The 115343-nt window shown below is 69.9% G+C and carries 87 protein-coding genes and 2 pseudogenes (1 of these 89 running past the window's edge); 61 read left to right on the top strand and 28 right to left on the bottom strand.

Translation table 11 applies throughout. The features are described 5' to 3' along the window. Positions 1-324 precede the first annotated feature (324 nt). Both EST54_RS05040 and EST54_RS05045 read left to right on the top strand, forming a co-directional pair. Positions 325-2376, top strand: coding sequence for an APC family permease (locus EST54_RS05040; RefSeq protein ID WP_129245451.1), 2052 nt, complete (start codon positions 325-327; stop codon positions 2374-2376). A 154-nt stretch (positions 2377-2530) separates the two neighbouring features. Continuing rightward, the gene (locus EST54_RS05045) at positions 2531-3859 is read left to right on the top strand and encodes a class I SAM-dependent RNA methyltransferase (RefSeq protein ID WP_129245453.1); all 1329 of its coding nucleotides are present in this window, start codon (positions 2531-2533) and stop codon (positions 3857-3859) included. A 607-nt stretch (positions 3860-4466) separates the two neighbouring features. On the opposite strand, the gene EST54_RS35215 is transcribed toward EST54_RS05045, so the two are convergent. The 7 genes from EST54_RS35215 to pglW all read right to left on the bottom strand — a co-directional run bounded on the left by EST54_RS35215 (position 4467) and on the right by pglW (position 23778). After that, the gene (locus tag EST54_RS35215; protein ID WP_167511482.1) at positions 4467-4814 is read right to left on the bottom strand and encodes a nickel-dependent hydrogenase large subunit; all 348 of its coding nucleotides are present in this window, start codon (positions 4812-4814) and stop codon (positions 4467-4469) included. A gap of 664 nt (positions 4815-5478) precedes the next feature. Further along, the gene (locus EST54_RS05055; protein ID WP_174857393.1) at positions 5479-7611 is read right to left on the bottom strand and encodes a DEAD/DEAH box helicase; all 2133 of its coding nucleotides are present in this window, start codon (positions 7609-7611) and stop codon (positions 5479-5481) included. Beyond that, positions 7608-8936, bottom strand: a complete 1329-nt coding sequence (brxD, locus tag EST54_RS05060; RefSeq protein ID WP_129245455.1) for a BREX system ATP-binding protein BrxD — start codon at positions 8934-8936, stop codon at positions 7608-7610. Before brxD ends, EST54_RS05055 begins: the two co-directional genes overlap by 4 nt. Further along, positions 8933-11695: a BREX-2 system phosphatase PglZ gene (gene pglZ, locus EST54_RS05065; RefSeq protein WP_244942440.1), complete on the bottom strand. Its 2763-nt coding sequence runs from the start codon at positions 11693-11695 to the stop codon at positions 8933-8935. The genes brxD and pglZ overlap by 4 nt, the downstream gene beginning before the upstream one ends. Positions 11696-11706: 11 nt before the next feature. After that, positions 11707-15630 carry a PglY protein gene (locus tag EST54_RS05070; RefSeq protein WP_129245459.1) on the bottom strand — a complete coding sequence of 1308 codons (3924 nt, stop codon included), beginning with the start codon at positions 15628-15630 and terminating at the stop codon, positions 11707-11709. Further along, positions 15623-19348 (bottom strand): BREX-2 system adenine-specific DNA-methyltransferase PglX, encoded by a 3726-nt coding sequence (pglX, locus tag EST54_RS05075; RefSeq protein WP_129245460.1) that lies wholly within the window; start codon positions 19346-19348, stop codon positions 15623-15625. Before pglX ends, EST54_RS05070 begins: the two co-directional genes overlap by 8 nt. Beyond that, positions 19345-23778, bottom strand: coding sequence for a BREX system serine/threonine kinase PglW (gene pglW, locus EST54_RS05080; protein WP_129245462.1), 4434 nt, complete (start codon positions 23776-23778; stop codon positions 19345-19347). Before pglW ends, pglX begins: the two co-directional genes overlap by 4 nt. 297 nt (positions 23779-24075) lie before the next feature. On the opposite strand from pglW, the gene EST54_RS05085 reads away from it, so the two are divergent. The 3 genes from EST54_RS05085 to EST54_RS05095 all read left to right on the top strand — a co-directional run bounded on the left by EST54_RS05085 (position 24076) and on the right by EST54_RS05095 (position 28035). Beyond that, the gene (locus tag EST54_RS05085; RefSeq protein ID WP_129245464.1) at positions 24076-25047 is read left to right on the top strand and encodes a hypothetical protein; all 972 of its coding nucleotides are present in this window, start codon (positions 24076-24078) and stop codon (positions 25045-25047) included. 31 nt (positions 25048-25078) lie between these two features. Further along, on the top strand, positions 25079-25621 hold the full coding sequence (locus EST54_RS05090; protein ID WP_244942441.1) for a hypothetical protein: 543 nt from the start codon (positions 25079-25081) through the stop codon (positions 25619-25621). A 296-nt stretch (positions 25622-25917) separates the two neighbouring features. Then, entirely contained in the window at positions 25918-28035 is a 2118-nt protein-coding gene (locus EST54_RS05095; RefSeq protein WP_239012923.1) for a DUF2075 domain-containing protein, read from the top strand. Positions 28036-28090: 55 nt separating this feature from the next. On the opposite strand, the gene EST54_RS35220 is transcribed toward EST54_RS05095, so the two are convergent. Together EST54_RS35220 and EST54_RS05100 are read right to left on the bottom strand one after the other, a co-directional pair. Continuing rightward, entirely contained in the window at positions 28091-28219 is a 129-nt protein-coding gene (locus EST54_RS35220; protein WP_239012692.1) for a DUF6408 family protein, read from the bottom strand. A 452-nt stretch (positions 28220-28671) separates the two neighbouring features. Beyond that, positions 28672-30543 carry a DNA/RNA helicase domain-containing protein gene (locus EST54_RS05100; RefSeq protein ID WP_167511486.1) on the bottom strand — a complete coding sequence of 624 codons (1872 nt, stop codon included), beginning with the start codon at positions 30541-30543 and terminating at the stop codon, positions 28672-28674. A gap of 686 nt (positions 30544-31229) precedes the next feature. On the opposite strand from EST54_RS05100, the gene EST54_RS05105 reads away from it, so the two are divergent. From EST54_RS05105 to EST54_RS05155, 11 genes are all read left to right on the top strand, one after another. Beyond that, on the top strand, positions 31230-31580 hold the full coding sequence (locus tag EST54_RS05105; RefSeq protein ID WP_239012691.1) for a hypothetical protein: 351 nt from the start codon (positions 31230-31232) through the stop codon (positions 31578-31580). A gap of 102 nt (positions 31581-31682) precedes the next feature. Beyond that, the gene (gene eccD / locus EST54_RS05110) at positions 31683-33038 is read left to right on the top strand and encodes a type VII secretion integral membrane protein EccD (RefSeq protein ID WP_129245468.1); all 1356 of its coding nucleotides are present in this window, start codon (positions 31683-31685) and stop codon (positions 33036-33038) included. Positions 33039-33101: 63 nt separating this feature from the next. Next, a complete protein-coding gene (locus EST54_RS05115; RefSeq protein ID WP_129245470.1) occupies positions 33102-34277 on the top strand; it encodes a MinD/ParA family ATP-binding protein in 1176 nt (391 codons plus the stop codon). Positions 34278-34314: 37 nt separating this feature from the next. Then, positions 34315-38289: a type VII secretion protein EccCa gene (eccCa, locus tag EST54_RS05120; protein ID WP_129245472.1), complete on the top strand. Its 3975-nt coding sequence runs from the start codon at positions 34315-34317 to the stop codon at positions 38287-38289. Positions 38290-38371: 82 nt separating this feature from the next. Next, positions 38372-39790 carry a DUF6177 family protein gene (locus tag EST54_RS05125; RefSeq protein ID WP_129245474.1) on the top strand — a complete coding sequence of 473 codons (1419 nt, stop codon included), beginning with the start codon at positions 38372-38374 and terminating at the stop codon, positions 39788-39790. Positions 39791-39985: 195 nt separating this feature from the next. Continuing rightward, a complete protein-coding gene (locus EST54_RS05130; RefSeq protein WP_129245476.1) occupies positions 39986-40318 on the top strand; it encodes a hypothetical protein in 333 nt (110 codons plus the stop codon). A 49-nt stretch (positions 40319-40367) separates the two neighbouring features. Further along, positions 40368-40679 (top strand): pore-forming ESAT-6 family protein, encoded by a 312-nt coding sequence (locus EST54_RS05135; RefSeq protein ID WP_129245478.1) that lies wholly within the window; start codon positions 40368-40370, stop codon positions 40677-40679. A 123-nt stretch (positions 40680-40802) separates the two neighbouring features. Then, positions 40803-41255, top strand: coding sequence for a DUF6507 family protein (locus tag EST54_RS05140; protein ID WP_129245597.1), 453 nt, complete (start codon positions 40803-40805; stop codon positions 41253-41255). Further along, the gene (locus EST54_RS05145; protein ID WP_129245480.1) at positions 41252-43672 is read left to right on the top strand and encodes a hypothetical protein; all 2421 of its coding nucleotides are present in this window, start codon (positions 41252-41254) and stop codon (positions 43670-43672) included. The genes EST54_RS05140 and EST54_RS05145 overlap by 4 nt, the downstream gene beginning before the upstream one ends. Then, positions 43669-44172, top strand: coding sequence for a hypothetical protein (locus EST54_RS05150; protein ID WP_129245482.1), 504 nt, complete (start codon positions 43669-43671; stop codon positions 44170-44172). Before EST54_RS05145 ends, EST54_RS05150 begins: the two co-directional genes overlap by 4 nt. Positions 44173-45517: 1345 nt before the next feature. Next, positions 45518-46075 carry a hypothetical protein gene (locus EST54_RS05155; RefSeq protein ID WP_239012690.1) on the top strand — a complete coding sequence of 186 codons (558 nt, stop codon included), beginning with the start codon at positions 45518-45520 and terminating at the stop codon, positions 46073-46075. Between the two features lie 809 nt (positions 46076-46884). On the opposite strand, the gene EST54_RS05160 is transcribed toward EST54_RS05155, so the two are convergent. Next, positions 46885-47700 carry an SDR family NAD(P)-dependent oxidoreductase gene (locus EST54_RS05160; RefSeq protein ID WP_129245485.1) on the bottom strand — a complete coding sequence of 272 codons (816 nt, stop codon included), beginning with the start codon at positions 47698-47700 and terminating at the stop codon, positions 46885-46887. A 375-nt stretch (positions 47701-48075) separates the two neighbouring features. Between EST54_RS05160 and EST54_RS05165 the strand changes: the two genes are divergently transcribed. The 4 genes and pseudogenes from EST54_RS05165 (at position 48076) to EST54_RS05175 (ending at position 52339) form a co-directional block, all read left to right on the top strand. Next, entirely contained in the window at positions 48076-49323 is a 1248-nt protein-coding gene (locus EST54_RS05165; protein WP_239012689.1) for an LmeA family phospholipid-binding protein, read from the top strand. A 150-nt stretch (positions 49324-49473) separates the two neighbouring features. Continuing rightward, positions 49474-49719 (top strand): annotated as a pseudogene (locus tag EST54_RS35225) (IS5/IS1182 family transposase); the annotation flags it as partial. An 846-nt stretch (positions 49720-50565) separates the two neighbouring features. Next, a complete protein-coding gene (locus EST54_RS05170; protein WP_129245487.1) occupies positions 50566-50817 on the top strand; it encodes a hypothetical protein in 252 nt (83 codons plus the stop codon). A 265-nt stretch (positions 50818-51082) separates the two neighbouring features. Further along, positions 51083-52339 carry a protein-glutamine gamma-glutamyltransferase gene (locus EST54_RS05175; RefSeq protein ID WP_129245489.1) on the top strand — a complete coding sequence of 419 codons (1257 nt, stop codon included), beginning with the start codon at positions 51083-51085 and terminating at the stop codon, positions 52337-52339. Positions 52340-52548: 209 nt separating this feature from the next. Here the strand turns inward: EST54_RS05175 and EST54_RS05180 are convergent, their stop codons facing one another. Together EST54_RS05180 and EST54_RS05185 are read right to left on the bottom strand one after the other, a co-directional pair. After that, positions 52549-53202: a response regulator transcription factor gene (locus tag EST54_RS05180; RefSeq protein WP_129245491.1), complete on the bottom strand. Its 654-nt coding sequence runs from the start codon at positions 53200-53202 to the stop codon at positions 52549-52551. 97 nt (positions 53203-53299) lie between these two features. Continuing rightward, positions 53300-55039, bottom strand: a complete 1740-nt coding sequence (locus tag EST54_RS05185) for a sensor histidine kinase (RefSeq protein WP_129245601.1) — start codon at positions 55037-55039, stop codon at positions 53300-53302. Between the two features lie 374 nt (positions 55040-55413). Here EST54_RS05185 and EST54_RS05190 point away from each other — a divergent pair, with 374 nt between their 5' ends. The 14 genes from EST54_RS05190 to EST54_RS05250 all read left to right on the top strand — a co-directional run bounded on the left by EST54_RS05190 (position 55414) and on the right by EST54_RS05250 (position 72727). Further along, positions 55414-56109 carry a DUF4232 domain-containing protein gene (locus EST54_RS05190; protein ID WP_129245493.1) on the top strand — a complete coding sequence of 232 codons (696 nt, stop codon included), beginning with the start codon at positions 55414-55416 and terminating at the stop codon, positions 56107-56109. A 294-nt stretch (positions 56110-56403) separates the two neighbouring features. Beyond that, positions 56404-57141 (top strand): two-component system response regulator CseB, encoded by a 738-nt coding sequence (gene cseB, locus EST54_RS05195; protein WP_275543260.1) that lies wholly within the window; start codon positions 56404-56406, stop codon positions 57139-57141. Between the two features lie 5 nt (positions 57142-57146). After that, complete coding sequence (locus tag EST54_RS05200) at positions 57147-58418, top strand: sensor histidine kinase (RefSeq protein WP_244942442.1); 1272 nt, start codon at positions 57147-57149, stop codon at positions 58416-58418. Between the two features lie 189 nt (positions 58419-58607). Next, positions 58608-59390: an ABC transporter ATP-binding protein gene (locus EST54_RS05205; RefSeq protein ID WP_174857394.1), complete on the top strand. Its 783-nt coding sequence runs from the start codon at positions 58608-58610 to the stop codon at positions 59388-59390. Positions 59391-59460: 70 nt separating this feature from the next. Continuing rightward, positions 59461-62031, top strand: a complete 2571-nt coding sequence (locus tag EST54_RS05210) for an ABC transporter permease (RefSeq protein WP_129245495.1) — start codon at positions 59461-59463, stop codon at positions 62029-62031. Between the two features lie 287 nt (positions 62032-62318). Next, positions 62319-62486: a hypothetical protein gene (locus EST54_RS34000; protein ID WP_154073965.1), complete on the top strand. Its 168-nt coding sequence runs from the start codon at positions 62319-62321 to the stop codon at positions 62484-62486. A gap of 200 nt (positions 62487-62686) precedes the next feature. Next, a complete protein-coding gene (locus EST54_RS05215) occupies positions 62687-64270 on the top strand; it encodes a radical SAM/SPASM domain-containing protein (RefSeq protein ID WP_129245497.1) in 1584 nt (527 codons plus the stop codon). A 110-nt stretch (positions 64271-64380) separates the two neighbouring features. Beyond that, a complete protein-coding gene (locus EST54_RS05220; RefSeq protein WP_239012688.1) occupies positions 64381-66264 on the top strand; it encodes a carbamoyltransferase C-terminal domain-containing protein in 1884 nt (627 codons plus the stop codon). A 136-nt stretch (positions 66265-66400) separates the two neighbouring features. Then, on the top strand, positions 66401-67303 hold the full coding sequence (locus EST54_RS05225; protein WP_129245499.1) for a phytanoyl-CoA dioxygenase family protein: 903 nt from the start codon (positions 66401-66403) through the stop codon (positions 67301-67303). After that, complete coding sequence (locus EST54_RS05230; RefSeq protein ID WP_129245501.1) at positions 67296-68660, top strand: MFS transporter; 1365 nt, start codon at positions 67296-67298, stop codon at positions 68658-68660. Before EST54_RS05225 ends, EST54_RS05230 begins: the two co-directional genes overlap by 8 nt. A gap of 3 nt (positions 68661-68663) precedes the next feature. Further along, positions 68664-69599, top strand: a complete 936-nt coding sequence (locus tag EST54_RS05235) for an NAD(P)/FAD-dependent oxidoreductase (protein WP_129245503.1) — start codon at positions 68664-68666, stop codon at positions 69597-69599. A gap of 119 nt (positions 69600-69718) precedes the next feature. After that, a complete protein-coding gene (locus tag EST54_RS05240) occupies positions 69719-70636 on the top strand; it encodes an SGNH/GDSL hydrolase family protein (protein WP_239012687.1) in 918 nt (305 codons plus the stop codon). A gap of 11 nt (positions 70637-70647) precedes the next feature. Continuing rightward, on the top strand, positions 70648-70833 hold the full coding sequence (locus EST54_RS05245; protein WP_129245505.1) for a hypothetical protein: 186 nt from the start codon (positions 70648-70650) through the stop codon (positions 70831-70833). A gap of 13 nt (positions 70834-70846) precedes the next feature. Continuing rightward, on the top strand, positions 70847-72727 hold the full coding sequence (locus tag EST54_RS05250; RefSeq protein ID WP_129245612.1) for a carbamoyltransferase family protein: 1881 nt from the start codon (positions 70847-70849) through the stop codon (positions 72725-72727). 245 nt (positions 72728-72972) lie between these two features. Here EST54_RS05250 and EST54_RS05260 read toward each other — a convergent pair whose 3' ends face one another. Then, entirely contained in the window at positions 72973-73596 is a 624-nt protein-coding gene (locus EST54_RS05260; protein ID WP_239012686.1) for a class I SAM-dependent methyltransferase, read from the bottom strand. Positions 73597-73798: 202 nt separating this feature from the next. On the opposite strand from EST54_RS05260, the gene EST54_RS05265 reads away from it, so the two are divergent. The 14 genes from EST54_RS05265 to EST54_RS05330 all read left to right on the top strand — a co-directional run bounded on the left by EST54_RS05265 (position 73799) and on the right by EST54_RS05330 (position 87869). After that, positions 73799-75019, top strand: a complete 1221-nt coding sequence (locus tag EST54_RS05265) for a PP2C family protein-serine/threonine phosphatase (RefSeq protein ID WP_174857395.1) — start codon at positions 73799-73801, stop codon at positions 75017-75019. Positions 75020-75237: 218 nt separating this feature from the next. After that, positions 75238-76221, top strand: coding sequence for a ribose-phosphate diphosphokinase (locus EST54_RS05270; RefSeq protein WP_129245511.1), 984 nt, complete (start codon positions 75238-75240; stop codon positions 76219-76221). Positions 76222-76447: 226 nt separating this feature from the next. Next, a complete protein-coding gene (locus EST54_RS05275) occupies positions 76448-78010 on the top strand; it encodes a GMC oxidoreductase (protein ID WP_161989252.1) in 1563 nt (520 codons plus the stop codon). Positions 78011-78026: 16 nt separating this feature from the next. Then, positions 78027-78497 carry a hypothetical protein gene (locus EST54_RS05280; protein ID WP_129245515.1) on the top strand — a complete coding sequence of 157 codons (471 nt, stop codon included), beginning with the start codon at positions 78027-78029 and terminating at the stop codon, positions 78495-78497. A gap of 14 nt (positions 78498-78511) precedes the next feature. Continuing rightward, positions 78512-80317: a GMC family oxidoreductase gene (locus EST54_RS05285; protein ID WP_244942443.1), complete on the top strand. Its 1806-nt coding sequence runs from the start codon at positions 78512-78514 to the stop codon at positions 80315-80317. A gap of 74 nt (positions 80318-80391) precedes the next feature. Further along, positions 80392-81195, top strand: coding sequence for a hypothetical protein (locus EST54_RS05290; RefSeq protein WP_129245519.1), 804 nt, complete (start codon positions 80392-80394; stop codon positions 81193-81195). A gap of 14 nt (positions 81196-81209) precedes the next feature. Then, positions 81210-82544, top strand: coding sequence for an FAD-binding protein (locus EST54_RS05295; RefSeq protein ID WP_129245520.1), 1335 nt, complete (start codon positions 81210-81212; stop codon positions 82542-82544). Beyond that, positions 82537-82992, top strand: a complete 456-nt coding sequence (locus EST54_RS05300; RefSeq protein WP_129245522.1) for a nucleotide triphosphate diphosphatase NUDT15 — start codon at positions 82537-82539, stop codon at positions 82990-82992. Before EST54_RS05295 ends, EST54_RS05300 begins: the two co-directional genes overlap by 8 nt. 3 nt (positions 82993-82995) lie before the next feature. Further along, positions 82996-83706 (top strand): HAD family hydrolase, encoded by a 711-nt coding sequence (locus EST54_RS05305; RefSeq protein WP_129245524.1) that lies wholly within the window; start codon positions 82996-82998, stop codon positions 83704-83706. After that, entirely contained in the window at positions 83703-84257 is a 555-nt protein-coding gene (locus tag EST54_RS05310; RefSeq protein WP_129245526.1) for a phosphoribosyltransferase, read from the top strand. Before EST54_RS05305 ends, EST54_RS05310 begins: the two co-directional genes overlap by 4 nt. Positions 84258-84306: 49 nt before the next feature. Further along, entirely contained in the window at positions 84307-85086 is a 780-nt protein-coding gene (locus EST54_RS05315) for an SDR family oxidoreductase (protein WP_244942444.1), read from the top strand. A 162-nt stretch (positions 85087-85248) separates the two neighbouring features. Next, complete coding sequence (locus tag EST54_RS05320) at positions 85249-86382, top strand: MFS transporter (RefSeq protein WP_161989253.1); 1134 nt, start codon at positions 85249-85251, stop codon at positions 86380-86382. A 79-nt stretch (positions 86383-86461) separates the two neighbouring features. Then, positions 86462-86839 (top strand): VOC family protein, encoded by a 378-nt coding sequence (locus tag EST54_RS05325; RefSeq protein ID WP_093485771.1) that lies wholly within the window; start codon positions 86462-86464, stop codon positions 86837-86839. 346 nt (positions 86840-87185) lie between these two features. Further along, entirely contained in the window at positions 87186-87869 is a 684-nt protein-coding gene (locus tag EST54_RS05330) for a LuxR C-terminal-related transcriptional regulator (RefSeq protein ID WP_161989254.1), read from the top strand. Positions 87870-87963: 94 nt separating this feature from the next. Here the strand turns inward: EST54_RS05330 and EST54_RS05335 are convergent, their stop codons facing one another. Beyond that, positions 87964-88497: a hypothetical protein gene (locus EST54_RS05335; RefSeq protein ID WP_129245535.1), complete on the bottom strand. Its 534-nt coding sequence runs from the start codon at positions 88495-88497 to the stop codon at positions 87964-87966. A 307-nt stretch (positions 88498-88804) separates the two neighbouring features. After that, on the bottom strand, positions 88805-89875 hold the full coding sequence (locus EST54_RS05340) for a hypothetical protein (RefSeq protein WP_129245537.1): 1071 nt from the start codon (positions 89873-89875) through the stop codon (positions 88805-88807). A gap of 480 nt (positions 89876-90355) precedes the next feature. Here EST54_RS05340 and EST54_RS05345 point away from each other — a divergent pair, with 480 nt between their 5' ends. The 4 genes from EST54_RS05345 to EST54_RS05360 all read left to right on the top strand — a co-directional run bounded on the left by EST54_RS05345 (position 90356) and on the right by EST54_RS05360 (position 94540). Further along, positions 90356-90811: a MarR family winged helix-turn-helix transcriptional regulator gene (locus EST54_RS05345; RefSeq protein WP_129245539.1), complete on the top strand. Its 456-nt coding sequence runs from the start codon at positions 90356-90358 to the stop codon at positions 90809-90811. Beyond that, complete coding sequence (locus tag EST54_RS05350) at positions 90808-91881, top strand: ATP-binding cassette domain-containing protein (protein WP_129245541.1); 1074 nt, start codon at positions 90808-90810, stop codon at positions 91879-91881. The genes EST54_RS05345 and EST54_RS05350 overlap by 4 nt, the downstream gene beginning before the upstream one ends. Beyond that, positions 91841-92704 carry an ABC transporter permease gene (locus EST54_RS05355; protein WP_129245543.1) on the top strand — a complete coding sequence of 288 codons (864 nt, stop codon included), beginning with the start codon at positions 91841-91843 and terminating at the stop codon, positions 92702-92704. The genes EST54_RS05350 and EST54_RS05355 overlap by 41 nt, the downstream gene beginning before the upstream one ends. 798 nt (positions 92705-93502) lie before the next feature. After that, entirely contained in the window at positions 93503-94540 is a 1038-nt protein-coding gene (locus EST54_RS05360) for a methyltransferase (RefSeq protein ID WP_129245545.1), read from the top strand. 169 nt (positions 94541-94709) lie between these two features. Here the strand turns inward: EST54_RS05360 and EST54_RS05365 are convergent, their stop codons facing one another. The 5 genes from EST54_RS05365 to pabB all read right to left on the bottom strand — a co-directional run bounded on the left by EST54_RS05365 (position 94710) and on the right by pabB (position 99948). Then, positions 94710-95879: a 3-deoxy-7-phosphoheptulonate synthase gene (locus EST54_RS05365; protein ID WP_129245547.1), complete on the bottom strand. Its 1170-nt coding sequence runs from the start codon at positions 95877-95879 to the stop codon at positions 94710-94712. 295 nt (positions 95880-96174) lie between these two features. Continuing rightward, complete coding sequence (locus EST54_RS05370) at positions 96175-96603, bottom strand: MaoC/PaaZ C-terminal domain-containing protein (RefSeq protein WP_129245549.1); 429 nt, start codon at positions 96601-96603, stop codon at positions 96175-96177. Continuing rightward, positions 96600-97064 (bottom strand): FAS1-like dehydratase domain-containing protein, encoded by a 465-nt coding sequence (locus tag EST54_RS05375; protein WP_129245551.1) that lies wholly within the window; start codon positions 97062-97064, stop codon positions 96600-96602. The genes EST54_RS05370 and EST54_RS05375 overlap by 4 nt, the downstream gene beginning before the upstream one ends. Then, positions 97064-97843 carry an aminotransferase class IV gene (locus EST54_RS05380; RefSeq protein ID WP_129245553.1) on the bottom strand — a complete coding sequence of 260 codons (780 nt, stop codon included), beginning with the start codon at positions 97841-97843 and terminating at the stop codon, positions 97064-97066. Before EST54_RS05380 ends, EST54_RS05375 begins: the two co-directional genes overlap by 1 nt. Beyond that, positions 97840-99948, bottom strand: coding sequence for an aminodeoxychorismate synthase component I (gene pabB, locus EST54_RS05385; protein ID WP_129245554.1), 2109 nt, complete (start codon positions 99946-99948; stop codon positions 97840-97842). Before pabB ends, EST54_RS05380 begins: the two co-directional genes overlap by 4 nt. Positions 99949-100246: 298 nt before the next feature. On the opposite strand from pabB, the gene EST54_RS05390 reads away from it, so the two are divergent. Next, positions 100247-101665, top strand: coding sequence for a class I adenylate-forming enzyme family protein (locus EST54_RS05390; protein WP_129245556.1), 1419 nt, complete (start codon positions 100247-100249; stop codon positions 101663-101665). On the opposite strand, the gene EST54_RS05395 is transcribed toward EST54_RS05390, so the two are convergent. After that, positions 101565-102290 (bottom strand): 4'-phosphopantetheinyl transferase family protein, encoded by a 726-nt coding sequence (locus EST54_RS05395; protein ID WP_129245558.1) that lies wholly within the window; start codon positions 102288-102290, stop codon positions 101565-101567. The two genes, EST54_RS05390 and EST54_RS05395, sit on opposite strands and share 101 nt — an antisense overlap. Positions 102291-102321: 31 nt before the next feature. Between EST54_RS05395 and EST54_RS05400 the strand changes: the two genes are divergently transcribed. Genes EST54_RS05400 through fabG form a run of 8 tightly spaced genes read left to right on the top strand, consistent with a single transcriptional unit; the run spans position 102322 to position 108413 of the window. Beyond that, a complete protein-coding gene (locus EST54_RS05400; RefSeq protein WP_129245561.1) occupies positions 102322-102594 on the top strand; it encodes an acyl carrier protein in 273 nt (90 codons plus the stop codon). Continuing rightward, complete coding sequence (locus tag EST54_RS05405) at positions 102591-102854, top strand: acyl carrier protein (RefSeq protein ID WP_129245563.1); 264 nt, start codon at positions 102591-102593, stop codon at positions 102852-102854. The genes EST54_RS05400 and EST54_RS05405 overlap by 4 nt, the downstream gene beginning before the upstream one ends. Continuing rightward, the gene (locus EST54_RS05410; RefSeq protein WP_129245565.1) at positions 102829-103971 is read left to right on the top strand and encodes a beta-ketoacyl-[acyl-carrier-protein] synthase family protein; all 1143 of its coding nucleotides are present in this window, start codon (positions 102829-102831) and stop codon (positions 103969-103971) included. The genes EST54_RS05405 and EST54_RS05410 overlap by 26 nt, the downstream gene beginning before the upstream one ends. Then, positions 103968-104513: a hypothetical protein gene (locus EST54_RS05415; protein ID WP_129245567.1), complete on the top strand. Its 546-nt coding sequence runs from the start codon at positions 103968-103970 to the stop codon at positions 104511-104513. Before EST54_RS05410 ends, EST54_RS05415 begins: the two co-directional genes overlap by 4 nt. Beyond that, a complete protein-coding gene (locus EST54_RS05420) occupies positions 104510-105187 on the top strand; it encodes a hypothetical protein (RefSeq protein ID WP_203525367.1) in 678 nt (225 codons plus the stop codon). The genes EST54_RS05415 and EST54_RS05420 overlap by 4 nt, the downstream gene beginning before the upstream one ends. After that, positions 105184-106641 carry a DHA2 family efflux MFS transporter permease subunit gene (locus EST54_RS05425; protein WP_129245569.1) on the top strand — a complete coding sequence of 486 codons (1458 nt, stop codon included), beginning with the start codon at positions 105184-105186 and terminating at the stop codon, positions 106639-106641. The genes EST54_RS05420 and EST54_RS05425 overlap by 4 nt, the downstream gene beginning before the upstream one ends. Then, entirely contained in the window at positions 106638-107660 is a 1023-nt protein-coding gene (locus EST54_RS05430) for an AurF N-oxygenase family protein (protein WP_129245571.1), read from the top strand. The genes EST54_RS05425 and EST54_RS05430 overlap by 4 nt, the downstream gene beginning before the upstream one ends. 27 nt (positions 107661-107687) lie before the next feature. Continuing rightward, positions 107688-108413, top strand: a complete 726-nt coding sequence (fabG, locus tag EST54_RS05435) for a 3-oxoacyl-ACP reductase FabG (RefSeq protein WP_129245573.1) — start codon at positions 107688-107690, stop codon at positions 108411-108413. Between the two features lie 511 nt (positions 108414-108924). On the opposite strand, the gene EST54_RS05440 is transcribed toward fabG, so the two are convergent. From EST54_RS05440 to EST54_RS05470, 7 genes and pseudogenes are all read right to left on the bottom strand, one after another. After that, positions 108925-109461 (bottom strand): helix-turn-helix transcriptional regulator, encoded by a 537-nt coding sequence (locus tag EST54_RS05440; protein WP_239012680.1) that lies wholly within the window; start codon positions 109459-109461, stop codon positions 108925-108927. Between the two features lie 382 nt (positions 109462-109843). Then, positions 109844-111775 carry an ABC transporter ATP-binding protein gene (locus tag EST54_RS05445; protein WP_129245577.1) on the bottom strand — a complete coding sequence of 644 codons (1932 nt, stop codon included), beginning with the start codon at positions 111773-111775 and terminating at the stop codon, positions 109844-109846. Beyond that, positions 111772-112206 (bottom strand): lasso peptide biosynthesis B2 protein, encoded by a 435-nt coding sequence (locus EST54_RS05450; RefSeq protein WP_129245579.1) that lies wholly within the window; start codon positions 112204-112206, stop codon positions 111772-111774. Before EST54_RS05450 ends, EST54_RS05445 begins: the two co-directional genes overlap by 4 nt. Further along, positions 112203-112457, bottom strand: a complete 255-nt coding sequence (locus EST54_RS05455; RefSeq protein ID WP_129245581.1) for a lasso peptide biosynthesis PqqD family chaperone — start codon at positions 112455-112457, stop codon at positions 112203-112205. Before EST54_RS05455 ends, EST54_RS05450 begins: the two co-directional genes overlap by 4 nt. Before the next feature lie 36 nt (positions 112458-112493). Further along, a pseudogene (locus EST54_RS05460) lies at positions 112494-114351 on the bottom strand (lasso peptide isopeptide bond-forming cyclase). 27 nt (positions 114352-114378) lie between these two features. After that, a complete protein-coding gene (locus tag EST54_RS05465) occupies positions 114379-114489 on the bottom strand; it encodes a keywimysin-related RiPP (protein WP_104531164.1) in 111 nt (36 codons plus the stop codon). Between the two features lie 436 nt (positions 114490-114925). Then, positions 114926-115343 carry the 3' end of a proline racemase family protein gene (locus EST54_RS05470; RefSeq protein ID WP_129245583.1) on the bottom strand. Its footprint extends 605 nt past the window's final position, so only the last 418 of its 1023 coding nucleotides appear in the window; the start codon falls outside the window, past its right edge — the gene reads right to left on this strand; it ends in the stop codon at positions 114926-114928.

Raw genomic sequence — 115343 nt, forward strand, 5'->3', positions numbered from 1 at the left:
CCCGGCCCCCTTTCGGCCCGCCGGCCGCCGCCCGCTGCCCGCCCGCCGCGGGATCTCACCGTGACCCCCGCATCGCGCCCCGTCACCGGCGCGATCACTCCGTGACGCCCCCCGCCGTTCCTGTGACGGGCACCGATGGTGCGTGACGAACGCCACAGGCCGCACCGCCGCGTTGGCGCCGTGCGCGCGACGTGCGGATCCTGTGCGAGAACTGGTCCGCGGGGCGCCCCTCAGCAGGCCGGATGCGCCCCGCCCGGCGCGCTGCGCACGTCGGTGCGGGGAGCGGGTGGGCGCGGACCTTGACGAAGGCTTAGCATCCTCTGCGTGTCCAAACTGACCGACGTGCCCAAACGGATCTTGATCGGGCGCGCACTGCGCAGCGACAGGCTCGGGGAGACCCTCCTTCCCAAGCGCATCGCACTCCCCGTCTTCGCCTCCGACCCGCTCTCCTCGGTGGCCTATGCGCCCGGCGAGGTGCTCCTCGTCCTGTCCGTCGCGGGTGTGTCTGCGTACAGCTTCAGCCCGTGGATCGCGGTCGCGGTCGTGGTGCTGATGTTCACCGTCGTCGCGTCGTACCGGCAGAACGTGCACGCCTACCCGAGCGGCGGCGGCGACTACGAGGTCGCCACCACCAACCTCGGCCCCAGGGCGGGACTCACGGTCGCCAGCGCACTGCTCGTCGACTACGTGCTGACCGTCGCGGTCTCCATCGCCTCCGGTATCGAGAACCTGGGCTCCGCGATCCCGTTCGTCGTCGAGCACAAGACGCTCTGCGCGATCGCCGTCATCGTGCTGCTGACGCTGATGAACCTGCGGGGCGTCAAGGAGTCGGGCAAGCTCTTCGCGATCCCGACGTACGTCTTCGTGGCCGGCGTCTTCATCATGATCGCCTGGGGCGTCATCCGTGCCGTGGGCATGGGCGACACGATGAAGGCCCCCACCGCCGACTACACCATCCACGCCGAACAGGGCGGCCTGGCCGGCTTCGCCCTGATCTTCCTGATGCTGCGCGCCTTCTCCTCCGGATGTGCCGCGCTCACCGGTGTCGAGGCCATCTCCAACGGCGTGCCGGCCTTCCGCAAGCCGAAGTCCAAGAACGCCGCGACCACCCTGGCCCTCATGGGCGGGCTGGCCGTCACCATGTTCTGCGGCATCATCGCCCTGGCCATGGCCACCAACGTCAGGATGGCCGAGAACCCGGCCACCGACCTGCTCCTTCACGGCAAGCCGCTCGGCTCCGGCTACACCCAGAACCCGGTCATCTCGCAGGTGGCCGAGGCGGTCTTCGGCAAGGGCAGCTTCCTCTTCGTCATCCTCGCCGCCGCCACCGCACTGGTGCTCTTCCTCGCCGCCAACACCGCCTACAACGGCTTCCCGCTGCTCGGCTCGATCCTCGCCCAGGACCGCTATCTGCCGCGCCAGCTGCACACCCGCGGCGACCGGCTGGCGTTCTCCAACGGCATCGTCCTGCTGGCCGGCGCCGCCGCGGTCCTCGTCTACCTCTACGGCGCGGACTCCACCCGGCTCATCCAGCTCTACATCGTCGGCGTCTTCGTCTCCTTCACGCTCAGCCAGACCGGCATGGTCCGTCACTGGAACCGCCATCTGCTGACCGAGACCGACCCGGCCAAGCGCCGCCGGATGCACCGCTCGCGCGCCATCAACGCCTTCGGCGCCTTCTTCACGGGCCTGGTCCTCGTCGTCGTCCTCCTGACGAAGTTCACCCACGGCGCCTGGGTCGCGCTGCTCGGCATGTTCATCTTCTTTGTGACGATGTCCGCGATCCGCCGCCACTACGACCGGGTCGCCGACGAGATCGCCGCCGAGGAAACCCCCGACGACGACGTGGTCCGCCCCTCCCGGGTGCACTCCCTCGTCCTGGTCTCCAAGGTGCACAAGCCCACCCTGCGCGCCCTGAACTACGCCAAGCTGATGCGCTCCGACAGCCTCGAAGCGGTCAGCGTGGACGTCGACCAGGCCGACACCAAGGCCCTGCGCGAGGAGTGGGAGCGCCGCGGCATCGAGGTCCCGCTGAAGGTCCTGGCCTCGCCCTACCGCGAGATCACGCGCCCCATCATCGACTACGTCAAGTCCCTGCGCCGGGAGAGCCCGCGCGACGCCGTCTCCGTCTACATCCCCGAGTACGTCGTCGGCCACTGGTACGAACACCTCCTCCACAACCAGTCCGCCCTCCGCCTCAAGGGCCGCCTCCTGTTCACCCCGGGCGTCATGGTCACCTCCGTGCCCTGGCAGCTGGACTCCTCCGAGGCCGCCAAGCTGCGCGCCCGCAAGCGCGCGGACTGGAACGCTCCGGGTGCCGTCCGCCGCGGTCCGGTCACCCAGCCGAAGAAGGACAAGGCGGCCACCAAGAAGTAGCGGCCGCCCGGACCGGCGTCACGGCGCCGGTCCGGCCGGCACGGTGGCCACGACGGGGCGCGGGCCCGGGGCACCACATGCCGGGCCGTAGACTTGACGGTCGGCGTCCCGCCGTACCGCCCCGGCACCACCCCACCTCAGGAGCCCTCCCGCCATGCAGGCAGAACCGAAGAAGTCGCTGGTCGGCGAGGAGTACGAGGTCGAGGTCGGCCCGGTCGCACACGGCGGCCACTGCATCGCCCGCACCGACGAGGGCCAGGTCCTCTTCGTACGCCACGCCCTCCCCGGCGAACGCGTCATCGCGCGCGTCACCGACGGCGAAGAGGGCGCCCGCTTCCTGCGCGCCGACGCCGTCTCGGTCCTCGACGCGTCCAAGGACAGGGTCGAGGCCCCCTGCCCCTTCTCCGGCCCCGGCCGCTGCGGCGGCTGCGACTGGCAGCATGCCAAGCCGGGTGCCCAGCGACGTCTCAAGGGCGACGTGGTGGCCGAACAGCTGATGCGGCTGGCCGGGCTGACCCCCGAGGCGGCCGGCTGGGACGGCACCGTCGAGCCGGCCCCCGGCGACAAGGTCGCCAAGGGCGAGGTACCGGCCTGGCGCACCCGCGTCCAGTACGCCGTCGACGCCGACGGCCACGCGGGCCTGCGCAAGCACCGCTCGCACGACATCGAGCCGATCACCCACTGCATGATCGCCGCCCCCGGCGTCTCGGAACTCGGCATCGAGAAGCGCGACTGGCCCCAGATCGCCACCGTCGAGGCCATCGCCGCCACCGGCTCCCACGACCGCCAGGTCATCCTCACCCCCCGCCCCGGCGGCCGCCTCCCGATCGTCGAACTCGACAAGCCGGTCTCGGTCATGAGGGTCGGGGAGAAGGACGGCGGCGTACACCGCGTCCACGGCCGCCCCTTCGTCCGCGAACGCGCCGCCGGCCGCACCTGGCGGGTCGGCAACGGCGGCTTCTGGCAGGTCCACCCGAAGGCCGCCGACCTCCTCGTCGAGGCCGTCATGCAGGGCCTGATGCCCAAGAAGGGCGACATGGCCCTCGACCTGTACTGCGGTGTCGGCCTCTTCGCCGGTGCCCTCGCCGAACGCGTCGGCGACAAGGGCGCGGTCCTCGGCATCGAATCCGGCAAGCGCGCCGTCGAGGACGCCCGCCACAACCTCGCCGACCTCGACCGCGTACGCATCGAACACGGCAAGGTCGAATCGATCCTGCCCCGCACCGGCATCACCGACGTCGACCTCGTCGTCCTCGACCCACCCCGCGCCGGCGCCGGCAAACAAACCGTCACCCACCTCGCCTCCCTCACCCCCCGCCGCATCGCCTACGTAGCCTGCGACCCGGCCGCCCTCGCCCGCGACCTCAAGTACTTCGCGGAGGCGGGGTATGCGCCGCGGCGGATGCGGGCGTTTGATTTGTTTCCGGTTACGCATCATGTGGAGTGCGTTGTGGTGCTGGAGAAGGCGGGTAAGGGCGTCTGAGCTGCGGCTTTTCTCGTGCGCGTTATGTGCGGTGGGCGTGGCGGGCGGTATCTTGACGCATATTCGACGCCCGCGAAGCACGTACTGACGGGGCGTCACTTGGTCGATCACGCAGGCCACGTGAGGCGGGCGAGGCAGTTCCCGAGCCCTGTCCTTACGGAAACTTGGCGAATATCAGTCGAATTTCGTCATCGCTGATTACGGTGCCAGACACGCTACGGTTTCGCGGTCTGGCGGGTCCGGGAGTCCGATAGGGAGTGCGCTCAACAGGTCGGTCCGTGGGGGCTCCAGCCGTGCATGCACGGCTGGAGGTCCTCGGCGCGGGGCTCGGGGATTTCCGGGAGCAACGGTGAACCGTCGAGCGGATTCAGGCGTTTCACGCGGCTCTCGGCCCACGCGATCCAAGCCTCGGCTTCGTCCCTGGCCGGCCCGGGCGGCCGACTCTCTGCATCAAGTCGGAGCGCGCCGACGTACTCGACGAGGCTCGCTGCGCGCCTCCACGCCACATGTTGCGCCGCGAGGTGGCGGACGCGGTATGCCTCTGCGTATTCGGTCGTGGCCTGCCGCTTAGCGGCTTCCCACCGCAAGCGCTTCTGTTGTGCATCCTTCAGGTCAGCCAGCGCTTGCGTTCGGCTGCCTGTCCGCGCAAGCCGACCTCCTGCACGATCTCGGCAAGCTGGTCCTCAAGACGGCGTGCCGCCGTGTCGGCCCACTCGCCAGGCCGGTGCGACACCCCACCGCTGACACAGATTCTCAAGCGGTCAGCTGGGGAGTAGTCGTAGCGAGGGGTCTTGACCCAGGAGTACTTCTCGGCGTCTGCAAGTTCCTTGCTCGTGGGGACGTGCTCGATCCGGTTCTGTTCCTGCAGGACGAGGAATTCGCATCTTCTGCCCCTGCGCGGCGATGATGAAGTGAGGTGGGCCGCCTCGCCGACGATGCGGTGGCTGTGCCGCATTCGCTGTGCCGATTGCGGCGGTGTGCCCCGCCCTTTGTGTTGCGAGGAGCAGGGCGTGGATGAGCCGGAAAGCCCGGTTCTGCACGGACTTGGTCAGCCCCATGGGCCGAGGAAGACCCTGCAGGGCTTTGACGACTGGATGCGGTTTTGCGAGCCCTGAGGGCACAGGAGTGGGTGACAGCGTGGCCAGCGCCAGGCGGGTGTGTCGACCAGCCGGATCTCGTAGCCGTCACGGCACCAGCCGCCGTGCAGCTCTTTGGCCTTCGGGATCTTTGCTGATCTCCGGGCAGCGGCGACGCGGATCGGCCACTTCTCGGTCTCTCGGCCGCTGGCTTCCCGTTTTACGATCCGGCCGCCATCCTCGGCGAGTTCTTCCAGGAGCTGCTCCGTGACGGTCTTCTTCCTCTTGCGAGGACCGGAGTTGCGGCTCGGTAGAGGTGTTGGCGTGGCTACCGGCTCGCTGGAGACGGTCCGGTTGCGGGCGGCGGTCCTGTCGGCCCCGCCCGTCTTCGATCGGTGGCGTGCTGCCGAGAGCTCGTCCGGCGAGTCTGTGATGGCTGGAACTCTATGGGGAGTCAAGCGCCGCCTCGTCCTCGTCCAGATCTTCCCCAACGCCGACGCCCTCGAACGCCTCACCACCGGTGCTGTCCTACCAAGGGGCCGCTCAATCGCCAGGGGACACGAACCTCGAGGCTTCTTTAAGTGCAGCCGATGCGCCATCGAGATCCGCGAGACGCGCGGCGAGTGTCGCCTCCGCAAGCCGCTGAGGGAGCGCGGCGCTGAACTTGAGCCCATGGATGGCGCGAGTGTCAACGGCGGGGAGGCAGAGCTGACCAATTGCCGCCGCCTTGGCTCGATTCCACTCGTCCAGAGTCAAGTCTTCGCGGAGCCGGATGTAGGTGTCTGTAGGGCGCTGGAGAGGGTCGGCAATGCCCGAAAGCGTGGCAGCCAGGGTGACGTTGGCCCGATAGCCGGCCCAGGTCCACCAGCGCACGTTCGTGTCCCGACCCCCGCGGGTAACAATTGTCCCGGCAGCGTGCACCGACTCCGCACTGTTGTCGCGAGCCTGAGCGAGGGCGGCTTCAGCCCGGCGGGTCAAAGCGACTGGCGGATCGGTGCCGAGCAGGACCTCCCGAGCGGAGCGGGTCAGCTCGTACGAGGCGGAACGGCCGGAGCCGACCCCGCCCCACCGCGCCTTGCCGCCGCCCTCGACCGGCTCGACGAAGCACCGCCGCCGGGACCAGTCGATGTAGGTCACCTGCCAGCTCCGTCCGGCGAGGAGCAGTCGCCTAGGTCCGACAACTTCCTCCGTCAGCAGTGCGGGGTTGGTGGTGCCGATCTCGCTGCGGCCCGCCAGCACAGTGAACTCCGGTGCGGCAGTGAAGACCGCGGTGAGATCGATGAAGTGCCGGTAACCGAAGCGGCGTTCGGCCTCAGGGCCGATGAACAGTATTCCGCCGTCCCGCTCCAGGAACCCCTCGTCGATCAGATGGCGCACGATGGGTTCGGCGGAGGGACCGAAGGGGCCGAGTCCGCCCCACCACTCCTGCCAGAGCCGGTCTCCGACCCGGTGTTCCTGCAGGCAGAGAGCCAGCACCTGCTGGGCGACGATGTGCCGGGGTTCCGGTGGGGCCACTACGGGCTCGACCCAGCCACGTGACCACAGCAGAAGCAGGGCTGCTGCGCCGAGCAGACCGTCCTCGTTGGTGGCAAGGAACAGACAATTGCGAGTGGAACCCGGGCGCCGGCCGGTACGACCGAGCCGCTGGAGGAAGGAGGCCACGGTGCTGGGTGCGTCAATCTGGATGACGCGATCCAAGTCGCCCACGTCGATGCCGAGTTCCAGTGTGCTGGTGGAGACGATCACACAGTCTCGTGCATCGGCGAATGCCTCTTCCGCCCGCCTCCGCTCATCCATTGAGAGAGACGCATGCGAGAGGAATGTGGTCACACCCTTGGCCCGCAGGCTCTCGCCGAGCATCTCGACCTGCCGACGCGATTCGCAGAACACCAGCCTCTTCTCGCCGCGATGCAGGGAGGTGATCACCGTCGCCGCATTCTCCAGGCATCCCACATAGTCGAGCTGGATTTCGCCGGGGGGTGGCAGGACCGGATTCTCCTCGCGCAGATGCGGGGCAACAACGTAAGCCGTGCGTTTGTCGCGCCCCGAGCCCTGCAACCAGGTGAGCAGCTGTTCAGGATTGCCCACCGTCGCGGAGAGCCCGACCCGCTGTACTGACCGACCGACGACTCGTTCGAGCCGCTCGAGCACGGTCAGCAGATGCCAGCCCCGGTCGTCACCGGCGAAGGCATGCACCTCGTCGACGACAATGGTCCGCAGCCCGGAGAAAAAGGCCCGATGGTCGACATTGGCGCTGACCAGCATCGCCTCCAGCGATTCTGGCGTAGTCAGCAGGATGTCCGGCCGATCCCGCAGGATCCGCTTGCGTCGTGGCTGCGAGACGTCCCCGTGCCACAGTGCCGCGGTCCGGCCCAGCCATGAGGAGTAAGTCTCCAGACGGGCCAGGAGGTTGTTGAGCAGCGCCTTGAGCGGGCATACGTAGAGGACTGAGGTCCCTGTCCAGTTCTCCGCGGCCATCCTGGACAGCAGAGGGAAGGACGCCGCTTCGGTCTTGCCGCCCGCCGTCGGTGCGAGAAGTACTGCATCCGCACCGTCCAGCAGCGGTTCGATTGCCTCTTCTTGGAGCGGACGAAGACCAGACCACCCCAGGGTGTTGACGATGTGGTGTACGACCCCGGGGTGCAGCCGGTCCAGCGGTTCGGGTGCACCTGTCACGGCAGCTCCAGCTCGATCTCGTCGGCGCTGTCCGCCGCGGCGTTGCGCTCGACTTCGCTCAGCTCGTCGCTGCTGACGGTCAGCGCGTAGTGCTTGCGCGGGTCGAAGTCGTCAAACTCGTCCACCCGGTCCAATACGTCTGCGACGAGTTTGCGCAGGAAGAGCCTCGGTGCGATGCCGGCCCGCCCGCCGAGCCTTCCCGTCATGGCAGTGGCCAACTCCGCCACGTACGTATCGTCGACAAGGGCAGCGATACGCTCAGGGTTCCGGGCCGATCCCGCATACAAGTCGCGTACGGCACGACCCAGTTCGCCCAGCCGAGGGAGATTGAAACCGGTAAGTCGCAGCTGAACTGCCCGCGGTGAGTCGAAGCGCGGATCGGTGGAGAAGTCGGTTGCCAGCCGCTGGGCCAGTGGAGGCAGGCGTTGAACCCCCTGCTGTCCCTCGTAGAAGGCAGGTGTGCCAGTGATGACCAGGAAGAGCCCGGGAAAGCGGCCCGCGTCGATTTCATCAAGGAGCTGTCGTAGGGCGTTGAGCCCCTTCTCGCGCACGTCTCCCCGCACTCGTTGCAAGGTCTCGATCTCATCGAGGACCAGCAGGAGTCCGGGATGCCCGCAGTCCTTCAGGACCGTGAGCAGCCCCTGAAGGAAGCCCAGTGCCGCGAAGTGGTCGAGATCTCCACGCACCCCCGCAGTACGGCGCGCGGAGGCGGCGACCGACTTCTGGCCGCCTAGCCAGGCGATGACGGCTTCGGCGGTGGCCGCGTCCCCATCGAGCGTGGCTTTGCGATAGCCGCGCAGGGCGGCGGAGAAGGCGGGAGTGGTCTGGGCGACGCCACGGAGCCGCTCCTCAAGCAGCGCTTCGACCGCAGACTCCAACGCCTCACTGTCTTCAGCGAGTTCGGGTTGCGCCTCGGTAACCTCCTCTTCGAGGGTGTAGAACCAACCATCGATCACCGAGCGCAGGGCGCTGGCAGGTTCGGTCGCAGTGGTCAGCCGCTCGGTGAGCCGTCGGTAGACGGTCTCCAGCTTGTGCAGTGGTGTCTCCGTCTCCGAGATCTGAATCTCGGCGGTGGCGAGCCCCGCCCGCTTCGCACGTTCGGCGAGCCAACGGGCGAAGAAGGTCTTGCCGGACCCGTACTCGCCGCGAATGGCATGGAAGGCCGCACTGCCCGTCGCGATCGTGGCGATCCGCTCGTCCAGCGCGGGCGCGAAACGGTCCAGCCCGACAGCGAAGAGGTCGAGACCCGACTGTGGCACGGTCCCGCGCCGCAGCGCGTCGATGACCTCGCGGCGGCGGGCCGCGCTGACGGATGCGCCGCTCATGCGTTCTCCCTGGGCAGTTCGAACTGCTCGCGCAGTGTGTCGCGGTTGAGCCGGACCCGGGTCCGGGAGTCGATCAGGCTGATGACTTCGTAGCCTTCGATGTTCAGAAGCCGGGTCAGTACCGTGACGAAGCCTTCCGGGCGGGTGTTGGTGCGGCCCCCCGAAGCGACGGCGGCACCAGCGACTGCTGCGAGTGAGAGTGTGCCGCCCGATGCGTCGAGTGCGTCGATGACAGCTGCCACCACCTTGCGGTCGGGGACCCTGCGCACGAACTTCCCCTGATGTTCGTACAGCTTGGTGTCCACGACCTGACGGCCGAGCGTGACCAGGGCCGGCGGCTCGATGCGTGCGGACCTGGTCAGGGGCGTTTCGACCGCGTCGTCGGCGAAGAGCTCACCCTCCTGCGGCCGTGCCTTCGGCTTGGCGGGGGGTGCCTTCCGTGCGGGCTTCGTGGTGCTTTGGGTCTTTAGCGGTGCCGGGGCGATTTGCGCCTCCCACCATGGTGGCTGGACTGACTCTCGCGGTAGCTCGGCCCATCCGTCGGGTGCGAGGTCGATCGACGGAGTCAGGACCAGTACCGGCACCGTCATCTCGGCGAGTGCGGCGCCACCGTGGTAGCCGGCCTTACGCGGGGTGTAGCGGACCTCCTCCGACCAGGGGGCAATGATCCGACCGCCGTTCTCCAGCACGCGGGGGCCTGCAAGCGCGGTCTCTCCCTCACCGGCAACCGTCCCCGTACGCCAGCGGGCCGACTCCACACCCTCGGCCGTCACTGGCCCTGCGTCCTTCCTCGTCCGGTCCAGTACATGTCCGTGATCGGATACCAGTACTACTGGACGCCCCTGCCCCCGCGCGGAGTTGAGGAGTTCGGCGAGGTGTTTCACCCGGTTCACCGACCAGTCGGCCAGCGAGCTTTGCTGCCCATGGTCGAGGCATTCGTCTATGGTGTTCAGCACGACACCGACCACGGCATCCGATGCGACAGCCTCGACCAGCCGCTGGTCGAGCAACTGTCCCGCAGGACCGGCGATCTCGCTCGGGTGGAAGAGAGCGGCCGCACGCCGGTGCTGCTTCCAAAAATCGACGAATCCCTCCTTCTCCACACTCTGCCCGCCCGATACCGGGCGTCCGCACAGCAAGGTGGCCCGACTGACGACAGTCACCGACGGGATCATGGCGACCGCAGCCGCCCGCCGCCCGTCACCGGACAGCTCGCTCCACCGGCCCGCACCGGTCAGCTCTTCACCGAGCTGCGCCGCGACCGCGCTGCTCATCCCGTCCAGTACGAGGACCAGCGGCGGGCGCTTCGCCGCCAGCTTCACGGCGATCTTCTCCAGTACCTCCTCGATGAGCAGCGTCCCACCGGGCTGCGCCGTACTGGCGTGCTGCGCCCACGGCCCCAGCTCGGCCGCGAAGGCTTCGTCCAGCGTCGCTCGTCGTCGCCGCGCCGCGTCGTGCACAGTCCGGTACGCATGAACCAGAACGGGCTCGGCGTCGGCGTCTCCCACGCACAGATGTGTCAGCGCTCGGTCCACCCACCCCCAGTCGGCGACGTGTGCGTGCACGGCCTGGTCGACCGAGGACACGACCGGCTCCGGCGCGTCCAGCCAGTGCTTCAGCCGTACGGCCATGCGCGCCAGCTCGATCCGCTGCGCATAGAGAACAGCGGCAAGGTGATGCTCTTGTACGTGTTCCCAGGCCGTCTGCGCTGCTTGGGGCTCTCCGGCCAGAGCCTCGGCCAGCCGACGCAGCCGAGCCTCGAAACCTGAGGGGAGGAAAGGATTGTCGGCGAGCGCAGCGGAGAGATGGGCCTCCCTGGCCAGTTGATCGGCCTGGCGCACTACGTCGAGAACCCGCTGCCGTGCCTCCTCGCTCTGCGCCCCCCGCCCCGTCGTCTCACCGATCCATCGGGTGAGCGTGCCCTCAACAGCCCGTGCATAGGCGCGCAGTTCGGGCGGGCGTGAACCCATGCCGAAGACGGAGCCCAGAGCGACGGCCGCATCGGCCGATGCCGCGTCCCCGTTCATGACGGAAGCCAGCACACCCAGCGCAGTGGCCTCGGGCCCGCAGCCGCTGAGCGCGAGTCGCAGTAGCACTGGGGCAGCCTCGCCCGCGTTCTGCGCCAGCCACTCGGCGATGCCCTGCTGTTCGGCTTCTGGCAACGCCGCGAAACGCTGTGGGCCGCCGGGAGCACGGGACCAGGCCAGCAGCGCGTCGACATCCACCGATGCCTCGCCCTCGATGATGCCCTCGAGCCCGAGCCGCACCCCGACAAGGGCGCGCATTGCCGCGTCCAGGGTGAGCACGGCCCCACGCTGGGGCCAGCCGCCGTCCGGCTCGGCGGTGATCAGTGCGCTGGGCAACCAGAGCCATGGGTCGCGCCGCATACGAGGGTCGAGGTCGGCGGCTCCGAAGAGCTGCTTGACGATGTCGGCCTCGTCGACGGCGATGATCTGCGAGCGCACCATCTCGCCCACCAGGTCGAGACTGATCCGATCACCGGACACATCGGTGGTGACCACCAGCAGGTCCGAACCCTCGGTACCCAGATGAGCCTGCCAGGCGTCGGTGATGCCGAGCACCGAAGTGGTGTGCACGACCCGGACCTTGCGGCGTTCACTTTCGCCGACCGGCACGGTGAACTCCTGTGGCCCGCCTACCACGTACTTACCGTGGACCAGCACCAGCCGTCGACCCTTGGTATGGGCCAGCCGTGTGGTCAGAAGTCCGGTGATGACCCGCTGGTCGAGTTCGGGCACCGTGGCTCCCATCAGGCCTCGCCGCCGTGCGCCGGCACGTCATCGCCCTGGTCGGCGTGGGGTACCCGCCACTGGATTTCGATCTCGGCACCGGGGTGTGCGGCCGCGTAGTCGCGGATCTCGTCCTGTATCGCGTTGAGGGCCTGACTGAGCGCGGTCTCCAGCGCACTCGTGGACCCCGTCGAGACCCGACGCGTACGGCGAGGGGCAACCGGAGCGACCGGGGTACTGGGCGTCGGCTTCGGCTGTTCGAAAACCTCGACGTCCTCGTCGCTCGTCTTGGCAGGGGGGGAAACCACCACCGGCTCCACGGGCGGGGGCGGCGTGGGCACGACGGGCGGGGGCGGCGTGGGCGTGACGGGCGCCACGACGCTGCGGCGCGCCGCCTCGTTGATCATCGACACGGCCTGACTGCGCGCACTGCGCAGCACCGGGGCGAGCTCGCTGTCGAACTCGTCGGCTGCCGCTGTCTTCGCGATTTCGTCGAGGAGCAGCCTGGACCGGTCAGCGAGATCGTCTCCGCGCTCGGTGTACTGCCGAAGACTCTCGATGAGGTCCCAGTCGGTGCTCTCCAGAGCATCCAGCACGCGCTGCGCCGAGGACATGGTTTTGGCCAGTACGACATCAGTGCTCGCATACGTGGCCGCGGCAAGGTCACGGGTAAGCGGAGTCGGCTCCGGGTTCTGCTTGATCCGAGCCAGCAGGTCGGCCGCGTCGCGCACCGACTGCTCGCGTGCGCTGAGGGCCTCGCCACTGAAACCGAGTGCGGTCCTGAACTGGGACAGTGCCCGCCGCACCCCGCTGACAGCGGCCTCTCGCTCCGCCGCTTTCGCGTGAACGTCCGTGGCAAGTGCGTTGACGTTCCGGGCGAACAGCATCTGCGGGACACTCGTGCCGAACAGTGCCGCGGCCCGGGTGTGGGCTGCCGTGAACTCGTCCTCGCTGGGTCGCTCCTGGGCCCGCAGTGCCCAGCCGGGGCCGATCTGGTCCAGCGCGGGGGCCTCTTCCGCCTGCCCGTTGTAGATCCAGGAGCGGTCCGACAGCAGTGCGTACGTGGCGATCACCAGGTTGGAGACCAGCTTGTCGAGGCCCGTCCAGCCGAGCTCGGCGATCCAGATGCGGATGTCCTCGACCGAGAAGTCGCCCTTGGCTCCGTGCTTGCCCGCCTGCTGGTCGATGTGCCGGCGCCAGTCCGTGGAGACGTTCAGAGGTCCGTCGTGCACCTCACCCAACTCCAGCGCATGCACGATCCGCGCCACGTCCGTGATGTCACCGCCGTCGACCACGGCCCGGCGTGAACCATCGTCCATGGCCCTGGCGATCCAGCCGTATGCCTTCTTGAACTTCGCGGCAGTGACCGGCTTGCGGCTCTCCTGACGGTCGAAGTTCGGGTGCTTGGGGTACAGCGTGTCCAGCAACCCGTCGGCGAGCTTCAGCAGGTTGTACTCGAAGAGGCCGCCGCCCTGGAGCTGCGGAGTGTGCCCGGCGTACAACGAGTGGACGTGCTTGCCCTCGGTCACCTGGGCGCCGAGGTCGGTCTCGTTGGCCTTGGCGATTCCATACGCCTGGTGCAGTACCTGGCCCAGCTGCGAGACGAGCGTCTCGCGCTGCGCCTCCAACTGATGCCTGACCCGCACCTGGTCATCGGACGACAGGTGGGTCGCGAAGTCCTTCAAACGGTCCCTGCCAAGCAGGTAGTTGACCTTCAGGAGCCGGCCGAGCTGGGTGCCTCGCTGGGCCGAGAGGAAGGACGGCAGCCAGACGATGGTCGCCGCATCAGGCTTCTCCCGCTGCAGGCGAAAGACCCGGTTCTCGTCCGCGCTGGGCTGGCCGTCTTCGCTTTCGTCGAAGGGGTAGTCGATGATGAACCGGATCCGGTCCGGCGAGGACGGCTCGAACTGCGCGTCGGGCAGGACCTGGGGATCGCTCACATTCTCGAAGACGAACTCGGCAATGCGTCGCGTGCCGTGCCAGACGATCTCGCGATCGGCGACGAAGCCACCGTTGTCGACGACGCCCAGCTCTCGCCACAGCCATTCCTGCACCCACCGCTTGCGGGCGCCGTGCGTGTCCTTCTCGCCGACACTGTCCAGGATCGGTTCCACGTCCAGATCGGACAGATGCAGCGTGAAGACCGGGTCCGCGTCGTTGCCGTCACTGCGCAGCTCACCGGGGAACTCCGCCTGAAGCTCCTGCATCCGCTTGACCACGATCCGGTCCTCCTGCCCGGTGCGGGAGCGGATCGATCCGTGGTTCAGGGCGGCGAGGCGTGGCCCGGTGAGGCGAGTGAGAGCAGGCACCTCGGGCGCGAGGTAGGCGAGCAGCATCGTCTTGATGAAGCGGTCGTCGGCCTTGTACTTGGCGTTATCCGCCGAACCGTACTTCTGGAGGAGGTGATCCTTGACCTTGCCGTGGAAGCGAGTTGCCGCGTCGGCCTCGCTGCGCAGCCGGTCGGTGAACGCCTCGCCCATTCCCTCGGCCAGAACGTCCCACAGGTCACCCAGCGGGATCAGCTCACCGACCTTCATGTCCTCACGCCGCTTGTAGAGCATCTGCTGGAGCAGCTTGAGACCGGTGCGCTCGCGCTGGAGCGCACCGGAGAGCGCGACCAGGACGTTAAGAAGGACGGGCGAAACCGGGTACAGCGCCTTGAAGTCGGCCCAGTCCGCGTGGGTGGCACCGTTGGCGTCGAGCAGCACGTCCCGCACCGACTGATTGGAGGTCTCGACCCGGGCGAAGGCGGCTTCGAGCGCGGCCCTGGCGGCGTCGTCCTTCGGCTTGAGGACCCGCTCCTTGATGATCTCCGGGAGGTTGCGGTCCTCCAGGTTGATCGGGTCGATGCGGCCCGCCAGGTACTTGACCTGCTGTTCCAGGTTCTTGGCATCGGCGCCGACCGCATCCGAGCCGATCAGCTCGGAGAGGTCACGCTGGCGGGAGATGAACGAGATGACCGGCAGCGCACGGTCCCCCGTACCTGACTCGATCAGCTTGACGAGCTTGTTCACCTCGTCATTGACGAAGGTCCGCTCACGCAGATGCGCCTGGAGCCAGAGAATCAGCTCGTCGAGGAAGAGAATCAGCCCGTCGTAGCCGAGGGACTTGGCATGCTGGCTGATGATGTCGAGGCCGTTTTCCAGCGGCAGGAAGGCGTTCTTCGCACCGATCGCACTCAGCGAGTACGAGGAGTACGGGCCGGAAATCAGCGCGGACGCGAGCCAGTTGCGAACCTTCTCGCCGGGTGCGGCGGCGAAGGCCTCGTCGAGGAGCGCCGGCGTCCAGACCTCCGGTGCCTCCTTGACATCGAGGTTCACCAGGTCGCCCTCGTCATCGGTGTCCTCCTGCGGGGCGGTGCTCAAGTCCTTCGGCAGCGAGGGATTGCCGAGCCAGCGGACGAACTCCGCGTCATCGGAGAAGAACTCCCGCTGGCGGCGCGCGTCTTCGAACATAGCGTCCGCCCGGTAGACCGGCGGCACGGGTGCGTCCGCGTGCAAGCGCTGCACTGTGCGGACGTATCCGCCGAGGATCGCGGAATCCAGGTCGGTCGCACCGACGAGGTGGAACGGGACCATCAGGAACTTCCGGTCCCGCAGCCACGCGTCATGGTCGGCAATGATCGGCTGGAGCGTCGGCTTGGTGCGGGCGGCCGGGTTGTTGGAGAGGATCGCGTGGAGCACGGTCATGAAGTGGCTCTTACCGGAGCCGAACGATCCGTGCAGGTACGCGGCGTCGGACGACCCCGCCCGTACGGACGCCTCAACGATCTTGAGCGCCCTGCGGAGGGACTGCTCCAGCTGCGGGGTGACCACGTACTCGCGTACGCGGTCGGCGGTCGCGTCGAAGCCACCGGAGAGCTCGACCTTGAACGACCCGGCGAGTACGGACTCGGGCAGGTCGAGTACGTCCCGGAGGTAGAGGTCGCCGTTGCCGCTACTCATCGTCTTCCGCCGCCTTCTTCTTGGCCGTCTTTGTCGTTGCTGTTGTCTTGCGTGCCCGGGTCTTCTTCGCCGGACGCCATTCGGTGAGTGCCGCCGGGGTGAGCTGTTCGCGAGCCAACTCGCCGTCCAGGAAGCTCTGGAACTCCTCGGCGGCGGACTCCTCGCCCCACTCGTCGTCCACTTCGCCGAACCACTGCCGCAGCCACGGCATCAGTTCGTTGATCCCGGCGAGCAGTGGTACGAGCTGCTCGCCTGACCAGTCCTGCTGCTTGCGGCGCTCGCTGACGATGTTCAGCAGAGCGGTGGCCTGGTCACGCTGGTCCCAGCCGGCCCAGCCGAGGAGGAGGGTCGGATCGGAGCCGGGACTCGCGTCCGGGTAGGAGACGAACCGCTCCTTGGGCACGTCCAGCTTCCCGCGGTTCGACCAGTAGGACTGCTTCACGAAGTCCGCGGAGGTGTACTTCGGCGGTACGGGGATGTTTAGCCGTTCGCCGGTCCGGTCCTCCTCGCGCTGCTGCTCCCAGACGTCCTCCCACTGCGCGCGCTTGCGCAGGCCGGTGTCCTTGTAGCGGTACGCGGCGAGGTACGGGACGTGCTCGGCGTCGATCACGTCCTGAACGACATGGGTGAGGGAGAGGTTCGGCTTGCCGAGGTGGGTGGCGTAGAGGGAAGCGGTGTTGAGGATCGCCTTGGCGTCTGGTTGGTTCTCGAGCTCGTCAGTGAGCTGGCCGACGGTGAGGGTGCGGGGCTGCTCGAAGTCGTTGAGGACGTGGAACCAGAGGGATTTGTCCTCGCACCGGTCGAGTAACCAGGTACGAAGTGCGGCCTTCTCGCGCTTCTCCCAAGGGTCGGTGGCCCAGCGCCGCTTGCACTCGGGGCGCTCGATGAGGGCGATGTCGCGGCGGGAGGTGATGGTGTCGATGCGGGCCTGGACGATGTCCTGGTACCAGTTGGGCCAGTGGGCGGGGATCTCGGTGACGGGGGTGGAGCCGTGCCGGTCGAACCAGGCGGTCTCGATCTCCCCGGCGGCCTGCTTGCGCGCGAGCACGATCTCGAACGCCCGCTCCCCGAGATTCACTTGGGGGATGGTCGTGGGTGCGGGGGAGGGGGCGGTGAGGCGAGCCTTCTCTGCGTCGGTGAGCAGCCCGTAGGAGTGATAGACCTCCCAGTCCAGCTCCTCCTGGAGCGCGATCATGCGCTGGCGGGTACGGGTCCAGGCGTCTCGAGCGGAGTCGAGGCGGGCCCGGGTGGGCGGCTCGATGGCGGTGCAGACGGTGGAGGGCTCTTGGGCGGCGAGTTCCTGGGCGAGGGCGTCGAGTGTGCGGCCGAGGGGAAGGGGGAGTTGGGTGGGGAGGGGGAATTCCTGAAGTTTGGTTCCAGTGAACTCGAACCGGTGCTCCCACAGCTCGTCTGAGATGCCACCACCGATGCCGCCGTTGCCTTTGGATTGGCTGACCTGCTTGAGCCAGAAGCAGGCTGTCGACGAGTTGAGTACTCCGAGGAGCATCAAGTGCTCGTCTTCGCTTGACTCATCCGGCAGCTTGATTGCTGGCCCGGTTCGGTTGAAGACTTTTCCGCCGCGATCCAGCGTGAAATGGTTGTGGGTTGCGACGAAGGGGAATCCCACTGAAAGAGGTGATCGATAACGCCTAGCGAAGAACATGCTGTGGTCGAACCAGCGCAACCCGCGCTCCTCGGGTGTCTCGCCGAAATCTAGGCGCCCGCGCAAAGCTGTTCGGTTCGGCCATAGATAGCGATATTCGTGCAGTTCCAGCTCTCGCGGATCACCATGCTCGTCATAGGGGAAGAGTGCCCAGTTCGGTGTTTTCACGATGAAGTCCCGAATGTCCTCACCTGCGATCACGGGGACACTGCCGTTTCTCAATCCACGCGTTCTAGTTGCCTGTTGTGGAAGGTAGAAGGCGAGATCTAGCCCAGTATGCGTGGTCCGGCCTACTGTCGATACTTTTGAATTGCATCTTGAAGGTTGGCTCTCCAGGGAAGCCAACAATTCGGCAGACCCGCCTCCGCTCAAACTCCACGGAAATTGAGCTAGATCGGCTCGGGGTAGGTCGGTAACGCCCACCCAGTCTGATTCGGTGCCTGGAGTGTTGACTTGTTTGGTAATCGCGGTCCACACAAGGCCCTCGGCGGCTTCCTCGGGCTGCGTCGGCTCACCCCGTACACCCAGCACCGCCCGAATGGGCTCGTCTGGGCGCGGTACGTAATTCCGCCCCGCCAGAATAGCCGTCGGTGTCCCATGTCCAGGTATATAAGCCCCCGACGTATCGATGACGTGCGTCAAGTGGACCTTCAATCGGAAGAAGTCTTCGATCAACTTCTTGCCGAACTCGCGTTTCATGAATGAGTTCGCGGTGATCTGCCCTACGTAACCCGCGTCCCGATTCGATCCTGAAGTTCGCACCGCTAGCTGGAAAAGTCGCTCAGCGAATGGCACCGACAACGCGTACTTTCCTGAGCAGGACTCGTAAACCCGGTAGTTGAGGTTCTCCTGCTTGTCTTTGACTGTGATGTACGGTGGATTTCCCACGACAACGTGATACGTGTCGCGCGTCATTAGGTCGCAACGTTCTGCGTATTCACCGATGTCCTCGGGACGGTAGAAGAAGTTTTCGAGGTTTTCCCCAGACAGGGAGAACATGGTCTCCGACTCCCGCTTCGGCGCACCGCGTCCGTGGATCAGAGAGTCGCCTACCACTACGTTGATCGGAAACCCAGGCGCAGTATCAAACCGCCCCGCATCCGCCGCCTTCAGCGCAGCGATCAATAGTCGGAACCGAGCGATCGACACTGCGAAGGGGTTCTTGTCGCAGCCGTGCACTGCGTTCAAGGCCCTCCGGATCAGTGTCCACTCGTCCGCGCTCTTGTCCTCGTTCCGCCACTTCGCCAGTAGCCGCTCGAAGAGTCCCAGCAGGAAGTGACCCGAACCACATGCTGGATCGATCGTCCGCAAACCCGCTGGGAGTTCTCGATAGACTCCGTGCTCGCGAATCTTGACGACCGGCTCCAGGCCAAACTCCTCAACCGCCGGCTCCAGCGTCAGGTCGAGGATGAACTCCTCCACGAACGCTGGGGTCTGGAGCAGCGCGTATGTCTTCCGAGCGTGCTCGCTCAAGTCCTGGTACAGGTCGCCCAGGAAGCGCGTGTCCAAGTCGCTGTCCACGAATGAGTGGATGAGCTCACCGTCGGAATCAACCCGCCGCCAGAACTTCAGAAGCGCCGTCGCCGCCTCGTACGAAGGAGCGATCTCCCATAAGGGATTGTGTCCACGGTCGAAGAGCCCGGCCACCGTCGGGTTGGTTCCCGCCAGGTGGTCGAACGCCGCAACGATCCAGTCGCGGTCGTTCTTCTCCGGGTTCGCCGCGAAGAATGCCGCATCGTGGTCCTCCGCGTCCTTCAGACGCTCACCGACACCCGCCAGCCACGCGCGCTCGATCAACCCGTTGTCCTCGCAGAAGCGTACGAAGACGCAACCGAGCACCCATGCCGCTGCGACCTGAGTGACCCGCTCGTCCCGCCACGACTCGTACGTCGCCGCTGTACGGTCCGCCGCGTATGCCCGCGTGTACTCGTCCGTGAGCCGGTCTCGGTACTCCTCCACCGACTCGCTCCGCGCCCGCAGGTCGTCCTCCAGGAGCGTGACCTGCTTGCGGAGGTCTCTCAGTAAGCCGTCCTGCCCACCATTGCGCGCGCTCACAGTGCCAAACCCTCTCGATGTGCAGCCAAGTTCTTGAGGAAGTCCTCGGTCAGTACCACGCGTTCCGCGTCGCCACCGGTTACCTCCACCGTGAGCCCGTCCAACTGCGGTCCCCCCTGCGGGTTGTGCGACGGCGCGAGCAGCCACAGCCCGTGCGGTCGCCCACCAGGCTTGCGGGCCTCGCGTTGCAGCTCCACCAACAGTTCGTGTCCGCCCGCCTCGTAGTAGTGGGAGAGCAGGCCCGCGGTGTGAAGGAACAACACCGCCTCGGGCTCCCGAGAGGCTGCTCCCAGCCGCGCCGCGACCCTCGGCCATACCCGGACCACGAACGACCGCAACCCACCCGGAAGTTCACTGCTCCTTGTGTACCGGGTGTCCGCAGCCAGCACCTTCGACCAGTCCGTGCCGTGTTCGGCCGCCAGCGCCCGGAACTCCTCCAGGAAGACCCTCGCCAAGTTCACCGGAATCACCGGGAACGCCTCCGCGACCGCTTCTGCAACCGAGCCGGCCTCGCCCCGCAGCCGCTTGACGTGCACGTTCAGGGCGAGAAAGCCGCCCTCCCGTATCGCGGAGTTGAGCTTCGCCGCGAGCAGCGCCGATGGCTCGCGCCCCCCGGCGGCGCCAGCCACCAGTGCGCGAGAGGCCCTGGTCACCGTGCCCGTCGAGGTGGGCCAGCTGCTGCTGCCCACCGCTGACACCGGCGCCGGAGGCTTAAAGCGCGCCTCGGCCGTCTCGTACGTCAGCGGGAACCCGGCCTTGTTCAGCGCGTCCTCGACCTCGACGTACGTGGGCCTGCCCATCGCCATCTCGGGGAAGCGCGAGCGCAGACGAGAGAGCAGTCCCTCCAGGCTGATGCCTACCTCGCGCCGCACGCCGGCCGCGGCTTGGGAGATCTGCAGGGCACGCCAGAGCTCCAGCGTGCGTGGGTACAGCTCCAGCCGGGGGGAGGCGGCGGCACCCAACGACGTTGCCGCAGCCAGCGTGACCAGTCGGGCGTCCGGCAGCGGGTTCATGCCTTCAGGTGTGCGCACCGCCCGTAGGTCGCGGAGTGCACCGGACCGGTCCGGCAGGGGATCGGCGGTGGCGATCTTCTCCGCCGCTTCGCCCAGCTCTATCGCGTAGGCAGCGAGTTCATCGGACGTCGGGTCGTCGGAGCCGTCCAGCGACTCCAGGGCCACGATCAGCCGGCCCCGCCGCCGCATCTGCGCGAGCCGCGGTTCATGGTCCTCGTCGCGTCCGGTGAGGAGTGTCTCGGCGGCAACAGCAGCTCGTACGACCGCGAGCGCGGCGGCCTCCTTGCCCTCCGTGGATTCGCTCTCGGAGCCGTGGCTCGCGGCCAGAACCCGGGACAGTTCCCTGGCGGTCATCACGCGGCCCGCGTCCCGGACGGCGTCTACTAATTCACCGCGCAGGACGTTCATCCACCCCGCGTCGGCCCACTCCGTGATCGCCGCGCTGAGGTGCTTCGAGACGGTGAACTCGGAGACCTTCACCGTCTCCGCGACCTGGCGGTTGGTGGGCCAGGAACCCAACTCAGCCTCGCCGTCTAGCCCGAGCCAGGCCGCGACGACCTGCGGCCGCTTGTTGTCTTTGCGGCCCGGTGGCACCGGGTTGAGGAGCGCGGCCAAGTGCTCCACGTCCTGCCTGGCTTCGTGCTCGGCCCCGAGCTTGTCGTCCGCCGCCACAGGCACCACGGGCCGTACTGGAGCAGGGGCGGCCTTGGGCATCTTGGGACGCAGCGCAGCCGTCCACTGACGGTGCCGCCGGTTGAGCTCCTTCTTGACCACCGCGCCGATACCGCGCTTGCCGCGGAAGCGAGGCGAGGGGACGTCCAGCAGCTCGCCGACCGTTACCGCGCCAAGCTCCTCGGCCACCGCAGCCGCTCGCTCGGTGAGCCCCGCGTCCCTCAACGTCGTGTCGAGCTTCGCCTTCTCCGAGTACAGGTCCCGGATTTCGTCGTCGGAGAGGCCCTCGTGTCGGCCCGCGCCGCCCAGCAGCGAGACCGGGTCCGAGGCAGGCGGTGGCTGGGTGCGGTCGGCCTCGACAAATATGGATCGCCAAGCGTCCCGCATCTGCCGCAGTGACTCGAACCGGCGGTTCGCTTCACGGTGCAGCGCCCGCTCGAAGAACTCCTCGAGTCCTGGCCTCAGGACGGCCACGAAGGCATCCGTGGCGAGGACGGGGAGGTCGTCCTTGAGGGCCGTCTGGGGGTCGTCCGTGCCGTTGCCCCACATGGGGCGCTCGGCGGCAGCCATCTCATGCAGGACGACCGCGGCGGCGTACCGCTCCGCGTAGTCGTCGTAGATGGGGCGCCGGGCATCCCCGAGGAAGGGATCGAGATAGCCACGCGTGCCGGCCTTGATGTCACGGTCGGAGACATTGGCCAGGGAGAAGTCGAAGAGCATCAACTGCTGCTCACCGTCGTCCCGGACCTTGATCCCGAGGTTGTCGGGCTTGAGGTCGCGGTGACGCAGGCTCCTGGCCGCAAGGTCGTCGAGGGCGGTGAACAGGTCCTCGCCGAATGATGCCAATTCCTCGTAGCCCAGCTGCCCGTAGCTGGCCAGCCGTTGACCGAGCGTCTCAGGACCGGCGTACTCCAAGGCGAGGACGGTCCGGCCGCCGATTGTGCGCGGGCCTTCGTGCAGCTTGATGATGCGGCCACTGCTGATCTGCTGGAGGGCCGCCGCCTCCGAGGCCAGGCGCTCGTTCTTCTCCGCGTCCAGCGCGACCTTGAGGACCCGCTCCTCCTCCACACGGCGGCCGCGCTCGTCTTCCGTGACACGCGTTACGTACAGCGCCCGGGCTGTCGCACCCGAACCGAGCACCCGCTCGACGGTCCAGTCCCCGTCGACAGCCTGGCCGGGGGTGGCGGTGAGCGGGTCGGCCTCCAGGGCGACCGCCTGTGCGGCGCTGGCCTGCTCGGCATCGTCGAGCTGCCTGAGAAAGGCGTCGGCGGAGTCGAGACGATCGTCCACGGACGCGCGGGTCGCGGCGTACACCAGCTCGTCGAGACCGGCATCCATGGCGTCGCTGACCGCGTACAGGTGCAGTCCACCGTCGGCGGCGAGTCGCGCCTTCAGGGCGGTACGGGTCTCGGCAGGCGGCATTCCGGTCAGGATGTGGTGCGCCACGGCTCCGAGACCGAAGACATCGAGATCCACCGGGTCCGGATAGTCGGCGTCGGTCTCGGGCGCGAGGTAGCACTGGGCGGCGTCCTCGATGTGCTCTCCGGTGAAGGAACTCTCGCCGAGCGAGCGCAGTGAGGTGGTGTCGAAATCGCGGGCCGATGCCTGCCAGTCGATGATCCGCAGGACGGGGTCGTTACCGTTCTCGCGGGCGCTGACGTACACCGAACGGGCCGCGAGTGCGCGGTGGTAGAGCGAGCGGCGGTGGGCGTAGCGGACGGCCTCAGCGAGCTGGCGCACCATGTCGCGGCGTACGGCTTCGGAAAGTTTCGGGCCGTGCACAGCAAGGTAGTTGTCCAGCCGCAGGTCGCTCTCCCGGTGGCGGAAGAGGATCGCGGGGCCGCCCTGGTGCTGGCGGAAGGCGACGGCCTGGGAGATGCCGCGGTGGGCGATGCCCTGGAGCACCTGGTACTCGCGCTCGGCGGCGCGGGTGGCGGAGCGACGCCTCTCTTCGCTCGCCTGCTGCTCCACGAGATAGACCCGGACCCGGCCCTCCTCGTGGATCACCTCCTTGCGCTTGGCGAGCCGGTCCTCCCAGGTGGGTCCCGCGTCCAACGGGCGGGAGGAGAGCCTCCAGCCGTCACCGAAGTCGAGGTGGGCGGTCGATGCCCGCACCCCGATCTTCTTCATCAGCTCGGGCAGGTGCCGTGCGAAGACGTCTTCCTTGATCCGCCAGCTCTCTCGCTCCGGCGGCAGGTTGAGGAAGTCGTCCCAGATGCCCGGGAGGCCGCTCTGGGCGCCGTCACGCCCGTACACATGAGTCCGCTGCACCGTGTCCAACTCGCTCTGGAGCAGCGGGTCGGACAGGAACACGAGCGGGTCGATTCGGGGAACGCGCATGCTTGGGTAGAGCTCGCGGGCCGCCTCCTGGAGGCGGGCCTTCAGCTCTTTGGACTTGAGATCGGTGAGGTGCAGGGGGTTGCGGATCGTACGGACCCGGCGGTCGGGGGCGTGGAAGCTCCAGGTGTCCCCGCTGTTGACGACGCGGCCGGGATGCCCCTTCAACTCGACCAGATAGAGGCCACGGGGTGTGGCGATGAACAGGTCGCACTCGTTGATGCGGCCGCTCATGGCGGTGAAGGAGAACGTTGCCCAGGCATAGTGCGGAGCCGTCACCGGCATCCGCTGCTTGATGTAGTCGAGGGCCGCCTGCTCCCAGGGAAAGGGGGACGGCCGGGTCTGGTACCAGCGCTTCGGCTGGTGCTGGCCGGGCTTGGGGGGCGCCTGACCTCCTGCTGCCGCCACCGCCGTTCACCGCACCTTTCCGCCACCGGACTCGCCTGTCGCCGACGTGGTCCGTGTCGGTGTTGACGGTATGGGGCGAATCGCGACTTTTTGTTATCGTCAGACTGCTGATCTGGACATCTTGCCAGGTGGGAGGCGGTGTTGCAGGAGGCGTGGGGAATTCCGGCGAGGGCCGTGGGAAGAAGGCGAGTGCGGTCGTCGCTATCAAGCCATTCCGTGAACGCTGTGCCGCATGCCACAGCGAATCCACTTACGATCATGTAAGAACGCGGGAGCCTGAGGGCGGGGGAGGCGGGCGTGGCCCGGACGGTACGCAAGCGAACGGTTTTCTTCTTCGAGGTCGTGGAGGCCAAGCGCGGTCAGCCGCGTATGGAGCACCAGGACTGGCGGAGCTTCCTCGACGGGGTCGCGGCCTCGGAGCCGTACGAGTGCGTGGTCCGCAGCGCGGACGATCAGCTGGTCGGGGTGATCGACTCAGCTGTCCCTGTTGATCATTTGCAACTCGCCAAGATCACCGGTGAGGTGCCGCACCAGCTTGACCGGAGCAACGGAACGATTGAGGCACTTCAGGTCGCGGCAGGCAAGGAGGTCGTCCATGTGACGACGATCTGCTTCCTTCCGTACGCCAACATCATCGGGGTCCTACCTGGAGGCTTCTCGGCGCCGCGGGTGAGTGCCATCACCAAGTGGCTGAACGGCGTTGGTCTGCCGTGGGGTGAGGTGGTGCTCAAGCCGGTCATCCACGCGCGCGCTCGAGAGAAGCTCAACCGCATCGAGGCGGTCACCGAGTTCACCGTGCAGTTGGAGGGGGCTCCGGCGGACACCGTCAGTGCCTTGAGCGCCCACGGCGGCCTTGCTGATTCACTGCGGAGTTTCGGTCAACGGCACCCGGACACTTCCATCACACTCTCGCTGAAGGTTCCCCAGCGTGGCAGCAGGCTCTCCGCGATGCGCAGGAATCGGGCCGCGACCGAACTGCGTACCGACGTACTCCAGTTCATGCCAGATCTGGACGAATGGGTGGACGAGTCCGGGGTGATCCGGTCCGTGACCGGCAGGGTCGCAGTCCGGGACCCGCACCGTCAGTCCCTTGAGTACGAGCCGCTCGACTTCCTCGCCCACCGCATCACGGCCCAGTGCGATGTCCCGCTCGCTTTCACCGACGGACGGTCGGTCGATCTGCGGTACGCCGTAGACGAGATCTTTGCGGCGGCCTGTACGCATGAGCAGGCGCTACAGGAAGCATGTCAGTATCGGCCGCTAGCCTGAGCAGCAGTTCAGGGCTGAGGTTGGGGGCGACGTGCTGAATTGGCTGTGGCGGCGCTGGGTGGGTCGACCAGTGGTGGACCTGGTGATCGCAGGCGCAGTGGTCGGTCTGCACATGGCGACTGTACGGATCACGGGCGCGGGCGATGTGCTGGGATGGCCCGACAGAGAGCAGAGGATCGCGGTCTATACGACGACGGCGACCGTCGTCGCGATCATCGGCAGCTTCATCACTGCGGCCGTGACCCTGTACGCCGCGGCCACAGGTCCCCGCATGCGGGTGTTGCGCACGCACCCTCAAAAGGGGCCGGAATTCCGGCGGAATTGGATGAGCATTCTCAGCGCGACACTGGTGGTTTCCGGGCTGTGCCTCCTCGCTGTAGTCCTCGACACCACGGAGCACGATCCGCGCGGAGTGCACTGGCTGGCGGAGGGCGCGGTAGCCCTGGGGGTAGCGCGCGCGGTGCGGCTGATGTGGCTGTTCGGCAAGGTCATCATCGGCAATGACCTCGACCTCGGTGACACCCGGGATCCGGCGTCGCAGCCCCCGGTGCCGGTGCGGCAGCCGGGGGCGTGAACGGGACTCGGGGTCAGCTGACGGCCTGGTCTCGGTGTGTGGTGTGTGGAGCAGGATCGCCGGCGCCCACTGTGGCTTGTTGGCACGTGCGTCGGACATGAGCAGCCACCGTCTCCGTACCACGTGATCCAGCCACTATCACCGCAGTTCCGGCCGACAGCCGTGGTGACCTTTTTCGACAGGCAGAGCCTTACCTAAGATCACCACAACCGAATTGCGGCCCGACGGGCTTCCTGAACAGGACATGCCCCCACCCGCACGAGTCTCTCGTGCCCTGGGGGAACCACCTCGTGTCCATGCTCCTGCTGAAACTTTCGGCGCAGGATCTGCTCACTCTCGATTCGCGTGATCGGATGGTGCCGCACCTTGCGGCCCGGTGGCGGTACTTCCGGGGAGCAGACGCATCGGAGTCGGAGCGTTCCGCATGGGCGGAGAGTCTGGTGAGCCTCGCGAACGACCTGGTCGCGGCGGGACGTGGAAACGTGGAGATGATCGTCGAGTGTGCTGCCACGCTCGACGAGGCGATCTGCCCTGGTGACCCCCGCCTTATCGACGTTGTTCTGGTGGGACGTCATCCAAAGCGTCACGTTGCCTCTGTGCAGTTGGTCGAGTTGAAGCGTTGGTCGACGGTGAGCCGGGTGGAACGGGCGACCGCGGATCTGTTGCACGTGCCGGGCCTCAAAGGGGAGAAGAAGCACCCGGCGCTGCAATTGGGCGCATATTACGAAGCGTTCACGAGCGCTCGCGGCCCGTTCCAGGGGGCCGACTTCGAATGTGGCGGTTTCGCCTACCTGCACAATGCCACCGACGATTCCGTACGGACCCTGATCGACGTGGACGCACCGACAGGATCCTACGCCCGCATATACACGAGTGATCGGCGCGAGCAGCTGCTGTCCGATCTCAGGAAGCACTTTGCCGAGGAAGGCGCGGCCTCCGTGGCCGAGAGGATGTTGCAGAGCATGGGTCTGCGCAACACCCCGCTGCTCGACGCCATGATCTGGTCTCGAGGAGCCGACACCGTCTTCACCCTGCGCGGGCGGCAGAAGGAGGTCGCCGACCAAGTGCTTGAGACGGCTTCGAAGGTCCTGCCGGACCCCCGGCGCCCCGCTTTGGTGCCGGATAAGCGGCGGGTGATCTTCCTCGTGACCGGTGGCGCGGGAACGGGGAAGAGTGCGATCGGCCTGCAGATCAAGGCGGAACTGGAGGCCCAAGGCCGTACGGTCAAGTACGCCAGTGGCAGCCGGGCCTTCAACGGGGCCCTTCAAGAGCACGTCGGCTACGGAGACAAGCAGTTCAGGGAGACGTTCACCTATTTCAGTAGCTTCGTCACCCCACCCGACCCGCTCTTGGACGTGCTGATCTGCGACGAGGCGCATCGTCTCCGGGACCGGTCGACCAGCCGATTCTGGAAGCCCGAGGACTGGGGCACGGGCCCACAGGTGGACGAACTCCTCGCGGCGTCCCGCCTGACGGTTTTCTTCCTGGACGAGGGCCAGTCCGTGCGACCGAACGAGGTCGGTACCGTTGGTCTGATCAGAGACGCGGCCGAACGCCACGGCGCCCGGATCGTTCCGTACAAGCTGCGGGAGCAATTCCGATGCGGTGGCAGTGACGCCTACGTCCGCTGGGTACGGGCATTGCTCGGAGTGGCGGACGAGGAGCCCGGTAAGTGGCGACCGGACGGACTGATGCACATCGAAGTGGCGGACACCCCGGAGGAGCTCGAACAGATCATTCGTACGGAAGCACTCGCCGGTGCGTCCGCGCGCATGGTCGCCGGCTACTGCTGGCCATGGACGAAGCCGCTCGGCAAGGAGCGACGGCTGGAGGCCGACGTCCGCATCGGTAAGTGGTACCGGCCGTGGAACGCGGACAGTGAAAGCTTCTGCGAGGACGAGGCGCCGCCGTCGAGGATCTGGTCGGTGCATGAGAACGGCCTCGGTCAGATCGGCTGTGTCTACACGGCGCAGGGGCTGGAATGGGACTGGTGCGGTGTGATCATGGGTGAGGACATGGTGCGCCGCGATGACGGGTGGGTGTTCCGACGGGGCAAGGAACGCAAGACAGCGGAGTCGGGCATCAAGCGGGTCGCCGAGCCGGGTTCGTTCGATCCGAAGGTGAAAGCCGGCAGTGTCGACGACGAGGGATTCGCACGGCTCATCCGGCACGCCTATCACGTGCTGCTGACCCGGGCCAGCCGCGCCACGGTCCTCTATTCCACGGACAAGGAGACCCGGGACTACCTCAAGGAACTCGTCGGCAAGGCCGAGATCCACGGATTGCGTCCCACCTGGGAGAACTTGCCGGTGGAAGCGCGTATGCCGCATCTCCCTCGGCCGGGCCGAGGGCGGGGCAAGGGAAGAGGTCGTAAGGGTGCGGGGTCGCCCGCACCTGATCTACGGCTGTTCTGAGTAGCGCTGTTGCACGAGTAGGTGGCGGGCTCACCGGGCCCGCCACCGGTCTGCGCTAGAAGAGCAGACTTGCAACCGCCACCAGGGCCGTCACCAGAAGGTTGGAGACGACTGTGACAGCGATCTCGATCAGGATCGCGCGGATCCTTTCACGACGCGCAGGCTTGTACTCGACCGAGGTCATGACCACTCCAAAGCAGTGAGATCGGAATGGCAGGGGGACGCCCTACCGGGCATCCACGCTCGCGTCGCGTGTCACCACACGACGGGCACAACCATTCGTCACCCGCAGCTCATTGGAGCGAACTCAGGAACCGCAGCCTCGTACCCTCCGGGAAGGTGCGCAGCGCGATCATGCTATCTCGTGAGTCGGCTCCGAGGGTGTGGATTTCGCGGTGGAGCGTCTGGACCGTGTAGGCATGACTTCGGGCGCTGTCGGGGGCTAGGGGGTGTCTCTCCGATCTCCGTGGGCCTGCGACGCCTGGCACCGCACTCCCCCCCCAACTAACGCTGGGGGTAACCCCACGCCGCGTTGTCGCATCACCCACGGACACCCAGTCCGCGGGAGACGCTCCGCCTTGCGATGCACGGCACCAGACGACGCAGGCTGATCCACGGAGATCGGAGAGACACGCCCTAGAGCGCTGAAGGGATCAGTGAGCGGAGCTTCTCGCGGGTTTCCGGGTCCGTCGAGTAGACGATCGTGCCGATCATCCCCCGGGTCAGCAGCACCTTGTAGGTGTTGCGGACGAGGCGGTCGACGTCCTTGTCCGGGGTGGCTTTGGTGAAGGACGGGTCCTTGGAGGCGCTGCGGTCCACCATCCATCGGTCCGTACGCCAGACGAGGTCCGGACCCATGATCACGCCGGACCAGTCGTACTCGAAGCCCTGTGCGGTGTAGACGCACCCGATCTGTCCGAACCCGGCGGGGTCGGTGGCCCAGAGGGGCGCCGGTGGGGCGCCGAGCAGGGCGCGGTCGCCGTAGAGGTTCCACGGTCTGGCCCAGTCGCCGATGACCACATCGCTGGGCAGAGAGTGCATGCGCGAAGTGATCTTCGTCGTCCACTTCCAGCAGTAGCCCGCGGACAAGCGCGCGCTGTAGCCCTGGGCCCGTCGGGCGGCCAGGAGGTCCTCCAGCTCCTGCGGGCTGTCGGCGGTCAGAAGTCGCACCTTGCCGTCCGGCTCCCACACGGTGGGTGCATTGCCTTCGAGTCCCAGCAGGTCGATCACCCATTGCAGGTAGGCGTCGCTGCCACCGCATCGGAATTGGCTGTCGAGCCTCACTACCGTGCAGTCCAGATCCTGTTCGACCGCAGCCGCCTGGATCTGTTCCACGGTTCCCATCTCGCCCGGACGCACCACCTGGTGCTGGTCCAGCAGGAACACCGGAACCCGAGCGGCGTCCATCAGCTCTGCCACCTGTGGCCGGCCGGTCCGCAGAGCCGCCTTGGTGTAGCGGTTGGCGGAGGTCTTGCGGAGCCGGTGCGCTTCGTCGCAGACCAGCACGTCTAGGTCGTTCGGTTCGGCCTCCATGAAGCTGTTGAAATATCGGAAGAGCCGCTGGACCTCGGGCTTGCGAGCACCGGCGACCTTGCGCATCGTCTTGGTGAACGACTGTGAACCGGTGGCGTGCAGGGTGGGCACCCCGCGCCGGTAGAGGTCGCCCAACAGGGAGAGGGCGATCACGCTCTTGCCGGAGCCCGGGCCGCCGGCCACGACGACGACCTGCTTGCGGTTGGACCGTCGGGCCTGTCGGACCGCCGACATGACCGTTTCGTAGGCGAGCCGCTGTTCGTCCAGCAGGACGAACTGCTCCCGATTGCGTACCTCTTCGGCGGCAACGGTCATCAGTTGCCGGGACGGCCGGGCCTTGCCCTGCAGCAGGGCATCGGCTGCCTTGGCCCCCGGCTTCGCCGCCAGCTTGGAACGCAGGTAGCCGAGGAAGGCACCGCGCTGGTCACCGGTGAACATCCGACCCCGATCGTCCTCAGTGACGGCGCGGAGCCCCGTCACCCCGAAGTCGGTCGCGTTGTGCAAGTAGGCGACCCCTGCGACCGACTCCGGGATCCGTTCCAACGCTCCATTGAACGAGACCAGGTAGTCGCAGTAGCCGCGCACCTGCTCGATCGGGTTGAGGACCGGATCCGGGTAGGCGTCTATGCGGCACAGCAGCGGATCGTCCTCCGCCGGGTAGGCCTCGCTCCACTGTTTCAGCTCGACCACCACGTACGAGGGCGCTCCGGTGCTCGGATGAACGCCGGCCAATATCACGTCCGCGCGCTTGCTGGTCAGGGGCAGCCCGTACTCCAGCAGCATCTCGACTTCACCGAGCCCGGCTTCGATCAGCGCGTTGGTCAGCGCGGGGATGCTGCGCTCCCAGGAGCGCACCTCCGTCGGCTGGGGCCGGTGACGGTGCTTGTGCAGAAAATTCTCGGTAAGAAGCTGCGCCAACCGGCCTTCGACGTGCGTGCGAGTGGCCAACGACGCCGCGGACTCACGGAACAGCAAGGACATTGCCCCCAGGCAGCACGAAGTGGCTCGCGCGGGTGGGGGCATGTCCTTCAGTTCCACAGACGTGGAGCGGAAGCCCGTCGGGCCGCTGAGATGGTTATCGTCATCCTAGAACAGGACGTGGATCAGGCACTCGGAGCTGGGCAACCCCCGCGTACGTCGGCACTGGTGACGCTCCTCCGACGCATGGTGCCTCTTCACGTTGATGGCAGGTAGCTCTGAGCTTTGGTTACGCCGAGTGCTCCCTCTCTCAAATCGCTCTCTGGGGCGCATCATGTGGAGTGCGTCAGGGCACTGCAGCGGGCGGAAATTTGTGTCTGACCTGCGGTTTCCCGTGCGCATGATGTGCACTGTGGGCGTCATGGCGAGTGACGTCGACCCTGGTTGCCATGAGGCCAACTACACGGGCGCTGTTGGCCCGCCCCGGTTTCACGCAGCGAAGGCGTGCCTCAGCAGAGGTCCCCGTACCGCAGTCTCGGTATTGCGTTGCGGTGCCACTGGCATCCGAAAGGGCCGATCCGCTCATGCCCTCCCGACGACGTTGGCGTGTACTGCCAACTACCCATGCTCTATGTTGCAGGGGCAATCTAATGGGGTTCGAATCACGCAGGCAGAGCAGCCGCGGTTCCAGTCGATGACCTTCGTGACTGAGGCGACGCACAACTGAGGCGACGGACGAGGAAATGGCGCGGGATTACGACAGTCAGCTGCTGGAGTCGGTGGCAGTACGGCGGCGCAGGATGCGCGATGCGCTGCTGTTCGGAGCGCAGCGGGGGCGGCGTACTGCTGATGAGCGGCTCGGGAAGGTGTTCGCGGGGATCGCTATCACGGCTGTCCTGTGTGCGGGGTGTGTCGGGTGGTCGTTCCTTCAGCACACGCTGGCGCAGCAGAAGGCAGAGCAGGAGAAGCAGCAGCGTCAGGTGCAGCAGTACGAGCGGCCGACGAGGTCGGCGAAATCCTGGAAGTCCACAGTTCGGATCGGATTCGGACAGTTTTGCAGCAATCCTGGGAGTCGTGCGAAGAGCTGCCGGTGACGGGAGAGGGGCTCGCCGATGTGGGGCCAGGCGGAGATGAGAGTCGCAAGCGCGCCCAGTTGGCCCGATAGTTCGTCAACGCCCGATGATAGGTTCCCGTAAGTGGTGAGCAGAGCAACGACTTCCCAGGGGCAACTGAGCCGAGTGACCTTGGTCGGTGAGCGACGCCGGGCCGACATCGTCCTGCTGTCCGATACGCCTATTGGGCAACTGCTCCCGGATGTTCTGCAGTTGCTGGATGAGCGGCCCGCATCGCGCCCGATGACCCGGCAGTTGATGACGTCCGACGGCTCCGTCCTGCCGCACGACAGCACGCTGGCGTCGGCCGGGATTGCCGACGGTGCCGTGCTCCGGCTCGTCAGTACCCACTCCGCGCCGCCCGCCCCTGTAGTGCACGACGTCACCGACCAGGTGGCCGGCGACCTCGACCTGCGGGCTTGGCGCTGGCGTCCCGCCGCGCGCCGGGCCGGCGCGGGCGTGGCGACCGTCGTCTTCGCGGTGATCGCCGCGCTGCTGGCCCGGCGTGAGTTCGCGCTCGGTGCCCTGGTCGGGGCTCTTTCGGCCGTCGCGCTGGCGCTTCTGGCGGCCGGTGCGCTTGTCGCCAAGGTCGGACGGGGGAACCGGGGGCTGGCGACCGCGCTGCTGGTCGCCTCCGGCGGGCTTGGCGTTCTCACCGCGTGGACAGCTGCCGACGCGTACGGCTGGCCGGGTACCGCGCGGCTGGCCGCCGTGGCGGGCGCGCTGGTCGTGACGCTTGTGTTCCTCGGTTTCTTCTCGCCGCTGGGCAAGGGCGGGCTCGTTGGTGCCGTGACCACTGCCACGATCGTTGTTGTGTGGGAGGCGGTCGCTGCCGTTCAGGGGGATCCGGCCCGGCTCGGTGCCGTCATGGCCGTCTTCTCTCTGGTGTTGCTCGGTGTGCTGCCGCGGCTGGCCCTGATGGCGTCGGGGCTCACCGCGCTCGACGACCGTCGCTCGGGTGGCGTCTCCGTCAGCCGTCACCAGGTGGGCACCGCGCTCGCGGCGACGCACCGCGGCCTTGCCCTCTCGACGACCGTCACCGCGGTCTCGGCGACCTCTGCCGGCTGGCTGCTCACCCTGGCCGCGAAGCCGTCCGTATGGACCGTGTTGCTGGCATCGCTCGTCGTCGTGGTGCTCGTGTCGAGGACGCGGGCTTTCCCGCTGGTCGCCGAGGTCGTTGCGCTCTTCGCTGCCGCTTCGTGCCTCGTGGTGCGCCTCGTGGTGTGGTGGATGGAGCATGCAGGGGGTGGTGGGCCGCTCGCCGTGCTGTGTGTGGCTGCGGTGCTGCCGCTGCTCGTTCTGGCGGTGCAGGTGCCCGAGCATGTGCAGGTGCGACTGCGGCGCATGGCCGATCTGGTCGAATCCGTCGGCATGGTGGGGCTCTTTCCGCTCACCTTCGGTGTGTTCGGTGTGTATGGGCAGCTGCTCAACCAGTTCTGACAGTTCTGAGTCGATGTGCAGACCGCTCCGTGCGGGGCAGCAGGTTGGGGGAGAAGGGGAGGCATGCCGAACGGAGACGGCTGGCAGGGTGAGGTGCTGCGCGACCTGAGAGGCGGTGCCCAGCAGCAGGGTCCGCAGGGCGCCGGCGGGCAGGCGTACGGTGCTTCCGCGCCGGGTCCGGGCTCTGCTGCACTGAGTGCCCAGGCGCCGGACGCCGCGCATGAAGGTGGTGCGCCCGGACAGGCCGGCTACCAGTACCAGCGACAGGAGCAGCAGGCCCCGGCCGCGTACGCCCCGGGCCCCCAGCCCCACAGCGCCCCCGGTTCCCTGCCCGTGGTGGCCAAAGAGCTGGCGGACGCGGTACGACGCAAGCCGCAGTACGGCGAGTCCCTCGCCGCCCGTGCCGCACGCGCAGTGCGCCGCACGCTCTCTTCGTCGGCCGCTCGCGAGGTCGCCGAGATCACCCGTACCGCCGAGATGCTCCAGCGGCCCGTGACGACCGGCCGGCAGATCGCCGTCACCTCCATCCGGGGCGGATCCGGCAAGTCCACCGTCGCCGCGCTGCTCGGCATCACGTACGCGCACTACCGGCACGATCCGGTCCTCTTCCTGGAGGCGGACCCGGCACTCGGTTCGCTGCCGGTGCGGCTCGGCGCCGAGTCGCTGCGCTGGACCACCAGCGAGATCGCGGACATCGTGAAGCCGGACATGTCGCTGCTCGACGTCACCGGATATCTCGTCCAGCTCCCCGACAACGCCTGGCTGCTGCCCGCGAGCCAGGGCCAGATCGGCGTGATGCTGGACAGTCGGGCGTATGAGCAGGCAGTGGTCGCGCTGCGCCGCTACTTCGGTGTGATGGTCATCGACTGCGAGACGCTGCCCGCGGAAGTCGCCCGGGTCGCACTCGCCGCCGCCCACGGCCGAGTTCTGACCACACCCGCCACGCCGGAAGGCCTCACCAGTACCTACTCGGTGCTCCAGTGGATGCAGGGGCTGCCCCGGCACGTAATCGCCGGCACGGTTGTCGTGCTCACCGAATTGGTGCCCCACCCGGGACTCGACCTCGGCGAGGCCGTCGAGCGGATCAGGTCCACCGGGGCAAGCGTTCAGGTCCTGCCGTACGACCGGAACTTGGCGGCCGGCGGCCCGGTCCATACCGAATTGCTCGCTCACCCGACCAGGCAAGCGGCCGCCCGCCTCGCCGCGGACGTCTTCCACCTCTCCCAGAAGCGGCACTGATCCAGATGCCGAGCCCGACCGTGAATGACGGACGACGATGAGTACCCGACTGATCCACCGCCCGGCCCGGACCATCAGGCCCCCGGCCGCCTCCGAGGCGCGCATCATCGAGGCCCCGCCCAACCTCCCCGAGGGGAAGGCGGGAAACATTGCGATGTCGCTGCTGCCGGTCGCCGGCGTCATGTCGTCAGTGGTGATGATGACGGTCGTGCGCAACAGCCAGTTCGCCGGGCTCGGCGCCATCATCCTCGTCGTCACCGTCATCGGCTCCGTCGCGCTCGTCTTCTCGCAGCGCGGCAAGGCCCAGCGCACCCGGCGCACTCAGCGCGAGGCGTTCCTCGCCTATCTGGAGGACCTGCGCGACGAACTCTCCGCCGAGGAGCGCCGACGGCGCGAGCGTGCAGAGGTCCTCAACCCACCGCCGTCCGCCCTCTACGACATCGTGCGCGATCCGGCTCGCCTCTGGGAGCGCCGCCGCGTCGACGCCGACTTCCTGCGCGTGCGTGTCGGTACCGGCGAGATGCCCGTCCGCGATCTGCAGATAGCTCAGCAGGGCTCGTCGGTCCTCACCCCGCCCGACCGCTTCATGCTCAACGAGGCGTCGGCGCTCATGGCCCGCTTCCGCACCGGCACCGAACTCCCCCTCACCGTCCCGCTCGACCGCGTCGGCAATGTCAGCGTCATCGGTGCCCGCGAGGACTGCGTGCGCGTCGCGCGCGCCCTACTCGTCCAGGCCGCTGCCCTGCACGCCCCCGACGATGTGGTGATGGCGCTCGCGGTGCCCGGGGACCGGGTCGCCGACTGGGAGTGGGCCAAGTGGATGCCGCATCTGCTCGACACCGAGCAGTACGACGGCCCCGTCGCCGCTCGCCGTATTGCCCCCTCCGCTCCCCAGCTCGCCCGGCTGCTCGGTCCCGAACTGCGCCGCCGCGCCTCGTATGCGGCCGAGGTACGGCGCGGCCTGTCCGGCAACGATGCCCTGTCCATGACGTCCCGGCTGCTCGTCGTCGCCGACGGGCACGGCCAGGACGCCGTCGACCTGCCGCGTCCCGACGAGGCGGTCGGCCTGATGGAGATGGGCGTCACCGTCCTGCACCTGATCGAACAGCGGGTGCAGGAGCCGGGACATGTCGGTGTGCGGATCACCGTCGATGGCGATCAGGTGCTCATCGAGGACCTGCGCGAGCAGGAGCCGGTCAGCGCCCACGGCACCGTGGACGAGGTCGGCATCCCGTTCGCTGAGGGCCTGGCCCGGATGCTGGCACCGCTGCGGCTGTCCGCCGAGTCGCTCGTCGACGCTCCCCTGACCGGGCCCGTCGACTTCGCCGGCCTGCTGGGCATCGACGACCTGGCGCAGTTGGACGTGTCGCGGCTGTGGGCGCCGCGCGGTGAACGGGCCTTCCTGCGGGTACCGATCGGCATCAACGACTCCCACGAGCCGGTGCTGTTGGACCTGAAGGAGTCCTCGGAGCTCGGCATGGGCCCGCACGGCCTGTGCGTCGGCGCCACCGGCTCCGGGAAGTCGGAACTCCTGCGTACCCTCGTCCTCGCCCTGGTGGCCACCCACCCACCCGAGGACCTCGCCCTGGTCCTCGTCGACTACAAGGGCGGTGCGACCTTCGCGCCATTCGCGACCCTGCCGCACGTCGCCGGTGTCATCACCAACCTGGAGAACCAGGCCGGCCTCGTCGAGCGCGTCCACGCCTCGCTCGCTGGCGAGGTCAAGCGCCGTCAGCAGGTCCTCAAGGACGCGGGCAACGTCGCCGACATCGGTGACTACGCGGCGCTGCGTGCGAGCCGGCGGCCCGACCTGGACCCACTGCCGCACCTCTTCGTCGTCATCGACGAGTTCGGTGAACTGCTCACCGCCAAGCCGGACTTCATCGACCTGTTCCTGTCCATCGGCCGCATCGGCCGCTCCATCGGGGTCCACTTGCTGCTGTCCAGCCAGCGCATCGAGGGCGGCAACCTCAAGGGCCTGGACACCTACCTCTCCTACCGGCTCGGCCTGCGTACCTTCTCCGCCGACGAATCCCGCACGGTCCTGGACACCACGGACGCCTTCCACCTCCCGCCGCTGCCCGGATTCGGCTACCTCAAGGTCGACACCAGCCACTACGACCGTTTCAAGGCGAGCTACGTCTCGGGCGCCTACCGCGGCCCCGCGCAGCGCTGGGAGGAAGAGGACACCGGGCCCCTCGTCTTCCCCTACGAAACCTTCAACGCCACGGCCGGTGCTGAGGATGCGAGCGCGCAGGATCCGACGGTGCGGCGCCGCGAAACCGGACCGACCGAACTCGGCGTCGTGGTCGAGCAGCTGGCGAACGCCGCCGGCTCGGTGCGCCGCATCTGGCTGCCCCCGCTGCCCGACGCAATCGCCCTGGACACGGTCGCCGGACCGCTGGACGTCGGCCCGCGCGGTGTGCAGCTCTCCAAGAGGCGCGGCCCGCTCCAGGTACCGCTCGGCCTACTCGACGACCCGGCCAAGCAGTGGCAGGGCCAGTGGTACCTGGACCTCACTGTGGCGGGCGGCCATGCCGCCGTCATCGGCGGCCCGCAGTCCGGCAAGACCACGCTCCTGCGCACCTTTGCCCTCTCGCTCGCGCTGACCCACACCCCGCAGGAGGTCGGCATCTATGGCCTCGACCTGGTCGGCGGCGGCCTGGCGGCCCTGTCGGGCCTGCCGCACGTCGGCGGCATCGCGGGCCGCGCCGACCGCGAACGCGCGGCCCGCACCGTCGAAGAAGTACGGAACATGCTCGCGGCCAGGGAGGATCTCTTCCGCGAGCACGGCATCGACTCCGTCGAGCAGCTGCGCGACCTACACGCAACAGGCCGGCTGCCCCAGCTGGCATCAGCCGAGATCGTGCTCGTCATCGACGGCTTCGGCGCACTGCGCGACGACTTCGAGGACCTGGACGACGACATCGCCGACATCCTCAAACGCGGCAGCGGTTACGGCATCCACGTCGTCGCCGGCATGCTCCGCTGGAACGACGTACGCATCGCCACCCAGTCGAACTTCGGTACCCGCGTCGAGCTGCGGCTGAACGACCCAGGCGAGTCCAGCATCGACCACAAGCTCGCCGCGACACTCTCGCCCGACGAGCCCGGCCGTGTCCTGACCGACGGCAAACTCTTCGCACAGGTCGCACTTCCCCGTACGGACTCACTCGCCGACACCGCGGACATGGGAGCGGTCCTGGAGCGAGCGGCCCGGACGATCCGCGCCACCTGGAGCGGCGAGGTAGCCCAGCCGGTACGGGTGCTGCCGCACATCCTTCAGCCCAAACTCCTGCCAGGTCCGGTCGCCGAACCCGAGCGGGTGCCCATCGGCCTGGACCAAACGGCGCTCCAGCCCGTGATGCTCGACCTGTTCCAGCATGACCAGCACCTGCTGATCATGGGCGACAGCGAGTGCGGCAAGACGAATCTGCTGAAGACCATCGCCTCCGGGCTCATCGAGCGCTACAGCGAGGACGAGCTGGTCTTCGCGATCATGGATCCCAGGCGCACTCTGCGCGGTGCGATCCCCGAAGAGTTCAACGGCGGCTACGCGTACAACGCCAAGCTGTGTGCGGGCCTCGCCGCCGGTATCGCCACCGAACTGGACAAGCGGCTACCTGATGACAACGCGCGCCTTGAAGACCTGGAACCCGGCAGCTGGGGCGGCGGCCCGCGGATCGTGGTCCTCGTCGACGACTACGACGTGCTCACCACCGCCGGCCAGGAACCGCTGTCCCCGTTCCTGCCGTACATCCCGTCCGCCGCGGACATCGGCCTCCACTTCGTCCTGACCCGCCGCGTCGCAGGCGCCTCACGCGGCATCTACGAGCCGCTGGTGCAGGGCCTGCGCGAGTCGGGATCCTCAGCACTCCTCATGGCGGGGGACCGTAGCGAGGGCCAGCTGTTCCCCGGCGTGTACGCCTCCCAGCAGCCGGCGGGCCGCGGTGTGCTCATCCGCAGGGGCCAGACCAACCGCCTGATCCAGACCGTGCACTCCTCCGAGTGACACACCGGGCAGCCCTCCCGCACCCGCGGGCCAAGAGACGTACGGCATCGATGCCACGAACGACGAAGGACCGGACGACCACATGACCAAGGACGTCATCGCCCTCACTCAGCGCATGCCCGACCCGTGGACCATGCTCGCGGGCCTGCTCTCCGGAGGCCCCGACAAGCTCGTGGACGCGGCGGGCGAGGGCGCCGTCATGCGACTCTGCGACCGCGAGGGCCGACCGTTCGTCTCCGTCGAGGCACCGCTGCTCGTTCAGGTTCCCGGCGAGGCCGAGCGGCTGCTCGGAGCCACCCCGCCGCCGGTCCCGTACTGGTGGACGGAGGCTCGCGCCACGACCGGTGTCGAAGACGCCGAGCGCCTCGCGGGCACCTTCGCGGCCCGGCTGGCCACCCTGGCCGACGGCTCCGCCTGGCCGCCTGAGGCCGCGCGATCCCTGGCCGTGGTGGAAACCGAAGACGTGAGCGTCGCGCCCACGCCCGCCGCCGCGCAGCCCGCCGTCGACGTCCTCACCGACAAGGTCGCCGTCGTCATCCAGGACCGCCCGGTGGTCGCCATGACGGCCTGGCTCTCGGACGCGTTCCGGACCGCCGCGCAGGCCGAGCTGGGCCTCCAGATCGTCAGCCCGGCGGGAACCACGCTCTCCCCGGCCGTACGCGACAGCCTCGGCAACTGGCCGTCACGCTGGGTCGTGCGGGACGAGAAGGACGGTTACTACGACGGGCTGTCCGGAGCCGTACTGCGCTGGCAGGAAGGGATGTTCGCGCCGATGGCGGCGGCCGACGCGACCGCTGAAGATCCGCGCACCCCCGTGGCCGCCTCCTACCAGGAGGCCGCGGCCACCGGCGAGCGTCAGCTGGCCGTGACGTTCCGCATGGTCCACCCCGCGGACAACCGTCTGGTACTCGGCGGCGCGCTGGAGTCGATATGGCGCGAACTCACCGGTGAGCCTCCGGCCGGGTGGGGTACCGCGGAACCAGCCAACCTCCCCTGGTCGCCGCGCCAGATCACCGACATCGCCTACGAGAGGGCGCCGGAGCCGACCTGGGTCGTGGTGGTCGGCAGTCCGGGCCGACCCGGACTCGCCACGGTACGGATCAGCCGTACGCAGGCGGGTGTGGAGGAGCACGTCACGCTCGCCTTCGGCTACGGACCCGACGAGAAGCTGCCGGTGGATGCCCTGTCCGGGGCCGCGGAGCAGCTCGCCACCCGCCACCGCCTCCAGTCGATGCTCGTTCAGGTCCGCAAAGCCCGCCGCGATCTGGCGGTGCCGCACCGCTTCGAAGGGCCTGGTGTGCCACTGGCCTTCGTGCTCGGCGCGGAGGAGGTCCGCCAGCTGCCCGACGACCGCGCCAGGCGCACCCCGCTGTCGCAGTCGCCTGTCCCCCTCGGCCCGAAGACCCGCCCCGCGCTGTACTACCCGCTGCCGGGGGACCCGTCGGACCTGTCGGGCTGGCAGGACTTCGAGCGCCTGATGCGTCATCTGAAAGGCGCGTGAGAGCACCGGGCCGATTGGACCGGGCCGGGCCTGGGGCCTCCGAACCAAGCACACGGCGGGCACCGGCCGGTGGGCGCCTGGTGATTTTGAGCCGTTGTCACACCTTGCCCATAGCATCGGGTTTGTGGATTGCACCGGTGATGCCCCAGTTGATAGGCATGACCGTACATATGATCGTCAAGTGTGGGGGGCTCGATGAAGTTCGACATGGGGGCGCAGACGCTCTCGACCCTGAGGTCGCAGTCACAGGGGTCGAGTACGGAACTGGGCACGTTGATCCGCCAACTCGTGCAGGCAGCACAGCCGCTGGAGGGCAAGTTCAACGGGTCGGGCAAGGTGGCGTTCGACTCGTTCAAGTCGCGCGCGGACGAGATCTCGGCGGCGTTGAACAGTGCGCTTGCCGCGATTGTGGGCGGCCAGTCGGGCATGGACTCGGCATTCAGCTCGGGCGACCAGGAGCAGGCTGACAACGCGCGGTCGCAGATGTCGGCGGCGAACTTCGACGCGGCCCGCTTCTCGGGCCGCTGACCGCTTGATTGCGGCGAAAGTACTTCAAATCTCAGGGGGAGTGATTGTGATGGCTGCTGGCAGCGACCGTCGTTCGTACGACACGGCCACATCGGCGGAGGCCCAGGGCAACATCCAGGCGGTGATCGCGCGCCTGGAGCAGGTGATCGCGGCGCGTGACGCGCAGGTGAAGGCGGCGATGTCGGATTTCGCGGCGGACGGTGTCGCGGACGAATACCACGGCAAGGAACTGCGCTGGAACCGTGCTTCGCAGGAGGTCAAGAGCATCATCCAGTTGCTCAAGACGACGTTGGAGAAGAACGACGGGACCGCGCACCAGACGCTCGCGCGCGCGAAGGCAGCGGTCGACAACATCGGCTGAGCCGGCCCGGCGCACCGGAGGAGAAGCAGCCCTTCGCAGTGCGCCGACGGGCTGTCGGCCGTAGGGGGCGGCGCCACGCGGATCGTGGAGGCGGTGCAACAGATAGATGTACGGGGGGCGTTCATGGCGTCATGGGACATTCAGCCGCAGGGAGTGCAGGGCCAGTTGAAGGTCGTCGGCACCCATGCCGAAGACCTGGGGAAGGCGCTCACCACACTGCTTGCGGACGTCCAGGAGGCGGCTCAGGCGGCGGGCACGGCCGTGCCGGGCTCGCAGGCCAAAACAGTGCCGGGCGGGCTGGTGGCGTCGGGGTACAAGCCGATTGGACCGGTGGCCCCCGCCCTGTTGCCGCAGTCGGCAACAGGCCCGGTCGCCGCCGCGCTGGCCGAGTACGTGAAAAAGCGCAAGCCGGACCTCAAGGCGATGGCCGATCGGTGCCAGGCAGCCGTCCTGGGCGCGGCCAAAGCCACCAATGAGTACGTCGAGGGCGACCTGGAGGCGGCCAAGAACGCCCAGAACGCCGCCCGGGCCGTGCGGGTGGACGCCCTCAAGGACTTCGGGGGGAAGAAGAAGTGAGCAACGTGCCGGTCGACCCGGCCGAGGTACCGGTCTTCACCGGCGACCTGGACGTTCTCGAAACCAAGGTGAAGGCGCTGTCCCGCGGCGGCTCCAAGGTCGAAACCGCCGGCTCGGACGTCCACAAGTCCTTCGCCGGACTGGCTGCCTACTACAAGGCGCCCGAAGCGGAGCAGCTGTTCGGCGTCACCAAACCGGTAGCCGACAAGGCACACGACCTGAGTGACGACATGCATGTCATCGCCCGGGCTCTGGGCACCTACGCCCGCGAGATCACTCCGCTGGTCCGCCAGCTGAAGCAGCTCAAGCAGGACGCCGCCGACTTCCGCGACAAGGACGCCGCCGAGGACGACTGGAGCGAGGACGGCGATCTCGTCGAGGAGAACAACAACCGCCGCAACAAGATCGCCGAGGTATGGGCGGCGTTCCAGGAAGCCGAACGCGACTGCCATGCCAAGATCGTCGGACTGGTCGGCGGACACGCGCTCCACACGATCGACGGCTCCCACCCGAAGGGGTACGGCTACGACGCCGAAGCCCTCAAGCAGTCCAAGAGCCTGCCCTGGGGCGACGCGGTCGAGGAATCCGTTCCCTGGTGGCAGGTGTGGGAGCACGCCTACGACTTCGGCAAGGGCGTCATCGTCGACGGCGCCTGGGGCACCATCAAGGGCCTGGGCACCCTGATCGGCGTCGACGGCTGGGACGCCGCCGGCAAAGCATGGACCGGTCTCGCCAAGCTCTCGACCGGAATCACGATCACCATGTTGCCCATCGTGGGCCCCGCCTACTTCGCGATACCGGGCGACAAACTCCCCTCCTGGCTGCGGGATTCGCGTACCGCGATGAAGGAGACCGGCAAGGCACTCGTGGCCTGGGACCAGTGGGAATCCAACGGCTCCCGGGCCGCCGGCGCGGTCACCTTCAACGTCCTGACCGCCATCATCACCCGCGGCGGCGGCGCCGCCGTGTCGGGTGCGGGCAAGGCCGGAGCGGCGGCCAAGGCCCTGTCCATCGCCGGCAAGGTGGGCCACGCCATCGACCCGATGACCTACGTCTTCAAGGGCGCGGGCGCGGGCATGTCGAAGATCGGCGACGTGATGGCCCACCTCAAGGACGCCGGCCACATCGAGGCCCCCAAGATCTCCGAGGGCGCCTTCAGCCTGCCCGAGGGCGCCACCAAGATGCCAGACGGCACAGTGCAACTCCCCAAGGGCGCCGCCGTCCCGGACGGGGCGATCAAGCTCCCGGACGGCAGAATCAAGCTGCCCGAGGGCACGACCATCCTCCCGCCGAACACGGTGAGGGACCCATACAACGGGAACTACACGGACGCAGCCGGCCATCTCTACAGCAAGGACGGCAGCCTCCTCCAGCACGCCGACGACGCCCCCAAGGGCAAGCCCGCCCAACCTGCCACGGGCGCGGACAACCCGCGGATCGAGACGCCGGTCCGTCAGGATCAGCGGGTCCTGACCGGCGTTGGCGGACGGGGCGACGAGGCCACACGCGTCGGGTCGGACATCTCCGACGCGGCCCACGCTGGCGATAACGCGGGTCACAGCCGCACCGGCCCGGGCGACAGCGGGGGCACCCACCCCATCGGCGGCACGGCCGACAACATGCCCACCAACAACCACACACCCGGCGGTGGCGGGAGCACCCCCCATACCCCGGACACCGGGGGGCTGGACAACTCCACGGGCGCAGCCGGCCACCCCACCGAAACGGGCGGCACGAGCAGCAGCGGCCACGGCTCCGGCGGCGGCCCGTCCATCCCGCACCAGGGCGACGGCCCCATCGGCACCGGTGGAGGGCACGGCCTGGCAGATGGATCCGACGTGGTGACGGTGGCCCCCGAGCACTACGCCTCGGATAAGGTGCCGTACGTCGACGAGCCGCAGCCCAAGGCTGGTGAGGCATACGACGCAATCCGCGCCAATGAGGGTGACACGGTACCGATCGCCGAGAACACGGGCATCGCCAAGGATGTACTGGACCGGGTGAAGCAGCACCTCTTCTTTACGGTGCACCAAGACTTCCCCGTCGGGCCGGGACAGGTCCGGAACGGACGTGTGGCGCCCATGGCGCATGTCGCTGATCTCTGGCAGAGGGCTGAGCGGGGGGAGCTCGACGAAGCGGGCCGAGTCGCCTTCAGGAGACTAATGATTCATGAAGGTGTCGAGAGCGTTCTCATGGCCGAAGGCATGCCATACAGGGCCATGAACTATGACTCCGACGGAGTCAACTGGTTTACGCGGGAACACTACGGTGCGCACGAGGTCTCGCCGCACGAGACACATAGCAACCCCTATGTGGCATGGCGGAAGCTGGGTATGGATCCGCCTCCGTTCGAGGTCTTGCCTGATCTGTCAAACTTGGAGGACCTTATTCAGTACATCCGGAGGAACAAGCCATGAGGACGGCTTCGGCGCTAGCTCTTGCCAAGAGGTTCGAACGAGTTGACTGGGTCGGTTCGTTCGATCGGACCCGTTCGCGTGTGGCACTCATGCGAGAGTTCATGCGGCGATCTGCTCTGTGGGCCCGGGAGATGAGGTGCGACGAGTGGCCGTTCTTCGACATCGCAGGCCACATCAATCCCGAAGCACGGATCGAGGCCGACATTGTGAAGGTTATTGCCGACAAGATCGGCCTGCAGCAGCCAGTGATCCTTGAGACTGTCGAGTGGGCCCTCAATTTCGCTGTGCTGTCGGACATTTCCACGGATCTCGCGGATCTTCCTTCTCCTTTCGAGCCGCTTGTGCAGATGTATGAACGGGGCGGGACATTCAATCTGGATGGCGCTGGCCACATCGAGGTCGATACCGCCGCCATCCCCAAGGGCGGTATCGAACAGGCGTTGGAGCGGGTTCCGCTCGATCTGGATGAGGAGGGTCTTAATGCTCTGGATGAGGAGTGATCTAGGCTCTCTTCGAGGAGCTGCGCTCGAAGGGAATTGACCTGAAGTGACCGAATCGCCGTTGTCGGTCATGTTGAACCGACTCCGCGGTGTGGAGTGGATCGGTGATTGGGGCTACGTGAAGGGGCACGTGATGTCGCGTCGTCATCTGATGCGGGAGTATCTGAGGCGGGCAGCGCTGTGGGCTCACGCATACTCTGCAGAGGACAAGTGGCCCTTCTTCGATGTGACGGAGCACATTGATCCGGGATTCCGACTCTCCCCGTAACTCGCCGCGGAACTCGACGAATTCCTGAGTACAGTTCCGGGCGGACTTCTGGGGAGCACCTGTGCGGGCGCTGTCCGCATGGCGCAACTCCGCGTCCAGGATCAGGCGGGGCTTGCTGATCTCCCCGACCTCTACGAGCCGCTGGTGTGCTCTTCTGCAAACGGGGAGACTTCGTGTACGACAACGGTGGCAGCGTCGATCTGACCGGCGTCTGACTCCGGCCCAAGGGTCTACAACACAACCTCGGCAGTACTCCCCTCGTCGCACTTTGCAGTGACGTTCTCGATGCCCTGGACGGCCAAGGGGCGCATCTCTTTCTACGCTACGGGTGAAGGTCAGGATCCCTCCTTAGGCGCCACCTGCTGCCGGGCGGCGAGGGGCACGACGAGGTGTTCAGCCAAGACCTGGGCCGGGAGCCGACGGACCGGCTTCCAACCTCCGAGAAGAGGTGAAGGGAGCCGGCTGGGTGTGCATCGGGGACAATGAGGTGGTCCTGGCTGACACTTCTCGTTGACCTGACGAACCGGGCTCATCAAACCCCGCAGTCAGCCAACCAGATGGTGTTGCATACCCGGGCCTCGCACATTGCTGCTCCAAGTACGATCCCCAGTAACTCGCCAGAGTTGCACTGCACGTGGCATGAGCAATCGACCGGCATACCCAGCGTCGTTGCGCTGCCAGAACTCCAGGTTCTGGTGAAGGTGAACATCCCATTGGCGTCTCCTGTGCTCCTGCCAAGCTCAGCCTCCGGCACCTCAAGACGGATACTCGCCGCAGACCTGCCCAACATCGATGACTTCGTGCAGGGTGTTGTGCAGGGACTGTGAGCCGATGGGGAGAACCTGAAGTGATCGAGAACTCTTCACGCAGGGTGTTGGAGCGGCTGCGTGCCATTGACTGGGCCGACGATTTCGCGGCATCCGATCACGCCAATTCGCGTGCTCTGCTCATGCGCGAAAACTTGCGAAGAGCGGCTCTTTGGGCGCGTGCTTATGGGGCGGAACAGTCCTGGCCCTTCTTCGACATCGCGGAGCACGTCGATGCGGAGCTCCAGACGCCCCCGACGTCGCCGCCGAGGTGGAAGAGGCCCTGGCCGGGCTCGCCCCGACTTCGCTGAAGCGGACCTGCCGAGCTGCTATCCGGTGGGCGGCGCTGCGTGACGCCCGTGAGGGCTTGCCTGTCGATCTGCCGGACCCCTACGAACCGCTCCTCCTTATGTACGAACGGGGCGGTGGCTACTTCCTCGAGGAGTATCTCGACCTCAACGGCGTGATGATCCGGCTCGGCAACGTGGAGAATAACGCTTCCGCCACGCCCTTCCTCACGCTCGCTCCAGCCACACTCGACGCACTCGACGCCGAAGGTCAGATCACCTACTACGCGAAGGTCAGCGAGGGTTACCCCCGGCACAACCCGCGCGGGATCGTCCGGCGTCGCATCGACGAAGACCAGACGCATGACGAAGCCTTCACCCGGCATCTCCGCTGGGAGCCGACCGAGTACCTCAAGCTGTACGACCTCGGTCACAACGAAGTCGACCATGTCAAGATCACAGAGATCGAGGCTGCCGCATTCATCGAATCGGTGACGACGAAAATCCTGGGCTCCCCACGGCGCATGCCGCGACCGGTATAGGCGACGGTGCTGTTGTGTCAGGATCGCGGGGTAGGTGGCGAGGCTCGGTCGAGAGTGTCGGCCCTGTCGGCCCGTGACGCTCATATGACGCTCCAGCCAGCCGACGCGCACGCTGGCCTGAAAAGCCGGTCTGACCTGCTCTTCTCCCAATATCAGCTCAGCCGATGCGATTCCGGTGACGCATCATGTGGAGTGTGCTGTCGTGCTGGATCGGGTGGTCAAGGGCTCTTGACCTGCGGGCGGGCGGTTCGCTCGACCTGTTTGCCTACCTGCACCGGGTCGAGTGGACGGTTCCCCCGTGATGGGAACGGGTGCTCTGCGCTGTCTCGTGGCGCGGACGGGGTGTCAGGTCATCCGAGTGGCTGGCACACCTGATTCACGTCACTTCCTCCAGGCTGGCGGCCATCGAAGTCAGAGAGGCTCCCCGGCGGTCTGTCAGCGAAGACCGCGGGCTTGCTCCAGCGTGGTCTCGACCAGGCCACGTACCGCATGCTGCGCGGCGTACGGTGCTTGACCTGCTCTGCGTCGGCCTTGCCGCCGGGGGCGGAATTCATGTGCGGAGCACCGCCGCGCTGCGCTTTGATATCCCGTTCGCCCAGCCTGGCAACGCGCGTGCCGTCCCTGGAGTCATACCGCCCGCTACCCTTCACGGTTTCGGAATAGCCGGGGCCGACCCACTTCTGCGCCGCCTCGAGAGCTTCATTCGTTGGGATCTGAGTCCCATCCAGGGAGCGGGACTCGACCAAGTCCGCCGCGGAAGCGGCGGTGACAGAGGCGGTCTGTGTGGAACGGGCCTGTCCGGGAGCCCGCTAAGGGCGCGGGGTGCGCGGCTCGATCCGGTGGTCGAAAGCGGCACCCCCAACGCCGACCGTGGTCACTCCGCCGTCGACGGTGAGGACGGCTCCGTTGACGTAGGACGCGGCGGGCGACAGCAGCCAGTCGATCGCCTCGGCGACCTCCTCCGGATCGCCCGGACGCCCGGCGGGAGTCAGCCGGTTCGCCTCCTCGTATGCCGCCTCGGCACCGCCCGCCAGCCCCGCCTCCGCCGCGAACCGCGCCATCCGCTGGTCGGCCATCTCCGTACGCACCCAGCCCGGGCACACCGCGTTGGCCCGCAGCCCCTGCGGCCCGTAGTCGACGGCGAGGGAGCGGCAGAGGTGGAGCAGACCCGCCTTGGACGTCGCATAGGCGGCGTTGCCGACGCTGTTGCGGAGCGCGGCGACCGAGGCGACCGTGACCACCGCGCCGCGGGCCGCCAGCAGATGCGGCAGTGCGGCACGCAGCAGCAGGAACGGGCCGGTGAGGTTGGTCCGTATCAGCTCTTCCCAGTCCTCGACCGCGGTGTCGCCGACCGCGCCGCCCCGCCCGATTCCGGCGTTGAGCACCACACCGTCGAGTCTCCCGTAGGCAGTCACCGTCGCCTCGACGAGCTCGCGCACGGCCTCGGGGTCGGCAGCGTCGGAAGGGTGGGCCAGCGCTCCGGTCTCCTCGGCCACCCGGCGCAGTGGCTCGGGCCGCCGCCCGGAGATCACGACCTGGTGCCCGGCGGCGCGCAGCAGCCGGGCGGTGGCGGCCCCGATTCCCGTTCCCCCGCCCGTCACCAGGACAACACGCTGTTCCGACATGGTCGTTCGCCTCCGAAGGTGGTCAGCTTCCGGTTCCCCGCACCGCGAGCATAAAGCGCCGACACCGCCGGGCCGACCGGGTACGGCTGCTGTCGGCACAGCGGCTGCGTGCGGGGCGAGGGACGACCGCGGCGAAGGGCAGCGGCGAGCAAGGCGGCGGTCAATCGGTGGAACGGTGTGACGGTGGAGGCTTGCGGCAGAAGCACGCCGCATCGAGACGGTCCTGCTCGTCTCCTGAACGCGGCACTCAGCACTGGTGAGCGGCAGGCCGCCCAGTATGTCTAACTGCGCGTATGTGGAGAGAAGTTGCAGGCCAGGCCTCGAACACTGTGCGCTACTTGGTTCGAGTGGCTGGGCTGTGGTCGCATGGTGGCGATGCTCTCCAACGAACCTTCCGCAGACTCCAAGGCGCGGGTACCGGCGAGCCGGGCTGCCCAGGACGACCCGGCCTCGGACAACCAGGGCCCGGACGGGCCGTCGGCTCAGGGCGGTGAAGAGCCGGACGACTCGTCGACCCAGGGCAACACCGCCGGCGCCGACTCCGGTACGGGCACCGGCAGCAACACCGCCGGTGACACCGCCGTCACCGACAACGGCACCGACTCGGGCGCCGGCGCTGCCGTCGGCACCACCGCAGCCGACGCAGGCACTGACCACACGAGCACCGGCGACGAGAACGAGCACCCGCGGGCCGGGCGCAAGCCTCGTCGGATCGTGCGGAGGACCGCGAAGGTGGTCGTCGCGCTGGCCATCGTGCTTGCATTTCTTGCGCTCGGTGACCGGTGGGCCGTGCTCTACGCGGAGAACCTGGCGGCGCAGCAGGTGCAGAAGGCGCTGAAGCTGCGCGCGGAGCCCGAGGTGCACATCGACAGCTTTCCGTTCATCGGGCAGGTGCTCGCGGGCAACATCGACCACGTCGAGGTCAACGTTCCCGATGTCGACGCCGGGCCGGTCTCCGTCGCTCAGGTGAAGGGGACGGTGGACGACATCGGGATCGTCGGCAGCCTGCCGTCCTCGGTCAAGGGTGCGGTGCTGAGCCGGGTGCGCGGTGACGTCCTGCTGGACTTCAAGGACCTGAACCGCGAAGTCGGCGCGTCGCAGGTGCACTTGATGCCGGGCCCCGAGAAGAACACGGTGCTGGCCGGTGGCGACCTGCCGGTGGGCGACAAGCAGGCCCAGATCCGGGGGCGTGCGCAGTTGCAGCGCACCGGGGAGCGCGGCCTGCGCATGACCGTGCAGGACACGCGCGTGGTGGTGCCCGGCCTGCTCACGTACGTACCGGGCAAGGGCGGTGGCTTGCAGCTGACCGCACCCGTCGCCGAAAAGATGGACGAGGGTGAGCTGCAACAGGCGACCGGGAAGCACGTCCTTCCGCAGCAGATGATGAGGGGCAGCGTGCTGGACACGGTCGTGGACCATCCGTCGCTGCTCAAGCCCACCGGCATCGATCCCTCGCTCGTCCAGGGCCTACAGAAGCTCCGGGAGCCGAAGGTCGCGCAACAGATGGAGTTCTCCGCGCAGCTGCCGGACAACCTGCCGAGCGAGATTCGGCTGCGGGACATCTCCGTGTCGAAGAACGGCATTCGGGCGCAGCTGACCGGCAAGGATGTACCGGTGGGCTAGTACTCCAGCCGAGGTTCGTGACCTGAGCTGGTTCTTCTTCGGTAGTGCAGCGTTGGGCTGGGTGCTGTCTGCTCCAGGCAGACCAGTTCGGTGCGCGATCTCGTGGAGGGAGGCGGGCCGGGTGGCGGGGCAGGAGATGTTCCAGGAGCCGGGCAGTTGGGAGGTGGCTCGCAACTGATCCCGGTCCTGGGCCGAATCCGTGTCCCGCGCCCGGCCGGCGGACACCCGCGGACACGCCCCGACCACGTGTGCGGCGGTAGGCCGTACAGCTCGCGCTGAAAAGGGAGTTACCTGCGACGGCGGAGGATCCGGTACACGATTCCCGAGCGCAGGGACCAGTGTGCCTACCGTCTGCAGCGGGGGAGGAGAGGCGCAGCCCAAGGAGCCGGCACCGATGTGAGGTCCGAGTCTTGCTCTTCTCGGCCAGGCCGAGCGAGCCCCGCCGTGCGTACAAAAGGGCCCTTCCCGTAGAGGGAAGGGCCCTTGGTGGAGCGCCCGGCAGGCCTTGCACCTGCATTTCCCACCGGCTGGTGGGCGTCTTTCCTTGGACCACAGACGCGCGACTCCGACCTGTGGGCCGAAGCGACATCATGATCATACTGCATCGGCGCGCCAGCAGCGAGAATCCGCCCAGTTGCCGCCACGGGCAAGCCTGTGACCTGGTCTGCGCGAGCCAGTACGGAGGATCTGACTTCGCCGTCCAGTTCGTGGATGCTCAGTGGCATCGGACCGGCGGGAACAACCGCAAGAGCACGTAAGGCGCTCACGGCCGGCCACTGTTGCTCTCTCCGCACACGGTCGACCGCGTTCCCGCCGGTCGATGTGCGCATGGCGCTGCGGGAGTTGCGTTCAGACGACACGCGCGTCGTACCGGGGCATCCGTCACGGACGCGAATCCTGCGCGAGCACATCACGGTAGAGAGCCTGAAGCCGGCCGAGCTGCTGTTTGCGGAGCTCCTGCCGTGCCGGCTTGTGCGGGGCTCTGGTCGTCCGTTCCGTGGCGGGCGAGGGGAAAAGGTCGGCGCCGGATTTCGATCGCCAGTGCATACACGGCTTCACCGCGTTGGAGGTCCAGGAGCAGGGGAAACGCTGCCGCATCGCATCCCCACGGGCGGCTCGGATGCATGGCCAGATATGCCCTACGTGACAGATTGGCCGATTTTAGGACCGCGACGTTGCCGGGGAGTTGGCGCGGGGACATGATCACTGCCCGTATCAACCTGATCACTCATCCAGGAGGCGATGCGTGATACGCCCAACCGCTTTCCGCGCCCTCCCCGGCGCCGCCGTGACCGCGGCCCCGCCCTGCCCCTCGCCCAGGGAGCCCAGGCCGCCGCCTCGACCCCCGTCGCCCCGACGACCGCCGCTGTCGGCCGTCCCAGCCAGGTCCACCTGGTCGACTCCGACTTCGTGCGCTCCCACCTGCGCGTCGAGGTCCGGTACGGCGACGCCCCCCGGTCCGGCCCCGCGTCGTCGCCTCGGCGGCGATGCTGAGGTGGCGAGGCACCGGTGCCGCCCGACCCGGGCGGTCCGCCGGCCACCAGGTCATGACCGGCGACGACCGTACCGCCACCGCCGTCTCCCGCCTTTGCCGCATCTCCTTCCGTCTCGCGGCGGCGCTCCTTCCAGTCGCCGGCGCAGCGACCCAGGCCGGCGCGGCTGAGGTCCGGAGCGGTTGCTTACCGCAAACCCCTCATTGCGTCGTTCGCTTGCATGCCCTGTTTCACGAGATTCCACAACAAGGGAGTTAGTGATTTTCATGTACAAGCGTCGGAGTTTACTCGCCATCGCCACTGTGAGTGCGGTGATATGCACCGCTGGAGTCATGCCATCGGTCAGCCATGCCGCCAGCGGCGGCGACGGGGAAAGGGAGGGCTCCTACGCCGAAACGCACGGTCTGACGGCGGAAGACGTCAAGAACATCAACGCACTGAACAAAAGGGCTCTGGCCGCGGGTCAACCCGGCAATTCTCTGGTGGAATTGCCGCCGAGCGTCAGTGGGCTGTTCCGGGCCCCCGGCGCCGTCGACGACAGGGTGACCCCTCCCGCCGAGCCGCTCAACAGGATGCCTGACGCGTACCGGGCCAACGGAGGTAGGGCCACTACGGTCATCAACAACTACATACGCAAGTGGCAGCAGGTCTACAGTCACCGCGACGGCAGGCAACAGCAAATGACCGAAGAGCAGCGAGAAGAGCTGTCCTACGGCTGCGTCGGCGTCACCTGGGTCAATTCTGGCCCTTACCCGACGAACAAATTGGCGTTCGCGTACTTCGACGAGAACAAGTACAAGAACGATCTGGAAAACAGCAGGCCACGACCCGGTGAGACGCAGGCGGAGTTCGAGGGGCGCATCGCCAAGGACAGTTTCGACGAGGGGAAGGGTTTCAAGCGGGCGCGTGAGGTGGCGTCCGTCATGAACAAGGCCCTGGAAAGTGCGCACAACGAGGGGGCTTACATCGACAACCTCAAGACGGAGCTCACGAACAAAAATGACGCTCTGCTCTACGAGGGCAGCGGTTCGAACTTTTACTCGGCGTTGAGGGATACGCCGTCCTTCAGGGAAAGGGATGGAGGCAACTATGACCCATCCAAGATGAAGGCGGTGGTCTACTCGAAGCACTTCTGGAGCGGGCAGGACCAGCGGGGCTCCTCCGACAAGAGGAAGTACGGCGACCCGGATGCATTCCGCCCCGACCAGGGCACAGGGCTGGTGGACATGTCGAAGGACAGGAATATTCCGCGCAGTCCCGCCAAGCCCGGCGAAAGTTGGGTCAATTTCGACTACGGCTGGTTCGGGGCTCAGGCAGAAGCGGATGCCGACAAAACCATATGGACCCACGCCAACCACTATCACGCGCCCAACGGCGGCATGGGGCCCATGAACGTCTACGAGAGCAAGTTCCGGAACTGGTCTGCGGGGTACGCGGACTTCGACCGCGGAACCTACGTCATCACGTTCATACCCAAGAGCTGGAACACTGCGCCCGCCGAGGTGAAGCAGGGCTGGCCGTAACAGAGCCGGGTAGGAGGGGCCGGGCCCCCGGCCCCTCCTACCCCTGCCCGACGCACCCGCAAGGGAATCGAGACCTCGACACGCTTGGGCCGCCTCTCGCTGCGGCTGATGCCTAACGACGGCGGACCCGCCGCCGAGGGGGCTCGCCCCCTCGGTCACGCGGTCACGCCATCATCGGGGACTCGTTCGCGGGCCCCGGGGAGCCTTGCTCAGGTGCCCAGGCCGGCGTCTCGTGCCAGGAGTGCGGCCTGTACCCGGTTTTCGCAGCCCAGCTTGGCGAGGATGCGGCTCACATACGTTTTGACCGTGGCCTCGCTCATATGGATCCGCTGGCCGGCGTCCGCATTGGACAGGCCCTCGCCCAGCAGTGCCAGGACCTCCCGCTCGCGGCCCGACAAGGTCTCCAGCCGACGGCGGGCCTGCTCGGCGCGGCGCGCGCTCTGGCCGGACGCCAGCGAGTCCACGACATGACGGGTGGCGCCCGGCGACAGGTAGGCGTCCCCGGCCGCGGCGGCCCGTACCGCGCGCATCAGCTCCGCGGGCGCCGAGTCCTTGAGCAGAAAGCCCGCACTGCCCTCGGCCAGGGCGCGCAGCACGTTCTGCTGCTCCCCGAAGGTGGTGAGGATCAGCACCCGCGCATCGGGGGCGGTCCGGCGGAGTTCGGCGAGGGCCGTCAGCCCGTCCATGACCGGCATCCGGATGTCGAGAAGTACGACGTCCACCCGCTGGGCGCGGGCCAGTTCGATCGCCTCGCGGCCGTTCGCCGCCTCCGCGACGACGTCGATGTCGTCGGCCGAGGTGAGGATCATCCTGATGCCCGCCCGAATGAGCGGCTCGTCATCCGTGACGAGAACCTTGATCACGAGTCTCCTGTGCCCTCTTGAACGGTCATGGCTGCGGCCGCTCACCATCATCCCCGATGGCGCCACCCGCCCGGACCGCACGGCGAGCGTTGCGCCCTTACGACGTGACCTCGAAGGACTTCTTTTCGATCAACTTGCCGTCCTTGAAGCAGAACCGGAAAACCGGCTCCTTTTCCCAGCTGCTGCCGAGCTCCGAGGAATTCAGGCTGAGGCACTTCGCGCCCTCGGGCACCGGCGGTGCCCCCTTGTCCAGGCCATCGGTCATGATGGCGGAGCCATCGGGCAGCTGCTTGCGCACCGCGGTCTCGGACCGGCCCACCGTCACCGCCGCGTACTCCTTCGGGTCGATCATGGCCTTGTTCAGCTCGGTCGTGAGGAAGGCCGCACCGACGAGGAGGCCGGCCACCAGCAGCACGGCGAGCAGTGCCGCCACCCCGCAACCGATGGCTGTACCGCTGCTTCTCTTCTGCGTGCTCATGGCCCGGGCCAGCTCCTTCGGCGATCCGTTCCCGTCAATGACCGGATCAGCTTCGCCGAGCGAACCCGTCGCGAGCTGCTGCCGAAAGTCGCCCGTGGGGTCAACGAATGTCGCCGTCTCGTCGCCGGGCGAGGAGCTGGTGGCACCGGGCTCCGGCGCGGTGTACGGCAGCACCCCCGCCAGCCGGAAGCCGCCGTCCGCCGTGGAGCCCACATGCACCATGCCGCCGACGAGCCGGGCCCGCTCCCGGAGCCCGGTCAGCCCCTGGCCGCCGCTCACCACACTCCGGCCGTCGTCCGCGGTCTCGGGCACGGGGCCGTTCGCGACCTCCACGACCAACGAGTCCGGCTCATAGCGCAGTTCAATGGTGATCGAGGCGCCCGGGGCGTGCTTGTGGGCGTTGGTCAGGCCCTCCTGAGCTATCCGGTACGCCGCGTGACCGGCGGTCGGGGCGAGCGGACGCACCTCGCCCGAGCGCCGCAGCTCCACGGCCGTACCCGCGCTCCGGGACGCCTCCACCAAGCGCTCTATGCCTGCCACCCCGCGCGACGGGGCCTTGGCGTCCTCCTCTCCCATGGCCTCCAGAGCAGGCGGGGTGGGGGCGCCGCTTGCGACAGCCGGGGGAGTTGCCCCGTCCCCGGGGACGGGGGTGCCGTCCCGCAGCAGCCCCACCACCTCGCGCAGCTCGTGCATCGCGCCCACCGACGCTTCCCGCAGCACCCCCACGGCTTCCCGCTGTCGTCCGGTCAGCTCGCGGTCCACCTCCAGCGCGCCGGTGTGCACCGAGATGAGGGCGAGCTGATGGCCGAGGCTGTCGTGCATGTCCTGTGCGATGCGCTGGCGTTCGCGCATCCGGGCCTGTCCGGCGATCATCGCGCGCTCGCGCAGCAGTTGGGCGTTGTACTCGCGCAGGGTGTCCAGCAGCGTGCGGCGCTGCGACCAGTAGCGGCCGGCGAGGCCGGGCACGATGGTCGCGACCAGGGTCACCATGGCGACTATGACCAGGACCGCCGGCGAGACGCGGGGCAACTCCTGCGAGAGGTCCAGGCCGAAGTCGAGGACGTACGCGAGGGCGAAGGTGGCGGTCGCCCTGCCCACCCCGTCGATCCGGCGCCCGCCGGACCAGCTGGCGACGGGCACCAGCAGCGCGAAACCGCCGAACGGGAACGAGGCCGCGACGGCCACCAGCAGGACGGTCCCGGGCAGCACCCGGCGCAGCGGCAACAGCAGTCCGGCGGCCAGTGCGACGGCGACGATCCGTACCGCGCCCCCGTCGCGCAAGGCCTCGGTTCCCGCCACAAGCGTCGCCAGGACCACACTCAGCAGCGATTCCAGCACGATGCGCCGGGGCGGCCACATCCCGGGACCGAAGAGAGCCCTGCCCGGTTCGGCCAGCCGCCGCAACCCCGTACGCACCCTTACCGTGGGCGCCTGCCGAGCGCGCTGTGCACGCTCCATACCTTCCACACCTGTCACGCAGCCACGTTAAGCAGCCCCTCGCGTCGACGACATCATCCTTCGTCGCGACGTGCAGCAACCAAAGTCCCACGACGGGGGCGACGAGGCCGCCATGGTCGTGGGACTGCTCGGCCTCACCCGTTCGCGCGGTGTGTTTGCGGGACGTGAGTGAGGCGTTTCCGGAACGTCAGTGGCGCCGGGAAGAGTGGGGTGCACACCGCGGGAACGGCCAAAGCCAACTCCCGCACGAAAGCACGAAACAGGGGGATCCCGTCATGCGTACTTCCCGGATGCGTACCGCCACCTTAGCCGCCGTCACCGCCGCGCTGGCGCTGGGCCTGACCGCCTGCGGCGGCGCCGACGGCGGCTCGAAGGCGGCCGGCGGCGACAACGCCGCCGGTACCGCGCAGAGCCGGTCCGCGTCCCACGGGGACGGCAAGGGTGGCGCGGAGCAGGTCGACATCGGCGGTCACTCCACGGCGGGCGCACGCCCGACGACCGCCTCGGGTGGGACGGACGAGGTCGCGAGCGGGGGCACAACGGCCGGCGCCCAGCAGTGCCGCGGCGACGAGATGCTGCTCACCGCGGTGCACCGGTTCGCCGGGCAGCAGGGCGACCACCTGCTGGTCACCGCGTCGAACAAGGGCACCAAGCCGTGCTGGGTCACCTCGTACCCGGCCGTGAAGCTCGGCGACGTCGACGGCGCCGCACTGCCGCACTCGAAGAAGGACAACCCGGGCGGCGACCAGCACCTCACGCTCCGGCCCGGCGGCACGGTATACAGCGCGGTGAACCTCTTCGACTACGGCTCGAAGCACCACACGGCGCAGTCGTTCGCCCTCGCGCTGCGCGGCGCGGACGGTCACGACGGCCCCTTCTACTCCGTCTCCCTCAAGGGCGAGAAGCCGCAGTTCAGCTGGAACGAGGCCGACGTGCTGAACTGGAACACCAAGAAGCCGTACGACTTCTGACGGCCTGTCGGCCAGTGCGTCACCTGCCCTGGTGACGCGCCGGTGCCCCCGACCCCGCGGTCGGGGGCACCGGCATGGTGGCGACGTCGCTCTCGTCGAGCGGGCGCGTCTTCGGCGCGGTCGACGACACGATGCGAGGGGCGCGATGCGTGTCCGTAGTGCGGCGCGGTTGCCGCGTCCGGTGTCTGCCTTACCCTTTCGTTCAGGTCGTCGGCTGCGCGTGCGTAGGGCTGCGCGTGCGTACATTCGGGACTGATACCTCACCTGAATCGTCCGAACAGGAGTGAGCCGCTCGTGTCCTCGCCCGCCCCGGCCGGGGCCTCGTCGCGACCTGTCCGCGTGTTGCTGGTGGAGGACGACGACCTGATGCGACGGTCCTTCGCCGTCGCCTTGGAGCGTTACGGCTACGAGATGACGGCCGCGGCCGACGGTCTCACGGGCCTTGAGCTCTTCCGCGACGAAAGCTTCGACCTGCTGATCCTGGACGTGATGCTGCCCGGTCTGGACGGGATCGGCCTGTGCCGCAGGGTCCGGGAGACCAGCTTGGTGCCGGTCTTGATGATGTCCGCGCGCGGCGACGGGCTCGATGTCGTCGCCGGTCTGGAGGCCGGGGCGGACGACTACGTGGTCAAGCCCGTGGACACGTACGTGCTGGTGGCGCGCATCCGCTCGCTGCTGCGGCGGGCGACCTACGCGCCCGCCCCGGGACCCGAGCGGGCCGCGGACGAGGGGCCGCCGCCCGAGGGGGAGGTGCTGGTGTTCGGGGACCTGCGCATCGACACCGCCGGCATGGAGGTGTTCGTCTCCGGAAGCCCGGTGGCGCTGACCCCGACCGAGCTGAAGCTGCTCCTGGAGTTCGCCGCCCACCCGGGCGTCGTACTGGAGCGGCACACCCTGCTGCGCAACGTGTGGGAGTACGGCTGGGACGGCGACAGCCGGGTCGTGGACCTGTGCGTGCAGCGGCTGCGCCGGAAGCTGGGGCGGGAGCGGATCGAAACGGTCCGCGGCTTCGGCTACAAGCTCAGGCGCTGAGGGCGGTGCGTGTGTTCCGGCGGCCGAGGCCGGACCTGTCGTCCCTGCGCTGGAAGATCGCCGCGCTGGCCGCGGTCACCGCCTTCCTGGTCGTGGCGGCGGTGGGTGTGCTGGTGCACGTGTGGACCGCGGACGACATCCGCTACCGGGCCGAAGCGCAGGCGTTCAACGGGCTGTACTCGGCCATGGACACCTACCGGCGCACCAAAACCCTCGCGGACGGAGCCGAGCTGGATCCGGCCGGGCTGCCCCTCGTGCTGCGGCACCCCGTCGACGGCAAGCGGCACACGGCTTACGACGGGCGTGTCGAGGGGAATGCGGGCCCCAGCTTCTGGGCCGCCCAGCGGGTCGACGGCCCGGGCAGCCGGGTGCTGGCGGTGCAGGTCAACATGAGTCCGGAGCTGCACACTCTGCGCCAACTCGACGTGACCATGGCGGCGGCCTCGCTGGTCGCGCTCGCGGCGGCCGTGCCGCTGACGGTCTACGGGGCCGGGTTGCTGGCCCGCAGGCTGCGGCGGGTCTCCGAGACCGCAGGCCGGATCTCCGCCGGGGACCTGGACGCCCGCACCGGGCCCACCAAGGGCCGCGACGAGGTGGCCGAGATCGCCGCCACCGTCGATCGTATGGCCGACGGTCTCAGCCAACTGCTCCGCACCGAGCGGCAGTTCACCGCGGACGTGGCCCATGAGCTGCGCACCCCCGTCGGCGGTCTGCTGGCCGCCGCCGACCTGCTGCCGGCCGGTGAGACGGAGGATCTGCTGCGGGCCCGGGTGCGGGATCTGCGTGGCCTGGTGGAGGACCTGCTGGAGATCTCCCGACTGGACGCCGGGGCCGAGCGGCCGGTCCCTGCCCGGGTGCCGCTCGGCGCCGTCGTCTCCGAGGCCGTGGCACGCACCGGTCTCCGCGTCGAGGTCACCGTCGCCGGGACGGAAGCCGATCGGACCGTGGAGACCGACCCGCGCCGTCTGGAGCGGATCGTCAGCAACCTCGTCGTCAACGCCCACCGGCACGGAGGGTCCCCGGTGGAGGTCACCGTCGAGGGCGGCCGTACGGTCGTCGTGCGCGACCACGGCCCCGGCTTCCCGGCAGACGTGCTGCTCCACGGTCCCCGCCGGTTCCAGACGGGTGCGACGGAGCGCGGAACGGGCCACGGCCTGGGCCTGACCATCGCCCTGGGCCAGGCCCGGCTCCTCGGCGCCGAGCTGCACCTGGAGAACGCCCCGGACGGCGGCGCCGTCGCCACCCTGCGCCTGCCGGCCCCACCATCCGGCGCCTAGGAACCGCCGCGTCGGCATGACGGCCCGGCGCCCACGGACCTGCTGCTACAGAACACGTCTCCGCCCCGCGCCGGCCCTACGGAACTGCTACAAAGCGGCGCGGTCGCCGATACACGGCGGCTCAGGCCCCGATACGTTTCCCGGACACCCTTCGACGTGCGCCCTTCCGCACCCGAAGAGGAGTCCCCCATGTCCGCCACCCCCTTCGCCTCGCGCGCGCAGCACGCGGTGCCCGGGATCGCAGCCGCCACCTTCGACCTGTCGAAGGTCTACGGCAGCGGCGACACCCGTGTCGTAGCCCTGGACCATGTCAGCATCGACTTCCGGGAGGGCGAGTTCACCGCGATCATGGGTCCTTCCGGCTGCGGCAAGTCCACGCTGATGCACTGTGCCGCCGGGCTCGACTCGCCCAGCTCCGGCTCGGTGCGCGTCGGCACCACCGAACTGAGCACGCTGAGCGACCGGCAGCTGACCGCGCTGCGCCGCGACCGGATCGGCTTCATCTTCCAGGCGTTCAACCTGCTGCCGACGCTGACCGCGCTGGAGAACATCACGCTGCCGCTGGCCCTCGCCGGACGCCACCCCGACCAGCAGTGGCTGGACCGCGTGGTCGCCATGGTCGGACTCTCCCAGCGCCTCGGTCACCGGCCCGCGCAGCTGTCCGGTGGGCAGCAGCAGCGCGTCGCGGTCGCCCGCGCCCTGGCCTCCCGCCCCGCGATCATCTTCGGCGACGAGCCCACCGGAAACCTCGACTCCCGCGCCGGGGCCGACGTCCTGGGCTTCCTGCGCGACTCGGTGCGCGAACTCGGCCAGACCGTGGTCATGGTCACCCACGACCCGGTCGCCGCCGGCTACGCCGACCGCGTGGTCTTCCTCTCCGACGGCCGCCCGGTCGACGAGATCACACACCCCACCCCGGGCCGGGTCCTGGACCTGATGAAGAGCCTGGGCGCCCTCTCCTACACCAGCTGAGCCGCCCGCGCCCCAGCACCGACCCGGCCCACCGCTCGTATCCACCGAGCCCACGTCCCAGGAAGCCCCCATGCTGAAAACAGCCCTGCGCAACCTCCTGGCGCACAAGGCCCGTCAGCTCATGACGCTCCTTGCCGTCTGTCTGGGGGCCGCGTTCGTCAGCGGCACCCTCGTCTTCGCAGACTCCACCGCCGCCGCCTCTCGCGATGCCATGTCGAAGAACTACGCCGACATCGCGGTCACCGTGACCGCGAAGGAACCCCCGCCGGGGGCCACCCCACACCAGCAGACCAGCGCGCTCGACGACGCGCTCGCACGGAAATTGGCCGCCGTGTCCGGTGTCGCCGCCGTCCGGCCGTCGGCCGACGGCGTGGTCACCATGAATGCGGCCGACAACACCCCGCTACGGGTCAAGCAGGGGGCGAACCTGGCCGACGCCTACCTACCCGGCACGGACGGCAAGGACAGCCGCTACCCGCTGGCCGAGGGCCGCGCCCCGAGGAACAGCGGCGAACTCGCCGTGGACGGCACCACCGCCGCCGCCGGCGGCTTCCGCCTCGGCGACAAGGTCACCCTGGCCATCGACGGCCCGGTCATGACCAAGCGGCTCGTCGGCATCGTCACCACGAAGGACACCCGGGTGACCGCCGCCGGCACGCTCGCCCTGTTCGACAAGGCAACCGCCCAGAAGCTGTTCGCCTCCCCGGGCCACTACAGCAGCATCGATCTGTCCGCCGCACCCGGCACCGCCCCGTCCGAGCTCGCCCAGCGGGTCACCGACGTGCTCCCGACCGACCGCGCCGAGGCCACCACCGGCGCTGCCCTCGCCGACCAGCAGGCCATCCTCGTCAACACCCAGACCCGGGGCTACACGAAGCTGCCGCTGGTCTTCGCCGGGATCTCGCTGTTCATCGGCTCCTTCCTCATCATCAACACCTTCACGATGCTCGTCACCCGGCGCACCCGGGAGATCGCGCTGCTGCGGGCGATCGGCGCCACGCGCCGCCAGGTGTCCCGCTCCGTGCTCCTGGAGGCCCTCTTGGTCGGCCTCGTCGCATCGGGGGCCGGCTTCCTGCTCGGCCTCGGCATCGCCTCGGTGCTGCCCGACATCCTGAGCACCGACGGGAACACGCTGCCCCAAGGGCCTCTGGTGATCGGCCCGCGCTCGGTCGCGGCGGCGCTCGGCGTGGGCGTGGGCGTCACCGTGCTCGCCGCGTGGCTGCCGTCCCGCAAGGCCGCGAAGGTCGCGCCCATCGAGGCGATGCGCACGACGGAACAACCGCCCTCCGCCAAGCGGTCCCGGATCCGCGGCGTGGCGGGCCTTGCTCTCCTCGTCCTCGGCGCCGGTGTGCTGGTGTCGCTCTCGGGAGCGAAGGACGCCTCGGAGACGAACCTGCAGAACGCGATGGTCGGTTGCGCCGTCCTCGTCGCCGCCCTGATCGTCCTCGCGCCGATCCTCGCCTCCCCGGTGATCCGGCTGACCGGACGGCTGACCGGCCGCTTCGGGATCACCGGCCATCTCGCCCAGCAGAACGCGCTCCGCGACCCGAGGCGCACCGCCGCCACCGCCGCCACTTTGATGATCAGCACCGGCCTCATCGCCGGGCTCGCCGTCATCGGCAACTCCACCGCGCAGGCCCTCGACAGCCAGGCCGCGGCCGGGCTCGGCGCCGACTACGTGATCAGCACCGGCACCCCCACCACCGCCATCGAATCGGCCGCCGTACATCGGGTGGGCGAGACCTCCGGCGTGCGGACCGCGACCGCCGTCTCGGACACCACCGCGACCATCGGCGGCAGCGTCCAGAGCATCTCCGGCGTCGACCCCGACACCGTGAACGACACCATGAAGCTCGACTTCGTCAGCGGCTCCGCAAAGGATCTCGGGCCGGGCCGGATCGCCGTCTCCCGCACCCTCGCCCAGAAAAACGGCGTGACCACGGGCAGCGAGCTCAACGTCGGCAACGTCGGCACGGACCCCAAGCAGCAGTTCACGAAGTACACCGTCGTGGGCGTCTACCAGGACAACCCCATCGCCAAGGACGCGCTGGGCGTCCGCAGCGACGTGGCCAAGAACGCCTTCAAGCCCGGCTCCGTCCAGCGCATCCTGGTCCGCACCGACGGCGGCGCGGTCCCGACGACCGTCGAGAAGCAGCTGCGCACCGCCGTGAGCAACAGCCCGCTGATCACGGTGCAGGACCGCGAGCAACTCGTCACCCAGGCCGCCGGCACCCTGGGCGACCTGCTGAACGTGATGTACGGGATGCTCGCCGTCGGCGTCGCGATCAGCGCGCTCGGCATCGTCAACACCCTGGCCATGTCGGTCGCCGAACGCACCCGAGAGATCGGCGCCCTGCGGGCCCTCGGCATGGACCGCTCCGGCATCCGGCGGATGGTCCGCCTGGAGGCGGTGACCGTCGCCGCGTTCGGCACGCTACTCGGCCTGGCGGGCGGCCTGTTCGGCGCCTGGGCGGTCGGCTCGCTGGCCAACGCCGCGATGCCGCAGTACTCCCTGGCGCTGCCCTGGGGGACGCTGCTCCTCGTGTGCCTGCTCTCCCTCGCGATCGGCGTGCCGGCCGCCGCCGTCCCGGCCCGCCGGGCCGCCGCCCTGAGCCCGCTGGAGGCCGTTGCGGAGGGGTAACGCACGGCCTTGGAACTCCCTCGCCGTCACCCCGCTCCTGGCCGGAATTCACCCCGTGTGAGGGCATGCGAAGGGTGCCCAGCGGTGTGGCGGCCGCGCCCGATCGCGCGGGGTGTGCGGGCAAATCGGCAGACAGCGTGGCACGTGGCGCATGGTGAAGGATCAATTCCCCTTGATATGCCCCGGAGTGACGTGCTTTTCCAACTGTGTCCGGTTGAAGACTTATTGAGGGTTGTTTCCTTCTGCTTCAGTGGTACGCGTTGTGTCGCACCTACTGAGGAGGCCATATGGCCGAAGTCAAGAAGGTCGCCCGCCCCGCGGTCACCGCGTCGTCCCGTCCGTGCGCGTTCGTCTCGCCGGACAAGGGCAACGCCCCGACCATCACGCCCGCCCACAAGCAGGCGGAGGTCGTCTCGGCCCCCGCTGAGCAGCGGAACGAGTGTGCGTCGGCCTAAGGGCTGAGGTTCCCCGGGGCCCCGCCCACCGGCCGGGCCCCGGTCTGTCGCGCGGGCCGGGCCGAGGGCCGGGACCGGTCCGCGTCCCACGGCTCCGCGCCCGGGGCCCTTTTCACCGACGCAGTGCCGTGTGCCGCGCCCCCAGGGACGCTCCGTACGTTGCGTCGGAAGTCGTGAGACGCAGGGAGAAGTCTTCAGCCATGCAGAATTCGATGTATCAGTCCTCGCGCTACGTCCGCACCCTGCGTGCCGCGGGCAACCGGGATTTCACGTCGTTCGGAGGCCGGCTCGATTCCTATGAGGGCGACGAGCGGACCATGGCTTTTCATTCGCTCTTCGGAAATGCGCGGCTGATCGACCGGGACATCGTCGACCTTCTCACGGAGGCCTCCCAGGGCATCAGCTGGGAGCGACTGCGGGAGCGGGTCGACGACGACTCACTGCGCGACCTCGTCGAGGCCCGGTTCCTCGTCGAGGCGGGGCACGACGAGGCCGCGGAGATCGACGGGCTGCTGGAGAGCCGGCAGAGCGCACTCGGCAGCGGCGTGTTCCACTCCTCCATCCAGCTCGTGCTCACCAACGCCTGCAACTTCTCCTGCCAGGGCTGCTTCGCGTACAACTTCGACGGCGGCGTCGAGGAGCGCAACACCTCCGGCGAGTCGGTGAAACCCGGCCCGGTTCTGGTCGAACTGCGCCGCACGCGTGAGGTCGCGGGCCCCACCCGTCAGGACTCGGGCCCCACGTTCGCCAAGGGCGACTGGAACCACGGCGCGGACGAGGTCCGCAACCCCTCGATGCACATGTCGCGCGAGGTGGCCGAGAAGACCGTCAAGGAGGCCATCGAGCTGCGCAAGGCCAACGGCGGCGGCCATCTGACGGTGTCGTTCTTCGGCGGCGAGCCCACCCTGGCGCGGGGCACCATCCTGCACGTACTGCGCACCTTCGGCGACAGCCACGACGGGGTCACCCTCTCCTACGACCTGACCAGCAACGGCTCCCGCATCGACGACGAGCTGCTGGCGGCGCTCGCCGAGCACCGCGTCGACACCACCGTCTCCATCGACTACCTGGTCCCGGAGACCGGCGAGTTCCGCGGCGGGCAGCAGCAGCGCACCTCGTGGGCCGTGGTCCGCAAGGCGATCCTCGACATGAAGGCCGCGGGCGTCCCGGTCAGCATCACCTCGGTGCTCTCCCAGTACACGTGGGACAAGTGGGGCACCCCGCTCATCGACTTCGTCGCCGAGGCCGGTCTGGAATCCCTGGACGTCATCGTGTCCTTCCAGGCCAAGGAGTTCTTCCAGCAGCACAGCCCGCACGACGTGGCGCAGCGGCTGCTGGCCGCCGTCGACTACGGACGTGAGCGCGGCGTGCAGCTCAGCGGCTACTGGTACCAGACCTTCCAGATGATCATCGATGAGGCCAAGTGGGCCGAGCAGGCCGACTACAAGACCTGTCCGGCGGTCGGCCGTCAGCTCTCCATCGAGCCCAACGGCAGTGTCTTCGCCTGCAAGGCCACCGCCCGCAAGCTGGGCACCATCGACGACTGGCGTGGCATCTTCTCCTCGCCCGCCTACCAGGACTACGGCATGCGGGCCTACACCAACGGCCCGGGCTGCCAGGGCTGTGAGCTCCAGGGCACCTGCTCGGGCGGCTCCGCCGGAGCGCTGGAGGAGGAGAACGGCTCGATCCAGGTGATGTCGCCCGGCTACTGCGCCTACATGCGAGAGGTGGTGCAGGGCCTCCTGGAGCGTCATCACGCCCAGAGCCTCGCCACGCTGTCCTGAGCCGGGCTCCGACGATCTCCGCAACGGCCCGCCTCCGCGCGAGGCGGGCCGCCGATCCACGACCCGGCCCCACCACTCCGGTCCGGGCCGAGGAAGGGTGACTGGTTTCCATGGCAATGATGGGGATGCACTTCGGCCACGACGCGGGTGTCGCGCTCACCGAGGCGGGCGGCTACCGCGTCATCGAGGCCGAGCGCCGCCTGGGGCTGCGCCATGTGTGCGGCGGCAACGGCGACTTCCCGCAGGCCGCCGCCGAGTGGCTGGCGGAGCTACGGGAGCGGGCGGCGAGCCCGGTGACCGGGATCGCGGTGGCCGACTGGTACACGCCGGTGTGCCAGGTGCTGCCCCCGGCGCTGGTGGAGCTCGTCAACGAGGACGCCCGCTGGACGGCCACCGGCGGCACCGGCCTCGCCGACGCGGTGACCCGGGTGATCAAACCCCTGGACTGGCCGCTGGCCAAGGGGTTCGGCGACATCACCCTGACCGCGGTTCGCCACCATTACGCACACGCCGCCCTCGCGTACTACACCTCCGGGGCCCGCAAGGCCCTGGTGCTGGCCCTGGACGGAACGGGCAACTACGCCGAGTGCGGCATGGTCTGCCTCGGCGACGGCGACCAGCTCACCCCCGTGATGTCGTTCACCAACCGCACCGGCCCGCGCTTCGGTCTGGTCTACGAGGCGCTTGCCCGGCGCGTCCACGGCAGCCAGTTCGACACCGGCAAGCTGCTCGGGCTGACGGCCACCGGGGAGACCGATGCCGCCCTGCTGCCGGTGCTGCGCGCCATGCTCGTCCCGCAGTCCACCCGGCGCGCCTCGCCGGACCTGTACGAGCAGCTCGACGAGGACCGGCTGACCGGCACCGCGCTGCGCTACGCCGACACCTGGTGGGAGTACGACCCGCACAGCGGCGGGTATCTGGACGCGGGCCTGGCCGACTCCTCCGACGACGACGTCGTGCACTCCTTCGGCTCGGTCTTCCCCGACGAGATCCGCACCGTGGACGGGCGAAGCACCCCGGTCGGGACCTCCCCGGACGCGCGCATCTGCCGGGACCTGGCGGCCACCTTGCAGAACGCCGTGGAGCGGGACCTGACGTCGCTGGTCGCCGGCCTCAGCCGGCGCTTCCCCAGCTATGCGACGCTCTGTTACGCGGGCGGCTGCGCGCTCAACATCACCGCCAACAGCCGCCTCGCCGAATGCGCCCAGTTCACCCGGGTGTCCATCCCGACCTGCTGCGACGATTCGGGGATCGCGCTGGGCGCGGCGCTGGCCGTCGCCGACCCGGCCGACCGCCCGGCCCTGCTGGGCCGCTCGGGATGGGCGTCGCTGGCCTACGCCGGACCGCCGCTGGCGGGCCTGGACACGGCGGACGGCGACGACGCGGCCCAGGTCGACGGCCTGAGACGGCGACTGGGCGGCCTCGGGCTGTCCCTGCACCGCCCGGCCGGCGACGAGGAGTTCGTCCAGGCCGTCGCCGACCTGCTGGCCGACCGGCGGTGTGTGGCCTGGCTGGAGGGCGGCCTGGAGACCGGACCGCGGGCGCTGGGCCACCGTTCCCTGCTGGTCTCGGCCCACTGGAGCGGCGCCCGCCGGTACGTCTCCCAGACGATCAAGCACCGGGAGTGGTTCCGGCCGGTCGCGCCGATCTGCCCGGAGGAGGTGGCCGACCAGTACTTCACCGGGCCCCTGGACCACACCGAGACCATGCTGTTCGCGGTGCGGGTGCGGCCCGAGGGGGCCCGGCAGCTCGCCGAGGCGCGGCACATCGACGGTACGGCCCGCCTCCAGACCGTACGGCCCGACGCCCATCCCCTGCTGCACCGGCTGTGCCACGCGGTGGCCGCCCGCACGGAGTTGCCCGTGCTCATCAACACCAGCGCCAACGGGGGCGGACGCCCCCTCCTCAACCACCTCGACGAGGCACTGGAGTTGCTCACCGATACCGAGCTGGACGCCGTGGTGCTGCCCGAACGCCGCCTGATCGTCGAGTGATCCCCGCCCCCGTCCAGCGCCCCGTACCCCTTTCCCCCGATATCTCCGGACGGGCGAAAAATGGCCGAAACGGCGATGTCGAGGCCGGCCCGTCCCACCCGATCATGTGCAGGCGTCGTGTCCCTGGAGAGTGCCCGTGGCCGCCATTCCACTGCGAGACATCCACAAGACCGAACCGCTGCGCGTCCTGTCCCCCGCGGACTGGCAACAGTGGATCACCCAAGGCTATGTGATCGTCCGTCAGGCGGTGCCGCCGGAGACGGTCGCCGCCCTCACCGAAGGTCTGTACTCCTTCCTCGACATGCGCCCCGAGGACCCCTCGACCTGGGCCTCGCCGCACACCGGCAACGACCGGCTGCCGGGCCACAGCGGGCTGGTGGAGATGTACAACCACCAGGCCCAGTGGGACATCCGGCAGAACCCGCGGGTCCACGGGGCCTTCGCCGACATCTGGGACCGCACCGACCTGTGGGTCACCATCGACTTCGCCAACGTCAACCCGCCCAACCGGGGACCGCGCGCCTTCGACGGGTTCATCCACTGGGACGTGGACACCTCCGCCGAGCCGCTCCAGGTGAGCTGCCAGGCGGTGCTCTCGCTGACCCACGGCGACGAGGAGATCGGCGGCTTCCAGTGCGTGCCGGAGATCTTCACCGAGTGGGAGAAGTGGGTGAGCGGTCGGCCCGCCGACCGCGACCCGTTCACGCCGGACATCACCGGCTACTCGATCACCACGCCGGAGGTCGCCCCCGGCGACCTGATCATCTTCAACAGCCTTCTGCCGCACGGGGTGCACCCCAACGTCTCCGAGGCCCGGGTGCGCATGGCCCAGTACCTGACCATGGCGCCCGCCTGGGAGGAGAACGCCGACCTCCGCGAGGCCCGGGTGCGGTTCTGGCGGGACCGGATCCCGCCGCATCCGCCGCAGGGCGGGGTGCGCAAGGACGAGGCCGAACTGTACGGGCCGGCGACGCTGACCGAACTGGGCGAGCGGTTGCTGGGCCTGCGTGCGTGGCACGAGGGGAGCATTGTTGGCTAGCACCGCCCCGTCCGGGGCCCGCCCGGTCCGCCGGGCGGACCTGGGCCGCCCGTTCCGCTGGCTGTGGGCCTCGACGGCCGCCTCCAACGCGGGCGACGGCATCACCCGTACGCTGCTGCCGCTGCTGGTGGTCGCGCACCACTCCGACCCGGCGGCGGTCGCCGGGCTGACCACCGTCAACATGCTGCCCTGGCTGCTGTTCGCGCTCCCCGCGGGCGTCCTGGTGGACCGGGTGGACCGGCGCCGGATCGTGCTGGGCAGCAACCTGGTCCGCGCGGCGGCGCTGCTCGGCGCGGCCCTGGTGCTCGCCGACAACCGCCCGCTGGCCCTCCTGTACGCGCTGGCGTTCCTGCTGGGCATCGCCGAGACCCTCGCCGACACCGCGGCCCCCGCGATGCTGCCGCGCCTGGTCGACGAGCGGCACCTGGAGCGCGCCAACGGACGGCTGATGGCAGCGCAGATCGTGCTCAACGAAACGGCCGGACCGCCCGTGGCGGGCCTGCTGGTGGGCCTGACCGCCGCCGCGGCGCTGGCCACCGGCGGGGTGCTGTACGCGCTGGCCGCGCTGCTGCTGTTCGGCCTCGCCCCGCTCGCCCGCACCCGCCGCGAGGCGGCACCGGGCGGGGCGGCACCGGGCGAGGCGGCACCGGGCGGGGCGCGCGGCGGGGTGCTGCGCGACATCCGGGGCGGGCTCGGCTTCGTCCTCGGCCATCGCACCCTGCGGCTCACCCTCGCCGCGAGCGCCCTGTACGGCCTGGTGTTCTCGGCGACCTTCTCGATGCTGGTGCTGCTGAGCAAGGGCACTTTGGGGCTGAGCGCGGCCGGGTACGGACTGCTGCTCGCCGTCGGGTCGCTGGGCGCCGTCGCCGGCAGCTGGCTGGCGCCCCGGGCCGCCGACCGGCTGCCCACCGTACGGCTGGCCCGCTGGTCCCTGGTGGCCTCCGGGGCCGCGTACGCCGCGCTGGGCCTGGGCCGCCATCCGGTCCTGGCCGCGCTGGCGCTCGCCGCCAACGGCGTCTTCATGATGGGCTGGAACATCCCCGTGATGTCGCTGCGCCAGCGGCTCACGCCGGAGGACCTCCAGGGCCGGGTGATGAGCGTGTCCCGGCTGTGCTCGTGGGGCACCATGCCGGTCGGCGCGACACTCGGCGGACTGCTCGCCGAAGCCCTGTCCGTGCCCGCGGTGTTCGTGGTGTGCGGGACGCTCCTGGCCGTGGGCGCGCTGTTGTTGCTCGCGCCCCTGCGCGAGGACCACTCGCCCGGCGACGCACTCCCGGCGCCCTCCGCCCCACCCCTGTCTTCCGGTGCGCCGCCCACCGATCCGCCTCCGCACAGTGACCTTCTCGACAAGGGATGACCATTGGACACACAGCTCTACGACACAGTGATCGTCGGAGGCGGCCCGGCCGGCCTCAACGGGGCGCTCTACCTGGGACGTTCGCGTCGCCGAGTGCTGCTGATCGACTCGGGCGACGCCCGCAACATGGCAGCGGGCGTCATGCACAACGTCCTCACCAACGACGGGGCGACGATCGCGGACTTCCGGGCCCGCTCCCGCGCCCAACTCGCCGCGTACGACGTGACGTTCCGTGACGACGAGGTGGTGTCGGCCGAGCGCGACGGCGACCACGTGGTGGTCACCACCAAGGAGTCCGGCACCTTCCGGGCCCGCACCCTGCTGTACGCGGCCGGTGTGCGTTCGGTGCTGCCGCCGGTCCCGGGCCTGGCCGACCTGTGGGGCAAGACCGTCCTGGAGTGTCCGTACTGCCACGCCTGGGAGGTGCGCGACCGCAGCTTCGCCGTGTACGGAGGGAGCGTGCCCAGCGAGTGCCTGGCCGCGACCCTGACGGTGTGGTCCGACCGCATCACCTACCTCACCGACCGGCGCGAGCTGCCCCAGGACGAGCTGGGCCGGCTCACCGCGGCCGGCGTGCCCGTCGTCCACGACAGGGTCGGCGAGGTGAAGTCGCATCCCGAGGGTGTCGAGGTCGTCTTCGAGGACGGCCGGTCCGCGAGCTACGGGGCGCTCTTCCTCCACCTGGACACCGAGCCCCGGGTGGCCCCGCTGCGCCCCTGGCTGCAGGCCCCGGACCTGGAGTCCGTGCAGACCGACGAGCGCGGCCGCACCGGCCTGCCCCGGCTGTACGTGGCCGGAGACCTCGGCCGGAACATGCAGCAGGCCGCGATGGCCGCTGCCAGCGGAGGGCTGGCGGGCATGGCCATCAACGCCGACCTGATCCGCGAGGACCGCCCCGGCTCCCTGCCCGAGCCGCCGCCCCCGGCCCCGGCCCCCTGAGCGCAGGCCGCCCACCGCGCACCGGCGTGCCCCACGGGCCCACCGCGCACGGCAGGACGGCCGGTCACCACGGAAGGCACGACAGCCACGCACCGCGCACCGACGGGAGCCCCTTCACGATGACGTCACCCCGCGCCGAGTTCACTCCGCACATGGAGCACTACACCTTCGTCCTGGAGGACCAGCCCTATCTGGGGTACTTCCAGTACGGCAACGAGAAGACCCCCGTCTCCACCACCGACCGGCACGGCTTCCGGGTCACCCCGGGCCCCGGCGGGCTCCGGGCGACGGTCGGCGACGATCGTCCCGACGGCCCGGTGCGGGTACTCGCGGGCAGTTCCGCGGTCTTCGGCGTGGGTGCCACCGGTGACGCGGCCACGATCACGGCGCGGCTGTGGAACGCCCACGCGCCCCGGCTGCCCTGGCTGAACATCGCCGGGCAGAGCCACAACTCGGCCCAGGAACTCCTGCTGTTCACCCTGTTCCAGCACGAACTCCCGCCGGTCGAGGACATCGTGCTGCTCTCCGGGGTCAACAATCTGGTGCTCAGCCGGCTGCCCGAGGAGAAGCAGGGCCGGCACGGTGCCTTCTTCGACTGCGGGCCCGCCCCCGACGTCGTACCGCCCCCGGACCAACGTGTCGCGCACGCGACAGAATTGACGATCCGTCACCTCGGCGCCTGGAAGCTGCTCGCGGACGGCCTGGGCGCCCGGCTGGTCTTCGCGCTCCAGCCGCTCGCGCCCTGGGTGCGCGAGGAACCGCTGCCCCGCGAGAAGCTGCTCTTCGAGGAGCTGGACGAGGTGTCCAACTTCCGCCGGTTCCACAACGACATCTCCACCATGGCGGTGGGCCGCGCCTACGCGGACCGGCTGGCCGCCGGATGCGCCCGGCTCGACGTGCCGTTCCTGGACCTCAACGTGGCGCTGGCCGAGGCCGCCGGGCCTCAGGACTGGCTGTTCATCGACCGGGTGCACTGCACCGATCTGGGATACGACCTGGTGGCCCGGCAGCTGGCGGACCGCCTGGACCTGGTGTGAGGAGCGCCGCCATGCCCGATGACAGCAGCGCGGCGCCCGCGTCGGCGGTCCGCCGCCTCGCCTCCTGGCTGCGGCACCGGGGCCGCCAGGGGCCCGCCCCCGACACCCCGCCGGACCGGCCCGCCGGCCCGCCCGCGCCGCCGTCCCGGCTGCGGCCGCAGCCCGAGGACGACGCGTCCGTCTACCCCCTGTTCTGACATGCGGACCGGCATGGGCGGCGCGCGCGCCGACCGCTCGGGCCCCGGCGGGCCGGACGGCCCGGTCCTGGGCATCTCCGCGTATTACCACGACAGCGCGGCAGCCGTGGTGGCCGGCGGCACCCCGCTGGCGGCGGCGCAGGAGGAGCGGTTCACCCGGCGCCGCCACGACCCCGGCTTCCCCTCGCACGCCGTCGCCTGCTGCCTGCGCGAGGCCGGGCTGCGCCTCGACGAGCTGGCGGCCGTGGCGTTCTACGAGGACCCGGCGCTGAAGTTCCGCCGGGTGCTGGCGACCTGGCTGGCCACCGCCCCGCACGGCCTGCCGGTGTTCCGCCGGGCCTTCGGGCAGTGGGCCGGCTGGAAGCGGCGGGCCCTGGACGACGTACGGGCGCGGCTGCGCGCCCTGGCCCCCGGACAGCCGTTGCCCCCGGTGGTGGCACACCGGCACCACGCCTCGCACGCCGCGTCGGCGTTCTTCCCGAGCCCGTACCCGTCGGCCGCGGTGCTGTGCGTCGACGGCGTGGGGGAGTGGGCCACGACGACGCTGTGGCACGGCCGCGGCACCGAGCTGGTCCCACTCGCCGAACTGCGCTTTCCGCACTCCCTCGGCATGCTGTACTCGGCGTTCACGTACTTCTGCGGCTTCAAGGTCGACTCGGGCGAGTACAAGCTGATGGGCCTGGCGCCCTACGGGACGCCGCGCTACGCGCCGCTCATCCGGGAGCGGCTGATCGACGTCAAGCCGGACGGCTCGTTCCGCCTGGATCTGCGTCACTTCACCTTCCAGTACGGGCAGACCATGGTCGGCCGGGCCTTCGAGGAGCTGTTCGACGGGCCGCGCCGGACACCGGAAGGCCCGCTCACCGAGCGGGAGTTCGACCTTGCGGCCTCCGTGCAGCAGGTGACCGAGGAGGTGATGCTCCGGCTGGCCCGGACGGCGCTGGACCGCACCGGGGAGCGACGGCTGTGCCTGGCCGGCGGTGTGGCCCTCAACTGCGTGGCCAACGGCCGGATCCTGGCCGACGGGGTCTGCGACGAGCTGTGGATCCAGCCGGCAGCCGGGGACGCGGGCGGGGCGCTCGGCGCGGCGCTGGCCGAGTCGCACCGCCGGGGAGCGCCCCGCCCGCACGTGGGGCGCGGCACGGACGCGATGGCGGGGGCGCTGCTCGGCCCCGCTTGCTCCGACCGGGAGACCGAGGAGTTCCTGACCCGTGGCGGCTACCCCGCCGTGCGCCTGCCGGAGCGGGACATGGTGGAGCGTGTCGCGGCGGAGCTCGCGCAGGGACGGGTGGTCGGCTGGTTCCAGGGACGGATGGAGTTCGGGCCACGGGCACTGGGCAATCGCTCCATCCTCGCCGACCCGCGCGATCCCGCCATGCAGTCCACCCTCAACCTCAAGACCAAGTTCCGCGAATCCTTCCGCCCGTTCGCGCCCGCGGTGCTGGCCGAGGACGCCAAGGACTGGTTCGACCTGGCCCAGGAGAGCCCGTACATGCTGCTGACCGCGCAGGTCGCCGCGGCACAGCGACGGGAGTGCGGGGCCCCGGCGGACGGGGCGACGGGCCTGGACCTGCTGCGGGTGCCGCGCTCGACGATCCCGGCGGTCACCCATGTCGACGGCTCGGCCCGCGTGCAGACCGTGTCGGCCGAGCACAACGCGCGCTTCCACGCGCTGCTCACCGCTTTCCGGGACCGCACGGGCTGCCCGGTGCTGGTGAACACCTCGTTCAACGTGCGCGGGGAGCCGATCGTGCGCGACGTCGACGAGGCGTACGCCTGCTTCATGCGCACCCGGATCGATCTGCTGGTCCTCGGCGACTTCCTGCTGGACAAACGCGACCAGCCCGAGTGGCGGGAGGAGGTCGACTGGCGTGCCGCGATCCCGATGGACTGACCGGCTGCGGCACTTGGGCCTGGCCGCGCTGTACTTCGCCGTGTTCACCCCGGCCGGGCTGTGCGCACGGGCGGTGCGGGACCCTCTCCGGCGTTCCTGGGACGACCGCCGGACGACCTATCTGGACCGCCCGGCCGGTCCTCACCCTCGCTCCGCGAGGCCCGCCCCCTCGCCCCCTGATCCGCCGTAACCGACGCACGCGGGGCCGCGGGCGTTCTGGCGGACGCCGTGGCTCACCGCCTCACTTACCGACCGCCGGGTTCCCTGGCGGAGGTCACCACCACACGACGCGTACCAAGGACGAGAACGCGGGATGCGGCGTCGGTGAATCCGCACTCCGCCGCCCAGACACTCGCCTCCCGCGCGGTGTGGGGCAGCGGCACATCACGGGCGAGGTGACCCGAGAAGCGTTCCGACGGCCGGAAGTGCGTGGCCAGGGGCAGCGTGAAACCCACCCGGCCCCCCGGCCGCAGGGCGCGCCGCCAGTCGGCCGGCGCCCGGCGCCCCAGGAAGTGCAGCGAGGACGCGCAGAGCACGACGTCGAGAGAGCGATCGGCAACCGGCAGCGGCACCGCATCGGCGACCCGCCAGTCGATCGCCGTCGCACGTTCCAGGCCGGCGGCACGGGCCCGGCCCACCGCGACCATCCCGGGAGACAGATCGACGGCCAGGACGGGGGGCGCGGTCTCGGGCCGGCTCCGCGCGAGCTGCCGGGCGACGGCTCCCGCCCCGCACGCCACGTCGGCGACCGCGTCGGCCGCACCAGGCGCCACCCACGCGATCAGGGCCCGCGCGATCTCCTCGTGGTGCCGGTGATCGTAGCTGTCGGCCAGCTCGTCGAAGGCCCCGGCCAGAGTTGCGCTCTGCATCACCGTTCGATCCTAGCGGCCGGGCCCCGCCGAGCGTCCGCGCAGATGACACGGAACGGCGCCGGCGGGCGTGCTGCGCTTCCTGCCTGTTGCCCGCCCCCTGACGACATATGACATGCCGTCAAGCGGCCTAATGGCCGGTAGGGGCTCTCCGGCCGGGACAGGCTTGGGATTCTTGATCACGGTCGTGTGGGGAGCCCGTGTGGACAGGTCGGGGCAGTGGATCTTCGAGCGGATCGGTCGTGATCGCCGGGCGGGCCGGGGCCGTACGGGCGGACAGCTCACGGTCGTCGACCACAGCGGCTTCGAGGTGCCGCGGCCGCCCGCGTGGATGCGCTGGCTGCCGCTGGCCTATGTCGTGTGGGTGCTGCTGCTGGAATTTGTGACCCCCACGCCATGGGCGGTGAGTTTCCTGCTCATCGCGCTGCCGGTGACCGCCGCGTACACCCTCGGTCCGGTCGCGGTCGCGGCGATCACGGTCTTCGCGGTGGTGCTGGAGGGCGTGCTGGCCGGGACCCCGTGCTGCACGGGCCACAACGTCCACCAGTTGTGGGAGAACCACCATGTCGCCGCCTACATCGCCACCGGCATGGTCGGCCTCCTCGGGGTGGCGCTGGCCGCTCACCGCCGGCGCCAGGAGCAGCAGCTGGTCCGCGCCCGTTCGGTGGCCGAGGCGCTGATGCGTACCCTGCTGCGGCCGGTGCCGCACCGGGTCGGGCAGGTGCTCGCGGCCGGTCTCTACCGGTCCGGGGAGGTCGGCACCATGGTCGGCGGCGACCTCTTCGACATCCGTGCCACCCCGGCCGGGGAGCGCGCCCTCATCGGCGATGTCCGCGGCAAGGGCCTGCAGGCCGTACGTACGGTCGCCGACCTCCTCGGCAGCTTCCGCGAGGCCGCCTACGACCAGGTGGACCTGCTGGCGGTCGCGGCCCGGATGGAGCGGTGCCTGGCCCGTGAGGCCGAAGAGCGCCCCGACGACGAGCTGTTCGTCACCGCCGCCCTGGTCGAGTACGACGCCGTCGCCCAGCGGGTGACCATCGTCAACCACGGGCACATCGAGCCGGTGCTGATCTCCCGCGGTGAGGTGACGGCCCTCACCGGACCGCCCGCCCTCCCGCTCGGCCTGGGCGACCTCGACGACGAGGACCCCGTCTCCTACACCCACCCGTTCAGCCGGGGAGACGTCCTGCTCCTGTGCACCGACGGCCTGATCGAGGCCCGCGACCGGACCGGAGCCTTCTACCCGCTCCTCGACCGCCTGCGCGACCGCTTCGCCGGCCGGCCCGCACCCGGCCCCGTCGACGTCATCGACTTCCTCAACACCGACCTGCCACGCCACACCCGGGTCTTCCACGACGATGTCGCCCTGCTCGCGCTGGGGCCGTATGACGTCGGTGAGCCCGTAGGTGTCGGTGCGGCCTAGCGGGGAAGGCGGACGGGGCAGCTTCGAGAGCCCGGATCGGCCCGGGCGCGAGTGCCCCGACGCTGCCCGGGCGCGAGGGCCCCGCGCCCGGCCGGGCCGCCTCGGTGACGGGGCGGCGATTCGGGACAACTGACCATGGTGCCCAGGGCATATGGGCATGTGAGGCTCTCGCTCACGGCGTGCCGGCAGGCGGGCCGCGGGACAGAGAGGTGACGGGGATGACGGGCGCGGTGCCGGGGGCGGCTGCGAAGAGGCTGGTTCTGCTGAGCGGACGAGCGCATCCGCGGCTGGCGGACGATGTGGCGAAGCATCTGGATGTTGCCGTGGCGCCGCAGTCGTCGTACGACTTCGCCAGCGGGGAGATTTATGTACGTGTCGATGAGTCGGTGCGCGGCTGCGATGCGTTCGTGCTGCAGAGCCACTGCGGAGCGGTCAACGACTGGCTGATGGAGCAGCTGATCACGGTCGACGCGCTGAAGCGGGCCAGCGCCCGGCGCATCACCGTGGTCGCGCCCTGCTACCCGTACGCCCGGCAGGACAAGAAGCACCGCGGACGCGAACCCGTCTCCGCCCGGCTGGTCGCCGATCTGTTCAAGACCGCCGGCGCCGACCGCATCATGACCGTCGACCTCCACGCGGCACAGATCCAGGGCTTCTTCGACGGACCGGTCGACCACCTGTGGGCGTTGCCGCTGCTGGCCGGGCATGTGCGGCAGAAGTACGGCGCCGAGCGCCCCACCGTGGTCTCCCCGGACTCCGGGCGCACCAAGCTGGCGGAGAAGTGGGCGCAGGCCCTGGGGGGAACCCCTATGGCCTTCGTCCACAAGACCAGGGACCCGCTCAGGCCCAACGAGGTGGTCGCCAACCGGGTCGTCGGCGACGTGCGCGGGCAGCTGTGCGTGGTGATCGACGACATGATCGACACCGGCGGCACCATCGCGGAGGCGGTGCGCCGGCTCCTCGACGCGGGAGCGCGGGACGTGGTGGTCGCCGCCACGCACGGGGTGCTGTCGGGCCCGGCCGCGGAACGCCTGGCCGGCTGCGGTGCACGCGAAGTGGTGCTCACCGACACGATGCCCATCCCGGACGGGAAGTACTTCGACGCCCTCACGGTGCTCTCCATCGCACCCCTGCTGGCGCAGGCCATCCAGGCGGTTGCCGACGACACGTCCGTGACCGGCCTCTTCGACGACGGCAGCTGACCGGGAGACGGCAGCCGGCCGGGAGACGGCAGCTGATCCGGAGCCGCCGGATCCGCTGTCCCCGTCACCCAGGTTCCCCCTGCCCTCGCAGGTCCCCCTGCCCCTCCCGTGCCCGCGCCGCTGCCGCGCACGGCACCCAGGACTCTTCCTCTCCGGTCGCCGCCGGCCGGAGATCCCGTCATGACCGCGACGGGAACCCCTTCTCACTTTCATGGAGCACCTCTTGATGTCAGCACGGCGCGATTCACCTGGCTCTCCACGGCTGGAGAGCTACTGCTTCTCGACGCTTGAGGACGTCGACCGCGGCTCCTTCGACCACCTCGTCGTCGGTGGTGGTCTGGTGGGCACGGTCATGGCGTCCGAACTGCTCGCCCGCGACCCCGGGGCGCGGGTTCTCGTGCTGGAGCAGGGGCCCTTCCTGCTGCCCGACCATGTGCAGAATCTGCCGTCCACGTATCACTCCCTCATCAACCGTGCGCAGGCCTCGCCGTGGCGGGTGGAGGGCGATCTGTCCCTGGCCCCGCAGGTCCCGTACGTCGGTGGCCGGGCGCTGTTCTGGAGCACCTGGACGCCGCAGCCCCGCCCGGAGCACCTGCGGGACTGGCCGGACGAGGTCGTCGCCGGTCTGGAGGACGAGTGGGAAGGGGCCCGCGAGCTGCTCGGCGTGCGCTCCGGGGCGTTCTGCGGGCACGAGGCCACCTCCTTGCACCGGCAGGCCGGCGAGCGGCTCTTCCAGGGCCTCGGCACCATCGCGGACCTGAGCGTCCCGGACACCCCGCAGGGCCTGGACGCGCCGCTGGCCGCCGGCCCGGGCGCCTCCTCGGCCGGCTATCGGCGCTTCAGCCCGGTGCCGATGCTGCTGGATCTGCTGCGGCGGTATCCCGAGCGGCTCACGGTGGTGACCGAGTGCGAGGTGCTGCGGCTGTACGAGGAGAACGGGCGGGCCACGGCGGCCGAGACCACCCAGGGCACCCTGCACGGCCTCGAAGACGCCGCGGTGGTACTGGCCCACGGCACCGTCGAGACGACCAAGGTGGTCCTCTCGTCGTTCCCCGGCTCCCGTGTCCCGCTCGCCGGACGCAACCTCAACGGACATGTGGGGACGTGGTTCACCTGCCGGGTGCCGCGGGCGGCCTTCCCCGGTCTGCCGAGCAGCTACCAGGCCGCGGCCTTCTACCTCGACGGTGCCACCAAGACGCGGCAGTTCCACATCGACATCAATGCCAGCGCCACGTCCGACAGCGCGCGGGACGTCGAGGACATCTACCGGCTGGTGCCGGACATCTTCCGTGCCGACGCGCTCCAGCAGCTCTGTGACGACGACCATGTGGTGCTGTTCATGCACGGCATCGGTGAGGTCGCGGGCGAGCGCGGTCCGCGGGCGCCGGGCCGGGTCCGGCTCGACGAATCCGGCGGGACCGTGGTCACCACCCATCTGGATGCCGAGGACGCCCGGATGTGGGACGCCATGGACGACGCCATGACGGAACTCGTCGGCACGCTCGCGCAGGGCGCGCCGGTGGAGTTCTGGTCGCCGGGCGAACGGCGCTGGACCACGAAGGGGCCGGTCGAGCACCGCCAGACGTTCCTGATGCACGAGTGCGGAACGTTGTGGATGGGCCACGACGCCCAGGAGTCGGTCACCGACCTCACCGGCAGGCTGCACGCCGTCGACAACGTCTACCTCTCCACCTCCGCCGTGTTCCCCACGGGCGGCTCCTGGAACCCGACCCTGACCATGGTGGCGATGGCCCGCAGGCTGGCCCGTCACCTCAGCCGGAGGGCGTGATCAGCCGATGCACACGATGGACCCGACCTTTCTGCGCCTGTCCTCCGCTCTCACCGGATTCACCGAGAGCGACCTGACCGGCACCGGACTCGCCGAGGCCTACCACTGGGTCATGGTCGACCGGGCCGGCGGCGAGGCCGTCGGCCGGCTGCTCGGCCGGTTCACCGCCGCGGAACAGACCGCCGAGGCGGACCCCGAGCTGCTCCACGAAGCGCTCGACCGCCAGGTGATGGGCGACCCCGAACACGGGCCGCCGGCCCGCAATCTCGTCCGGCTCTGGTACGTCGGCATCTGGCAGGCGCTGCCGGACGCCTGGCACGAGCGGTACGGCAGCGAGCGGCGCAGCGCCGACGCGACCTTCGTCCCGGCCCCGGACTCCTACGCCCGAAGCCTCATCTGGCGTACCGCGGGAGCGCCGCCCCGAGGCGCCCAGGCACCGGGTTTCGGCAGCTGGGCCCGCGCTCCGCAGCACGAGTGGAGCGCATGACCATGGAGGACACTGTGAGCAGCGTTGCCGGAAACGCGCGGGCGGACCACCACGACGTGGTCATCGTCGGGAGCGGCATCAACGGCGCGATCCTGGCCAAGGCCCTGGGCGCGCACCACAAACGCGTGCTGGTGCTGGAAGCCGGCACGAACGAAGCGAGCACGACGGACGGCTACCGGGACGCGGTACGCGCCTTCCACAGCGCGCCCGTGAAGACCCTCAACTCGGCCTATCGCCGCAATCCGAACGCGCCCTACCCCGATGTCGGCGACCTCGCCGCCGGTCCCCACGGTGCTCCCGGGTACTTCGTCCAGCGCGGGCCGCGGCCGTACGCCAGTGACTACGCGCGGGTCCAGGGCGGTGCCTCGATGTACTGGCTCGGCACCTGTCTGCGGATGCCGCCCGAGGACTTCCGGACCAGAACGCTGTTCGGCCAGGGCCTGGACTGGCCGATCGGCTATGACGAGTTGGTGCCGTATTACGCGCGTGCCGAGCGGGAAATGGGCGTGTCGGCCAACGCCGGTGAGCAGGCGTACGGCGGTATGTGGTTCCCCGAGGACTACGCCTATCCGATGTACCGCATCCCGCCCAGCCACCTCGACCGGGTCATGGCACGGCAGCTGAACGGCAAGGCGCTCAGCCTCGGCGGACAGGAGTACACCCTCCAGGTCCGCTCCATGCCGCAGGCGCGCAACAGCGTGCCCAACCCCGCCTACGACGGGGGGCGTGGCTACCGCCCGGTGGGCGCGGCGGGCGATCCGGAGCACGGGCTGCGGTGTGTGGGCAGCGCCAGCTGTATGCCGATCTGCCCGAGCCAGGCGAAGTACACGGCCCTGAAGACGCTGGACACGGCGGACCTGTCGCGCACCACCGTGCTGACCCGGGCAGTGGTGAGCGAGCTGCTGGTCGACCCCGCCTCGGGCCGGATCAGCGGGGTGAAGTACCAGCGCTATCAGGACTCCGGCTCGCCGGAGCACACCACCCACCTGGTCACCGCGGACATCGTGGTGCTCGCCGCGCACGCCATCGAGAACGCCAAGGTGCTGCTGGCATCGGGCATCGAGAGCTCCAGCGGGCTGGTCGGCAAGAACCTCATGGACCACCCCACCCTGATCACCCGAGCGCTCGCCGCCGATCCGGTCGGGGCCTTCCGCGGGCCGGGCGTCACCTCCGGCATCGAGGTGTTCCGCACCGGGCCGGCCCGCGCGAACCGCGCCGGCTACCGGGTGGAGATCGGCAACTGGGGATGGGCCTGGTCCTCCGGCGCACCCGCCGGTCATCTGGCGCCGCTGATGGACGAACTCGGGCTGTTCGGCCGCGATCTGCGCGCCCGGCTGGCGCGTGATCTGCCGCGGCAGTTCCAGCTCCAGTTCATGCTCGACCAGATGCCGAGCGAGTCCAACCGGGTCACCATCGATCCGGCCCACCGCGACCAAATGGGCAACTTCCGCCCGGTCATCCACTACGACGTGGACGACTATGTCCGTGCCGGAATGTCGGAGGCCCGTGAGCTCGCCCGGTGGATTTTTGACGCCGTCGGTGCGGAGGACCACTCCGAAGTGAACTCGGCGCTTCCCACGCATGTGCGCCACGGTGCCGAGGAGTTCACATATTTCGGTGCCGGGCATGGCGCGGGAACGCACATCATGGGCACCAGCAAGCACAATTCCGTGGTGGACGACCGGCAGCGGTCCTGGGACCACCCGAATCTCTTCATCGTCGGCTGCGGCTCCATGCCCACCATGGGCGCGGCCAATCCGACGCTGACCATGGCTGCCATGGCCTATCGCACGGCCGACGAAATCATCCGGTCGCTCTGATCTGAATCGCCGCAGCCCCGCGGCCGTTTCCCGGGTCCTTTGCGGCCCTCCCCGAGTCAAGGAGCAGCATCGTCATGACCACGCCGTTCCCGGAGATACCCGAAGGTCTCTCCCTGCCCTTTTATTACAGTGCCCTGCTGAACTGCGGGGTGAACTACCTGGTGGACTACGACCGCTGTGCGAAGCGCCTGGAAGGCACCGGCTTCACGGCGGCCGCTTTCGACGGAGCCGCCTGCGTCTCCTTCAACTACCAGCTCTACGTGGGGCAGTTCCGGCAGGGTGCCTCGATCACGCAGGAGGTGGAGTACAACGTCATCTGCCACCCCGATTCCCGCCGCGGCCAGGTGCCCGACGTCACCTTCGAGCAGTATGCGCTGGGTGACGAGCAGAGCCGGCACCTGGGGAACTTCCGGCTGCACGTACCGTGCGACAACGAACTCGCCATCGCGGCCGGGGAAACCCTCTTCGGTGAGCCGAAATTCCGCACCACCTTCACCACGGAACTTCCCACGCCGAACGCCCCGGGTCCGGAGACCTGGATGTTCCGGTGCCACGACCCCGAGGACGCCGAAGCCGCCCTCTTCACCTGCGTCGTCGACCTGAGCGGCCTCACCCCGATTCCGGCCAGCTTCTCCCCGGTCACGGAGTACGGAGTGGTCGACGGAGTGCCGATCGGCGCCCGCTGGAACATCCTCTCCCCGCTGAATGTCCATCTTCTCGGCCCCGGCCGGGCCGACCGGGTCCGGCTCACCTTCGGTGAGAGCAACCATCCGATGAGCACGGACATGCAGGAAATGCTGGAGGACGCCGAACCGGCATCCGTGTTCACCTTCCGCTCGGCCCCGGCAGCGGTACAAAGCCGCGCCTACTACGTCTGAAAGAGGTCATCGCAATGCCCGCACACAGCACTTCAGGTACGCCCCTCCCGGAGAATGGCCAGGGAAATGGCGAGATCGCCGTCGACATACTCGTCGTCGGGGCCGGTCCGGCGGGGCTGGCGGCCGCGAACCGCCTGAGCGCGGAACGCTATTCGACCCTCGTGGTGGACGCCGGAAAACCGGTGACCGACCGCGACCGGGACGCGCCCGAGGACATGAGCCAGGGATACGGCGGCGCCGGCCTGTTCTCCGACGGAAAGTTCTCCTTCTTCCCCTCCGCCAGCGAGCTGTGGTCCTTACGCCGCTACCCGGATCTGCGGGCCGGCTTCGACTGGACGTGTGAGGTCCTGGGCGCGGCCGGCCTCGACACCCCGCCGTTCCCGGACGACCCGAGTGCCTACTCCATCGGCTCGGGGGAGTGGGTGCTCAAGGAATATCCGAGCGACTACCTCTCCTTGCCGGCACGGCTGGAGCTGACCCAGGGGCTCGTGGACAAACTGGAGGTCGACGTCCTGCCCCGTACCCGGGTCGCCGACCTGGCGTACCACCACCGCGAGGGCACCTTCCTGGTGGACCTGGCCGGCCCCGACGGGGACCAGCGGATCCGCGCGCGACGGGTGCTCGTGGCCACCGGCCGGTTCGGCCCGCTGGGCCTCGTCGACCGGGTGCGGGAGCGTTCCTGGCGCCGGCTGGAGGTCGGCTTCCGCATCGAGCAGCCCGCCGAGGAGTCGTTCTTCGCCGGGATGAAGCAGCTCGATCCCAAGCTGCGGCTGCGTCGCGAGGACGGCGCCGTCGAGTGGCGCACCTTCTGCGCCTGCCGGCAGGGCGAGGCCGTCCTGACCGAGACCTCGGGCCTGTGGACGGTGTCCGGTCGGGCGGACTGCCCCCCGAGCGGCCGGTCCAACATAGGTTTCAACACCCGGGTCCTGGACGAGGACATCGCCCGGCGCGCCATGCCGCACATCGAGGCGGCCCTGGCGGATTCCACCTCGTGGTTCCGGGTGCCGCTGCAGGAATTCCTCAGCGGCCGCCCCGAGGCGTCCGAGGCGCTGCACCGCGCCTACGGCGTGGAGGTCAGCGCCCTGATGAGGGAGGGCCTCGAACGGCTCGGGGAGAAGTTCCCCGACATCGCGGGCGCGCGCACCGAGCTGATCGGCCCGACCCTGGAGGGCGTCGGCTGGTACCCGAAGGTCAACGGCGATCTGCGGATGGCCGAGTGGCCGATGTACGTGGCCGGTGACGCCTGCGGGCTGTTCCGGGGCATCGTCGCCGCGATGATCAGCGGCTGGTACGCGGCGAGCGCGCTGGTGCACGAACTCGATGTGAGCAAGGAGACGGTCGGTGCCTAGCGACGTGGGGCCGAAGCTCGGAGTCGGGGTGGTGGTGTGCAACACCGCCGGGGACATCCTGCTGGGCAGACGCATCAAGGCCGGCGAGCCCGAGTCGTGGTGCCTGCCCGGCGGCCGGGTGGAGCCCGGGGAGTCGTTCGACCGGGCGGCCCGCCGGGAGCTCCAGGAGGAGACCGGGATCGACCTCGCCCCGCAGCGGTTCGCCCCGTTCGCCCTGCTGCGGGGGGACGTGCACGGCACGGCCTGGCTGACCGCGGGAGTCCGGGCGGACGCCGGCGACCGGCGCCCGGTCGTCACCGAGCCGCACAACTTCAGCCGGTGGGAGTGGTTCGCCGCGGACGCCCTGCCCGCGGAGCTGTTCCCCGCCAGCCGTCAACTGCTCGCGGTGCGCGCCGGTGCACAGCCCTCGGACTGCCACGCGTACCGCCTGGGCCGGGTCGGGGAATGACGGATGTCCGTACTCCACGTCTTCGACATGGACGGCACGTTGCTCCCCGGTACCACGGCATCCCTGGAGCTCGCCCGGCACCTCGGCTGTGAGCGCCGGCTGCACGACCTGGAGGCGTCCTTCGCGGCCGGCGGGAGCACCGTGGACTTCGCCCGTGCCCTGCTGGAACTCATGCCGGAGCTGACCGCCGAGGTGGTGGCCGAGGTGTTCGACGCGGCTCCCAAACTCACCGGCATCCGCGAGGTGCTGTGCGACATCGCGGAACGCGGTGAGCACGCCGTGCTGATCACCATGTCGCCGGACTTCTTCGCGCGGCACTTCGCGGGGTGGGGCATGGAGGTCTTCGCCTCCGTGTTCCCGCCCCCGCCGTTTCGCCGGCCCCTGGCGGAGGACGGCATCCTGACGCCGGCCGACAAACCGCGGCTGTGCGCGGCGCTGCAACAGCGCCACGGGGTGGGGGAGGCGGTCGTCGCCTACGGCGATTCCCACTCCGACCTGCCGCTGTTCCAGGTCGCCCGGCACACCGTCGCCGTCAACGCGACCGCACCTCTTCGCGCACACGCCACCGTCGACTACGTCGGAGGTGATCTGCGGGTCCCTTACGCCGAGGTGCGCCGGATACTGGGCCGGCTCCCGTCGGTCCCCGTGCCGGCCGACCGACGGGAACAGTGGTCCCACCCCGCCGGGCCCGACCGACTTGGAGAGACCACATGAAGACCGACGGCAAACTCGGTGACGTCCTGTTCACCTCGGCCCAGATCCGCTCCCGGGTGCAGGAGCTGGGCGCGCACATCACCCGTGACTACGCCGGCAAGGAGCTGACCCTCATCGGGGTGCTCAAAGGCGGCGCGATGTTCGCGGCGGACCTCGCGCGGGCCGTCCGGCTCCCGGTGTCGCTGGAGTGGATACGACTGTCCACGTACGCGGACGGTGCGGTCGCCGGGGAGGTCCGGCGCAAGGGTGTCGATCTGGACGCCGATCTGTGCGGCCGGCATGTGCTGCTCGTCGAGGATCTGATCGACTCCGGGCTGACCCTGGCCTGGCTGCGCGACCACCTCGCGGCTTTCGGCCCGGCGTCCGTCGAGAGCTGTGTGCTCATGCGGATGCACAAGGAAGACCGGATCGAGAACCGGCCGGTACCCCGCTATGTCGGATTCGAGGTGCCGTCCGCCACCTGGGTCGCCGGCTACGGCATCGACTACGCCGACCGGCACCGCAATCTCCCCGACATCCACGAGTACCAACTACCGGCCATCGCCGCGTAGTTGCACAACGCCTCGCCCTCACCCGGCGCCCGACCTCAGGAGGATCACCGTGGCGCAGCCCAAGACCGACAACACTCTCCCGTTACGGGGACGCACCGCCGTCGTCACCGGCGCCTCCTCGGGAATCGGCGCGGCCACCGCCCGCCTGCTCGCCGGGCGGGGAGCGCGCGTGGCGCTCCTCGCCCGGCGGGAGGAGCAACTGGCCGCCCTGGCCGGGCAGATCGCCGCGGACGGGGGCCGGGCCGTCGTGGCCGTGGCCGACCTGACCGATCCGGACTCGGTGGCCGGTGCCGCCGAACGGATCGCGGCCGACCTGGGGCGGGTGGACCTGGTGGTGAACAACGCCGGCGTCATGCTGCCCTCGCCGGTCACCGAGGGCCAGGAGGACGAGTGGTCCCGGATGATCGACCTCAACCTCGCCGGCGCGCTCCGGGTCGTCCGGGCCTTCGTGCCGGATCTGATTGCCGCAGCTGAGGGCGGTGACCAGGCCGATTTGGTCAACATCTCGTCCGATGCCGCGCACCGGGGTTTCCCGAATTTCGCGGTGTACTGCGCGACCAAAGCAGCCGTCACTCACCTCTCGCACACGCTGCGCACCGAGCTCGGACCTCGGCAGGTACGCGTCACGAATATCGAACCAGGCCTGGTCAAAACCGAGTTGACAGAACACATCACACATCCGGAGTCGTACGAACTCCTGACGGGCCTCACCCGCAGCATGCCCGTACTTGCTCCCGAGGACATCGCGGAGGCCGTCGCCTTCACGACGTGCCAACCAAGCCATGTGAACTATTCGCAGATCGTGGTCGGCCCGACGACCCAGGTATAACCGATCCGTCCTGATCCCCACTCAGGAGAAGACCCTCCCCAAGACCCCACTCATGGAGAGAGAGGCATCCTTTTGTCATCCGAAAGTCGACTCCGTGATCGAAGTGACACGGCGGTCGCGGAGCAGTCGGCGCGCCTCGGCGGCGCGCCGTTACTACTCGCCGTGGGCACGTTCGCCATCGGGACGGATGCGTTCGTCATCGCCGGGCTGCTGCCTTCGATTGCACGTGATCTGCATACCTCGGTCCCGTCGGCCGGGCTGTTGGTGACGGTGTTCGCGGTCAGCTACGCGATCGCGGCACCCCTGCTGACGGCACTGACCGCGGGCTGGGGCCAGCGGCGCATCCTGGTGCTGTCCCAGCTGGTGTTCACCGTCGGCATGGTGCTGCAGGCGGTGGGCCCCGCCTTGGCGGTCGTGGCGGCGGGACGCGTCATCGCGGCGGCCGGCGCGGCGACCTACATCGCCACCGCGGGCGCGGCGGCGAGCGGCATGGTGAGCCCCGAGCGACGGGGGCGTGCCCTGGCGATGGTCACCGGCGGCCTGACCGTGTCCACCGTGCTCGGCGCGCCGCTCGGCGCGCTCGTCGGTGACTGGCTCGGGTGGCGCGCCACCCTCTGGCTGGTCGCCGTGTTCGGGCTGGTGGCCTGCGCGGGCGCGGCGCGGGTGCCGGCTCAGCCCCTGGGCGGCGCCAAGGCCAAGGCACGGTTCGCGGTGCTGGCCCGTCCCGGGATGCTGCCGGTGCTCGGCGTCACGGTCGGCCAACTGGCGGCGATCTTCACGATCTACACCTATCTGCCGGCCGCGTCCTCGCCCGGCGTCACCGAGGCCCAGTTCCCCCTGCTGCTTCTGCTCTACGGCGTCGCGGGGGTGGCCGGCAACGCGCTGGCCGGCCGGCTCACGGACCGGTTCCGGCCGCTGGCGGTGCTGCGTGTCGGGTTGCTGATCAACGGCCTGATCGCGGCGCTGATGCTGTTCGGCCGGCACAGTCTGCTCGCCATGGTGGTACTGGTCCCGGTCTGGTCCGCCTCGGGGTGGCTGGTCACGGTCCCGCAGCAGCACCGGCTCATGTCGCTCGTGCCGGACGCCCCCGCGGTGGCGCTGGGCTGGGTGGAGGCGGCGATCTACGCCGGGACCGCCGTCGGCTCCGTGGTCGGTGCCCGACTGCTGGACCTCGACCTGCCGTCCTGGCTGGGCCCGGCCGGAGCGGCGTTCGCCGCCGTCGCGTTGCTGCTGAGTCTGCTGAAGGTCCGCCCGCCGGCCGCCGCGGACGAGCCGACCGACCCGGCGCCTGCCTAGGCCGGCGGCCCACCACCGGAATCCACCACCCGCACCCACAATCCATACCTGCCCCCTTCGCACTTTTTGGAGCACGACGATGGCACTGGAACGCACGCAGTCGGTGAAGGTCTATGTCACCGATGTCGAGTCGGCGATCAGCTTCTACACCGAGTCCCTCGGGATGGAAAAGCGCGCCGACCACCCCTTCGGGGAAAAGGACCGCTGGGTGACCGTCGCCCCTCCCGGCGACAGCCTGTCCTTAAGCCTGCGGCCCGCCGATGACGAGCATCGCGCGGGCGTGGACACCGGCATCCAGTTCGGCAGCACCGACGTGCGCGCCACCGCCGAGGAACTGATCGCGCGGGGTGTGCGCTTCACCGAATTTCCGGCCGAACAGTCCTGGGGCTCGTGGATGGGTGAGTTCGCCGATCAGGACGGCAACACCTATGTGCTGTACGACAGACTGACGGACTGATCCGCGGCGTGTGCGCGGGGGCGGAAGCAATGTGCCCGCCCCCGCGCCTTCTGCGCGCCTGAATCGTAAAAAAGGAAACTTCCCAGCGGGGTGCTTCGACGGCAGCACCCCGCTCCTGTCCGACGGTTCTTTTCCTTCCCGCATTCCGGATGGCTTGGCGCATTCTGATCCATTACCTCGGGTGCCTCTTGCGGGCTGCGGATAAACTGTCCCCTCCACCGCGTGACCTGGTCGTCCTTGTCAAGGTCGCACGCTCTGGCATAAATGCGTCGTGAATGCGTCGTGAATGGGGGAATGCATGTTGTCCGTAGTGAAGCGAGCATCTGGTGAGTTATGCCCCGTCCGTGTGCTGGTGATAGACAGTCACCCATTCTTCCGGATCGGGCTTCGTACCTCGATTCTGAACAGTGCGGACATCGAACTCGTCGGTGAGGCCGACTCCTTGGACGAAGGCTGGGCCTCGGTCGGCGGAAGCGCCGTACCGGATGTCGTCATCGTCGACGGCGACCTTCCGGAGATGACGGAAAGCGAACTCATCAAGAACGCCTACGGCGAAGAAGGCTGTGCCCGAGTGCTCTTGGTGGGGGCACGTGCGGACGGTGCCCGCCTCATCTCGGCGCTCGCCGCCGGAGCCCGCGGCTATGTCCTGAAGACCGCCGCCGTGGACGAGATCCTGCACGCGATCCATATCGTCGCGGCGGGCGGGGTCGTGGTCAGCAAGCCGCTCGTGGACCAGGTCGTGGCCGACTACGAGCGGCGGCCGTCGGCCGGGGACTGCCACGTGGCGGAGACGGCCCGCACCGTGGGGCATCTGACCCCGCGGGAGCTGGATGTCGTCGAACTGATTGCGTCCGGCGCCAGCAACCGGCAAATCGCGGACCGCCTCTTCCTGAGCGACAAGACAGTGCGCAACTACGTCGCCAACGTCATGGGGAAGCTGGGCGTCTCCCACCGCTCCGAAGCCATTGTCGCGGCTCTCCAGGCCGGTTTCGGGGGGACGGGGGATGTGCAGCCCCGCTGCTCAGCGTGACGCCACCGGAGCCCGGCGTCCCTGGTCGAACGTCTTTCCCTCCTGCTCTTGTTGAGGCGTTGGAGTCCGGCCAACTCGCCCAGGAGCCAGTTGCTCACTCCTGCTGATGGGCGACGCGCGCCGCCTCCACGAAGTTCTCCATCGCCGCCCAGAACGGGCGGAAGGCGGCATCGAAGTCGTGGCGGCCGTCGGCGTCGTCGGACAGATCCGCCGTCATGGCCGCATAGAAGGGGCGGGTTGCCTGCTGGAGGGCGAGCGCCGCGGCGGCCGCCGCGGGCGGGCCCTCCAGTTCGACCACGCGCGCGCAGCGCCGGATCGTGACGTACTCGGCGACCTCCCGGTCCCGCAGCTCGCGGAGGGCGGCCGTGCGGTCCGGGGAACCGGGCAGCCGCAGGGCGGCGGAGATCTCCCAGAACAACTCGCCCATGCGGTGGGTCTGTTCGATGAGATCCAGGTAGGCCGTGCGCCGGCTCTCCCGCAGCCGCTCGGCCCGCTGGGAACGGGCCGCGGTCTCGGCCTGGATCCTGGCGGCCTGGGTGCTGCCGCGGCCGGTGACCCAGCTGGCGAGCACCGCCGTGCCGCCGGTCACCGCCGCGATCGCCAGAGTCCACACCGTGCTGTCGCCCACACGGCGCCACGATACCTAGGGCCTGTCGTTTGGATCAGGCCGGGCTCGCGGGTCTGGCACGCACATCTGCGGCGTTGTCGTCACTCTTCCCCAAGCTCTCGGCTTCGCTCGAGCAGGGGAGGCCCCAACCGCTCCGCGTCGACTCCCTCCTCCGCCTTGCAGCTGCACGCACCAGACCCCGCTCCCTGATCCGGCCTGATCCAAACGACAGACGCTAGCCGTGGCGCGACACCGGCCGCCGAGTGCTGCCCGCAACTGCCCGCGGGCGGGCCCGGCGACGGTGCACCCACGGCCTCCTCTTCCGCCGCTACGACGGGAATTCGGCCGGCGGCACCGTGCTCGTGCGCGCATTGCCGCCGAAGACCTTGTTCAGGGTGAAGGTCAGCACCGTGTACTGCGTCCCGCCGGTCACCCGGACCGTCTTGAAGCGCGCGTGGTCGTCGAACTTCTCGAAGCTGCACTCGCGGGTGAAGGAGCTCTTCGGGCCGTTCCAGTCCTCGCCGGTGGTGAAGTACACCGTGTACGAGCCGCTGTTGACGCTCCGTACGGTCGCGTTCGACCCGTGGCGCACATACAGGGAGAACGCCGTGTGCTTCGCACGGGTCAGGGTCACCACCGCGTCGTGGGCGGTGCCGTTCTTGACGGTCAGCCGCCCCAGGCCGCTCCGGCTGCCGTCGCGGACGAGGGCGCCGTTGGCGAGCCGCCGGTGCTGGGCCGGTTGCGTACGCGGCAGCTGCAGCGACGTGTCGTAGCCGAGTGCGGTGAGCGCACGCCCGGCGGCCTGGACGCTCTGCGGGCTCTGCGCCCTGCCGAGTGCGACGCGGGGTGAGGTGGCACAGCGTCCGCCGTCGCCGCCGGCGCTCTTGAGGTCCTGCCCCAACGCCCGTAGCGCGGAGACGAGTTGGCTGTTTCCGGGTGAGGCGTCGTCCGGCGTCGCGGTCATCTGCAGGGTGTCCGCGGCCGCATCCGCACGGGACGACGCGGTGTTCAGCGCGGTGTTCAGCGCGCTGCCCTCGCCGGCGCGGTCCACCGCGCGCAGTGCGCTGTTGAGCGGTCCGAGGGCGCCGGTCAGCGTGTGGCGGTAGGCGGCCCGGTCGACGGTCGGTGTCGGGCTGGGGGACGGGGCCGAGCCGGTCGAGCTGTCGGCCGCCGAGGCCCCGCCCGCGCCGTCCGAGGAACAGGCCGACAGCGGCAGCGAGAGAGCGAGGGCCGCCGCGGCGAGGCTCGCCGCGCGGCGCGTCGTGCGCAGCGGGCGGCCCTGTCGCGGCAGCGGTGCGGGTGTGCTGCGGTCCGGGTCGTGCGCCGGTCTCCCGGGCCTGTCCGACGGTGTCGTCGATGGTGTGCCGTCCGTCGCGCGCACAGGCGTGTTCGTCCTCATGAGTCCCCCGATTCCCCCGGTATCCCCCGACGTCCGGCAACCGCCGGAAGAACCAGGCTTCTCCGCCCACCAGGGGCTGTCAAGGCCGTTGGCGCGGGCGGCAGTTGTGTGCCGATCCCGCGGATTTCGCGCTGCCATGGCAGCCGTGCGCCGGTCACCTGGGTGTCTGTCGCCGGTCACCTGGGCGTCCGGGGGCCCGGCCGCGCCGGCGGTGAGTGATCTTCTTCCGCCGGCGGCGTCGCGTCCGCCAGGGCGGTCCGGCGTCTCCGGCCGGGGTGGCGTCGCGCCCTGCCACGGCCGCCGGCCGCCACCCGTCCGCGGACGCCCGACGGGGTGGCGCGCCGTCCGTCCGGGCAGGTCACGGGGGTCCGGGGTGGCAGACGGGGTGCCGGATGGGCCGTTCGGGCCGTTGGAGCCGTTCGAGGCCCCGTCCCGCGTGCGCCTCGGTCACTACCTCGCACTCAGAGCTAAAATTGGGGCATGGCTGCAGGGGAGTTCCCCGACTCGCTCGCCGAGGTGCTGGCCGGTGTCCAGCGGCTGATCCGGCGCCGGCTGCGGGCCGGGCTGACCGTCCCACCGCTGCGCGGCGCCGAGGTGGAGCTGCTGCGGCTGGTCGCGGAGCGGCCCGGCATACGGGTGTCGGCCGCGGCCAGGGAGCTCTGTCTCGCCGGGAATTCGGTCTCCACCCTGGTCAATCAGCTCAGCCGGGCCGGGTTCCTGCGCCGGGAGACCGCCCCCGACGACCGCCGCTCGGCCCTGCTCTACCCCACCCCCGAGGCCCGGTCGCGGCTGCGTGACTGGGAGACCCGCCGCAGCGCCCTGGTGAGCGAGCAGCTCGCGCGCCTGCCGGAGGCCGACCGGGCGGCGCTGGCCGCGGCCCTCCCGGCGCTGCGACTCCTCGCCCACCACCTGCACGAGGAAGCGGAGGGCACATGACCAGCGACGACGAGGGACGGCCGGGGCGGCTGCCGGGTGCGGCCGGGCCGGGCCGCGCGCCGTTCGCGCACCGTGCCCCGGCCCCGGACGCCACCGCGCACCGTGCCCCGGCCCCGGCCCCGGACGCCGGGTCCGCGTCCGCTCCCGACGCGGTCACCTGCCGTGGTCTGCGCTATGCCTTCGGTGAGACCAGGGCCGTGGACGGTGTCGACCTGTCCGTCCGCCCCGGCGAGGTCTTCGGGCTGCTCGGGCCGAACGGCGCGGGCAAGACCACCGCGATCCGCTGCATCACCACCCTGCTGTCCGTCCCGGCCGGCATGGTGCGGGTCTTCGGGCACGACGCGGCCAAGGAGCGGATGGCGGTGCGCCGGCTGCTGGGGTACGTGCCGCAGCAGCTGTCCGCGGACGCCGGGCTGACCGGCCGCGAGAACGTCGCGCTCTTCGCCCGGGTCTTCGACGTCCCGCGCCGTGAGCGGGCGGCACGTGTCGCCCAGGCGCTGGCGGCGGTCGGCCTCACCGATGCGGCGGGCCGGCTCGCCAACACGTACTCCGGCGGTATGGTCCGCCGCCTCGAACTCGCCCAGGCGCTGGTCAGCGCGCCCCGTCTGCTGATGCTCGACGAGCCGACGATCGGCCTCGACCCGATCGCCCGCACCAGCGTCTGGGAACACATCAACGCGGTACGGGCCGCCACCGGCATGACCGTCCTGGTGACCACGCACTACATGGACGAGGCCGATCAGTACTGCGACCGCGTCGCGCTGATGCACCACGGCCGGATCCGCGCCCTCGGCACACCGGACGAGCTCCGGGCGGCCCTGAGCGCCCGCCGCCGCGCGGCCCGGACAGCGGCCCCGCCGACCGCTCCGGGCACCCCTACCCCTACCCCCGCACCGGCCGCTTCTCCGGCCTCCGCCGTCTCTCCCTCAGCGGCCCCCTCGCGCTCATCCGATGCCGCACCGACCCTGGAGGACGTCTTCCGGGACGTCGCCGGCAGCGGCCTCGACGAGCAGTCTGGAGACTTCCGCGATGTCCGAAGCACCCGCCGCACCGCACACCGCGTCGGCTGAGCCGGCCACCGGCGCCGGCCGGCTGGACCTGCTGCTGGTCCCACCGCGAGCCCGCGCCGGCTGGCAGGTGCTGCCTGCCAGGGTCGTCGCGATGTGCGTGGTCGAGCTGCAGAAGCTGCGCCACGACCGGACCGAGCTGTACACCCGCGCGGTCCAGCCCGCCCTCTGGCTCCTGATCTTCGGTGAGACCTTCACCCGCATCAAGGCCATCCCGACCGGTGGCACCCCGTACATCGACTTCCTGGCGCCCGGCATCATCGCCCAGTCGGCCATGTTCATCGCGATCTTCTACGGCATCATGATCATCTGGGAGCGGGACGCCGGCATCCTCACCAAACTGCTGGTCACGCCGACCCCGCGGGCCGCCCTGATCGCCGGCAAGTCCTTTGCCGCCGGGGTCAAGGCGCTGATCCAGGCCGTCGTGGTGATCGTGTTCGCCGCACTGCTCGGTGTGGCCATGACCTGGAATCCGCTGCGGCTGCTCGCCGTCGCCGTCGCCGTGGTCCTCGGCTCGGCCTTCTTCTCCTGCCTGTCCATGTCGATCGCCGGGATCGTGCTCACCCGCGACCGGCTGATGGGCATCGGCCAGGCCATCACCATGCCGCTGTTCTTCGCCTCCAACGCCCTCTACCCGGTGTCGGTCATGCCCGGCTGGCTCCAGACCGTCAGCAAGATCAACCCGCTGAGCTACCAGGTCGATGCCCTCCGCGGCCTCCTCCTGGGCACCCACGCCCATCTGGCCCTGGACTTCACCGTCCTGACGGCCGCCGCCGCACTGGGCATCGCCGCCGCCGCGTCACTCCTGGGCCGCCTGGCGCGCTGAGGGCCGCGGCGTCCGGAGAGCCGGGTGTCCGAGCCGTCCGACTGAGGGGCCGTCAAAGTGTGCCGTCAGGTACCGACGTCGGAGCGTGCCGTGGGCGCTTTTGCAGCAGCCGCCCGGGGCGGCTCACCCGGCGACTCCTGGCGGTTCACGGCGGTCTCCCGGCTCCAGGACAGTCCGGTCACCCGGTATTCTCTGCCGCCGTCCGGGAGGAAATCCGCTTCACCGGAGCAGCATTCCGGCCGGGTAAAGAGCGAATAAAAGCAACGCGCGTTTCTTCAAGTGCCCTATGGCGACCCGCATATGGGGAATCACCTAGCCGGCGCTCTGGCAGGGTGAAGGGGGGCGGCATCGGCGGAGAAGTGTGCCGGTGCCACGCCACGGGCTTTCGCGGGCTTCCTGAAAACATCGGCAGCCGTCGTTCGTCCGTTCTTGCCTTCGGGGCTGGTCGTCAGTCAGCCGGTGCCGGAATTCCCGTAGGCGGGAAGTCGTCGCGTATCCGTGCTCTGCCACCGGAGGAATAAGTGAGGGCGACCGAGCCGCAGTTCGCGGTTCCGTGCGGCCGTCACGGCACCGGTATACGGGCCCGCGGCGCCCTCCGATGCCTTCTTTCCCGGCTTGACGTGTCGTTAGGACGTGCGGGGCCGCATGCCGTGGCACGCGATGCCGGCCGCCCGTCCCGCGCCTGTTCACGAGCTCCACCGCGCCCGGCGCCCGGAGAGATGGCACTCCGCCAGACGTTTCCCTGCCCGTGTCGTGTGACCGAGCCACGACTTCCGCCGGCTTCCCAGGAGTTCGACAATGCAACGAGCCGACGCATCCGCCTCGACGGCACTTCGGCCCTATATCAAGGCCCACTACCACTTCCAGTTCTTGAGCGCCGCCTTTCGCTTCGGCCTCTTTGAGATCCTCGAAAGGGATCCGGGGCTGACGGTCAAGGACATCGCGCTGCGGCTGGGGCTGAACGAGCAGCCCGCCCGTATCCTGCTGCTCGGCTGCACCGCCACCGGACTTCTGCACAAGGACGGTGACGGATACCACAACACCGCGCTCACCCGCCCCCTCGCGGAAAACCTCGACCAGGCACCGGCGGCATATATTCCGTGGGAGAGCCAGGGTATTTACCGGGCCATCGGCTGGTTCGCCGAAGCGCTCGACCAGGACTCGAATGTCGGTCTGCAACGGGAAATTCCGGGAACGGCGCCGACGCTCTACGGGCGGCTCGCCGAGAATCCGGAGCTGGAATCGGCCTTCCACACCATGATGGGCTCGGTGAGCCAGCTGGTCGCCGAGGAGATCGCGGAGCGGATCGATCTGTCGGGCCATCGGCATCTGCTCGACGTGGGCGGCGGCACCGCCATCAACGCGGCGAATCTGGCGAGGAAGTGGCCGCACCTGCGGATCACGATCGGGGATCTGCCCTCGATCGCGGCTCTCGCGGAGGAGAAGGTCGAGGACATGGGTCTGGCCGACCGGGTGGACGCGGTCAGCCTCGATGCCTTTCACGAGGAGTTCCCGTCCGGACCCGACGCGGTGCTCTTCGCCCACTTCCTCGAAATCTGGTCGGCCGACCGCATCCGGGACCTGCTGGCCCGGGCTGCCCGTCAACTCCCGGTGGGCGGTGGCCTGTTCGTGGTGACCCCCTACCAGAACGACGAGGAGACCGGCCCGGAGCGCTCCGCCTATCTCTCGGCGTACTTCCACACCATCGCCTCCGGGGAGGGCATGGTGTACACGCCCAAGGAGTACGAACAGTGGTTCACCGAGGCGGGCTTCGAGCCCACACAGCGGGTGCTGCTCGGACCGGACGCCGTGGCGATCTGCGGCCGTAAGATCTGACGTCGCCCGCCTGCCGGGCACGAGTCCGACTCCGCCCGCCCGCCGGGCACGGGTCCGACTCCGCCCGCCCGTCTGCCGGGGCGGCGCCGACCGGACGGATTCCCCTCGCGCGGAACCCGTCACCCCGTCGGCGCCGGCCCGGCCACCGGCGCAGGAAACGCCGCTGACCTCAGCCCTGCCAGGCCGCGACCACGGAGACGGCCTGCGCGGGGTTCAGTCGCGGATCGCAGAGGCTCGTGTAGGCCTCGCCGACCCGGTCCGCCCCGGCCGGGTCCGCCACGCACTCGGTGACCTCGTCGGGGGTGGCTTCGAGGTGGAGTCCGCCCGCGACACCGCCCGCGGACTCCACCGCGCGCTGAAAGGCCCGCACCTCGTGGACGACGGTCCGGACATGACGCGTCTTCCGGCCGCAGGGCGCGGAGACGGTGTTGCCGTGCATCGGGTCGCTGACCCAGATGACGGGGTGGCCCGCGCGCAGCACGGCCTGTACCAGCCGCGGCAGCCGGTCCGCGACGGTATCGGCGCCCATCCGGGCGATCAGGGTCAGCCGGCCCGGCTCCCGGTCCGGGTCGAGGACCTCGCACAGCGCCAGTAGTTCCTCCGCCGCCATCGCGGGCCCCACCTTGCACGCGACGGGGTTGACGACCTCGGACAGCAGGGCGACATGGGCGCCGTCCACCTGGCGGGTGCGCTCGCCGATCCAGGGGAAATGGGTGGAGGCCAGCAACAGGCCGCCGTCGTCGCACGGGCGCAGCTGCGGAAGCTCGTAGTCCAGGAGCAGCGCCTCGTGGCTGGTCCACACGGGGGCCTCCGGGACCGCCCCCGCGGGGCGCTGCCACCCCAGATGCCCCATGATCTCGTTGGCGGCCATGTAGCCGGTCAGCATCCGCAGCGGATCGGGCCGGCGGGCGGCCGGGTCGGCCTCCGGGCCGTTGACCATGTGGCCGCGGTAGACGGGCAGTTCCACGCCGTCCACGGTCTCCGTGGCCCGCGACCGCGGCTTGGCGAACTGGCCGGCGAGCCGGCCGACCCGGACGACGGGCCGGTGTGCGGCCATCTTCATCGTGCCGGCGAGCAGATCCATCAGGGCGGCCTTGCGGTGCACGTCCCGCGCGGTGCTCTCCTCCGGGTCCTCGGCGCAGTCGCCGGCCTGGACGAGCTGTGCCCGGCCGAGGGCCACCTCGGCCAGGGCGGCACGCAGCGCGCGTACCTCCGCGGCGCCCACCAGCGGAGGCCGGGTGGCGAGCTCCCGCCGTACCTGGGCGAGCTGTTCCAGGTGGTTCCAATGCGGCTGCTGCAGGGCGGGTTTCTGCCGGATGCCGAGCAGGGTGTCTTCCATCGGTGTCTCCCGTGCGTGGTGGATGAGGGGAGGCGGCGCCGGACGCGGCAGGCGGCGTCCGGCGCCCGCCTCGGAGAGGGCCGCGCCGGCGGGTGTCGGGTGGTGCCGCCGGGGCGGGAACCGTCTCGCTGCTCCGGGCGGCGGGCGTGGGGTGGTGTCCCGGCGCGCGGGTGCGGGGCGGGTGGCGCGGTGGCGAGGAGGGGACTCCGGTGCGTGCGTCGTCGCGCGCGAGGTGCCGGAGCCCCGTCGGTCGGAGAACAGGACGTCCGCCGGCCGAACGGCGGGTGGTGGCAGGTCAGGTGAGTTGGACGACGGCCTGGGCCGAACCCAGCACCTTCACGTCGTCGCAGCGGACGTCGAGGGCGACCCGCACCCGGCGCCCGTCGAGCTTCGCCGTCACCGTGCCCCGGATGTCCAGGCGGGCCCCGACGCCGTCGTCGGGGACCGGCACCGGCCGGGTGAAGCGCACGGCGACGTCGCACAGTGCGGCCGGGTCCCCGCTCCAGCCGGTGACCAGCCGCGCGGCGAGCGCCATGGTCAGCATGCCGTGCGCGAGGGCCGAGGGAAATCCGGCCTGTTGTGCCGAACGGTCGCTGAAATGCAGCGGGTTGAAGTCCCCGGCGGCGCCCGCGTACCGGACCAGGTCGGTCCGGGTGACGGGGACGGTCAGCGGCCCGAGCACGGTGCCCACCGCCACGGAGTCGTAGTCGCGGCCCGCGGTCATCGGCCGGTCTCCTTCTCGTCCGGGCCGCCGGCCGTGAACGTCATGAAGGTGTCCACGACGTGCTCCCCGCCGTCCGTGTGCACCTCACCCCGCATCCGCACCACGTCCCGCCCCGCCAGGCGCCGGACGGATTCCACATGGAGGGTCACCGCGAGCCGGTCGCCCGCGCGCACCGGCCGGGTCGGCACGATCCGCTGGGCGGTGTGCACCAACGAGGCGTCCGCCAGCCCCCATTCGGGGCCGCTCAGCACCCGGCTGCTCGCGCGGTGCACCACCAGGAAGGGGAACGTGGCGGGCGCGATCACGTCGGCATGGCCCAGGTCCCGCGCGGCGGCCGGGTCGCTGTGCGCGGGGCTGTCCGCGCCCACGGCCTCGGCGAATTCGCGGATCTTGGCACGACTGACCTCGTAGATCTCGGTGGGCGGGTGGATGTGCCCCGCCGCGGGACGGTCCGCTGCCATCAGTGGCCCCGATCGAGGGTGTGGGGGAGGGGCTGCGCGGCGGCGGCCCAGGCGGCCCGCCACGACCCGGACCGGGGTGCCGGCCCGGGGGCGGGCAGCCGGCCGGCGCCCACCCAGGCGGTCACCGGCCGGATGCCGTGCAGCGCGTTGACGCACCACACCTCGCGGCCCGCCAGGTCCGGCAGCCGGCAACGCCGCCGCCGGACCGGGACGTTCAGCGCCGCGGCCCGGTCCAGCACCCAGTCCCGGGTCACCCCCGGCAGGGTGGGCAGGTCCGGATCGACCGTGCACAGGGTGGCGTCCTCCCACCACAGCAGGCTGGTGGTCGCCCCTTCGAGCAGCAGCCCGTCCGGGGTGGTCAGCAGGGCCTCGCTTGCGCCCGCCCCGATGGCCTCGGCCCGCAGCGTGCCCAGAACGGTCAGATCGGGGCCCTTGCGGCGGGGCACGCCGCGGGGGTCCGGGCGCCCGGACACCCACAGCCGCACCTCGTCGGTCCGCTGGGGCGCGGGGCGCACCCGGAAGCCCAGACGGGGGGCGTGGGAGCCCTCCTGGGTGAGTTCCGCCCGGGGGAACCAGTCGCCCGACGCGGGCACCCGGCGCAGCTCCCGCTCCCAGAAGGCGTCCACGTCGGCCGCGGTCGGGCCCCCGGCCGCGGCCACGGACGCGGTGAAGCGGTCCCGGTGCCGGTGCAGTTCCCGGGCGCGGCCGTCCTCCACCAGCCATGAGTCGGCGGCCAGCAGCGTGGGCGCCGGGCGCGGCGCCTCGGTGGCGGTGTTCACTGGGCGGCCCGGTCCTCGGTCAGCCGGCCCGGGAACGTCGTACCGAGCAGCCCGAGCAGCGGAGTCGCCTTCACCGCGGTCTCCTCGAACTCCTCCGCCGGGTCGGACAGGGCGGTGATCGCGCCGCCGACGCCGTACCGCACCCGGTCCGCGGTGACCACGGCGGTACGGATGGCGATGCTCAGATCCGCGGCCCCGGAGAGCGAGAAGTAGCCGATGGCTCCGGAGTAGACGCCGCGCGGCCCCTCTTCGAGCTGATCGATGATCTGCATGGTGCGGACCTTGGGGGCACCGGTCATCGACCCGCCCGGGAAGGCGGCACGCACGCAGTCGACGGCCGTCCGGTCCGCACGCAGGCGGGCGCGGACGGTGCTCACGAGCTGGTGGACGGAGGCGTAGCTCTCCACGTCGAAGATCGTGGGCACCTCGACCGAGCCGGCCTCCGCGCAGCGCGCCAGGTCGTTGCGGACCAGGTCGACGATCATCAGGTTCTCCGCACGGTCCTTCTCGCTCGCCCGCAGGTCCTCGACGAGCATCCGGTCCTCGTCCGGGGTGGCGCCGCGGGGCCGGGTGCCCTTGATCGGCTTGGACTCGGCCAACCCGTCCCGGCCCACGCGCAAGAACCGCTCGGGTGAGGTGCTCAGCACCGAGAGCCGGTCGAAGCGCAGCAGTGCGGAGAACGGGGTCGGACTCGTCCGGCGCAGGTAGCGGTAGCCGGCCCAGGGGTCCACCGCCCCCTTGGCCTCGATCATGTTGGTGAGGCACACCTCGTACGACTCGCCCACATGGATGGCCTGATGGCAGGCGCCGATCAGGGCGCGGTAGTGGTCGGCGGAGTGCCGCAGCTCGACGGGGATGCTGACCCCGACGGGCAGGTGCTCCCGCTCCGCCTCCTGGCCGGCCAGGGACGCCAGCCGCCCGGCGGTCGCGGTGAGCCAGTCACGGGCCGCGTCCGGGTCGTCCGCCGGCGCCAGGGCCAGCAGATGGGTGGTGGCGGTGGCGTGGTCGAAGACCACCGCGCGGTCGGCGAAGATCAGCGCCGCGTCGGGGTCGGGGGAGAGGTGCGCGGGGTCCGCGCCGCACTCCGCCTTGAGCTCGTAGCCGAGGTAGCCGACCCAGCCGAGGGCGAAGTCGCAGGGGAGGTCCGGCAGGTCGGTCTCGATGCCGCGCAGGTCCTGGTCGAGCCAGTCCAGGAACGGGGAGTGGTGCACGGCCTCGGTGCCGTCGGACCCGCGGACCGTGACGGTGCACTGCTCGACGTCGGCCAGGGCGACCCGGGCGAGCGGGCCGCGCGCGTCGCCGAGGACGGAGAAGCGGCCGAGCTCCCCGTCGGGCCGGCTGCTGTCCAGCCAGAAGGCGTGCTCGGTGCCGCGGAACAGCGCGTCGAACACGATCTCCGGGTTCCAGCGGGTGGGCAGCTGCTCGGCGTGGACCCGCAGCTGCCGGGGCGGCCGCGCCGGCTGCCCGCCGCCGGTGGCGGTGCGCTTGTCGGCCACCACCGGTAGGGCGGCGCGGCCCGGCCCGCCGGTGTGCCGCTCCGCCAGCCGGAAGAAGTTCGCGAGCAGCTCGTGCCCGTGCTCGGTGCAGATCGACTCCGGGTGGAACTGCACTCCCCACTGCGGCCGGTGCCGGTGGCGCAGCCCCATCAGGACGCCGTCGGACGCCCAGGCGGTGGCCTCCAGGTCGTCACTCAGCGCCGAGACCGCCAGGGAGTGGTAGCGCACCACCTCGAACGGCGAGGGCAGGCCGGCGAACAGGCCCTGGCCCATGTGGTGGACGCCGGAGAGCCGGCCGTGGCGCTCCTCGGGGGCGAGCGTGACGCGGCCGCCGTTCAGGTGCGCCAGGGCCTCGTGGCCGAGGCAGACACCGAGCAGCGGGACCGCGCCGTGCCGGATGATGTCCGCGCAGATCCCCAGGTCGGTCTCGGCCTCGGGGGTACCGGGACCCGGCGAGATGATGACGTTGTCGAACTCCGCCACATGCTTCAGCCGCCAGGCGGGGTCGTCGTTCTGCACGACGGTCGGCTCGTCGCCCGTCACCTCGGCGACATAGTGCGCCAGGTTGTAGGTGAACGAGTCGTAGTTGTCCACGATCAGCGTGCGCATGCGGTGTTTCCCCCAGGCCATCGGATCCGCGCCGAATTGCGTAACAGGCGTCAAGGTGCAGGAAATCAGGAAAGAAAAATGAGGGAGCACCGGCCCCTTTGACGTCCGGGCCCTGCGGCGCTGGCAACCTCCAGTCCAGGTCACGATATCCCGGCGCACCTCGTTGTCGGCATACCTCTTTGGTGACATCCGATCGCCATTGAATGTCCCTGCCCCGAAGGCTAGTTTGAGGCGGTACCGAGGCCGATCCGGGGGGGACCGGCGTTCATTCTCAGCTCTTCGGAATTCTGGAGCATCGATGATCACTGGGCAGGCGGCCGGACGATCCGGTGCGACCGCGGGCTCCCGGACGCCGCACACCGACTGGGTCGACGACGTGCTGTTGCACGGGCCAGCGCACGACATCTGCCTCGTGCTCGGCGACGGGACCGACCGGCAGACCCTTCGCGCAGGAGTGAGAGACCGTCAGAAGCAGCTGGAGAACGAGGGGTTACGTCCGGGAGGCACCCTCGCGCTGCAGCTTGCGCCCTCGCTGGAGTACGTGGCGCTGCTGCTCGCCGGGTGGCGGCTCGGTGCCCAGGTGATCCTCCTGGACCACCGGCTGACCGAGGCGGAGACGGACCGGGCCGTCACCCACACGAATCCGCAGCTGCTCGTCTCGGCCCCGGAAGCGGCCAGCGCCCTGCGCGGTTTCCACCGGGTGACCCCGCAATTCACCCGGCGCCCCGAGGGCGGGCCGGCCCGCTCGGATCACGCGCTGGTCCAGCTGAGTTCCGGTTCGACCGGCCCGTCAAAGATGATCGGCAGGACGGCCGGGGATCTCGTCACGGAATTGCAAAGGTATTCCCGGCTCGACGGAATGCCGCAATCCGGCGAGCAATTGATGGTGCTCGGTTCGCTCTCGCACACCTGGGGCCTGGTCGGCGGTCTGCTGCACGGCCTGCATGCCGGGGCGCGGATCGTCCTGCCGGCGCGGACCTCGGTGCGCGGCATCCTCGCCACGGTCGCCGACGCCCCGGTGCCCACCACACTGCTCGGGGTGCCCGCCCAGGTGGCCCTGCTTGCCTCGGTCGAACGACCGCCCCAACTTCCGCGTCTGGTACGGATGATGACGGCGGGCGGCCGCACCCCGGCGAAGGTCGCGCGGGCCTTCACCGAGCGCTACGGGGTACCGCTCAGCCAGTGCTACGGCATGACCGAAACCGGCATGATCACCATGGACCTCTCCGGGAAGCACCACCCGTCGGTCGGCACCGCCGTCCCCGGCGTCCGGCTCCGGGCCGAGAACGGCGAACTGCTCGTCGCGCTGCCCCGCTCGCCCTACCTCGGCGACACCTCGCCGGACCGCTGGTCGGACGGCTGGCTGCACACCCTGGACGCCGGGGAGATCGACCCCGCGACGGGGCTGGTGACGATCCTGGGACGGCTCGACTCCCAGGTGTCGATCCGCGGGCTGAAGGTGGATCTGACCGAGGTCGAGGAGACCCTGGCCGGGCTCGACGGCGTGACGGAGGCCGTCGTGCTCCACCAGGACGCGATCGACGCCTATGTGACCCTGGCTCCCGAGGTCCCGCTGGCCCGGGTACAGCAGGAACTCGCCGACCGGCTCGCGTCCTTCAAGCTTCCGAGCCGCTGGTATGTGCTGCCCCGCTTTCCGCGGACCGCGACGGGCAAGCCGCGCCGTGATCCGGCGGTGCTGCGGGCGGCGGCAGCGTGAGCACCTCCAGACGGCACCCGGCGGCCTCCGGCCCGCCCGCGACGGCCAGCACGAATCCTTCCGGAGCGGGGGGCAGCGCGATGTAGAACCGGGGGGAGCCGGGCACCGGCCCGAGGACGGTCCCGGCCGGAGCGCCGAGCCGTACCGGCCGGAGCAGACCGCCGTCCGAGAGCCCGGTGCCCAGCACTTTGCCCATGGCCTCCTTCTGCGTCCACATCCGCAGGAACTGGAGAGGCCGTTCCGCCTCGGGACAGCCGGCCAGCCAGCCGGCCTCCCGCGCGCCGAACCAGCGCCGCGCCAGGGCAGCGGCCGGGACGGCACGGAGGCGTTCCACATCCACCCCCACCGGACCCCGCGCGCCGATCGCCACGGCGGACAGGCCCGGGACATGACTGACACTCGCGTGCAGCCCGCGGGCGGCACCACCGAGCACCGGACGGCCCGAGGGCTCCCGCCCCACCAGGACCTCTTCCGGGGGCACATCGAGGACGGCGCCGGCCGCGGCGCGCAGCAGCGCGGCGCCGGCCGGGTGTCGTTCGGCGGTCCGGGCCAGCAGGACCAGGACGCGGTCCGCACGGGCCGGCAGCGGGGCGGGCACACAGACATCTGACACAGCGGAAGACATCCGAATCATCATGCGGACACGGGAGGCGTCAATGAGCGACACCATAAGGGAGTTCGTCCTGACCACGCTGGGCGAACTCAACTACGACACGAGCGGCGTCACGGACGGCACGCCCCTCGGCGACGGCGGTCTGGAGCTGGAGTCGCTCTCGCTCGCCGAGGTCGCGATGCACGTCGAGCAGCAGTACGGCGTCCAGTTCGACGACGACGAACTGGAGGGCATCGGCAAGCTCACCTTCGGCGAGTTCAGCACGCTGATCGGCGAGCGCGCCCAGGGCCCGGCCGGGACGGGACCGGCCGCGTGACCGCTCAGGCCCCGCCGACCAGAAACGAGCTGGTCGAGCTGCTCGCGTCGTACGGCGACCGGCCACCCGGCGAGGTCCCCGACCGCGTCGATTCGCTGGAACTCGCCTGGATCATCCACTCGATGGAGGAGCGCTACGAGGTGGAGCTCGACCTCGACGACGGCCAGCTCGCGCGCATGGTGACGCTCGACAGCGTGCTCGACGTCCTCGCGGCAACCCTGGGGGGTGAACCGCATGACCGCCCCGCGGCCCACCGCTGAGCGCGCGGCCGTCGTCGTCACCGGCATGTCGGTGACCACCGCCTTCGGCCGGGGAACGGACCGGCTGCGCCAGGCACTCGCGGCCGGGCAGCCGGCCTTCACCGAGGTGACCCGGTTCGACGTCGGCCGCCGGCGCGCCAAGCGGGCCGCCCACCTTCCGGGCGCCCCGGTGCTCCTGGACGAGCTGGGCGATGTCCTCACCCAGGCGATCGGGCAGTCGGGCCTGGACGCGGCCGCGGTCGCGCGGACACCGCTGCTGTGCGCCCGGCACAGCGATCCGTCCTGGCCGCGAGAGCGCCAGGAGGACGGCCACGCCGCCGCCACCGGCAGCGCGCTCGCGGCGCGCGCGGGGCTGCGCGACGCCCCCCGCACCTACACCAATGCCTGTGTGGCCGCGAGCACGGCGCTGGCCGACGCGGCCGCGCTGATCGCGTCCGGCCGTGAGGAGCGGGTGGCGGTGGCCGCCGGCTACCTCGTCGACGAGGACGTCTTCGCCCTGTTCGACGCGGGGCGGGCGCTCGCCGACGACGGCGCCCTGCGCTCCTTCAGCGCCGGCCGCCGGGGGCTGCTGCTCGGGGACGGGATGGCGGCCGTGATCCTGGAGTCGGCCACCGCGGCCGAACGCCGTGGCGCCGAGCCGCTGGCGCGGCTGCTGGGCTGGGGCCGCGCCGGCGACGCCCACCACGTGTGCCAGCCGCACCCCGAGGGGCTCGGCATGGCCCGGGCGCTGGCCGCCGCGCTGGCCCGGGCCGACCGCGCCCCCGAGGAGGTCGACTACCTCAACGCGCACGGCACCGGCACCCCGTACAACGACTCCGCGGAGGCCGCGGCCGTCCACCTCGCCTTCGGGGCCCATGCGCCCAAGCTGCCGGTGAGTTCCACCAAGTCGCTGACCGGACACACGCTGGAGGCCTCCGGGCTGGTGGAGTTCGCCGTGTCGGTGCTCGTCCTCCAGGAGGGACTGCTTCCGGTGAACGCCGGCTACACCGGCCAGGATCCGGCCTGCCGGCTCGACCTCGTGACACAGGCTCCGCGCAGGCTGCAGCCGTCGACCGTGGTCTCCCTCAACGCCGCCTTCGGCGGTGCCAACACGGCTCTGGTTCTGGGGGCGGCATGACGGCGCGCGCGCAGGTATGGGAACGGGCCTCGTGGCCCGGGCCGGACGGCGACGCGGCCGCGGGCCCGCGCAAGCTTCCCGGTTTCGTGGTGTCGTCGTTCAGCCCGCTCGTCGCCGAGGTCGCCGACCGCGTGCTGCGCGGCCACTACGGTGACCCGTCCGCCGCGGCCGGCCAGGGCGCCCGCACGGCCGTCGTGCTCGTCAGCCGACTCGGCGACGTCGCCACCGACCGCGCGGTGGCCGCGGCGGTGGACGCCGGACGCCCGGTGCAGCCCCTGCTGTTCTTCCAGTCCGTGCCCAACTCGGTGCTCGGCCACGTGACCACCCAGTGGCAGCTGCACGGACCGGTGGTCTGCTTCAGCCCGGCGGGCGACCCCGAGGAGGCCGCGCTGGACTACGCCGACCTGCTCTTCGCGGACGACGAGGCGGACCGCGCGCTGCTCGTCCTGGTGGAGCTCGCGAGCGGTCAGGGCGCGCACGGTACGGCGACCGCACTGCTGGTCGGCCCCGGGGACCGGGCGGCGGAAGGGGTGCATCCGTGACGGCGCAGGAAACCGGGCAGCCGGTCACGACCCCCGTCGACGCGCTGGAGAACGAACTCACCGTGGCCCTGCGGCAGTTCTGGTGGCTGCACGATGCCCGCTGGTACCAGGGCGTCAAGAAGCGCTTCGGCCAGGAGGTCGCCAACGAGATCAACGCGGAGGCCCTCCGGTTCGTCGGCCGGCGCGTCGGCTCGTGGTACGCGAACCGGGAGGGCACCCCCGACGTGTGCTCCCCGGCCGCGTTGCGGGACGTCATCGAGTCGATCACCCGCATCATGACCAACGAGGACATGATGCGCTCCCACACGGAGCCGGACCCCGACGGGGGAGGGGGCGTCCAGACCGTCATCACCGAGCACTTCGCCCTGCGGATGCTGCGGGCCGCGCGCTCCCTGGAGGGGTACGACTGCCCCTGTCTCGACATGCGCGGCGGCTGGTTCGAAGGGCTCGGGGCCGACGTCCGGGACGAAAACAGGGAATGCATGCGGACCGGTGGGGCCGTCTGCCGCTTCCACACCGAATCCGCGGCGGCCGAATCCGCGCCGGCCGAGACCGTGGACACCGGATCCGCGGCGGCCGAATCCGTGGAGACCGCCTCCGCGGAGACCGCATCCATGGAGACCGAACCCGTGGAGACCGCATCCACGGAGCGCAAGGAGTTGCACCGTTCATGACCGCCAGCCCCGCTCCGGCCCCTGAGCCCGACCGTCCGCCGTATGCCCGTCCGGGGCTGACCCTGCTCGTGGCCTGCGGCGCCGCCTTCATCGCCTTCCTCGGCGTCTCGGTGGTGTACATCGCCTTCCCCGAACTGCCGAAGAGCTTCCCCGGCTCCTCGCTGTCCTCCCTGTCCTGGGTCGTGAGCGGATACACGGTCGTCTTCGCCGCCGCGCTGGCGCCGGTCGGAAAGATGGCCGACGTCATCGGCCTGCGCACCCTGTTCCTGCTCTCGGTGACCGGCTTCACCGCGGCCTCGCTGCTGTGCGCGCTCGCGCCGACGGCGGAACTGCTGATCGCCTGCTGCGCGCTGCAGGGGCTGTTCGCGGCCGGCATGATCCCCTCGTCGCTCGGTCTGCTGCTGGCCTCCCGGCCGCCGCAGCAGCGGCCGAAGGCCATCGGCCTGTGGGGCGCCAGCTCCTCGGCGGCCGCCGCGGTGGGGCCCCCGCTGGGCGGCTTCCTGGTGCACAGCTTCGACTGGACCGGCGTGTTCCTGGTGAACGTCCCGCTCGGCGCGGCCCTGCTGCTCACGGCGTGGCGCGTGCTGCCCAAGCTGCGCACCGAGCGCGGCGGCCTGCCCGACCTGATCGGCATGCTGGCCCTGATGCTCGGCGTCGGCGGCCTGGTCGCCGGTCTGACGAAGGGCAGCACGTGGGGCTGGGGCAGCCCCGCGTTCGTGGCGACCACCCTGGGCGGCGCCCTGCTGCTCGCACTGGCGGTCCTGCGCTCGCGCCGGCACCGCGTCCCGGCGCTGGAGCTCACGCTGCTGCACACCCGTAAATTCGCGGTGGCCAACGCGACCTTTGTGCTCTTCGGCGCGGCGATGTACTGCTGGTTGATCGCGGCGCCGCTGTTCACCACCGAGATCTGGCACTACTCGCCGCTGGCGGCCGGGCTCGCCCTGACCCCGGGCGCGGTGCTGTCCGTGGCCGCCTCGGTGCTGGCCGGGCGGATGCCCCGCAAGCACCAGCGGACGGTGGTGGTGGCCGGCGCGCTCATGGTCGCCGTGCAGTGCGGCATCTGGGCGGTGGCCCTCAGGTCCCAGCCGGACTACCTCCTGGTGTGGCTGCCGGCCAACCTGATCGGCGGGGTGGGGATCGGTGCCGTGATGACCACGCTGTCCTCGGCGGCGGCCGGGGCGCTGCCCCCGCAGCGGTTCGCGGCCGGCGCGGGCCTGGCCATGACCTCCCGGCAGGTCGGCGCGGCCCTGGGAACCGGCGCCTTCGCGGCACTGACGGCGGCGCTGGGCGGCCCGCAACTGGGCTCGTTCCGGCAGGTGTTCCTGGTCTGCACGGTGCTCTCGGCGCTGGCCGGAGCCGTCGCCCTGTGGCTGACGGACCCGGCGGCCCGGCCCACGGCGGACCCGTCCGCACCCCCGCGGCCCCTGTCCGAGGTACGAGGAGAATCACGATGAGCAGTCGGGCGCCCGAAGAACCCACCGGAATACGGCCCCCGGAGATCCCCGCATACGACCCGGACGACCCGGTGGAGAACGCCGTCATCGCCCGGCTCGCCGGGAACTGGCACCGCAGGGCCGCCGTGAAGCGCGAAGAGCCGCACCTCGCCGACCTGTTCGAGCTGCCGCGCGACGACTACCCGGAGAAGATCCTTCCGTTCCGGGACCACCCCACGTTCCGGGCCCTGTCGCCCGAGGACCGTGCCCGCCTGCTGAGCTGGGCGTGGATCTCCTACAACCGCACCACGGTGCTGCTGGAGGGGCAGATCGTCAATCCCGCGTTCCAGCTCGGGCTCGACGGAAAGTTCCCCCAGCCGGTGGGCGAGTTGATGCAGCGCAGCCTGGCGCAGGCCATGGTCGACGAGCAGTACCACACCCTGATGCACCTCAACGCCAGCGCGGTGACCCGGCGCATGCGCAAGGAGGCGTTCGCCGACACCGCGCTGCCCAAGCCGCTCGTCGTACGGGAGCACGAGGCCCGCCTCGCCTCCTGCGCGGACGAGCGGGAACGCCGGCTGACCACCCTCGCCTTCGCCACCGTCGCCGAGATATCCATCAACGCCTATCTGAACCTGATAGCCGAGGACACGGAGATCCAGCCGGTCAACAGCGCCACCGTCCGCATCCACAACCGGGACGAGTACTGCCACGCCTCGATCTGCGCGGTGCTGGCCGAGCAGGTCCACCACGCCCTGGGCGACGCCGAACGACGGTTCTTCCTCGACTCCCTCGTCGCCGGTCTCGAAGCGTTCGTCGGCAACGACTTCCGGGCCTGGCACCGCATCATGGCCGAGACCGGCATCCGCGGCGGCCACGAGATGCTCGACGACATCCAGCACGCCGGCGGACGCAAGCGGCTGGTGCAGGACTTCTCCGGGCTGCGGAAGCTGGTCGAGAGCCTGGATGCCGTCGACGACGTCGACTTCGACTGGTCCCGGAGCGTCACCGGCTCCGCTGCGCTCTCGCCCACCCGCTGACCCCCAGACCTCCGGGAAACGGACACCATGACTGACTCGACCGGACAGCCGGCCCGTACCGTGCTCGTCACCGGCGGCAACCGCGGCATCGGCGCGGCGATCGCGGCGGCCTTCGTCGCCCAGGGCGACCGCGTCGCCGTCACCCACCGGGGTTCCGGCGTCCCCGAGGGAGCCCTCGGCGTGACGTGCGACGTCACCGACACCACCTCCGTGGACGCCGCGTTCACCGAGGTGGAGGCGGAACTGGGGCCGGTGGGGGTGCTGGTGGCCAACGCGGGGATCACCGCCGACGGGCTGCTGATGCGGATGAAGGAGGAGCAGTTCCTGCGGGTGATGGACACCAACCTCGCCGGGGCCTGGCGCTGCGCCCGGCGCGCCGTCCCCCCGATGCTCCGGGCCCGCGGCGGCCGGATCATCCTGGTCTCCTCCGTGGCCGGTCTCCACGGCAGCGCAGGCCAGACCAACTACGCCGCGAGCAAGGCGGGGTTGGTGGGCCTGGCCCGCTCCCTGACCCGCGAATACGCCGCGCGCAACGTCGTCGCCAATGTGGTGGCCCCCGGCCTGATCGACACGGACATGACGGCGGCGCTGTCGGAGGAGTCCCGCCAGGAGAAGGTCCGCGGGATCCCGATGGGCCGCAGCGCCACCGCCGAGGAGGTGGCCGGCGCCGTGACCTGGCTGGCCGGGCCGCAGGCCTCCTACGTGGCCGGTGCCGTGATCCCCGTCGACGGAGGCCTCGGGATGGGACACTGAGCCGCCACTCTTTGCTGCTGCCCGCCTTGGACGACCGCGCCGACGGCGGCTCCCGTACGGAGATCGACGACCCTCGGGTGCTCAACGGGGCGTCGGTGGCGCAGATCTGGGAGATGTACCTGGGCACCGGGCCCGCCGCGGCCCCGGTGCGTTCCACCTCTTCGAGGACTGGGCACCGACCACGGACCTGGCCCGCGCCACCGTCGCCCACTGGACCCGCGCGCTGCGTGACGCACTGGCCGAAAAGTGAACGGCCCGCGCGCCGACAAGGGTCCGGAGGCGCCCAGCACGGGCCCCGGCGCCGGCGCGCGGAAAGGAATCCGGCACCCGGCCCTTCGAATGTCCCCTCCCCTCGAATTTCCCATTCCGCCACCGGACCTTCACAAAGGGATAACGGGAACAGTGAATTCCGTATGCCCCGGCCGGGTCGAACGACGGCCGGGGCGCGGACTCTCCGCCGGAAAACACGCCGGCATGCCTACCGGTTCAAGCAATTCAGCCGATCCGGTATTCAGCTGGCGCGGGGCCTCGGCTGCGGCGGCAGTCCCTTGTTCACCGCGTCCATCCGCGAACGGGCGTCGAGCTTGGCGAAGATGTTCCGCAGATGACGCTTGACCGTGCCCTCGGAGATGGCGAGCAGACTGGCGATCTGACGGTTGCTCAATGCCCGTGCGACATGCTCCAGGATCTCCGTTTCCCGGCTCGTCAACGCCTCCCGCCCACTCTCCTGCCTGTGCGTCCCCGCCCCCGCCACCCCTGCCCCCGTCTGCGCCTCCGCCTGCGGCGCACGGGGCGAGCCGTCGGCGGCAAGGTGGCCTGGTGGTTTCTGCGGCACTCCGACCCGGAAGTGGAGCCGGTCATTCGAGTTTCCGCGGACGAAGTACCGGTGAATCATTCCCGACGGAAGTGTCACGCTCAGGTGTGCGCCGGCCTCCCAGTCGAACGATTCCTTTCCCGCGGGATCGACGAGAATCAGCCCCCGTAGCCCCTCGCCTAACCGCTCGGCCGGTTGCGCCAATAGTTCCCGATACTCCTTGTTCTGCCGCATATGAGCCATCCCCCGCTGGTAGTCCGGCGTGTGCCGCCAGATGGTTTCACGGCCATAATGCCTCTTCTGTCGTAACCGTGGCCGGAATTACCGCCGGTACTCGCGAAGAATGGCCGACTGCTGCCCTTGGGTGGCTCAACGCGTCAGGGCACGTCACGGACGCGGCGGGGCAAGGAAGGAGCCCCATTTCAGCCAGACTTCGGGGTCCCCAGGAAGGCAGCAGGCAGGAGGGACGCACAATCCCCTCCCGCAGAACCTGGCCGGATTCTCGCCACGGTGCGCGGAAGAGGCAACGGCGTCGGGCGGCCAGGACGCCGGGCCCGGAGGCGCCCGGGCCGGTTCCGCCTCCCCCGGGGCGGTTGCCGTGAAGTGAGGCCGTGGGCTACGGCGTTCGGGGCCGTCCGTGCGCGGCCGTCGCCGCCTCCGCCCCGGATGCGCCGTCGGCCGGCCGGAGCATCTGGCCGGAGGCCAGCGCACGGTACGAGGGGCTGGTGGTCAGCAGTTCCTGGTGGGAGCCGGCGGCGACGGTGCGGCCTTCCTCCAGCACGATGATGCGGTCGGCGTGCTGGACGGTGGAGAGGCGGTGCGCGATCACCAGGAGGGCGCACTCCTGCGCGGCTTCCTTCATGAGCGTGGTGAGCGCGGTCTCGTTGATGGCATCGAGGTGGGAGGTCGGTTCGTCGAGGAGGAGAAGTGCGGGCCGGGCGAGGAGGGCGCGGGCCAGGGCGACCCGCTGCCGTTCGCCGGCCGACAGGGTGTTGCCGCGTTCGCCGAGTACGCCGGACAGGCCCCCGGGCAGTCGTCGGACCACCCCGTCGAGCCGGGCGAGTTCGACGACCCGCCGGACCTCGGCATCACCGGCGTCGGGTGCCGCGTAGGCAATGTTGTCCCGGAGCGAGCCATGGACGACATGCGTGTTCTGGTCGACGACGGCGATGCGTGCCCGGCATGCGCCGCGGCTCAGCTCGGCTGCGGGACGACCGTCGAACAGCAGCCTTCCGGAGCCCGGTTCGTAGAACCTCGCCACCAGCGCGAAGATCGTGCTCTTGCCTGCGCCCGACCGTCCGACGAGGGCGACCTGCCCGTGGTGGGGGACGGCGAACGAGACACCGTTGAGCACCGGCCGGTCCGGCACGTACCCGAAATGGACGTCTTGCAGAGCCAGGGCCGGCGTCTCGCCCCTCCCCCTCCGCTCAACCCGCCGGGCCACCACACGGTCGACACACCCGCCCGTGGCGATCCGCTCCACGGACTCCACGGACTCCACGGACTCCACGGGCCTCTCGTCCAGGAACTCCACGGACTCTGCGGTCTCCTCGGTCTCCTCGGGCTCCGCCGGCAGGGCCAGCGCCTGCGCGATCCGCTGGTACGCGCCCATGCCGCGCTGCATCAGCCCGACCGCCCGGAAGACCGACGACAACGGCAGCACCAGGTAGGAGGCGTACAGCAGAAAGGCGACCAGGTCGCCGAGGGAGTTGGCGTGTCCGTTGACCCGCAGCCCGCCGATGACCAGGACGAGCAGGAAGGAGCCCTGGACGGCGAGTTCGACGGCGGGGCTCATCACCGAGGCGAGTTTCGCGGTCCGTACGCCGGCGTCGTACGCCGCGTCGACCCGCGTGCCGATGCGCGCCGCCTCGCGCTCCTCGGCGCGGTGCACCCGGACCATCGGCAAGGCGCCCAGCGCGCGCTCCAGTTCGGCGGCGACGGCGCCGACGGAGCCTTGCATGCGTGCGGAGGCGGCCCGGATGCCTTTGAGCAGGGAGGCCACGACCACGGCGGCGGTGGCCACGGTCAGGGCGACCAGAAGCAGCAGCAGCGGATCGATCCACGCCATCAGGACGACCGCCCCGGCGGCGGCGAGGGCGCCGGTCACCAGGTCGACCAGCGCCTGGGACACGACGTCCCTGAGCAGGGTGGTGTCGGTGGTCACGCGGGAGATCAGGTCGCCGGTGCGGTGCCGGTGGTACTGGTGCATTTCCAGCCGCAGCAGGCGCGCGATGAGGCCGTGACGCAGTCCCCGTACGACGCCTTCGCCCATGCGTTCCAGGACGAAGCGCCCCACCGCGCCGGTCGCCGCCTCGGTGACGAACAGCGTGGCCAGGAGCGCGAGCAGCGGCCAGAAGGCCCGTCCGTGTCCGCTGGCGTCGACGATGTTCCTGGCGACGAGCGGCTGGGCCAGTCCGAGGGCGGAGCCGGCCAGGGTGAGCACGGTGGCGACGACGACGGAGGCCCGGTGCCCGGTGGTGAGCCGGTACATGGTGGCGACCGCACCCCATGTCGAACGGTCCGGTGTCTTCTCGGCGGCCGCGGTCATCGGGTGGGCCGGCTGACGGGTGCCACGGCGATGAGCGGGGTGAAGTAGTCGTCCGGCACCCCTTCGTCCACCGGGCGGGCGTCGACCTCGATCCAGGCGTGCGCCGTGAAGGGAGGCACCACCCGCACCCCGGTGCACCAGGTCGGCCAGCTGCCGCCCAGCCGGCACAGCAGCGCGGCCCCCAGGGAGCGGGGCAGACAGCCGCGCGGCCCGGCGCAGCGCAGGCTGACCGCGCACATCGCGTCCCGGGCGTTCTTGGCCTGGCCGGCGGAGGCCGGCGCGGCTCCGCGGCGTACGAGACCGAGGACGGCGCGGACGCGGTGCGGGGGCAGGAAGGACAGCGCGACGGCGGGGAGGAGGACGAGTCGGGCGGCCAGCCGCCGGGTGAAGGGGACTCCGGTGGGCCGCTCCAGTGCGCTCGGTGTCGTCATGCGGCCAGCCCCGACGCGCGCAGCTCCTCGACCAGGGTCGCGACGTCCTGCTCGGCGCGCGTGCGGTCGATGCCGAACTCGGCGAGGAGCGCGTCGGCCGCCGCTGTTTCGTCGCCGCCCGCCAGCAGGGTGGTGACGATCAGGCTGGCGGTGGGGTTCAGCTCCCAGTACTGGCCGCTGCGTTCGTCCAGCAGGACCGTGCCGTAGTCGGTCGCCGCCGTGGAGACCTTGTCGCCGAACCGCAATGCCATGAGGGCTACCTTTCGTTGGGGCGTGCAGCGAAGTGCCTAGCGGGCGGTGCGGGCCTTGTCCCGCGCGGGGCGGGAGAGGCTGCGCAGCCACACTTCGCCGGCGATGGTCGAGTAGAGGATCGCGTCGCGCAGTCCGGGGGTGGCGGGCCGCTGGGCCAGCCGGCGCAGGGCCTCGCCGTCCACCAGGCCGAGCCGTTCAAGCCGTGAGTCCTCCCAGAGCGCCAACAGGTCACCGCGGTGCTCGCGCAGTCCGTTGGACGCGTCCATGGACGCCGCGGCCTTGTTGGTACGCCCCAGACACGACTCCGGCACGATGCCGCGCATGGCCGTGGTGAGCAGGGGCTTGTACCGCCAGGGCGTCACGCGCTCGCTCGGGCGGACCGCCAGGCACGCCTCGATCACCCGGTCGTCGAAGAACGGCGACGCCATCGGCACCCCGGCCCTGGCCGCCATCCGGTCCCACTGCCGGATGATGCGCGTACAGGAGCGGATCTGCTCCAGATCGGTGTGCAGGCCCCGGTCGGGATGCAGCGGTACGGCGGTCTCGGCCGCCGTACGAAGCGCCCGCCCGGCCAGCCGTTCGGCCTCGGGGGTGACCCAGTCGAACAGCCGCGGTGCCATGCCCCAGCCCAGCCCGCTGCTGACGGACGCGGGCAGCGGACCGCGCAGGCCGCGGGCGGCGTCCGCCAGCCATGTCCCGTACGGCCGGGAGTCGGCCAGCGCCCGGGCCATACCGCCGAGCGGCCACTGCCACAGCGCCCGGAACCCACGAAGCTGCCGCACGGCGAACAACGGGCGCCTGCGCAACAGGCGGTGGTAATACGCCTCGGAGCACCACGCCACGTGGTCACCGCCGATACCGGTCAGATGCAGCCGGCTGCCGCGTTGGGCCAGGCCCGGCAGGTGGTGCAGGACCCGTGAGCGGTCCATGACGCCGATGGTCGGCTCGTCCAGCAGGTCGTCGATGCCGAGGAGATCGTTGTAGACCAGCGGTGAATCGTCGGCGTTCCACACCACGTGCTCGACCTGCGGCAGGCACTCGGCGGCCTGCGAGGCCCAGTACAGGTCGGTGTCCGCGGGATCGCGCCCCGGCCAGGTACTGGCCACCACCTTGGCGGGCGAGCGAGCGGCCAGAAACGTGATGGAGGTGGAGTCCAGCCCGCCGGACAGATCGCAACTGACCACGCCGCCCTGCCGCGTCCGGGCATCGACGGCCGCGGTGAGTGCGGCCCGGACGAGGGGGGCTCCGTCGGCGAGCGACCGGGTCGGCTCCGGCGGCGTCCACCAGCGCGAGTGCCGTACGGACCGGCCGTCCGCCGAGACGATCAGCGCGTCCTGCGGGGGCACGGAGGTGACCTCCCGCCACAGCGGCGCTTCGAGCAACGGGGTGGGGAACCGGCCACAGCAGCCTGACCGCCACTTGTTCCTCGTCCGGTTCGGCGCCCAGCGCGTGGGCGAGCACATCGGCGCTGGTGGCCGCCACCCGCACACCGCCGACGAGCGCGTGGAACACCAGCCGCAGACCGGACGCGGTGCCCTGCATCCGGATCCGCCCGTCACGTGCGGCCACAAGATGGAAGCTGCCGGGCAGGCCGCGTGCCCAGGCGTCGAGTTCGGAGAGATCCCTCAACCGGCCTATCCGGCGCTCCAGTTCGGAGGCGTCGACCGGACAGCAGCCGACGAGGGCGAGGGCGTCCGTGCCGACGCGAGCGGTCACGATGTCCTCGTCGTGCCAGTGGCCCACCAGCCAGGGACGGCCGGAGGCATACGTCAGGGTCCGGGTTTCCGGGCGGGCGAAGCAGCGGGCCACGGCGGCCGCGTCCGCACGGTCGGGAAAGACCGCGAAGTGCGCGTCGCCGGGGCCCGTGCCCGCACCTGGGTGCGTTTCAGTCATGGCTTCGGATCAGCGAGCCGTCGACCGTCAGTTCTTGCTCAGGATCAGCCGGTCGTTTCCGGAGCTGTTCAGGAGCCCGGTCTTCTTCCGGAATGAACCCAGTCGGACGAGCGTCGGCGCTTCGTAGGCCTTCTTCATTTCCGTCTCCTTCGATGCGGATTCCGCCACCCTCCCCAGCCCGGCCACGAGCCGGCCGTCCGGCTCATGAACAGCTGTGCCCGGATTCATCGGAACCCGGAACAGGAGCTGCGGCGCGCCATCGAAGCTAGTTGCAGCCCAGCAGCCTCACGCAACAGAAGAACCCCAAATCGGATTGTATGAATTACCGTGCGACCCGTGATCGAAATACATCGATAGAAACGCGCCACCGAATCGGCAATCGCAGAGCCTGCGTTCGAGCTCCGCTCAGAAAAAACCTTTGGACCTGTGCGTACGTGTCCGCCGCCTTACCCGGCGCACGAGGGCGCAGGAATGCGGAGCGGTAGCCTCCGGGTAGCGCCCGGCTTCGCTCCTCGCACAACCATTCCGCAGCCTTTCGCGCCGGGCGACGACGAATGCAGCATGACGCCCTCGGTCAGGTCCGAAGTACGAACCCGGTGCCGAGGGTGTCTGCGGGATCGAGCTCGAAGCGGTGTTCTCCGGTCCGGTAGGCCGTGCCCGTGACCTCTGGAACCACAGCGGGGTGGCCGTCGGCGGTCAGCTCTTCGACGATCCGGGCGTGGAAGCGGGTACCGACGATGGAGTCGTGAATGAGGGTCTGACCCGGCTTGAGCCGGCCGGTCGCCGCGAGGGCGGCGAGGCGTGAGCAGGTGCCGGAGCCGCACGGAGAGCGGTCGACCTGGCCGTCGGCGAAGACGGCGACGTTGCGCTGGTGCGGATTGCCGTCCTCATCGGTGCCGAGGTCGTCGAACAGGATCGTTCCGTAGATGCCGCTGAGACGGTCATCGACGGGATGGCGGGCGTGTTCGGTCCCGTTCAGCGCCCATTTCACC

The sequence above is a fragment of the Streptomyces sioyaensis genome, assembly GCF_004122735.1.
Taxonomy (GTDB): domain Bacteria; phylum Actinomycetota; class Actinomycetes; order Streptomycetales; family Streptomycetaceae; genus Streptomyces; species Streptomyces sioyaensis.

What these genes read in the sequence shown, in the direction of transcription:
- EST54_RS05260 (WP_239012686.1), bottom strand. Translation starts at nt 73,596, where the DNA reads ATGCAGAGCGCAACTCTGGCCGGGGCCTTCGACGAGCTGGCCGACAGC.
- EST54_RS05365 (WP_129245547.1), bottom strand. Translation starts at nt 95,879, where the DNA reads ATGGAAGACACCCTGCTCGGCATCCGGCAGAAACCCGCCCTGCAGCAG.
- EST54_RS05375 (WP_129245551.1), bottom strand. Translation starts at nt 97,064, where the DNA reads ATGGCAGCGGACCGTCCCGCGGCGGGGCACATCCACCCGCCCACCGAG.
- EST54_RS05370 (WP_129245549.1), bottom strand. Translation starts at nt 96,603, where the DNA reads ATGACCGCGGGCCGCGACTACGACTCCGTGGCGGTGGGCACCGTGCTC.
- EST54_RS05275 (WP_161989252.1), top strand. Translation starts at nt 76,448, where the DNA reads ATGTCAGCACGGCGCGATTCACCTGGCTCTCCACGGCTGGAGAGCTAC.
- EST54_RS05105 (WP_239012691.1), top strand. Translation starts at nt 31,230, where the DNA reads ATGGCGCGGGATTACGACAGTCAGCTGCTGGAGTCGGTGGCAGTACGG.
- EST54_RS05305 (WP_129245524.1), top strand. Translation starts at nt 82,996, where the DNA reads ATGTCCGTACTCCACGTCTTCGACATGGACGGCACGTTGCTCCCCGGT.
- EST54_RS05270 (WP_129245511.1), top strand. Translation starts at nt 75,238, where the DNA reads ATGACGGGCGCGGTGCCGGGGGCGGCTGCGAAGAGGCTGGTTCTGCTG.
- EST54_RS05445 (WP_129245577.1), bottom strand. Translation starts at nt 111,775, where the DNA reads ATGACCGCGGCCGCCGAGAAGACACCGGACCGTTCGACATGGGGTGCG.
- EST54_RS05165 (WP_239012689.1), top strand. Translation starts at nt 48,076, where the DNA reads ATGCTCTCCAACGAACCTTCCGCAGACTCCAAGGCGCGGGTACCGGCG.
- EST54_RS05450 (WP_129245579.1), bottom strand. Translation starts at nt 112,206, where the DNA reads ATGACGACACCGAGCGCACTGGAGCGGCCCACCGGAGTCCCCTTCACC.
- pabB (WP_129245554.1), bottom strand. Translation starts at nt 99,948, where the DNA reads ATGCGCACGCTGATCGTGGACAACTACGACTCGTTCACCTACAACCTG.
- EST54_RS05310 (WP_129245526.1), top strand. Translation starts at nt 83,703, where the DNA reads ATGAAGACCGACGGCAAACTCGGTGACGTCCTGTTCACCTCGGCCCAG.
- EST54_RS05215 (WP_129245497.1), top strand. Translation starts at nt 62,687, where the DNA reads ATGCAGAATTCGATGTATCAGTCCTCGCGCTACGTCCGCACCCTGCGT.
- EST54_RS05290 (WP_129245519.1), top strand. Translation starts at nt 80,392, where the DNA reads ATGACCACGCCGTTCCCGGAGATACCCGAAGGTCTCTCCCTGCCCTTT.
- EST54_RS05350 (WP_129245541.1), top strand. Translation starts at nt 90,808, where the DNA reads ATGACCAGCGACGACGAGGGACGGCCGGGGCGGCTGCCGGGTGCGGCC.
- EST54_RS05245 (WP_129245505.1), top strand. Translation starts at nt 70,648, where the DNA reads ATGCCCGATGACAGCAGCGCGGCGCCCGCGTCGGCGGTCCGCCGCCTC.
- EST54_RS05205 (WP_174857394.1), top strand. Translation starts at nt 58,608, where the DNA reads ATGTCCGCCACCCCCTTCGCCTCGCGCGCGCAGCACGCGGTGCCCGGG.
- EST54_RS05095 (WP_239012923.1), top strand. Translation starts at nt 25,918, where the DNA reads ATGCTCCTGCTGAAACTTTCGGCGCAGGATCTGCTCACTCTCGATTCG.
- EST54_RS05115 (WP_129245470.1), top strand. Translation starts at nt 33,102, where the DNA reads ATGCCGAACGGAGACGGCTGGCAGGGTGAGGTGCTGCGCGACCTGAGA.
- EST54_RS05360 (WP_129245545.1), top strand. Translation starts at nt 93,503, where the DNA reads ATGCAACGAGCCGACGCATCCGCCTCGACGGCACTTCGGCCCTATATC.
- eccCa (WP_129245472.1), top strand. Translation starts at nt 34,315, where the DNA reads ATGAGTACCCGACTGATCCACCGCCCGGCCCGGACCATCAGGCCCCCG.
- EST54_RS05400 (WP_129245561.1), top strand. Translation starts at nt 102,322, where the DNA reads ATGAGCGACACCATAAGGGAGTTCGTCCTGACCACGCTGGGCGAACTC.
- EST54_RS05410 (WP_129245565.1), top strand. Translation starts at nt 102,829, where the DNA reads ATGACCGCCCCGCGGCCCACCGCTGAGCGCGCGGCCGTCGTCGTCACC.
- EST54_RS05455 (WP_129245581.1), bottom strand. Translation starts at nt 112,457, where the DNA reads ATGGCATTGCGGTTCGGCGACAAGGTCTCCACGGCGGCGACCGACTAC.
- EST54_RS05070 (WP_129245459.1), bottom strand. Translation starts at nt 15,630, where the DNA reads ATGAGTAGCGGCAACGGCGACCTCTACCTCCGGGACGTACTCGACCTG.
- EST54_RS05130 (WP_129245476.1), top strand. Translation starts at nt 39,986, where the DNA reads ATGAAGTTCGACATGGGGGCGCAGACGCTCTCGACCCTGAGGTCGCAG.
- EST54_RS05465 (WP_104531164.1), bottom strand. Translation starts at nt 114,489, where the DNA reads ATGAAGAAGGCCTACGAAGCGCCGACGCTCGTCCGACTGGGTTCATTC.
- EST54_RS05355 (WP_129245543.1), top strand. Translation starts at nt 91,841, where the DNA reads ATGTCCGAAGCACCCGCCGCACCGCACACCGCGTCGGCTGAGCCGGCC.
- EST54_RS05425 (WP_129245569.1), top strand. Translation starts at nt 105,184, where the DNA reads ATGACCGCCAGCCCCGCTCCGGCCCCTGAGCCCGACCGTCCGCCGTAT.
- EST54_RS05135 (WP_129245478.1), top strand. Translation starts at nt 40,368, where the DNA reads ATGGCTGCTGGCAGCGACCGTCGTTCGTACGACACGGCCACATCGGCG.
- EST54_RS05210 (WP_129245495.1), top strand. Translation starts at nt 59,461, where the DNA reads ATGCTGAAAACAGCCCTGCGCAACCTCCTGGCGCACAAGGCCCGTCAG.
- EST54_RS05160 (WP_129245485.1), bottom strand. Translation starts at nt 47,700, where the DNA reads ATGTCGGAACAGCGTGTTGTCCTGGTGACGGGCGGGGGAACGGGAATC.
- EST54_RS35215 (WP_167511482.1), bottom strand. Translation starts at nt 4,814, where the DNA reads ATGCGGCACAGCCACCGCATCGTCGGCGAGGCGGCCCACCTCACTTCA.
- EST54_RS05175 (WP_129245489.1), top strand. Translation starts at nt 51,083, where the DNA reads ATGTACAAGCGTCGGAGTTTACTCGCCATCGCCACTGTGAGTGCGGTG.
- EST54_RS05045 (WP_129245453.1), top strand. Translation starts at nt 2,531, where the DNA reads ATGCAGGCAGAACCGAAGAAGTCGCTGGTCGGCGAGGAGTACGAGGTC.
- EST54_RS05395 (WP_129245558.1), bottom strand. Translation starts at nt 102,290, where the DNA reads ATGTCTTCCGCTGTGTCAGATGTCTGTGTGCCCGCCCCGCTGCCGGCC.
- EST54_RS05325 (WP_093485771.1), top strand. Translation starts at nt 86,462, where the DNA reads ATGGCACTGGAACGCACGCAGTCGGTGAAGGTCTATGTCACCGATGTC.
- EST54_RS35220 (WP_239012692.1), bottom strand. Translation starts at nt 28,219, where the DNA reads ATGACCTCGGTCGAGTACAAGCCTGCGCGTCGTGAAAGGATCCGCGCG.
- EST54_RS05440 (WP_239012680.1), bottom strand. Translation starts at nt 109,461, where the DNA reads ATGCGGCAGAACAAGGAGTATCGGGAACTATTGGCGCAACCGGCCGAG.
- EST54_RS05345 (WP_129245539.1), top strand. Translation starts at nt 90,356, where the DNA reads ATGGCTGCAGGGGAGTTCCCCGACTCGCTCGCCGAGGTGCTGGCCGGT.
- EST54_RS05150 (WP_129245482.1), top strand. Translation starts at nt 43,669, where the DNA reads ATGAGGACGGCTTCGGCGCTAGCTCTTGCCAAGAGGTTCGAACGAGTT.
- EST54_RS05190 (WP_129245493.1), top strand. Translation starts at nt 55,414, where the DNA reads ATGCGTACTTCCCGGATGCGTACCGCCACCTTAGCCGCCGTCACCGCC.
- EST54_RS34000 (WP_154073965.1), top strand. Translation starts at nt 62,319, where the DNA reads ATGGCCGAAGTCAAGAAGGTCGCCCGCCCCGCGGTCACCGCGTCGTCC.
- EST54_RS05240 (WP_239012687.1), top strand. Translation starts at nt 69,719, where the DNA reads ATGACGTCACCCCGCGCCGAGTTCACTCCGCACATGGAGCACTACACC.
- EST54_RS05250 (WP_129245612.1), top strand. Translation starts at nt 70,847, where the DNA reads ATGGGCGGCGCGCGCGCCGACCGCTCGGGCCCCGGCGGGCCGGACGGC.
- fabG (WP_129245573.1), top strand. Translation starts at nt 107,688, where the DNA reads ATGACTGACTCGACCGGACAGCCGGCCCGTACCGTGCTCGTCACCGGC.
- EST54_RS05280 (WP_129245515.1), top strand. Translation starts at nt 78,027, where the DNA reads ATGGACCCGACCTTTCTGCGCCTGTCCTCCGCTCTCACCGGATTCACC.
- EST54_RS05125 (WP_129245474.1), top strand. Translation starts at nt 38,372, where the DNA reads ATGACCAAGGACGTCATCGCCCTCACTCAGCGCATGCCCGACCCGTGG.
- EST54_RS05390 (WP_129245556.1), top strand. Translation starts at nt 100,247, where the DNA reads ATGATCACTGGGCAGGCGGCCGGACGATCCGGTGCGACCGCGGGCTCC.
- EST54_RS05430 (WP_129245571.1), top strand. Translation starts at nt 106,638, where the DNA reads ATGAGCAGTCGGGCGCCCGAAGAACCCACCGGAATACGGCCCCCGGAG.
- EST54_RS05220 (WP_239012688.1), top strand. Translation starts at nt 64,381, where the DNA reads ATGGCAATGATGGGGATGCACTTCGGCCACGACGCGGGTGTCGCGCTC.
- EST54_RS05340 (WP_129245537.1), bottom strand. Translation starts at nt 89,875, where the DNA reads ATGAGGACGAACACGCCTGTGCGCGCGACGGACGGCACACCATCGACG.
- EST54_RS05295 (WP_129245520.1), top strand. Translation starts at nt 81,210, where the DNA reads ATGCCCGCACACAGCACTTCAGGTACGCCCCTCCCGGAGAATGGCCAG.
- EST54_RS05170 (WP_129245487.1), top strand. Translation starts at nt 50,566, where the DNA reads ATGCGTGATACGCCCAACCGCTTTCCGCGCCCTCCCCGGCGCCGCCGT.
- brxD (WP_129245455.1), bottom strand. Translation starts at nt 8,936, where the DNA reads ATGAGCGGCGCATCCGTCAGCGCGGCCCGCCGCCGCGAGGTCATCGAC.
- EST54_RS05415 (WP_129245567.1), top strand. Translation starts at nt 103,968, where the DNA reads ATGACGGCGCGCGCGCAGGTATGGGAACGGGCCTCGTGGCCCGGGCCG.
- EST54_RS05185 (WP_129245601.1), bottom strand. Translation starts at nt 55,039, where the DNA reads ATGTGGCCGCCCCGGCGCATCGTGCTGGAATCGCTGCTGAGTGTGGTC.
- EST54_RS05140 (WP_129245597.1), top strand. Translation starts at nt 40,803, where the DNA reads ATGGCGTCATGGGACATTCAGCCGCAGGGAGTGCAGGGCCAGTTGAAG.